This window comes from Achromobacter sp. GQ309, from assembly GCF_059759315.1.
The window spans coordinates 342326-433360 of record NZ_JCAXDP010000006.1 but is presented as its reverse complement, the minus strand read 5'-3'; the positions used below and the strand labels follow the sequence as shown (position 1 = coordinate 433360).

Genomic DNA, 91035 nt, shown 5'->3' with positions numbered 1-91035 from the left:
ACGGTACCAAGTCAGCAAGGCAAAAAAAATGAATAGAACCACGCCGCCCGATACAAAAACCAGGACAAATAGCTGCCTTTCCGATGAGTTTGTAGAGGACGATGGGATTTTGAAGTACATCCATATCAAAAACAGAGTTGCAAGTGTGTTAAAGGCCACATACAGCTTTCCCATGAAGACGGAATCAACCGCCCACGGATTGCGCAGCGAAAGGACCTCTGCATCCATGTTCGCCAGTTGGTCGTTGATCGCAGGACCTGATATTGATTTCTCGTGCTGTGAAAACAACCAAGTAATTGCCATAAATCATCTCATTAATTGAAAAGTTGTGGATGCGACGGCGCTATCATCAAATCCCTGATTGGGCTGGTACTCAATTGTTAATTCGACGCCGTACTGGTTCTTTGCTTTAGTCTTCAAGTTGATTACCAGACCGTCAGGTGTGAGATAAAAAGTGGTTGTGGCGGGATTGGCAGCGCTCTCATGGCCAGCGTCCGAAGCGCTCAGTTTGTACTTCCAGTCACTTTGTCCAGTGATATAGCCTCGAAGCAATACGGTGAACTCCGCAACGCTAGATTCTTTCGGCACGCTATCGGTTGTAATCTGCCCCCAGTTGGGTATCGACCACGCTGTGTTTTCGTGCCAGCGACTGTCTACGTCGGTGATTCCCAGCAATTTTGCTTGGTGTCCGTCAAGTAATACGGGCGCGAAATTGGCGGAGTACCAAGCCTTGACCTCTTCTCGTACATCGGAATAAGGCGGCAGTTGATCGTTTTGGTCTAGATTGATTCCCTTCCGTTTCTCCCCGTCGTTCTGCCTTGAACCGAACGTGCCTCGCGCGGCCCATAATTCAATAGGTCGATGGACGCGCTCCTTCGCGCGGGCATGCAGTTCAAGGCCTATCGCAAGGATGCCTGCGCCAAGTAGAGCGAATGCTGCGGCGGCCCAGCCGGCGAAGGGGATGACAGCTGTTGCCCCGGCGATAGCCAGGGTTCCTTCCAAGAGCGCGACTCCTCCGAGGGTTGCTGCTACCCCTCCTGCAAATGTGAGGCTGGCGGCTGCCATGTCCCCTTGTTGCGCTTGGCGGATGGCCTTCAGAACGTCGGACGAAAATCCGAGAAAGATGGCGGGATAACCCACCAGCCGAGTAAACAAATTGCTGCTGATAAACCGAATGTGGCCATTCCCAAACGCCATTCCCGGCGCAGTCGCACTGACTCGCAACATCATGACTTTGTGCGAAGCCCGCGCGCTGACCAGTACAGCCACTGCGGCGCCCGCCAACCCGAAAAGCGCGGACGCGAAGCCGGCCGCGTATTCGAAAGTCGGATCGCTCCGCATGTTGGCATAGGCGGTCCTAAGGCTCACGATGTTGAACCAGAGCATGCCTACATTCAACGCTCCTCCGCCCGTCGTGTTGACCAGCGATGCAACATTCGGCTTCACACGCCGTGTCAAAGTCTCCTCAATGGTCACCGTGCGGCTGCCGTGCACGCGAACCTTCTTTATCTCTTCGACCTTCGCCATGCCAGATTCGATGAGCTTGTCGACTTCTCCGCTGAAGGCATCCGCGCGTACCACCTCGTCGGTGATGCGGTAGCGAGCGCCAATCAAGCCCATGGCCTTGCTTGCATTCGCCTCCTCAGCGGCAGCAAATACTTGCTGCCGCAGGGTGCGGCTGGCATCCCAGCGGGTTTTTCCGCGCATGCGTTTGAGCACTACGGTAGTCACCGTTTGTGCTGTCAGGTCGGTGACGCCAGCCGTGGCGGGAAAGCGTCCCGCCAGATCCTCAATGAGGTAATCCGCGGCGCCCAGCAAGGACCCGACCGCATCGGCTTTTTCCTTGAAGGGGTTGAATGGCGCCAACGCGGTGTAGATCGGGCTGTCATCCTTGTCGATCCACGCATTCAACCGCATGAATCGAGGGCAGTGGTCCTCGGTGCCGGGCAATGATTGGCTCATGGGATGAATCAGCATGGACAGGGACACTTCCAGTCCTATCGCTGATATTCGGTTGTTGCGATCGTAAGCGGTCAGGGGAGCCGCAAGGCTGTTCGGATCGTTCTCATGCGCGGCTTCGGCAGTGGCAAGCCAATGATCGTGATCTTCGCTGGCCTTGGCCACGATGGCGTGGAGATGTCCCAGTCGGCGTTCCACCTCGTCGCGCTCGGCCAGGAACCGCTGGTACATGGCCTTGTCGAGACGCTTTCCTAAACGACCTCCTGCGGGTGAAACGTGCTCGTTCGTAAGCACCTCGAAGACCATCTCGGAAGGAGTGAGGCGCCGATGGTGGCCGACCTGCTTTTGCTGGTATTCATAGCGCGACTTGGCCAATTTCTCTGGCGCATGCTTGTCGCCCGGGTACATGGTGCGCAAGGTCTTTTCAAGTAGCAAAGCCGTCAGATTTCGGTGGTGGTAGCTCTGGCTCCTGGCGCTCAAGACCTCCACGTCCCGGCTAAACGCCTCTGGAAACCCCCTCGCGTCGTACTCCGCGTTGTCCGGGCTGGTGGCCGGATGGATATGTTCGGCGGGCATCAGGTCGCGTGTCTGATGCTGATACGCGGCGACGGACAGGCTGAGGTCCTGGCATAGCCCTTCTGCGTCATTGAGCACCACGACCGTGGGCACTCGCGGTTGCGTAAACGGATAGTGATGTCGTTGGGCCAGAAACGTGCCAATGGGCAGATCGTCCTTGCTGGCATGGCTGCTCCATTCGAGCGGCAAACGCACCTGGCGTGGTTTGAAGTCCTCGACCCATTGGGTCAACGCATCCACCGGCAGCACGTGGGGCTGGCCGGAAGGGGATTTTTCGCCCGAGGTCAGTTCGGCCATGTCCAGCGGACGCATATGAAGCCGCCGCACCGCGGGATCTGCGGAAATCCTGGCCGTCATGTCATTGGTCCAGAGGTGCGGGCTATAGCCTATCCACACCTCCGCGGCAGTCGTGGGGCAGGTGTCTGCCCACACCCATCCCATGCGCGCGCCCGCCTTGTACTTATCCTTCCTGCCGTAGTTCTCCAGTCCGGTGTAGGTCAGTTCCTGATAATGACCTTCACCGTCGTACTCGTGGATGACAAGATTTTCGCCCTCGGCCCCTTTCATGAAGACATAGACGTATCCCGGGCGAATGGCGCGCAAGGTATACGACGACAATTGCAGGCGCGGGAAGGCGGCTTCCAGCGTGAAGCCGGACGCGGCATACCGGTACGGGGAAGCGCCGTCCACGTTCGGGACAATCGCATATCGGACGGGAAGGATCGGAATGCGTGCGCTGCACGCCGGTGCTGAAATGGCGCCGCCGACAGTCGTCTTAGCCACTGGGGGCTCCCCGTGCGCGTACCAGCGATTCCAACTGACGCAGGCGCGCCTGAGGAGACTCAGTCAAGTCGTTGAGAATGCCGCGCGCCTCATCGCTCTGAAGCAGCCATGGATCATGGGCGAGCAAGCTGATGTATTGGGTCGCGACAGCTTCATCGTGAAAGTTCAGACGGTCGCCCAGTTGAAGCAGCTGCTCGACCCAGCGGCGAATCTCTTCGAGGCTGCGGCCGCTGTGATCGGGAATCGAATGCACTTCGTAGACGCGACTTTGCACGAAGTGTTCCCGGGTGTTGGCGTCAAAGCGGGCGAGCTCGTGAGGGCGCAGCGTCAGTGGCACCGTTTTGCCGCCAACATATCCAGAGGCGTCCCGGTCAAGGCGGCGCCAGTCGTAAGCGGGGCCCCAAGTGGCGCGCCAAAGCAAAGTGCTGATCGGTCCGAGCCACGCAGCGCGATGGTCATCGTCCAACGCTTCGAGCCAGGCGGCCAGGTGATGCGGTTGGACGTCGAGGGTGGCCTCGCCCTCACAGGACAGGTCTAGTTGCACCAACCCGCTAAGGTGTGCGGACATATCGCTGAGATCGGCTGCCGAACCGATGAACACCGCGCCGCCAGCGGGCGCCCAGTGCGTAAATGCATGTTGCATCAGCGAAGGTTGGTTCGTTGCGTCAACCAGCAGCGGGCCTCGGTCATATTGTTCATCCAGTGGCGTACCTTGCCAGACCCAGGCATGCCAGGGCAGGGGATCGAACTCCTTGACTAAGTCCAATACGCCCGGCGCATACGCAGGGCGATATTCGCCCTCCTGCCGGACAGGGCGGTAGGCCCAGTTTTGCAGTGGCACCGTCATCAGCAGCAGATAACGAAATGGCGCGCGAGGAAGCGTTTCCTCTGTGATGTCCTTGCCCAGTGACGTGATCCAGGACGGAGCTTTGGGAAGCGTCATCGCGCAAGCCCCCCCAGGCAGCGGCAGTCGGATAAGGGGCATGTACCGTCGGGGCGGCGGCCGCATAGGCGATCGATGGGCTTTCCCGCCACAGGCCTACCCTGGATCGAAAACGGGTTGCCACCGCCACCCCCCTTCTGGCTCATCGGCCCCTTGATCACGATGGCGATCCCGTCAAGCGTGATTCCCGATCCATCGATCCGTATCGTTCCCCCCGGCCCTTTCAACGTCAGGCTCTCCGCCGCCTGCACCTCGTAAGCCGTCGTGCGCTGCCGGATTGCCTGCCCGGCCTGCAGTTCCGAATGCCCTTCGACGGTGAGTTCCTGATGCCCGCCAATACTCACCCAATGATTCGCCGCGGTCTTGTCGCGGCGGTTATTGCCCACTTCCTCGGTACGGTCCTTGGTGGTGTAGATCGTGTGATTGCGTCCCACCGTCAAAAAATCATCCCGCCCGATGTCGTGCCGCCGGTCCTGGCCGATGTTGACCTGTTCATCGTTGCCCACCGTCTCCTTGCGGTCGTGTCCAATGGTGATGGTTTCATCGTTCTCGACCTGCTCGCTGCGGTCGTGCCCCACAAACGTCGACTCGTCGTTGTTGACGTGGATGTTCTGGTCTTTCTGCGCGTGGACGTAGATTTCTTCCTGGTCCTTCTCATCCTCAAAACGCAGTTCGTTGTATCCCTCGCCTTTGTGGGTCTTGCTCTTGATCGTCATCCTGGTCTTGTGGCGCGGCAGTTCGTAGGGCGGCAATTGCAGGCGGTTGTAGACGCGGCCGGTGATCACAGGCTGATCGGGGTCGCCGTCGAAGTAAGAGACGATGACTTCCTGACCGATGCGCGGAATGGCCATGTGGCCCCAGGTGGCGCCGGCGATGTTCTGCGAGACGCGAATCCAGCAGGAGCTGTACTCGTCCTCCTTACCGAGCCGGTCCCAGGGGAACTGGACCTTCACCCGGCCGTATTCGTCGGTATAGATCTCTTCATTGGGCGGGCCGACCACCACAGCGTTCTGCGGACCGTCGATGCGCGGCCTGGGTAGCGGTTCCGCGCGCCATTCGGCGTCGTCCGGGACCAGCTCCGCCTCGTAGCTGTAGTGCGTTCCCAGCTGGGCCTGTGCGCTTTCCTCGGCCTGACTTGTGTGCTGGATGCCACGGTGGACAATGCGCACCGGGCGCCAGCCGCGGTTCAGATCTTCGCGTGGATGACCGACGAGGGTGAATGAAATGCCCGGCTGGAGCCGCGGGTCATCGCCTTCAACAAAAGCGACGCGCGAATCGCGGCGATGGCCCCGCAGGCGGTTCTCGGCGAACGGTCTGCCGGCTTCGTCGAATTTGGCGCGGGCCGGGTAGTCATAGCGTTCGTAGCGGCGGCCCTGATGGTCCAGATCTCGGCCATCGCGGCTGTGCTGGTGGGTGTAGCGCGGATGGTGAAAGGTGTAGTCGCGCTGGGTCTGGCGCGCGGTGCGCACGTTCTCGGTGTAGGAGAATCGCTGCAGCGCTGGCTGCTGCTGGTCACCGCCGGGTGTGGGGTTGTACTGCACCGGCTCGTCGCCGACGCGGCCGTGTATGAAAAGCCGGTCGCTGTGGATAAGTTGATGGCCTTCGGCACTATGTCGGAAAGAATAGAAGAAGCCTTCCTCGCGCATGATGCGCTCGACAAAGTGATAGTCGGTATCGCCGGCCTGCACGCAGTATTCGCGCGCCTGATGTTCGGTGGTGCCGCGCAGCTCGTAATCCTGGGTAAGACCATGCGCCTTGAGCACCGCCTCGGTGATCTGCGGGACGCTAAGCGACTGGAAGATGCGCCAGTCGGAACTAAGCTTGAGGCGCGCCAGGCGCGGCTCGACGATGGCGGAATAGCGCGTGCGCCGAAAACCCGTGTCGCCCTGGACGAACGACGAGACCGCGCCGTGGACGTAACGAACGGGCGCGGCGCCGTGCCAGATCGTAAGCAACGCGGCGCGGTCCAGCACCACGCCAAAATCGATGGCGGGGTTGCCGCTGGCCAGGTCCACTTCCAGCAGGAAGGTCTCGGACAACCCCTCCTGCAGCGTGAATTCGACAACCTCAAAGGACTCGTCGCCGATGGCGAATGTAAAGCGCAGATCAGATTGCGTGGGCATGGTGTCTTTATCTCCTTCGGTGCGAGTCAGGTCACTGCTTGAGGATGCTCTCTAGCGAATCCAGCACCATCTGCGTGGCGGCGCCGAGTTTCAGGGAGAAGTACAGATAGGCGCCGGCGATAACGGCCGCCGCCACCGCCCAAGGCGTCCACAGCGGCCACTGGCGGTGAAGCTTGCGACGAAGCCTGGCGATGTTGGCGGGTGCGTCCACCAGCCGTTCGGGCGCGTCTCCTCGCAGTTGCCGAAGCTGCTCATGCAGCTTGGTGATGATGGCGTTGAGCGTGTCTTTGTTGTTGTGCTGCTGGCCATACTTGCCCTGGTAACCCAGGCACAGGCACAGATACTTGAACTCGAGCGCATCGCGGTATTTGGCCGCGTCCATCTGCATGCGCGCCAGCACTGTAAAGAACTTCTCGCCGCCCCAGGTTTCGTTGTGGTGGTAGCTGAGCAGTGACCGGCCCTTCCAGCGCGATCCCACCCCCCACGGCGTGGCCATCACCGCCTCGTCGATGAAGGCGCACAGGGCATAGCGGAATGACAGTTGCGTCGCCCCGTCGTAGCCAAGCTGCCGGACTTCTTCGGACAGCGCAGTGATATGGTCCCGCACGTTCTCATAGAGCCGGCTGACATCTTCCTGCGGCAGGTCCATCATGCGGCGTAGTCGAATCACCAGACCGAAGAGCGGCTGGGCGATGTCCACCAGCGGGTTGATGCTATGGCCGCGCAATTGAAACTGCAGGTCCTCGTCTGCATTGATGCGAAACACGCCGTCGTACAGGACACTCTCGGGGTCATGAACGATGGGATCACGCGGAGCGCGCATGAAGTCCTCGGGCACGTCGGGCAGGGAGGAACGATTGGAAGGCGTGTCGATACGGTCGTTGCCGACCACCACGGTTTGGCTCATCTCATTGACTCCGAATGGCCCAGAACTGCAACTCCAGCTCCGGGAAGTCGCCGGTGATGTGGAAGCCGAAGCCGGTTGATCCTTGTGGCATCAGGCGCTGCCAATGCGGATGCGACCGGTCGAGCTGGAAGTAGGTGAAGCCGGCATGGAAAGGCAGATGGCGCGGCGCGACGGGCAACGTCATCAACGGCACGCCGGGCAACTGCAGGCGGATCAACTCCTGCAGCAGTTGATGCGACGCCACCTTGGCCTGGCGCACGAACTGTTGCCGCATCTGTTCCAGGGGCATGCGCGCACGGACCGCCAGGATGAAGTCGGCGCTTTGCAGCAGGCTGGGGTCGTGGAGTTGCGCGGTGTAGACGCCGTGACCCTGCGTGTCCAGCGGGAGCGATACGGCGCGGGGCTGCAACACGGTGCTGAGCACGCGGCGCAGGGTCTCCTTCAGCATGCGGAACGACGTCTGCGGCGAGTCGTGCTGATACGCGGGGTAGTCCTGAGGCAGCCGGCCCTCGTCAGTGAAGGTGGTCAGTTCGCCGCACGCCTGACCGCACGCCAGATACGCATCGACCGGACGGACGTCCGCGTCGCGGGCCAGATGCCGGAACAGATGCTGCCAGCGGTTCAGCGACTGCAGCAGGTTGAAGTCGGTGATATCCGCGACCCCGGATTGGCCCGGAGACCCGATCCGGTGCGCGATGCTTTTCGCGCGCTCGTGCATCAGCGCGGCGATCTCTTCCATGAAATGCGCCAGCGGCCGGATGGCCTGCAGATACATGCCCGTGATGTGAAAGTCGCTGTCCAGCAGCAGGCTGCCATCGGGGCGGCGGTCCAGAATGCGGCTCAGCGCCAGGCCGGTGAAGGCGCTGCGGTCGTCTCGTTCCAGCGCCAGTTGCAGGTTGGGCACGGCCAGCGCGATGGGCGTGTGATTGCCCTGATGGCTATGGGAGTCGCTGATGTCTTCCGTGCGATGGATGTAGCGGGCGTTGCCCAGCGTATCGGGCCAGCGGACCTCGGATATGCCGTCCGAACGTAGCGGCAAGGTCAGGTAGACCGTCTGGTTGGCGGCCGTTGCGTCCAGAATCGACAGCGGTTCGGGCGGCGGCTGGTCGTGCGGGATGTTGAAGGCGGTGCCGTCGGGCATGATGCCGCGGGCCCGCACGATGGAGATCTTGCCGAACGACAGGAACTCCTGGTTCAACTCCAGCTCGGAAAAGCCATAGCAATATCGGCTTCCCATGCGCACGTTGATGTAGTGCTCAAGGTATCGGTCTGTCTGCTGGAAATGCTGGGGTTTGACGAATTGCCCTTCGCCCCAAACGACGGGATTGCGGCTGGTCATGGCTGTTTTCTCGCTTGATTGCGGGCGCGCGGGGAGGTCTTTTCGGGCCGGTGGTTTTCGTCGGTGATGGCGACGCGGGTGTCTTGCAGGGTGACCAGCAAGGCGTACTTGCGGCTGCGCGGTTCCACCCGGAAAACGTCGTACCAACGTTGCGCGTCGGGTGCGTTGAAGGCTGCGACAACGGCGACGTAATGGGTGTCTTCGTCCAGCTCGTGATAGTTGATGAACTTGAATTGACCGGGCGCGAGCATGTAGTCGTCGGCCGTGATGTACGTGCTTCCCAACGCCTTTTTCGGGGCGCTGCGGACCAGGTCGGGGTCGGCGTTCTCAAGCAGCGAATCGTCCTTGAGCTGGATCACGCGAAAGGCGATGGGCGTGGCGTTGACGTGATCCTGCGCCGCAAGCGCTGCGGCGGGCGCAAGGGGTACGCCATCGCGATATTGGCCCAACGCGACATCGAGATCAGCGCCAATGCCAATCCCGGCAGCCGAATCCTGCGCGTCTTCACTTTTGCGCAAGTGCCATTGCACAGGAAAGGGGGCCCGGCTCGTCGCCACGCTGTCTGCCCACAGGCGTTCAAGCGCGGTACTGACGGCGACGGAGCGCGGCTTGAATGTTCTGGTGAATCCGGACCTGACCAACGTACTTGGCCGGTCTTCAGATGCCGCTGCCGTCGAGGCGTCTTGATGCAAGTGATCTAGCAACGTCTGCAGACTGTGGACCAGGTCTTCGCGGGATTCGCCCTGCACATTGACCGAGAACGACCGTTCATCCGACATAGACGAAGCCGGATCGACGTCCGGCTCGGCCACGGGATTGGGATTTACGTCTTTGGCGGCGTACAGACTCAGCGCCACTTGCGTCGGCTGATCTTCGGGCGGGCCCACCTGAATGCTCGGATCCATCAGGACCTGACCTGTCTTGGTGAGCACGTTGCCGACCGTGGTGCAGCCGGACAGCAACGCCCCGATGCACAAGAGTCCAACTGCTGGCCTCATGGTTCTTCCTTGCGCAGCGCCTGGTCGTAGGCCTGGTCAAAAACTTCCCAGAACAGTTTGTCGAACCCCTGCTGCCGGCTGGATTTGAGCTCTTCGTAGTAATGCCGGTACATCTGCCACGCCCAATCGCCGGGCAATGCCTCGGGGTGCTGGCCGGACCGGTACCGGGCGAAGCGGCGTTCAAGCTGGTCGGGCGCGAATGCCTGCAGCAATGCGTTCAGGCCCGCAGCAACTGCCGTGAGCATCGCACGATGCTGTTCACCGATCTGCTCCAGCGATTCCTCGACGGCGGCGGTGGGCGACAGGTGAACCATGCTGCGGTCCCGGGAAAAGAGCGCGCGCACGGTCTCCGGGTAGGTCTGCGCGAGACGCAGCGGATTGTCTTCGATGGGCTGCAGGGTGCGTTTGGCCAGCGCCAGTCCCTGACCTTCCGGCGTGCGGTTCAGCGCGGCGAGTCCGCGGATGAGCGCGGCGAGGGTGGTGCCGGCCTCGAACAGCAAGGCATGCGCGGCGTGCGGGTCCAGCGCACCCACTGGCGCGCCCAGACCCTCGACCAGCGGTCCCACAAGGCCGGCCGCATCGCCAGTCTGATTGAACTGACTCTGGATCCATTGATCGGAAGCGCCAGGGGCTGCAGAAGAAGGGGGGTGTCCCGACATGGGGGGATCTCCGAAGGCATGCAAAGGGGAGCCGGATACGGCTTCGAATCGGGTGGTGGACAGGTCGGCCTGCGCGGCCAATTGGGTTTGCCCGTAGTGGCGGGAATCCAGCACAGCGGCGTCGCTGGCCAAGGCGGAATCCGAGCGAGCCGCCTCTTCAAGCGCCAGCAAGGGATCAAGGCGTCCCTGCGGCGGCGTCTCCGACAAGGCGTCGAATACCCGCCAGCCATGCTCGTGGGTCTGGTTTGGCGCAGGGACATCGTTGCGGTGTGGGGGCAGGGCGTCGATAGGTTCATTCGACGTCCCCAGCAGCTCGGTCACATCATGTTCAGCGAGGTGCCGGGCAGGGTCGGGCAGGTTGAAGGTCTCGTCATCCAGGTTGACCGTCAGGCGATAGGGGCCGACATGAAGGATGTCTCCCCCGCGCAGCCGGGCGCCGACGAGTGCGCCCAACGGGTCCATCTGATCGTTCACGCGCGTCTGGCCGCAGCGGTCGATGACGAAGTAACTGCCGTCTTCGTAGCGGACTTCGCAGTGGATGGACTGCACGCGGCCGGACCGGTCATGCAGGATCCAGTCCGCCCCGTGAGCGCCGATCGTGCCGCCGGCGGTGTCAAACATGCACCGGGGCTGGCTGCCCTTTTGCAGGGCTTGCGGATTGTCGACCACCAGGGCAAGGCGATGATTGGAGGGTGTGGGTTTCATGTGCGCAGGGTGACTCTGACGGGCGGCGGGAGGGTCGTGGCCGGCTGTTCAAGAAAGCTGGTCCACCCCAATTGGGTGCCGTCGGCGTGCCGAAGATTGAAGGGAGGAACTTCGTCCTGACGCAGGCCAAGTTCGAGGTCGCAGGGCACCGGGTCTCGCAGCAGGAACACGACAAGCTGGCGCAGGCGCTCGAAGTTTTCGCCTGCCGGCAGGAACTCACGGAAGCGGTCCTGGCTCAGGCCCGATATCACGATGACGAAGCTGCAGTGCCGGGTACGGACGCTGTCGCCGATCTGGAAGCTTTCGCTGAGCTGGCCGTTGCGCCGTCCGAGCCGGATGCGGTCGGAGTCGTCGATGAGCGTGTGGCGCAGTTCGAAATCGCGGATCTGCACGTCCTTCAGATCAAAGCAATGCGCGATCAGCCCGGCCAGCATGGTCGGCGAGCGGCTGCGCAGGACCACGGCGCCTGCAAAGCTCAGCAGCCGGCTCCAGGCGATTGGCGTGTCGCCGCGGGTCGCGTCATGCTTCAGGCCGATCAGCGCGAATATCCGCCGCGAGAACTGATCGTCCGCACCGCGCCGGAAGCGGATGTAGTACCGGTACTTGCGCCAGGCCTGGTGCAGCAGCGTCAGCAGACGATGGTTGAAGAAGTCCAGGAACGCCGGGCGGATGCCCACGCCTTGGCCGGCCTCGTAGGCCAGACGGTCCAGGTAATAGCTGGGCAGCGGGGAATCCGTGCCGTGCATGCCGAAGAACGTGGCCTGCACCCGGTACTGGTGCGGAACGTGATTCTCCAGCCGTTCGGCCAGGGCGACGTCGGAGGCCGGAAAGCCAAGCCCGGCGTGATTGCCGAGCAGGACGCGCTGGTGATCGGCATCGAAGCTGTCGGGCGATTCCAGATCGTCCTCGTGCAGCGCATGCAGGCGTTCCAGAAGGCAGAAGAAGTCATGCCTTTTGGCCTCGGCCAGCAATGCGTCGCTTAGATCAGGGGCTGCGTGCCGCTGCGCATGGGCCATGCGTAGTGCTCCTGATTGGTGGTGTTGATCGCTTCCAGCACGTGGAACGACGACAGGCTGGCGTACAGCGACAGGAAGTGGCTGAGCACCGTGCCGAACAGGTAGAGATCGCCCTCGCAGGAGAAGCCGTTCTGGTCCAGCTTCAAAAGGGTGCGGGTGCCCCGGATCGGCAGGCCCTTGTACATCCGGTCAATGGGCTCGCTGACCACTTCCTGCAGGCCGTCCAGGCGCTTTTGCGTGGTGCGGGCGCGCTGAATATCGTGGTGTGCCGAGAAGTCGTAGTTGCCGATGATCGCCTTCAGCGGTTCGGCCGACAGCAGCGACAGGTAAGTGGGCGAGAGGTTGGAGATCAGGCTCCAGTGCAGATCGCCATCCAGGACCGGACGGTACGGCGGCGTGGGCGTGGTCAGGTTTCTGAAGCGGACAAACGCCGGGGTGTCCCGCAACCCCTCGCGGATATCGCCCACGCCCAGCGCCAGCGGGTAATCGCGGTTGGTGCACGTCAGCGCGAGCGACACCGTCTCTTCCCGCCCGATGTAGTGGTGATCGTCTCCGCGCACGAAGGCGATGCGGTGCTCGACGCCGGAATCGACCAGGGATGACGACAGGCGCGTGCGGTAATACAGCGTGGTGCGGCCGCGTTCGTGTTCGATCTGATGGCGCAGCGATTCGAAGGGCTCGTAGGTGCGAAGCCATTCGCCGGGTTGCGCGCTGTCGCCGTTCTTCCATCCATCGACCTTGTCGATACTGAAGATTTCGTACGCATCGGCCCGCTGCCCGCCGGGCATGAGACGGTGCTCGGCAGCCTTGCCGGTCAGTCGGATGGGTTCGGCATCGTGTTCGAACAGGTTTACCGCGGGCGTGCAGTACAGCGCGATGTCGCCCTTGCGTACGCGCACGTCCGCCGGCATGGGCCGCGTGAAGTGGAACTCGATGCGCACGTTTGTCGTGGGCTGGTCCGGCCAGAATTCGAGCAGGTTCGTCAGGGAGAAAAAGTAGAAGCGCCTGGGAAAGAGGAAATATTCCTGGAGGATGCGGTAGCCATCCATGGCGTTCTTGGGGTACGGCAGCAATGCAGCGTCGGAATGGAATCCGGGAAAGCCGATCTGATTGACCGGTATTTGGCGCACCGTACCTGCGGACTCCATTCGGATCTCGCCCAGGTACTTCGCCAGCCACAGGTAGAGCGTTTGCGCGGTGTAATCGCTGCCGCTCAGATAAAAATCCAGTTTGTCGCAGCCAAAGGTGTTGGGCGGGTTCTGGCTCAGGGTGGCGAGGTCGACGCGGACAATCGACTTTTCAAGCGAATGGCCGTCATTGACGTCCGCGACGTCGAACGGGAATATCGACACGTCCTGGCAGGTGCGGAACCGGCACTGCACGCCGTCCACGGGCCGCGACTGAATGCCGGTGCCGCGCGGCACGGTCTGGCGGCCGGTGATGGAATGGTCGGTGGGTTCGAACTGCATGATGGTGGCGCTGGGCAGGGGCCGCAGATAGTTGGGCCATAGCATCTGCAGCATCGAATGCGTCAATTCAGGAAAATCGTCCTCGATCTTGAGGCGCAGCTTTGCGGTCAGGAAGGCAAAGCCTTCCATCAGGCGCTCGACGTCGGGGTCGGTCGCTTCCTCGCCAAGAAACGGCGCCAGCTGCGGGTTGTTGCGTGCGAAGACGCGCCGCAAGCGGCGCAGGTAATCCAGTTCCTCGCGGAATTTTCCCTTCAGTGGCATCCGGTCAGCCTCCCATGGCTACGTGCTAGGTCACCCTGACCTGTCGGCCTTGATGGTGAAAGAGCAGGCTGATTTCCACCTGCTCTTCCAGGTTGTTCACCGGCACCCGGCAGACCAGCCGAAAGCCGAGGTTCAGCGACGCGTCCGTCCCGGGAAGCGGCCTGACTTCGATAACGCGCGCGCGTGGCTCGTAGGCGGCCACCGCGGCGTGGATATCCAGACAGACCTGTTGGCGCAGGTCGACGGCGCCGATGGCCGCGTCGTTCAGATCGCGCAATCCCAAACCAGGGCTGCTCTGCGAGCTGCCCTGGCGGGAATTGAGGATCCATTCCAACTGGCGCTTGATGGCGCGGATACGCTCGGCCGCCATTTCCTGGCGGGTGCGGGTGCGCCGCGGCGGAAGGTCCGGATCGAGGCGTTCGAACAGGCTTCCGCGCCCTGGGGATCGGGGCATGGCTCAGCTCCCTGTCAGTCCTTATCCAGGCGGCCTACCAGCGACAGTTCGAAGCTGGCGCCCATGTACTTGAAGTGCGGGCGAACCGACAGCGCAACCTGATACCAGCCAGGATTGCCGGCCACGTCTTGCACGACGACCCGGGCGGCGCGCAGCGGACGGCGGCTTCGGACGTCGCTGGTGGGGCTTTCCTGGTCGGCGACATACTGGCGCAGCCAGTTGTTGAGTTCGCGCTCCAGGTCCTGACGTTCCTTCCAGCTGCCGATCTGCTCGCGCTGCAGCACTTTGATGTAGTGCGCCAGGCGATTGATGATGAACATGTAGGGCAGCTGCGTGCCCAGCATGTAGTTGGTCTGCGCGGCCAGGCCTTCGGGCGTCTTCTGGAACACCTTGGGCTTTTGCACCGAATTGGCCGAGAAGAACGCGGCGTTGTCGCTGTCCTTGCGCATAGTCAGCGGAATGAAGCCTTCGCTGGAAAGTTCGAATTCCTTGCGGTCGGAGACCAGGACTTCCGTGGGGATCTTGGCCTGCAGCTGTCCCAAGGATTCGTACAGGTGCATGGGCAGGTCTTCCACCGCGCCGCCGGACTGCGGGCCGATGATGTTCGGGCACCAGCGGAACTTGGCGAAGCTGTTAGTGACGCGGCTGCCCATCAGGAATGCCGTGTTGCCCCACAAGTAGTTGCGGTGATCGCCGTCGATGGCTTCTTCGTAGGCGAAGCTGCGCACGGGGTTTTCCAGCGGGTCGTACGGCTGGCGCAGCAGGTAGCGGGGCATGGTCAGGCCCAGGTAGCGCGAGTCTTCGGATTCACGCAGGCTGCGCCACTTGGCAAAGCGCGGGCCTTCGAAGATGTCTTTGACTTCCTTCAGGTTGGGCAGTTCTTCGAAGGATTCCAGGTTGAGCATTTCGGGCCCGGCCGCGCCAAGGAACGGTGCATGCGCCATGGCGCCGACGGAGGCCAGGTAGCCCAGCAGCTTGATGTCGGGCGCGGCGGGACCGAAGTTGTAGTTGCCGATCATGCAGCCGATCGGCTGGCCGCCGAACTGGCCGTAGCCCGCGGTGTACACATGCTTGTACAAGCCGCTGCGGGTGATGTCGGCAGCGCTTTCAAAGTCTTCCAGCAGTTCGTCCTTGGTGACCGGCACGAACACGACCTGGATGTTTTCGCGGAAGTCCGTGCGCTGCACGAAGTCGAACAAGGCGCGCCAGATGGATTCAAGCTGCTGGAATTCCGGCTGATGAAGAATGGCGTCCATCTGCTTGCTGAGCTTGCGGTCGATCGCGGCAAGCATCTGGTCCACCAGTTGCTTGTTGATCGGTTGCTCGCGGGAGTCAGACTTGAGCATCTCGGAAACGAATGCGGCGACACCGCGCTCGGCGACCGCATAGCCCTCCTGGCTGGGCTCGATGCGGGTCTGGGCCATGATTTGCGCCAGCAATCCCCCTGGGGGCTGGCTGGCGGCGTGTTCCTGGATCTCGGCGGTTTGGGCTTTGGTCATCGGTGCGTCCTTGAAAACCTGAAGAGTGCGGTTGAGACGGGCCCGGGCATCACGCCTGGGGCGCCGCCAGGAGTTGGTCGAGTTCCTGGGCCAGCTTGCCGCGTGCGCTGTCGTCACCCAGCAAGGTCTGGATCTGCTTGCGGAACGCCGGGATGTTGCCCATGGGGCCCTTCAGCGCTACGAGCGCTTCGCGCAGTTCCAGCAGGCTCTTCAGTTCGGGGACCTGGCGGGCAATCGCGTCAGGACCGAAATCCTTGATGTTCTTGAATTGGAGGTTGACGCTGAGCGTGTCGCTTTCGCTGCCTTCTTCGAGCGTGGCCGGGACGTCGACTTTGAGGCTGAGGCCGGCTTCGGCCATGACTTCGTTGAAGGTGTCCTTATTGATCTGGACAGCGGGGCGATCTTCCAGCGGCGTTTCGTCGGCATGCCCCTTGAAGTCTCCGAGCACCATCACTTTGAGCGGGAGTTCAATTTCCTCTTGCTCGTCGCCTGTGGCGGGGATATAGCGGATATTGATCCGTTCTTTTGGTGCAACTGAACCAACTTTCGATGCCATGGGTCACTCCTTTTAGATATTCAAACGACGCTAGCGCATGGAGATATGAAGCAAAAAAAAGCTGCCTATTCTGATCCGCGGGTTAAAGCTTCGAACATATGAAAAGTTCGAAAAGCTGTTGGGATTGTTCGGATTCATATGGGAAATATGCGCGGCAATAAGAAAAGAAAGTCGGCCGGCTGATATTCGAATTAGTCCGATTGATGCGCTCCTCTGGCTGTGGTTTCTTAATGCGCTCGGTTTCTGTAGCGCTTAAACCATAAATGGTGAGAAAACCCATGGCCACGAGGAATATCCGGCATGATTTCCGTTGATCTGTCTGCCTTGCTTGACCGATTGCACCCGGTGGCGCGACACGCGCTCGAGGAAGCCGGCAGTCTCTGCATCCGCCAGCACGGCGCAGAGGTCACGGTTGCCCACCTGCTCTATAAATTTCTGGAACAGCCAAAATGTGATGTGCGCTGCGTTCTGGCAAATACGGAATTTGATCTGGATGCGTTGCGCGAGGCATTAGCCAGCACGTTTCCGAAACTCGACGCAGGGCTGGGGCATGCATACCCCTCGTTTTCTCCCTTGCTGCTCGAACTGATGCAGGACGCCTGGCTATTAAGCTCGGTGGAATTGGAGCAAACCGAAATACGGACTGGCGCGCTGCTGCTGGCCGCGTTGCTGAATCCGGGGCGATACCTGCCGTTTCCCGCGATCCGGTTGTTCGAATCGATTAATCGCGAAACGCTGCGCAAACGTTTTCGCGAATTGCTGGCCGGTTCGTCGGAAGCGCCCGTCCTGGAAGATTCCTCGCCAGCGCAATCGGCAACGGCGGCGTCCGATAGCGCGCTCAACAAATACGGCCAAGATTTCACGGCCCAGGCGCGCGCGGGCAAAATCGATCCGGTTTTGTGCCGGGACGCCGAGATCGATCTGATGATCGACATTCTTTCGCGCCGCCGCAAAAACAATCCGATCGTGGTGGGTGAAGCTGGCGTCGGAAAAAGCGCCGTGGTCGAGGGCCTGGCACGGCGCATTGTCGAGCAGCGCGTTCCTGCGCCGCTGCGCGACGTGACGTTGTGGGGGCTGGATCTAGGCGCCCTCCAAGCCGGCGCCTCTGTCAAAGGCGAGTTCGAAAAGCGCCTGAAGGCGGTCATCGACGAGGTCAAGCATGCGTCCAAGCCCATCATCCTGTTCATCGACGAAGCGCACACGCTGATCGGGGCCGGTAACGCGGCAGGCGGCAGCGATGCGGCGAATCTCCTGAAGCCCGCTCTCGCGCGCGGAGAACTACGCACGATCGCCGCCACGACCTGGTCCGAATACAAAAAATACTTCGAAAAGGATCCCGCGCTCACGCGGCGGTTTCAACTGGTGAAACTGGACGCGCCCAGCGTGGAGCAGGCCGTGCATATCCTGCGCGGCCTGCGTGGCATTTATGAGGACGCGCATCAGGTCTATATCGCCGACGATGCGCTAAAGGCTGCTGCGGCGTTGTCGGCACGTTATCTCTCGGGCCGCCAGTTGCCGGACAAGGCGATCGACGTTCTGGACACCGCCTGCGCGCGCGTCGCGACGGCGTTAGCCGAGTCACCGCGACGCCTCGCTTCACTGGAAAACGAATTGCGGCAGGTGGATGCCGAGGCCGACCAGCTCTGGCGGGATGCCCGCGCGGGACGAAAGCCGGATACCGGCAGGCTGGCCGCGCTGGATGTCGCGCGGCAGCAGATTCAGGACTCCATCGAACAGTTGCAGGCCGCGTGGCAGCGGCAGAAGACGCTGATTGACGAGATCATTTCCCTGCGCGCGGGCGAGCTCCAGGAAGACACGTCACAGCGGCTGGAAGCGCTGGTCGCGCAATTGGCGGACCTTCAACGCAACGGCGCCTTGTTGCATGCAGACGTGGGCGCCGAGCAGATTGCTCAGGTGATTGCGGACTGGACCGGAATTCCCGCCGCCACAATCAACAGCGACCAGTTCCACCGCCTGGACAAGCTGCCCGAGACGCTACGTCAACGCGTCAAGGGGCAGAACGCCGCCATCGACACGGTGCACCGGCGCCTGTTGACCGCCATGGCCGATCTGCGGCGCCCCGGGACGCCAATGGGCGCCTTCCTGCTGGTGGGGCCGAGCGGGGTGGGGAAAACAGAAACTGGCTTGGCCGTCGCCGACGCGTTGTTTGGCGGCGAGCAGTTCCTGACCACCATCAACATGTCGGAGTATCAAGAGAAGCACACCGTGTCGCGCCTGTTGGGAGCCCCGCCGGGATACGTCGGTTTCGGCGAAGGCGGTGTACTGACCGAGGCCATCCGTAAGCGGCCCTATTCGGTGGTGCTGCTGGATGAAGTCGAGAAAGCGCACCCGGAGGTGCTCAACATCTTCTATCAGGCCTTCGACAAAGGCGAGCTTGCCGACGGCGAAGGCCGTCGCATCGACTGCCAGAACGTGCTGTTCTTCCTGACCTCGAACCTGGGCTTCGATCAGGACGGCGGCCCGCTTGCCGACCTCGACACCGAGGCGCTGCGCGAACACCTTGCAAGATTCTTCAAGCCGGCACTGTTGGCGCGCATGCAGGTCGTGCCGTTTTGCTATCTGGACGAGGCCACGCTTGCCGAGATCGTCGAAAGCCGCCTGCAACGCATCGAAAGACAGTTCAGCGACCGCTACAGCGCGCAATTGACGATCGAGACATCAGCACGGGATGAATTGCGCGCGCGTTGCCTGCGTCACCAGAATGGCGCACGGCTGCTGGATGCCAGCATCGACGGCGACATGCTGCCGCCGTTGTCGCTGGCCGTGCTGAAGTGCCTGGCCAGCGGGCAGCGCTTCCGCCGTTCCGCAATCAGCTGGAATGGTGCGGCCTTCGACGCCGTGGTGGAGTAAGCGCAATGTCCTTGAGTGCTCAAGGCGCCGCCGCGCTCGCCCGGACGCTGGTTCAGGCCAGCGGCATTGCGTCCCTGGCGGACCGATTCCTCAAAGCCGTTTGTTCGGCGCCGGGGATACGTTACGGGGTCTGCTACTGGCGCGAGGCGGCCGGCGACAGCATCCGGCCGATCGCCAGTCATGGCGTCGCGCTGGACCTGTTGCCGGCATACTCCTTGCTCGATCTCGACAACCCCATCACCCACTGCCTGACCACCGCTCAGGCGCGTCATGTCGCACGTCTGGACTGCATGTTCGGCGTCGCGGGCGGCTATGAGGAACTCCGCGAGCGGCTCGCTGCCGCAGAGGCATGGCTGGTGGTGCCGCTGCTGGATGCGCGTCAGAAGGCTGTGGCGGTGTTGTTCCTGGCGGGAACGGCGTCCGGGCTCAGGTCCTGGACGGCAGACCCCGCCTGGCAGGAGCTGTGCAGGTTGTATGACGCCGTCTTGAATGGTCTGCTCGATCGGCTAGGTTCGGTCGAGCTGACGCAGACGCGCCAGACCATGCACCACCAGCAGTCCGAGACGCGCGGACGCCGGCGTCTGCTGTCAACCGGCTTTGTCGGCGCCGGACAGATTGCGCGGCGGCTACGCGAAGACATGCTGCGTTTCGCCGACTCTTCCTTGTCGTTGCTGGTCACCGGAGAAACGGGCTCGGGCAAGGACCATGCCGCCTGGCTGATCCACCAGGCATCCGCGCGCAAGGGCAAGTTCGTGCCGGTGAACTGCGCGGCCATCCCGAAGGACCTGATTGAAGCGGAACTCTTCGGCGCAACCCGTGGCGCCTACACCGGGGCCACGCAGGCGCGGACGGGGCTGGTGGCGGAAGCCGATGGCGGCACACTGTTTCTGGACGAAATCGGGGATATGCCCCTGAGCCTGCAGGGCGCGCTGTTGCGCCTGCTCAACGAAAAGAAGTACCGGCCGGTGGGTGCAACGCGAGAGCTGCCGTCCAACTTTCGGTTGATCTGCGCCACCCATCGGCCTTTGCTTGAACTGGTGCGGGACGGGCGGTTCCGAGAGGACCTGTACTTCCGTGTCTGCCAACTGACGCTGCACATTGCGCCCCTGCGCGAGCGCCTTGAAGACGTTCCGGCGCTGGTCGCGCACATTCTGCTCGAGCACAACCGGGCATTCCCCGGCCGCGTCGCCGGCATTTCCGACAACGCGATTGCACAGCTCCAACGTCATCGGTTTCCCGGCAACGTCCGCGAGCTGCGCAGTCTTGTGCTTGCGGCCGCGGAGCGAACGCCGCCCGGCAAGCGCATCCAGACCAACCGGCTGGTCGAGCTGACAGATGGCGCGCACAAGCCCGTAATCGATGACTCCGGCGAAGCCCGCCTGCAGCGCCTGTGGCGTACCGAAAGTCTTCCCGACGCGTTAGCCGCGTTCGAGCGCTTGCTGCTGGAAGACCGCTTGCGTCAGGCCGCGGGCTCCCGTCGGGTAGCCGCGCAAAGCCTGGGGATTCCCAAACGCACCTTGGCGCGCAAGTGCCTTGATATGAATCTGACTGGAGAGGAAGCAATATGAAGCCATTTGGGGCGCTCCTGCTGGTTGCCGCCGTGCTCGTGGGCGGCGACGCGGCCACGGACGCGTTGGCGGCGGGCCGTAGTTGCAGGACCATCGTGTCGGCAATCGAACGGTTGGCCTGTTTTGACGCCGAAGCGGGTACGCCGCCTGTACCTGCTGCGGAAATGGCGACAACGTCCACCGTGGCGCCAACCGCCCAGGCACCGGCCGCCGCGGCATCGACCGCCGCGGCATCGACCGCCGCGGTATCGACCGCCGTGGTATCGACCGCCACGCCTCCCGCCAAGGTTCGGGTGCCGGACATCGTCGGGCTGGTGCAACGCAACGAATCCCGCCGCAAGGCAGATCACGCCGGCGTGCTGCTATTGCGCGTCGGCGATGCCATACCGGGCCAGGACAAGGTCGTCATCTCGGCGCCGGCTCTGACGGGAAGCGAGCCGCGGCCGCTGCTGGCAATCAGTTGCCTGCAGAACATTTCTCGCTTGCAGCTCATCACCGCCGAGCCGCTGGACGTCAGCCGCGTGAGCATCCGCGTGCTGTTGGACGGGCGGCCGATTTCCGACCGCCGGCCGTGGCAGGTCGTGGAAGACGGCACGGTGACGGATGCGGGTCGCGGCCTGGTCGCGATCGAACAGCTTCGTCATCTGACCCGCGCGTCCCAGCAGATGCAGCTTGAAAGCGACCATGCCGCGTTTCACGGGCTGTCGTTCGACACCGCGGCGCTTCACGAGCTGATGGCGCAACAACGCGAGGCTTGTCATTGGTGAGCACGTTTCCCACGCTGGACCTCGACGCCATCCTGTCACCCATCTCGCCGCATCAGCCGGCCGGCGAGTTCGACGAGGAAGACAACGCCTACCAGGGTGTCGAAAGCGAAATGATGAAGCTCGGCGGGCTGCAAGAGGCGACCATCGACTGGAGCTATGTGGATTCGGCATCGCGACAGTATCTGCAGTCGCAGTGCAAGCACCTGCGCATTGCCGCGCAATTGGCGACCGCTCGCATGCGTTCAGGCGGTTGGCGCGGCTGGGCCGAGGCGGCGGGCGTGTTGGCCGGCATGACCAGCCGGTACTGGAGCACCAGCCATCCGAAGCCGGGCGCGGCCGGGTTGACGGCCAAGCGGCGCCTGATGTCCCAGCAGCTGGAGCGCCTGGGAGAGGCGCTGGCCAAACTGGACGGCAAGGGATACGCCGACGAGTTCTACAAATCTGGCCAACGGGCCTTGGACACGCTGCAGGGCTGTGCAAGCGAATCCAAGCTGGACGTGCCGACGCTGACTCGCCTGGAGGCGCAGCTACGGCTGAAGGCGGAGGCGACACGCGCGCCGGAGCTGGCCGATGCGCACATGGAGCTGTCGGCGCAACCCACCGGGATCACAGAGGCCTTCTTCACGCCGATGGCCATGGCGCAGGGCAACGAACGTGAAGCGCGCCGATCGCTGTTGGCCGTGGCCGACCTCATCAACCAGCAAGACGCCTATGATCCGACCGGCTATCTGCTGCGCCGCTTCGCCTTGTGGGCGCACCTGAGCATTGCGCCATCGACTCGAAAGGACACGATGCGGACGGAGCTGATGGCCGTTCCCGCCGAAACCGCCGAGGCCTATTGGGACGCGCTGAAAGCGAATGCGGTCGATCCGGCGCTTCTGCAGCGCGTGGAAAAAAGTATCACTTCGTCGCCGTACTGGCTGCGCGGCAGCTTTCTGGCCGCCGGTATCGCCCGCCGCCTGGAAATGCAGAACGTCGCCGAGGCAATCCGCCAGTCCACCGAGCGCTTTGTGGCCAAGCTGCCCGCGTTGGTGAAGCTGCAATTTGCTGATGGCCGCGCTTTTGTCGATGGCGAAACGCAGTCGTGGATCAGCGGGGCGGATGCGGACACCGCGAAGCTGGGCGCCGGCCATGAGTACCCGGCGTTGCGCGAGGAGCTGCGCGAGGTGTTGGAAGCCAACGGGGTGGAGTCGATGCTCAAGCGGCTGGAAGCCATCCAGAAGACGTCAGCGGATCCGCGCCATGGTTGCCATGTCATCACGATCGCCGCCGAACTGCTCGGCGCGCGTGGTTTGGCGTGGCTGGCCGATGGCTTGTATGCCCGCGCCCATCAGATCATGCAAGACGCATCCGCGGCGCAATGGGAGCCCAGTCTGTTCGGCCTGCTGGGGCGCCACGTCAACGCCGCAATCGAATGCAAGAAACAGGAGCAACCCCATGTTTAAGATTTGGTCGAAAGTGAAGCGCTATGGCCAGCCCCTACTGAAATGGACAAAGCAGGGCATGCCAGTGGCGTTGCTGCTGATGCTGGCGCTTGCCTTGGCCGCCATCTGGTGGTTGGGGCCGATGTGGATCTGGGATGAATACCAACCGCTGGCAAGTCTGACCGCGCGCGTGCTGGCCACGCTCGTGCTGATTGCGCTGCCCTTGCTGGTCTGGGCCATCAGGCTGCGCAAACGGAATCTCACGCTGGAAGCCGAGCGGGCGCAGACACAGAAGCAGCAAGACGATCCCTGCTTGCGCTACGTGCAGGCGCAGGAGCGGGATCTGGACAAGAGCCTGAGCGTGCTGCAGGCAAACCTGAAGGGCCGCAACGCGCTTTATCAACTTCCATGGTACCTGGTGCTGGGACAGGAAAACGCGGGCAAAACCAGCTTCGTCAACCGGTCTAGCCAGACATTTTCGTTGACCGGTGAGGTCAAGGCGGGCAGTCAGCGCCTGCAGGACGACCCGGACCGGATCTATCGCATTGACTGGTGGATCGGCGATGACGCGGTGCTGATCGACCCGCCGGGCGAACTGATCAGCCAGCCGCGAGTGACGGCGGAAATTGAAGCGTCTGCGGCGTCCGGAAGTATTGAAGCGCCAAGGCCGGGAAACGCTGCGGGACCCGCGCTCCTGCCCGAGGCGCTTCATTCCCGTCTGTGGGATAGCTTTGTAAGTTGGCTGGCGCGCAATCGCAGCCGCCGTCCGCTCAATGGTGTGGTGCTGATGGTCAGCCTGGTCACGCTGCTGAATCAGCAACCCAGCGACCGCAAGGCGCTGGCCTCGTTGCTGCGCGCGCGGCTGGCCGAACTTAGCCGCCAGCTCGGCACGCGTCCGCCGCTGTATGTCGTGCTGAGCAAATTCGACTTGCTTGAAGGATTCGAGCCGCTGTTTGCGCGGCTGTCCAAGTCCGCTCGCGAGGACATCTTTGGGTTTACGTTCACGCTGGACTCGGTGCAGCGTTACGATGCGTGGCGGGATGAACTGGGTGCGCGGTACGACGAGTTCCTGACGCGCCTGAACGAGCAGGTGTTTGATGCGTTGGCCGACGTCCGCGAATTGCGTCAACGGGAAGCCCTGTATTCGCTGGTGCGGCAGCTGACCGGCATGCGACCGCTCTTGATGGAGTTCCTGACCGATGTGCTGGGCAGCGATCGTTACATCACACCGGCGCTGCCGCGTGGCGTCTTTCTGTCGTCGGTCTATCAGCAGGGCGTGCTGACCAACGCATTCGTGGCTTCTGCCTCGCAGAACTACGATATCCGCGAGCCCGTGCCGGCCACGCATCCCAGCGGCCGCGCGATGGTTTACTTCGCCCAGCAGCTTTTTCAGCGCGTCATCTATCCCGAATCCGGCCTGGCGGGCGACAACCCGCGTGTGCGTGCCGAGAAGCGGCGCGCGCTGGCCTTGCGCTTCGGAGTGGCGTCGCTGGGCAGCGCGGTGATCCTCGGCGGTTGGTATCACTACTACGCGGTGAACCGGGACAAGGCCATGAGCGTTCTGGAGCGCAGCCGCGCATACAGCGCCCACGCCATCGACGGCAAGCTGGACATGACAGGCCGCAATCTGCTTCAGCCGCTGGAACAGATCAGCAGCGCGGTGGCGGTGTATGGCGATTACCGGGAAGCGTGGCCGCTTGTGGCGGACATGGGTCTGTATCAGGGATGGCAGATTGGTCCGAAGGTCGATCAGGCCTATTTGACGCTGCTGTCCCAGCGATTCCTGCCTGCGCTGGCCAATGGGGTGATGGAGCACCTTGACGGCACGTCGATCGACAGCGATGCGCAGCTTGAGGCGTTGCGCGTGTACCGCATGATTGAGGATCGTCCCAACCGCCGGCCGCCGGTGGTTGAGCGTTGGATGGGGCGGCAGTGGGCACAGGCTTTCCCCGGCGAGGACAAGGTGCAGCGTGCGTTGATGCGGCATCTGGACTACGCGATGAAGTATGCCGACACGCTGCTGCCGCAGTTCCAGCAGCGCGTGTCCGTCGTGCAGCGCGACCTGCGGCAGATTCCGTTGCCGCAGCGCGTGTACATGACGATGCGCCGTCAGGCGGGCGAATTTCTCAGGGCGCCGCTGGATCTGCGCAATGAAATCGGCCCGGCCTTTGATGTGGTCTACCAGCCGGCGGCTGCGGCCAAGGCAGAAACGGGACAGCCCGCTTCCGATGGCCGTATCGACGCGCTGTTGACGGCCAAGGGATTTCACAATTACTTCGCGCCGCACAGCCAGGATCTGACCGAACTGGCGATGATCGATCAGTGGGCGTTGGGCGAGCGGCGCAATATCGATTATTCAGAGGCCGACAAGCGCGCATTGGCCGAGCGCATCCAGGCCATCTACGGCCGTGATTACATCGACACCTGGCAGCGCAACCTCAACCAGCTTGAGGTTCGGGATTTTCATGATCTTGCCGAGGCGGTCAATGTGCTGGGCACGGTGACGAGTCCTGCGGCGCCGTTGCGCCGGCTGGTGGAAACCGTGCGCGACAACAGTGAACTTGGCGCCAACACCCCTGCAGTCACGGGCGCGCTCGACGGGAAGGGCGCAGCGGTTGCGCAGGCTTCAGGCGTGGCGGAAAAGGTGGCAGCTGGCAAGGACGAAACCGGCGCGATATTCGGGATTGCGCGGGCGTTTGCGCCGATGAGCCAACTGTTGCAGGCCCAGGGCGATCGGGCGTCATACCTGGACGAAACTTTGGTGGCGATCGGTAGCGTGCAAGACAAGGTGCGCACGGTGCACGACAGCCCGGACCGCGGCAAGACGGCGCTAGACGTGGTGCTGGAGCGCTTCGGGCTGAAAGGGCCGGACCCGATCAGCAATCTGCAGCGTATTGCGGCGGGTCTGCCCGAACCGCTGAACCGTCAGGTGGGCAAGTTGGCCGACGAGTCGTCGCGGGTGATTCTGGTGGAGGCGTTGCGCGAGCTTGAGCGTCGTTGGGACATCGACGTGTATCGCTTTTATCGCGAGCGGTTGGCGAATCGTTATCCGTTCAATCCGGCGAGCCGAGAGGAAGTGGCGTTGGACGATTTCACGGCGTTTTTCGGCCCGCAGGGGCGTTTGCAGCAGTTCCGCGAGAAGTACCTGAATCTGTTCATCGAGGACAACCTTGAGGCGTTGTACTCGGAGCGGTTGGGCGGGTATCTGGTGCGCAATGACGTGCTGACGCAGCTTGAAGCGGCCGAGAAGATCCGGGACGCGTTCTTCAATAGCCGCGGCACGTTGGGCGTGCAGTTTCATGTGGAGCCGTTGGGAATGGCGCCGAGCAAGCGCAGCAGCTCGCTTAGCGTGGAAGGGCAGTTGGTGACTTACAACCACGGTCCGACGACCAGCACGGCGTTGATCTGGCCGAATACGCTGGCGTCCAGCAATGAAAGCCGGATGACGTTGGTGCATGCGGGGGGCAGCAGCAGCGGATTGGCATATCGCGGTCCGTGGTCGCTATACCGGCTGCTCAGTCAGGCCCGCCTGAACGGTGCGACGAGCTCGAGCGTTGATATCAGTTTTGCTGCGCCGGACGGCGGTATGCGCTATCGCATCAGTACGGAGAAGGCGAACAATCCGTTCACGCAGCCGTTGTTCAAGGGGTTTGCCTTGCCGAAGACGCTTCTAGAGGATGGCGTGCGCGGCAACGATGCAGGAGGGCAGAGTGCGGGGGGCAAGGCTGGCGGGAAGCAGGCTGCCTCGGCGGGTGGCGTGCCTGCGCGGGTGGCTCGGCAGGTGGGGGTGCCGGTAGGCGTGGTCCGCTGAGGGAGGCGTGGCAACGCGATCGCGCTGCCACGCCTGGATGGATCATTCGACCAGCCAGCCGGCCTCGCCCTCGATCAGCGTGCCGCCATGGCTGGTTTTGTCACCTTGGCGCGCAACGGGTTGTCCTTCGATGATGGTGCCGGGCGAGCCGGTCTGAATGATTGCGCCGCAACTGATGCGGTCGCCGATGCGGGCGACGGCCCGGCCGTTGACGATGGCTTCGCTTGCACCGGTGACGACGGTGCCGGTGCCGTGAGTGGGGCAGCTATGGCGATGACCTACAAGAACGATGGGTTTCATGATTGGCTTCCTGACGTTCGGGGCTGTTGATTAGCCCCGTGTCGATCAAGGTCGGATCAGAACGGACAAGGCCGGCGCGTGATGCGCCGGCCTTGTTGTTTAAGAAACCTGGGATCAGGCTTCTTGGGGCTTGCGCCAGTCGTCTGAGGCTTCGGTGCCGGCGATGGCGTGGGTCCAGGTGATCTTGCGGTAGGCCATGGCGACCTTGACGAGCTGGGTGTACTCGGCCTTGGTGGGATCCTGGGCGTGCGGGAGCACGGTGTTGATGTTGACGATGGTGGCGTCTTCGAGCTTGGTGGTGAAGAAGTGCTCTTGCTTGCCTTCGGTGGAGGTGCGGTACCACTTGACTTCGACTTCGGGCAGCATTTCGCCGGAGGCGAGGGCTTGGTACATGAGGGGGGTGGCCTTGTTGAGCGGCGCGGTGAAGACGAAGGGCTTGTGGACGCGCTGGCCGGAAGGCTGGCCGCTTTGCGGGTCGGTGGGGGTGGCGATCAGGTGTTCGATTTCCTGGACCAGGATCTGGTCTTCATGACCTTCCTGGTAGACGTTGCCGACGGAGTCGGCGGTGAAGGCGCCTTGCGTGATGTTGCCCTGGGTCTTGCCCTGGATGCTGATGTAGGCGGGAGTCGGCATTTGCTGTTTCCTGGGTTGGTTTCTTTTGCGTGATGGCCTTATTGGCCGGGGTGTCATCGGGGATGACATCCGATTAATTGCAAAGTCCGTGCCAGGGTTTGTTTGAATGCTGGTTTTCTCTTTTTTTTCAATAGCTTGTGGGGTGGCGTTTTTGATGTTGGCTGATTACGGATTGCTCGAAAAACGGGAAAGTGGTTTTTTCTGCGGGGATTCGGGTCAGTTGTGGCTCGGTGCTTTGGTAAGTCTTTAAAAACAAAGCGGAAAAATTCGGGTCGGGAATGGCTCGGGTGGGTCGGATTTGGCTCGGTCTGTTTTTTTGGCTGACTCTCAGAAGCTGGTCGATCCGGGGGGCTGGCGTTTGGGCGGAGTGGGTTCTTTTGACGCCCGGCGTGGCGGCGGCCTGGGTGCGCGGGGCTACGATTGCGGTCCGGAGCCTTCGCTCCGGACTGCCCCTGCCTCAACCTCGTCCGCCTTCGGCTCCCTTCGGTTTCCGTCGGGCGCATCTACACGCCCCGCGCACCCAGGCCGCCGCCACGCCGGGCTGCGGTGGCTTGCACTTGGTGGCCGCTGGGGCGGGTGGGGTTCTTTAGGTTCTTGCGGGCGCTCCGGGTGGGATGGAGCGGTTTGCGGGGCCCGCCCCACTGCGGCCGCGCGGGCGGCCTGGTGGGGCTTACGCGGTGTCTTGCGTCGGGGCGATGGCGCTGCGCGCTGGCGTGCGGGTGGTTTTTTTGCGGTGCCGTGTCGGTTGGCGACGGCTCGGTGATGGCTTGGTGATGGCTAGGTGTCTGACACCCATGGGGCTTAACCGTAACGAGTGCAAGCCGGTTTACGCGGGGTGTCTGACACCGTGTTAGAAACGCCTCGCGTGTCAGACACCAAACTGGTTTGCGTTACTTCGTCGCCACCTTTTCCGGCGGGACCGGATTATCCCAGCCGCCGCCGATGGCGCGAATCAATGCCACCGTCGACCGGGCCTGTTCGGCAGTCAGTTGCACCGACACGCGTTGCTGCAAGAGCACGCTGCGGTCGGCTTCAATCACGTCCAGATAGCTGATCGAGCCTTCACGGTACTGCGTGTGCGAGAGTTTCGCGGCGCGGGCAGCTGCTTCCACCGCCTCGTTCTGGGCCTTGGTCTGGTCCGCGAGGATGCGCAGGTTCGCGAGGTTGTCTTCTACTTCGCGGAACGCGTTCAGGACGGTCTGGCGGTAGACGGCGACGTCTTCTTCGTAGACGGCGCGGGCGCGGTCCAGGCCGGCTTGGCGGCGGCCGCCGTCGAAGATGGGCATGGACAGGGCGGCGCCGACGAGCGGGCCCAGCAGGAACGTGCGGCTGGACCACTGGAAGAGGTTGCCCAGTTCCGAGGACTCGTAGCCGAAGGCGCCGGTGATGTCCAGGCGGGGGAAGAACGCGGACTTGGCGGCGCCGACGCGGGCGTTGGCGGCGGCCATGGCGCGTTCGGCGGCGGCGATGTCGGGGCGGCGTTCGAGCAGCGTGGAGGGCAGGCCGGCGGGTATGGTCAGCGCGATCTTTTCGATGGGCTGGGGCGGCATGGTGAATTCGGACGGGGCGCGGCCCAGCAGGACGGCCAGCGCGTGTTCGGCGGTGGCGCGGCGGCGGTCGATGCCTAAGGCTTCGGATTGCGCGGAGGCGAGTTCGGCCTTGGCGCGCGCCAGGTCCAGTTCACTGATGTCGCCGGCGTCGTAGCGGCGCTGGATGAGTTGAAGGGTGTCGGTGCGCAGCTTGACGGTCTGATGGTAAATGCGCGATTCGGCGTCCTGTTCACGGACCAGGAAGTAGGTGGTGGCGACGTCGGCTTGCAGGGCGAGCAGGACGGAGCGGTAGAGCGCTTCGCTTTGCTGGGCGTCGGCGGTGGCGGCGTCAACTGTCGATGCGACGCGGCCGAAGAGGTCGGCCTCGTATGACACCGTGCCTTGCGCGCGCCAGGTGGTGACGGGCGAAGTCGACGTGCCGTCGGGCAGGCCTTGCGAGACGGCCGAGGGGCGTTGGCGGTTGGGGCCGAAGCCGGCGTCCAGGCTGGGGAAGAAGCCGGAGCGCGCTTCGCGTTGCAGGGCGCGGGCCTGGGTGAGGCGGGCGGCAGCGGCCTGCAGGTCCTGGTTGGCGCGCTGGGCTTCTTCTTCAAGCTGGTTCAGGCCTTCGTCGTTGAAGACCTTCCACCAGGCGCCGCGCAGAGCGTCCTCAGAAGGTTCGGCGGGCTTCCAGGTGCCGGCTTCGGACGCGGGCAGGGCGGCTTCCTTGAAGGCGGCGGGCGTGTCGGCCGTGGGGCGCTGGTAGGTGGGACCCACCGCGCAACCGGCCAGCACGAGCAGCATGGCGAGCAGGGCGGATCCTCGGGTCAGTCTTTTGATCATGATGACGTTTCTCTTTGGCGCGCGTCCCGTGCGAATTCGGACGGGACGCGCTGGCTTCTCTTTTTTCTGTCGGCTTACGCGTGGTGTTGCGGCGCGGGCGGCGCGTTGGGGTCGATGTGCGGCACGCAGACGGGCGCTTCGTGCGGCGCGGCGGAGTGCAGCTTCTTGCCGCCGAGCGAGCGGAGCAGGACGTAGAACACCGGCGTGAGGAACAGGCCGAACAGGGTCACGCCGAGCATGCCGAAGAAGACGGCGACACCCATGGCGTGGCGCATTTCGGAACCGGCGCCAGAGGACAGCACCAGCGGCACCACGCCCATGATGAACGCGATGGACGTCATCAGGATGGGACGCAGGCGCAGGCGGCTGGCTTCGATGGCGGCTTCGAGCGGCGTGCGGCCGTTCATTTCGAGCTCCCGGGCGAATTCGACGATCAGGATCGCGTTCTTCGCGGACAGCCCCACCAGCACCATCAGGCCGATCTGCGTGAAGATGTTGTTGTCGTTGCCGGTGAGGTAGACGCCGGTCAGCGCGGCCAGGATGCTCATCGGTACGATGAGGATCACGGCGAGCGGCAGGGTCAGGCTTTCGTACAGCGCGGCCAGCACCAGGAAGACGAGCAGGACGCTGATGGGGAACACCCACAGGCCGGCGTTGCCCGCGAGGATCTGCTGGTACGTGAGGTCGGTCCATTCGAACTTGACGCCACGCGGCAGGGTTTCGGCGGCGACGCGCTCGGCGGCGGCTTGCGCCTGGTCGGACGAGTAGCCGGGGGCGGGGCCGCCGTTGATGTCGGCGGCGGTGTAGCCGTTGTAGCGCACGACCATTTCGGGGCCGAAGGTCTGCTTGACGGTGACCAGCGAGGACAGCGGGACCATGTCGCCGGCGGCGTTGCGGGTCTTGAGCTGCAGGATGTCGTCGGCGTGGGCGCGGAAGGGCGCATCAGCCTGGGCGCGAACCTGGAAGACGCGGCCGAACCGGTTGAAGTCGTTGACGTACATGGAGCCCAGATAGATCTGCATGGTGTCGAAGACTTCGGTCACCGGCACGCCAAGCTGCTTGGCCTTGACGCGGTCCAGGTCGACGTCGAGCTGCGGGACGTTGATCTCGTAGCTGGAGAACGTGGGACCCAGTTCCGGCGTCTGGCGCGCCTTTTCCAGGAAGGCCTGCTTGGCCTTGTCCAGTTCGGCATAGCCGAGGGCCGCGCGGTCTTCGAGCTGGAGCTTGAAGCCGCCGAGCGTGCCCAGGCCCATGACGGGCGGGGGCGGGAACACGGCGATGAACGAGTCCTGGATGGCTGCGAACTTCTGGTTCAGGGATGCGGCGATGGCGTTGCCCGAGAGCTCGGCGTTGTTGCGTTCGCCGAAAGGCTTGAGCGTGACGAACACGATGCCGGCGCTGGAGCTGTTGGTGAAGCCGTTGATGGACAGGCCGGGGAAGGCGATGGCCGACTGCACGCCAGGTTCCTTCAGGGCGATGTCGCTCATGCGGCGGATCACGTCTTCGGTGCGGTCCAGCGAGGCGCCGTTGGGCAGCTGCGTGAAGCCGATCAGGTATTGCTTGTCCTGCGCGGGCACGAAACCGCCTGGCACCAGGTACGACACGCCGATGGTCGCGGCGACCAGCACGGCGTACACGCCCATCGCGCCGGCCTTGCGGCGGATGACGCTGGCCACGCCCGTGCCGTAGGACTCGGACGCGCGGCCGAACATGTTGTTGAACCAGTTGAAGAAGCGGCCGAAGACGCGGTTCATGCCGCGGGTCAGCCAGTCGGGCTTGTCGTGGTGGCTCTTGAGCAGCAGGGCCGACAGTGCGGGCGACAGGGTCAGCGAGTTGAAGGCCGAGATCACCGTCGAGATGGCGATGGTCATGGCGAACTGCTTGTAGAACTGGCCGGTCAGGCCCGTCATGAAGGCAAGCGGCACGAACACGGCGCACAGGGTCAGCGCGATGGCGATGATGGGGCCGCTGACTTCGCGCATGGCGCGATAGGTCGCATCGCGTGGACTCAAGCCGGCCGCGATGTTGCGCTCGACGTTTTCGACGACCACGATGGCGTCGTCCACCACGATCCCGATGGCCAGCACCATGCCGAACAGCGACAGCGCGTTGATGGAGTAGCCGAACATCAGCAGCAGCGCGAACGTGCCGACGATGGACACGGGCACCGCGAGCAGCGGGATGATGGACGCGCGCCAGGTCTGCAGGAACAGAATCACCACCAGCACGACCAGCGCGATGGCTTCGAGCAGGGTGTGCACGACGGCTTCGATACTGGAGCGCACGAATTGCGTGGGGTCGTATTCGATGCGGTATTCCACGCCCGGCGGGAAGTCCTGGGCCAGCTCGGCCATCGCGGCGCGCACCTGGCTGGACACGTCCAGCGCGTTGGCGCCCGGCGACTGCATGATGCCCATGCCGACCGCCTGCTTGTTGTTCAGGAGCGAACGCAAGCCGTATTCCTGCGCATCCAGTTCCACGCGGGCCACGTCGGACAGGTGCGTCACGGCGCCGTCCGGCGAGGTCTTCAGGATGATGTCGCGGAATTCTTCTTCGGTCTGCAGTCGGCCGCGCGCGTTCACGTTCAATTGCAGCGGCACGTCGCCCTGCGTGGGCGAGGCGCCGATCACGCCGGCGGCCACCTGCACGTTCTGTTCGCGGATCGCGTTGACGACTTCGGATGCGGTCATGCCGCGCTGCGCGACCTTTTGCGGATCGAGCCACACGCGCATGGAGTAGTTGCCCGACCCCCACACCGTCACTTCGCCCACGCCCGTGATGCGCGACAGGCGGTCCTTGACGTTCAGGATGGCGTAGTTGCGCAGGTAGGTGATGTCGTAGCGGTCATTGGGCGAGATCAGGTGCACGACCAGCGTCAGCGTGGGAGAGCTCTTGGCCGTGGTCACGCCCAGACGCTGCACATCCGGCGGCAGACGCGGCAGCGCCTGCGACACGCGGTTCTGCACCAGCTGCTGCGCCTTGTCCGGGTCCACGCCCAGCTTGAAGTTGACCGTCAGCGTCAGGTTGCCGTCGCTGTTGGCCTGCGACTGCATGTACAGCATGTCTTCGACGCCGTTGATGGATTCTTCCAGCGGCGAGGCGACGGTTTCGGCGATGACCTTGGGGTTGGCGCCCGGGTACTGCGCGCGCACCACGACGGACGGCGGCACGACTTCCGGGTATTCGGAGATTGGCAGCTGGAACATGGCCAGCAGGCCTGCCAGCAGCACCAGGATCGACAGCACGCCGGCGAAGATCGGCCGGTCGATGAAGAATTTCGAGATATTCATAAACGTTCTCGTTCGACGCGTCAGCTCAGTTCTGCGCCGAGGCGGTCTTGACCGGGTTGCGCTTGGCGGCAACCATGGGGACAACGGTCGGGGTCACGGCGTCGCCGGGGCGGATGCGCTGCAGGCCGTTGACGACGATGCGCTCGCCGGCAGCCAGGCCGGAATCGACCACGCGCAGGCCTTCCTGATTGGCGCCCAGCTTCACCTGGCGGTAGACGGCGTGGTTCTTGTCGTCCAGCACCAGCACGAAGCGCTTGTCCTGGTCGGTGCCGATGGCGCGTTCGTCGATCAGCACGGCCTCGCGGGGTTCGCTGCCGCCCAGGCGGATGCGGGCGTAGAGGCCCGGCAGCAGCGTGCCGTCGGCGTTGTCGAACTCGGCGCGCACGCGGATGGTGCCGGAGGTGGCGTCCAGGCGGTTGTCCACCGACTGCACGGCGCCGGTGCGCGAGTAGCCGTCTTCATTGGCCAGGCCCAGTTCGACCGGCACCGCGCCATTGCGGCCGTTGCGGGCGGGGTTCACGTAGCGCAGGAACGTTTGTTCGTCCACGTCGAACGATGCGTACATCTTGGACACCGACACCAGCGTGGTCAACGGCACCGATGCGGCGCCGGCGGCGACCACGTTGCCCACGGTGACCTCGGCGCGCGACACGCGGCCGTCCACGGGGGCCTCGATACGTGTGTAGCCCAGGTTGAGCTTGGCGAAGTCCAGCGCGGCCTGGGCGCCCTGCAGGTTGGCGGCGGCTTCGCGCGCGGCGTTCTGCTTTTCCTCGAAGTCGCGGCGGGCGATGGCGTTGTCGGTCAATAGGCGCTGGCCACGGGCCAGTTCCGAGGCCGTGTAGGCGGCGCGGGCCTTGGCGGCGGTCAGCGCCGCGGCGGCGCGGTCCACTTCGGCCGCATAAGGGCGCGGGTCGATGGTGAAGAGCACGTCGCCCTTCTTGACGATGCTGCCGTCCTTGAAATGGACGGCGGTCAGCGTGCCGGAGACCAGGGGGCGGATGTCCACGCGGTCGATGGCTTCCAGGCGGCCGGAATAGCGCTGCCAGTCGACGATCGTCTTGTTGAGGACTTCGGCCACCTCGACGGGCGGCGCGGCGGGGGCGCCCTGCGCCATCGCGACATTGCCGCCCGCGGGGCCGCGGGTGAGGGCGTATCCGCCGCCCGCCGCCAGCACGGCTGCAAATACGACGAGCACAGCAATACGTTTACGCGAAACCATGGTGTTTCCTTGAGTGGTCTTTTAGAGGCGGAAGCGCGCTTGTCCGGGATGCGGGGACGACGAGTCGGCGGGGCGGGGATGCCAGTCCTAAGAATCCGGCGCTATATGGATATGCTGCAGTGCAGCATCGACCGGGGTCGCTTATCCAGAGGCGGCGGGCGCCTGATCAGGGCGGGTCGCTGCGGGGGCGGAATCTGAGGATTGACATGCCCTTTTCTTGCGCCGGGCGGCAAGGGCACTTCAAGATGGTTTGCATTCTGAGTGTTTTGTCCGGGCGGATAAACCTGTCTATCCCGGCAACACTGTTCGTGGAGAATGACTAATCCAGGCCGAAATCGGGTTATGCTCCGTCCACCCCGACTTATTTGCCTAAGGACACCCTTGCCATGGACCGCTTTCAGGCTATGCAGGTGTTTGTGCGCGTCGTGGACGCCAATAGCTTCACCCGGGCGGCCGACAGCCTATCGCTTCCGCGCACCACCGTCACCACCATCATTCAGAATCTGGAACGCCTTCTAGGCGTTCGCCTGTTGAACCGCACCACGCGCCGCATCGGCCTGACGCCCGACGGCGCAGGCTATTACCAGCACTGCGTGCGCATCCTGGCCGACGTGGAAGAGACCGAGGCCTGCTTCCAGGAAGCGGCCCTGCGGCTCAAGGGCCGGCTGCGCATTGATGTGCCGACCTGCATCGGCCGGTTGATCCTGATTCCCTCATTGTGTGATTTCCACGACAAATACCCCGACGTCGAGCTGGTGCTGGGCCTGGGCGACCGTCCGGTCGACATGGTCCAGGAAGCCGTGGACTGCGTGATCCGCGCCGGCGATCTCGAAGATTCCAGCCTGGTCGCCCGCCGCATCGGCACGCTGCAGACCGTGACCTGCGCGTCGCCGACCTACGTGGCGCGCCACGGCATGCCGCAGACGATCGAATCGTTGCGCGACCACCACGCGGTGCATTATTTCTCCAGCCGCACCGGCCGCAACTGTGCCTGGGACTTCAAGGTGGACGGCAAGCACCAGGAAGTGGACATGAAGGGCACGGTGGCCGTGAACGAAGCGGGCGCCTACCTGGATTGCGGGCTGAAGGGCTTTGGGCTGATCCAGACCGCGCGCTACATGGCGCTGCCGTATCTGCAATCGGGTGAGCTGATCGAGATCTTGCCGCAGTGGAAGCCCAGCTCCACGGCAATCTCGGTGCTGTATCCGCAGAGCCGGCAGTTGTCGCCCAAGGTGCGGGCCTTTACCGACTGGGTGGCCGAACTGTTCGCCGGGTGTCCGCTGCTCAGCGGCCGGGACGAGACCGATCCGGCCGCCGCGTCCTGCGCGGTGTACCAGCGCAATCAGGGACAGACCACTCCGGCGCAACCGCCCGTGCCCGCTATCCCGGCGCTGGCCGACATGGCCCCGCGTCGCCGCACCGCCCGCGAGGAAGCTGCGGAATACGTGCTGTAAATCCGCGTAGGCTGAACGACGACATGGCGGACCTTCGGGTCCGCCATCTGCGTTAAGCACGGGAAACCCCGTAGTAAATACAGCCCTTACGTCCCTCGTATTGCATGAAACGTCTGTATAGTCCGACAGTCAAAGCCTACAACGCCCTTACAGTCGATCCGCTATGCAGCCTGTTCTACCCGCCTACCTGATCGCCCGTTGGCTGTTGCTGCTTGTGCTGTTGGCGGGGGTTTACTTTCTTAGCGGATTCCTGGTTCCGGCCCTGGCGGCGCTGATCATCGGCCTGGCCAGCTGGCCCTTGTACCAACGCCTCGTCGTCCGTTGCGGCGGCCGCACGGCGGTTGCCGCGTCGCTGGCGCTGCTGGTCGTCGTCGTGGTGCTGATCGTCCCGTTGTCGCTGGCCCTGTCCTATGCCATCAAGGAAGCCAGCGCGTTTGTCGCCTGGGCCATCGCGGCCAACCGCCACGGCGTGGACGTGCCTGCGTGGATTTCGTCCCTGCCGGTGGTGGGCGATCGCCTGGGACAGTACTGGCAATCCTATATCGGCCAGCCTCACGCGCTGGGCGCGCTGGTCGAAGCCGTCAGCGGCGAACACCTGGGCAACATCTACCGCATGGCGCTGGCCGCCACGGGCAACGTGTTCCAGTTGCTGCTGACCGTTCTCTTCATGCTGATTACGCTGTTCTTCGTCTACAAGGACGGCATCCGCATGGTCGCGCAGCTGGACGTGCTGGGCGAGCGCATTCTGCCCGCCCGCTGGCAGCGCTTTTCGCGCGTGGTCCCGGCCACCATCAATTCCACCGTCACCGGCATGGGCCTGATCGCGCTGGGCGAAGGCGTGGTGCTGGGCATCGCCTACTGGGTCGCGGGTGTGCCGTCGCCCGTGCTGCTGGGCGTGGTCACCGGGTTCATGGCGCTGATTCCCGGTGGCGCGCCGTTGTCGTTCACGCTGGTGTCTTTGTATCTGGTGGGCTCGGGCCATGTGGTCGCAGGCATTGCGCTGATGGTCTGGGGCAGCGTCGAACTCTTCATCGTCGACAAGACCCTGCGCCCGCGTCTGGTGGGCGGTCCCGTCAAGCTGCCGTTCCTGCCGACCTTCTTCGGCCTGGTGGGTGGCGTGAAGACCATGGGCATCGTGGGATTGTTCGTGGGTCCGGTGCTGATGGCGCTGCTGGTGGCCGTCTGGCGCGAATGGGTGCACCACGAGGTCCAGGAGCGCGACGCCGCCCGGCTGACGCCGCCGCCGGTCCGCCCCGAGAAGACGCCAGCGGGCTGAGGACGCGGGAGCCGCCCGGCGGCCTTGCCATTTGGTAATCTAGCCATCCCGCGTGACCGGCGCCTTGCCCGGTGCGCGCCTGCCCGCCCGCAGACGCGCCGCCTACGCCGCGGGCTGTGAGGATCAAGATGTCCGGGTTATTGCCTGATGATCAGATAGCCGTCCTGCGCGAGCAGGGCTTCGTGGTGGCGCGCCAGTTCGCCAACCCGGAGCAGGTTGCCGCGCTGCGTGCGCTGGCTGAACGCCATTTGCGCGATCACGTCGCTCCCATCGAATACGAAGCCGACCTGCGCTATCCCGGCGCGCCGCAATCGCGCAGCGCCGAGGGCGGCCTGACCGTGCGCCGCCTGCTCAACGCCTATGCGCGCGACCCCCTGTTTGCCCAATGGGCCACCGATCCGCGCATCGGCCAGTGGCTGAAGCGCTATTTCAACGAGACGCCGGTGCTGTCCACCGTGCACCACAACTGTGTGATGACCAAGCACCCGGCGTACGGCAGCCTGACGGGCTGGCATCAGGACATCCGCTATTGGTCGTTCTCGGATACGGATCTGGTGTCCTGTTGGCTGGCCCTGGGGCCGGAGACGCGCGCCAATGGCGGGCTGTCGTTCATTCCGGGCTCGCACGCGGCGGCATTTACGCCGGACCAGTTCGACGACAAGAAATTCTTCCGCGAAGACGTGCCGCAGAACGCCGACTGGATCGCGCGCGCCGTCTGTCCGGAACTGCAAGCGGGCGATGGGGTGTTCTTTCACTGCCGCACCTTGCACGCCGCGCAGGGCAACAGCAGCGACCGCGTGAAGTTGTCGGTGGTTCATACCTACCACCCCGAGTCCTGCCATCCGCTGCCGGGCACGCGGTCGTCATCGCAGGCGGGCGTGCCGCTGGCGGGGGCGTGACGCCCCGGAAAGCCCGTAGACTGTGGCATCAATGATCCGCGCGCCGGCAATGCACCCATGCCGGTCCGGTCCGCAATCCCTACTTCGGAACTGAAGCAACATGCGTGAAAAAATTGTCTTCATCGGCGGCGGCAATATGGCCTCCGCCATCATCGACGGACTGATCGGCCAAGGCCGGGCGTTGACCGATTTTCTGGTGATCGAACCCTACGCGCCGACGCGCGAGGCGCTGGTCGCACGCGGCCTGCCCTGCCAGGAAAGCGTCAGTGCCGACATCGGCGACGCCGCCCTGTGTGTGCTGGCCACCAAACCGCAAGTGCTGCGCGAAGCCTGCGGCCAGGTCCGGCAGCATCTGCCGGCCGAGGCCACCGTGGTCAGCATCGCGGCGGGCGTCGAACTGGCTGCGTTGTCGGAATGGCTGGGCGGGCACGCGCGCATCGTTCGCGCCATGCCCAACACGCCGGCCAAGGTGGGCCTGGGCATGACCGGCCTCTTCGCCACGCCGGCTTGCGAGCAGGCCCAGCGCGATCAGGTCGACGCGCTGTTCGCGGCGGTCGGCGAACGCATCTGGACCGAATCCGAAGCCATGATCGACGCCGTCACTGCGGTGACGGGCAGCGGCCCCGGTTACGTGTTCCATTTCATGGCGGCGCTGGAAAAGGGCGCCGTCGAATTGGGCTTTGCGCCCGCCGACGCGCGCCGGCTGGCTGTCGCCGCCTTCCGCGGCGCGGCGGAACTGGCCGCCAGCGAAGACGTGCCGTTGACCGAATTGCAGGAGCGCGTCACTTCCAAGGGCGGCACCACCTACGCCGCCCTGTCGCACATGCAGCAGGCGGGCGTGGCCCAGGCCATCACCGAGGCTGTGCACAAGGCGCAGCAGCGCGCCCGCGAGTTGTCCGCGGGATAAAGGCCCCGGCGCGGCAAAGGGCCGTCAGCGATGACGGCCCAGCCGCCACAGCAAGACGGCTGCAATCAAGATGGCCGCGACATTGAACTGCATGGCCGACGCGAACGCCTGCGCATGGCGCTCTGCTGCGCTGGCGTCCGCGTAAGCCTCCAGCGCACCGCCATACAGCATGCCCGCCGCCGACACGCCCAGCGCGGCGCCCACCTGCTGCAAGGTCGACACCACGCCCGCCGCCATGCCGGCCTGGCGGTCGTCGACCAGTCCCATCGCCAGGTTGACCAGCGGCGTGTTGACCGCGCCTTGCGCAGCGCCCAACCACACCAGCGCAGGCAGCAGCGTCCACGGCGACAGGCTGGCGCCGGCGATGCCGGTCTGCATCATCAGCGCCGCCGTCGCCCCGCCGTACAACAGCGCGGCCAGCGCGATCGCGTGCGTGCCGTACCGGGCGACCAGTCTTGGCGCGATCATCGATCCCGCCACGAATCCGACGCTGGCCGGCGCGAAGATCATGCCGGCCGTCAACGCATCCAGGCCAAAGCCCGTCTGCACCAGCAAGGCGTAGCAAAGAAACATGGCGCTGGCGGTGGAGAACACCAGCATCACGACGAGGCACCCCGCCGCAAAGCGTGGTTGCGCCAGCAAGTCCATGTCCACCAGCGGCACGCCGCCGCGCGCGGCGACCCGGCGCTGCAGCCGCACGAAGGCTGCCAGCGCAACCACCGATGCCCCGCCGCAGGCGAGCGTCCAGGCGGGCCATTGCTGGGCGGGGCCTTCGATCAACGCCAGCAGCAGCAACGCCAACCCCAGGCCCACGAGCGCGGCGCCGGGCCAGTCCATCGCCGCGCCCGAGGGCTCGGCGGATTCGGGGATGTGGCGGGCGAGCCAGCAGGCCAGCAGCCCCAGTGGCAGATTGATCAGAAAGATGGCACGCCACGCCAACCCGAACAGGTCCGCATGGACGATCCAACCGCCGAGCACCTGCCCGGCGATGGCGGCCAGGCCCAGCGTCATGCCCAGCAGCCCGAACGCCCGGCGCCGCGCATGCCCCTCGAAGCTGACGCGGATCAGCGCATACACCTGCGGAAACAGCAGGGCCGCGGCGGCGCCCTGCAGGATGCGCGCGGCGATCAGCGTGTCCGGCGTGGGCGCCAGGCCGCACAGCGCGGACGCCACCGCAAAGCCCGCCATGCCCAGCATGAACAGCCGGCGCCTGCCATGGCGGTCGCCCAACCGGCTGCCCGCGATCAGCAGCACGCCATACGCCAGTTCATAGGCGGCGATGATGAAGTTGATCTGCGCGAAGCTGGCCGACAGCGTGGCCTGAATGCTGGGGATGGCCACGTTCACGACGAACAGGTCGAAGATCGTGATGAAGCCGCCGGATAGCAGCACCGCGAGGCCGAGCTTGCCGAGTCGCGGCGAAGCGGGGTCGGCAGGGGCGGCCGACGGCGTGGCGGGAAGGGTAGTGGTCGACATGAAAGCGTCCAAAAAAGTCAGGATCGGCGCTATTCTGGGCGGACCTTTAGCCTTATACAATTTAGCTGTTTATGCTATTACTCAGTGCAACCCCGTCATGACCGAACGCGCCATTTCACGCCGTCTGGACCGCACCCGCGCCGACCTGTCCGAATTCCTGCGCCTGCGCCGGGAACGGCTCACTCCCGCTGACCTGGGGCTTCCGCCCGGCCGCCGCCGCCGCACGCCAGGGTTGCGCCGCGAGGAAGTGGCTGCGCTGGCCGGCGTCGGACTGGCCTGGTACACGTGGTTTGAACAGGGGCGCAACATCAGCGTGTCGGCCACCTTTCTCGAAAACCTGGCGCGCGTGCTGCGGCTGGACGACGCCGAGCGCCGCCACCTGTATCTGCTGGCGCACCAGCGCCCGCCGGCCGAGACCGGCCGCACGTGGTGCACCGTGCCCGCGCAGGTTCGCCGCTTGATGGATGACCTGCATGCGCGGCCCGCCTACATCCTGAACCTGCGTTGGGACGTCGTCGTGTGGAACGCCGCCGCGGACAAGGTGTTCAATTTTTCCGGGCAGGCGCCGGGCCGGCGCAACCTCCTCTGGATGCTGTTCGTGGCCCCCGCGATGCGTGAACGCTTTGTGGACTGGACGGCGCAAGCGCCCCGCATGCTGTCCTCGTTCCGGCGCGATTTCGCCAGCGCGACCGGCGTGTCCGATATCGCTGAACTGGTTGATGAATTGGAACGTGTGTCGCCCGAATTCCAGTCGTGGTGGCGCGAACACGACGTGCATGGCACGTGCATGGGACTGCGCACGCTGCATGTGGATGCGTTGGGCGATATCGCGTTCGAGCATGCCACCTTGAGTGTCGATGAAAGCCGGCACTTGCGATTGGTGGTCTATGCGCCCGCGCCGGATGAACCCCGTGCCGCAGACTTCGCGCGATGGGTCCAGGCGGGTCCAGCTGTGCCGCTAGCGCCCTCGGAGTAGGATTTTTCGGGGGCGCCAGCACAAAACATTGGCAGGGGATTTGACGCGACGGACAACGCGGGTATATCGTACGAGCTATCGTAAGACATATCGTAAGAGCTATCTATGCGCCAAACGGCTTTCCGCGAACACCCGCACCATGATCGTCCCCACCATGGCCACCACCACCCCAGTCACCGCCACCCGCGTCACGCCAGCGCAGGTGGCGACTGGTTTTCCGGTTCCCCCGACGGCCGCGGCGATGCGGACGGGTTCGGGGGCGACGGACGCGGCTTCACTCGCAGCCGCAAAGTATCCAGCGACGACCTGCAATTGATGCTGCTCGGACTGCTGGAACAGAACCCCAGCCACGGCTACGAACTCATCAAGGCATTGGGCGCGCTCAGCAACGGTTTCTATACGCCCAGCCCCGGCATGGTCTACCCCGCGCTGACGTATCTGGAAGAGCTGGGCTACGCCACCGTCGAGCAAGAGGGCGCCAAGAAGCGCTATCACCTGGCGGAACCGGGCAAGGCGCATCTGGACGCCAACCGCGACCGCCTGACGCTGATGTTCAACAAGCTCAAGCATGTCGCGCGCAAGATGGACTACATGCGCCAAGCCTGGAGCGGCCAGCCGCGTACCACCGGCCCGGAGGGCGAGGACGCCCGCACCGGCTGGCTGCCGGAGTTCGTGGAGGCGCGCCAGGCGCTCAAGCGCGCGCTTCTGGAGCGTACCGACGCCTCGCCTGCAGAACAACGACGCATCGCGGCCATCCTGGCGCGTGCGACCGACGAGATCACCGGCAAATCCGGCGCGTGATCCCGTCCCACCCTACTGGAGTTTCCATGACTCAAAGCGACCTGACCGTGGCGCGTGTGCGCCACACCCTCAAGATGCGCACGCTGACCGTGGCGCGCGTCGAACGCATTGCCGGCCTGCTGGCGCGCGTCACCTTCACCGGCGAAGACCTGCAGGATTTCGTGTCCGCTTCATTTGATGACCACGTGAAGATCTTCTTTCCCGCCGATCCCTCGCAGCCACCCGTGCTGCCCACGGCCGGGCCCGACGGCATCAAGTTTCCTGACGGCGTGGCGCGGCCCGCGGCGCGCGACTACACGCCGCGCCGCTTCGATACGGCGCGCCAGGAACTGGAAATCGAATTCGTGCTGCACGGCGATGGCCCTGCGTCGACATGGGCCGAACAAGCCGCGCCTGGCCAGCAACTGGGCATCGGCGGCCCGCGCGGTTCGTTCGTGGTGCCGACGGCGTTCGACTGGCATGTGCTGATCGGCGACGAGACCGCATTGCCCGCCATCGCACGGCGGCTGGAAGAACTGCCGGCCGCTGCGCAGGCGCTGGTGCTGATCGAAGTGCCGGGGGCGACCAACGAAATCCCGCTGCAAACGGCCGCGAAAGTATCGGTGCGCTGGCTGCATCGCAACGGAACGGCGCCCGGCTACAGCACGCTGCTGCTGGAAGCGGCGCGCGAACTGGCGCTGCCGCCAGGCGAGGGCTATGTGTGGGTGGCGGCGGAATCGGCCACGGCAAAAGCCGTGCGCGAAATCATGGTGGCGCAGCACGGCATCGACAAGAGCCGCATTCGCGCGGCCAGCTACTGGAAGCGCGGCGCGGTCGCCGTGCATGAATCGCACGACGATTGAGCGTCAGGACTTGCGGGCGGTCCGCGCCAGCGCCAGCAGATTCGCCGCCCGTCCACCCGCCGTGTCGCGCAAAGCCAACCCCAGCACCGCGCGCGGCCATTCCAGCGCGAACGGCCGATACACCACGCCATCCGGCCGCAGGTGACGCAGCGACGCCGGCACGATGGCCACGCCCATGCCCGCCGCCACCAGATTCACCGCCGACGACAACTGCGGCGCTTGTTGCCCGATGCGTGGACTCAGCCCGTGCTGCCGGCACGCCGCCATGATGTCCGCGCTGAGTCCATAGCCCGATTTGCGCGAATACAGAATGAAGGTCTCGTGCTGCAGGTCGGCGGGGGCGAGGCGCTTGCGGCGCGCCAGCGCATGACCCAGCGGCAGCGCCACCACCAGCGGCTCCTCTACCATCTGCGTGAACGCCAACCCGCCATCCAGCGCGAAAGGCGGACGCACGAACGCGGCGTCGATCGTACCGTCGCGCAACTGCGCCACCAGCGTTTCACTATCCCCCTGAGACAGCGTCATCTCGACCTCCGGATAGCGCTCGCGATATTGCCGGATCAGCTCGGTCACCACGCCATTGAAGGACGCTGATTCGGTAAACCCCAATGTCAGTTCACCGACCTCGCCGCGCGCCGCGCGCTGGGCCGTGCGCACTGCGGCGTCCGCGCGTTGCAGGATGTCCTGGGCGCACGCCAGGAATGCGCGTCCCGCGTCGTTCAGCGCCACGCCGCGGCCCATGCGGTCAAACAGCGGTGTGCCGACTTCCTGTTCAAGCTGGCGGATCTGCTGGCTGAGCGGCGGCTGCGCCATGTTCAGCAGTTCGGCCGCGCGCGTGAAATGCTGGGCTTCGGCAGTGACGACGAAATAGCGCAGATGGCGCAGTTCCATTTTGATATCCAAAAAGTACTGATGAACAATTTTCAATATATTGGACATTCTAATGGCGCGCGCCGATCATGCAGGCATCAGATCCCCGGAATGAAGGAACGCCCATCATGAATGCCAATCCATCCCCCGGCGCGCGACTGCGCCAACACCTTGCCGACAGCATCGTGGTGGCGCCCGGCGCATACGACGGCCTATCGGCCCGCCTGGTCGCCGCGGCCGGGTTTTCAGCGGTGTACGCCAGCGGCGGGGCCATTGCGCGCGCCGCCGGCTATCCGGACATCGGACTGCTCAGCTTTACCGAAGTCATGGACCGCGTGGAAAAGATCGTCGAGGCCAGCGGCCTGCCGGTGATCGCGGATGCGGACACCGGATTCGGCGGATCGGCCAATGTTGAGCGCACGGTGCGCACGATGGAACGCGCGGGCGTGGCGGCGTTCCATATCGAAGACCAGTCCTTTCCCAAGCGCTGCGGCCATCTGGACGACAAGAGCCTGGTGGACGCTGCCGAGATGGCCCGCAAGGTCCACATCGCGCGCCAGACGCTTGCCGACGCGGACACGCTGGTCATCGCGCGCACGGACGCCATTGCGGTCGAAGGCTTTGACGCCGCCATCGCGCGCGCCGAGCTGTACCTGAAGGCCGGCGCCGACATGATCTTTGTCGAGGCGCCCGAGACGCTGGCGCAGATCCGCGCCATTGCTGAGCGGTTGCCGGGCCTGAAACTCATCAACATGTTCTACGGCGGCAAGACGCCGCTGGTGCCGCTGCCGGATCTGGCCGCGATGGGCTATCGCCTGGCGATCATCCCGTCGGACCTGCAGCGCGCGGCGATCCACGCGATGCAGGCCACGCTCCAGGCCATCCGGCAGACGGGCGACAGCAGCGCGCTGGCGGATCGCCTGACCAGCTTCGCCGAGCGCGAAGAGATCGTGCAGACCCGCCGCTATCTGGCGCTGGACGCTCAGTAGGCGCGAGACGCCGCCGTGCGGTTGCAGCCGTGCGGCATGCGCAGCGGCCACAGCCGTTGGCCGGCCGCACCGTACAGCGTGCGGATGCCGCATTGCATCTTCACCTGCGCCAGCATCTGGCCGGCGGGGTCGATGATGCGCGAATCGTCTTCCGTGGACACCACCGCGCGTTGGCCCGTAAAGCCCGACAAGGCCCGGAACTCGGCTGGAATGGCGAACTGGCCCTGGCCGTTCACGTAGCCATAGCTGCGGTCTTCGCTGGCGGGCGCCAGGCCTTCGCGCATCGGACCCAGCGCGTCGAAAGCCGGTCCCGTCAGCGCACCCTTGGCATCCACCCAACGCGCCCCGCCGCCGGACAGCTGCGTCACGGCGCGTCCCTCCGAAAACGCGGACGCAAAGCCTTCGACCGTCACCCGGGTCTTGCCCGAAAGGTCGGTGTAGTCCGTCATGGTGCCGCGGTCCGCCGAGTAATGGCGGATCAGCAGGTCGGAACGCGACGGCCAGCTCCATTCGCCCTTGGGCAGGGTCGCGAGGATCTTGCCGCTGGCGTCCATCACGTGCGTGCCCGCCGCGTCCGCCGCCAGCGCGCGCGCCGGCGCGCCCTGGAACGCGGTGCCGATACGGGACGACGGCGCGATCTGCCAAGCGCCCTTGGCGTTCAGGTAACCCTGACGGTCGGCGCGGCGGATCTCCATCCAGTCACCCAGACGGACATAGTCGGCGTCCTTCATGTCCAGCGCATCCTCGCCGTCCGGCGAGATGATCCAGCGGCGCTCGCTATTGCCCGCGCTGACCGAGCCGTCTCCAAAATCACCCACCTGCAAGCCGCGCATGAATGCGGTCAGCGCCTTGCCCTTGGTGTTGAAGACCGCGGCGGGACGTTCGTATTCGTTCTCTTGCTTGCCCGGCTGCGTCACGCGCCACAGCGTGTCGTTCACGCGTTCCGCGCCTTGATGGCTGGCCGGCAGGATCCACCGCCCTTGCAGGTCGATGACGCCGACGCGCCCCGTGCCCAGCGAAGCGACGGCCTGGCCGTTCTGGAACTCGCCGATGCTGCGGAACGCCGGCGCGGCCAGCTCCTTGCCGGCGACGAAGTCGTACAGGCCCCACGGCGCGCCGTCGGCCGCCGTCTTCAAATAGCGCACCACGCCCGGGGCGACGACCTGCGTATCGAAGTTCTCGGGCAGTTCGAACGTCTTGCCGGCACGGTCGATCATGCGTACCACGCCGTCGCCATACACCTGCGCGTAGCCCTGGCGGAACATACCGATGTGCTGCTGCGCGGGCAGGTCCAGCGGCTTGCCGCGTGCATCCAGCAGCACCATGCCGTCGGCCGTCTCGGCTGCATAGCGCAACTGGTCCGCCGTGAGATCGGCGCCTTCGCCGGCGTCGTCCAGCGGCGTCACGGCGGTCCACGACGGATCGGTGACCGTGCTGCCGTCGGCCAGCAGCAGTCCCACCTGGACATCATCGCAGTGGCAGTGGCTTTGACCCAGCAGGCCCAGCGGCGCGCCAGGCACGCCGGCCGGCAGTGACTGAAGCTGCTGGTTCTGAAGCGCCTTCACTATCTCGGGCTTGAGGAGCGCCTTGCCGTTCTTGTCCAGCACGTTGAGCAGCGCGCCTTGCGCGTCGGACAGCCACAGATTGCCTTCGCGCGTTTCCATGCGACGGGCGTCTGCCAGCCACGCGGGCGCCGCGTCGCCGTGCACCCACGCGGCCGTAGGCGTCAGTACGCCCGCGGTGCGGCTGGCGCCGTCCACGAACAACACATAGCCTTCGCGTTCGTCGCCGGCCGACAGGCCCTTGCCCAGCGTCAGGGGCTGCGGGCGCCCCGGCACCAGCGCCACGAGGTTTTCTCCGGACGGGTACACGATGGTGTCGGCAAAGCGTTGGGATGCGTGGCCTTCCGCGTCCGTCAGCGTCGCAATCACCGCGCCGTCGCGGTCCAGCACCGCAAACCCCGCCCGGCGCGGCAGCGCTGCGCTGTAGAAAGCCTTGCCCACAGGGTTCATGCTTTCGTATTGCTGGTCCGCGCCGATCAGTTTGCCGTCCGCCGTCACCAGCACGGAACCATCCGGGCCATAGCCGGTGGCCAGGTTGCCGCTGTCCTGCGCGTAAATGTCGTCCAGCACCGGTTCCACGACCCAGTTCCAGTCCTTGTCCACCACGCCGTACTTGGACTCGCCATTGGTGGCGATGTACAGGCCCTTGTCGCCCAGCGGCCGCGTGATCACGACGCCGGTTCCGCCGTAGCGCCGCTCACCCTTGGCCGAGCGGTATTCCTCCTTGTACTGGACCGTGGCGCGCGCGGGCACGCCGTCGTACAGGCGCACCGCGCGCACCACGTCCTCGAACGGTTCGCCCGCAGGATTGCCCTGGCGATCGATCAGCAGCGGCTTGCCGTCCAGCGTCACAACTGCCAGTCCGATCTCGACAAAGTCCTGCACCGCGTCAAAGCGGGGCGGAACGGCCATGCGGCCATTGCGGTCGATGTATCCCCACTTGCCTTGCCAACGCACCGCAGCTAGCCCGTGGCGGAAGTCGCCAACCGCCTCGAAGATCGGCTCGATCGCGACGCGGCCGTTGTGGTCCAGAAAACCCCAGGCGTGGCGGCGCAGCGAGTTGTCGCGCGGTACGCGGTCGATGTTTTCGATGGCGGACGGCAGCAGCACCGCGGCGCGGCCGTCGTGCAGGTCCCGGATGCAGCCGTTGCCGAAGGGGTTGCGCGAGGAAATGTCGTCGGCTGCCGGATAGGCCTGGTACTCCGCATCGCTCATGCAATACAGGTGCATCGACGGTATATAGCCGTTCTGCGCCTGGGCGGACAGGGATACGCCCAGCGCGGCCAGGGCGCAGGCAAGGCGGGTGGTTCGTAGCACGCGTGACGTCATGATCATTCTGCGTTGGCGTTGGCGGTCTCGGCGACGGGCGGTTTGACGCCGGTGGCCTCGGGGCAGGTGAGCTTCTGGGGCGGCCAGCTCTGCTGGTCCTTCGCATCCACGATCACCATCGTGTCGCACAGCACGCCGAACAGCGCGGTCGTGTTGCCCTTGGTGTCGATGTACTCGATCAGCCGATTTCGGCGGACCAGCGCGCGGCCTTCGTGGAAGTTGTCGGCCCACGTGAACGCCGGCGCAATCGCATAGCGTCCGGTCAGGTCGACGTACCCGAACAGCTTGCCGGTGCGTTCCAGGCGGCGGGCCCGCGCCAAGCCGTCCTTCAAGGGGCCAAGCTGATTGAAGTGCGCGCCCACGACGCGCTTGCCGTTTGCGTCGATGAAGCCGTACTTGTTGTCGCCATCGCTGTAAGGCACGACGCCTTCGCTGGCTTTGTCATAGTCGACGGCGTGGCGGCCCGGCAGGCGCGCGATCTCGCGTCCTTGCAGGTCCACCAGGATGCTGGACGAGCCCTCGTCGTCGTTGAATACGACGCGCTGCATCGAGGCCAGGGGCATGCCATCGCCCCATTTTTCCAGCATCGTCTTGCCGGTCTGGTCTATCACGCGGTAGCCCGCGCCGCTGTTGGCGCGCGCCAGGCCTTCGGGCTGGGTGAAGAAAGGATTGAATTCTCCATAGCGCGCCGGCACCTTCATGTTGCCGCGCGCGTCGATGGCGCCTTCGCGCTCGTCGAACTTGATGTAAAGCCAGTCGCCGTACTGCTGCTTGTCTTCGGGACGACCGTCGGACACACGAATCGCGCCGCCTTGCGCGTCGAACAACACGGCGCTCGCGTCGGCCAGTTCGCCCAGAAAGCGACCATCCTTCAGCTTCTGCGGCTTGCCTACCACCGGCTCGCTTGCCTTGCCGGTGCGCAGGTTGATGACGCGATAGGCGCGTTCGGTGTAGCCGCCGCGCTTGCGCGTGTCTTCGGGCGCTTCGGCCAGCATCATGCCGTTGCCCAGGTATTCCAGGTCGTAGGCGCCGTTGTAGCGGGCAGGCACCACCCACTGACCCTCGCGGTTGACCACGCCCCAGCGATTCTTGTCCCGCACCTTGGCCCAGTCGTCCTCGAACTCCTGGACTTCATCGAAGGCGGGCTTGAGCACGGGCGCACCCTTGCGCACGTTCCACAGGCCCATGCGGCGCTGGCGGTTTTCGTTCACCGCGCGGTATTGCAGCAGTTCGCCGTCGAGACGCGATGCGTCTTCCAGCACGTTCGCGGGAACCGCCACCGTCTGGCCGCGGGTATCGATGAGCAGCGCATCGCCGCGCAGCATGTCCTTCGTGCGGGCCCAGGTGTAGGGGCCTTTGAAGGGGCGCATTTCGCTGTACTGGGGCTCGATGGCCCACGTGCCGTCCGCGCCGATCGCGCCGACTGCGCCGGCCCGATCGGCCTTTGAACGCGCCACGATCGGCAGCGTGACGTCGTAGGTGTCGATGTTTGCCCAGTCAGGGTTCGTGACGATATCGCCCGCCGCCGTCAGGATGCCGAGCGGCTGGTCATATTCGCTGGGTCGCAGGAGGGCCAGCGGCGCAGCGGCATCGGCGGCGGATTTGCGCGCATAGTGGAACTCGCTGATGTCGTAGCCGCGCAGCTTGGCGACGGTGGTTTCGTCAAGGATGCCCAGGCCGTCGGGGTTGTAGATTTGATGCAGCGTCTCGTCGTCCGCGACGGCGTTGACGCTGCTTTGCACGGCGTCGGCGGCTGCGGTGGCGGTGTCGCTGGCGGCGTCCATTGCCGCGTCCATGGCAGCGTCTGCGGTCGCTTCTGACGGCGTTGCGGGGGTTGGGGCTGCGTCCGCGTAGGTCGCCTCCTGCGCGGCGTCCGCGGCGTCAGCTGCGACCGGCGGATCCTGGATCGCGGCTGCGGTCTCCGCTTGCGACGCGGCCTGCACGGCTGCACCCACCGCAGCCGCCGCGGCCTCGTCTTCCGCGCTCATGTCGTCACGGGTGGCGTCCATGCCGGCGCCGGTAGCGCCTGCCGAAGAGACAAGCACGCCATACACCCACGCGCGTCCCTGATGAATCTTGACGTCGCCGTTGCGCAGGGCGAGCAGCTGCACGCTGCCTGCGGGATCGATCAGCAGCGTCATGCCGGGTTCGGCGGCAAAGCCCCAGCCGTCGCGGCGCTGCACGCCCAGATAGTCGCTCTTGAACGCGTGCAGGGTTTCAAGCTTGCTGTCCAACAGCACCGAACCGCCCTTGGCGTGCCGCGCCAGCCAGACGCCCGGCGCCAGCAATTCGACGCGTTCGTAGCGCTGTTCAGACAGCGGTTCGCCGCGTGCATCCACGAACTCCCAAGCGCGTTCGCGGTTCACAGCCAGCACGTCGCCATCGCGCAGCGGCGGGGCGAGCGAGCGCAGCACCTGCGGACTGATTGCCCATGCGCCGCTTTGGTCCAGCAATCCCCACCAGCCGCCGTAGCGCGAGTCGCGCGATTGCGCCGGCAGATAGTCGCCCGTCGGTTCGGCCAGCGCCATCACGCCGTCGGGCAGCGTGGCCGGTTTGCCGGTTGCGGTGTTGAAAAGGCGCGGCGGGGTAGGGACCTCCATCGCCGCGAGCTTTTGGCCGGGCTGGAACCCGCCAGTGCGCGTGCCCAGCGGAAAGGTCTTCACGACCTTGCCCTGGCGGTCGATCAGCACGTCCCGGCCGTCTTCCTCGGCCAGCGCCGTGCCTTCGGCATTGAAGCCGGTGGCTTCCGAAAAGCGCGGCTCGATGACCCAGCGTCCACGCTTGTCGATGTAACCCCAGCGTTCATCCTGACTGACGGCGGCCAGCCCATTCTGGAAGGATCGGGCGTCCGAATACGCAGGCGTAATCGACATCACGCCCTGCTTGTCGATGTAGCCCCACGCCGCCGATTCGCCATCGGCGGTGCCCACGAGCACCGCCGCCAGGCCTTCCTGGTAAGGCTGGTGGCACATGGTCCCCGCGCCTTCGCCATAGCTGCTGTAGGAGCACTGCTGCGTCCAGTCAGGCCGCGCCTGCGCGTCGCCAGGCGCCAGCAGCGTTATCCCGGCCAGCGCCACGACCAGCGCCAAGGGCTTGAAGAAGGGCGCCGCCGTCATGGCTTGCAGGCGCGGCGCAAGACCGCGGAAATGAAAGAGCCAGACCGGGCGTGCCACATGATTCGATGCCTGCCGAATGATTGGGAAGGCAGCACTGTAACCAGGGGTACCCGGGGACGGATCGGCAGATGTAACTATTGCGGACGAAGCGTTAACACCTCTGGCCCTTTGATCTGAAATGTGGCTAATTTCGGCTAATGGTTCGCAAGTCAGGCATATTTAGATGTCACTTGCTGTGAAGAGACATTTTCCCTCCGAGCGCCGTCGTTTCAGGTCCGGAGGGATTGACTCTCGCCAGCACACATTCCCCCCGCGCATGCAGCGGACAAAAATTAATCGGTTGAATCGCCCGCGCGCCAGTTCTGTAATACATCCACTGCCCGCCCGGACGGGGGCGACGTTCCCTGCGAGAGGTTCGCCATGTCCACCCCCCAAAAACCGTCATTGGACGCATCCCAGCTTTGGCTGCTGGTCCTCGCCGGCGGCGTCGTCATGGGCCTTGCCCTGGGCGTGCGCCATGTGCAGGGCCTGTTTCTCCTGCCCGTCACGATGGACCGGGGCTGGAGCCGCGAGACCTTCGCCATTGCCCTGGCCGTGCAGAACCTGACGTGGGGCATCGTGCAGCCCTTCACCGGCATGATTGCCGACCGCTATGGCTCGGCCAAGGTGATTGCCGGCGGGTTGGTGTTCTACGCGCTGGGCCTTGCCGGCATGGCGCATGCCACGACGCCCGCCGCCTTCATGTGGACGGCGGGCGTGTGCATCGGCATCGCGCTGTCCGGCACGGCATTCGCAGCCATCTACGGCGCGCTCAGCCGTCTGGTGCCGCCGGAACGCCGAAGCTGGGCGTTGGGCGTGGCGGGAGCGGTTGGCGGCCTGGGACAGTTCACGATGGTGCCGGCGGCGCAATGGCTGATCGGCGGCTGGGGCTGGGTCGCGGCGTTGCTGGTGTTCGCGATGGTGCTGATGATCTTGCTGCCGCTGGCGTTTCCGCTGCGCGAGCCCGCGAACCGCGTGCGCGATGCGGCCGCGCCCGACGCGAACCTGTCGCTGTCTGACGCCATCCGCGAGGCCTTCACGCGCCCCGGTTTCTGGCTGCTGAATCTGGGATTTCTGGCGTGCGGTTTCCAGCTGGCGTTCATCGGCACGCACCTGCCCGCCTACCTGATGGACAAGGGCCTGCGCGCGTCGGACGCGGTGGCGGCGCTGGCCATTATTGCGCTCACCAACGTCATGGGCACGTATGTCTGCGGCATCCTTGGCGCGCACCATCGGCGCAAGTATCTGCTCGCGGGCATCTACTTGGTGCGGACCGCGGCGATTGCACTCTTCGTGCTCGTGCCGCTATCCACGTGGTCGGTCTATGCGTTCGCGGCCGTGATGGGGTTTGTGTGGCTGGGCACGGTGCCGCTCACCAATGGGCTCATCTCGCAGGTGTTCGGCGTGCGCTACATCACGACGCTCTTTGGCTTCGTGTTCTTTGGCCATCAGGTCGGCTCGTTCCTTGGCGTGTGGCTGGGCGGCGTGGTGTTCGAGGCCACGCGTTCCTACGACCTGATCTGGCTGGGGGCGATGGCGCTGGGCGTGCTGTCGGCCGCCTTGCACTGGCCGATCGACGACCGCGAGATCCAGCGCGCACGGCCAGCGGGCGCGGCGGGATAATTAGCGGGGACGCGGCTACGCCAGCCGGTGCTGCGTGCCCGCGCCCATGGTGATGTGCAGCATGCGGCAAGGCTCCATGACCTTGACCGTATGCCATGCCCCTTTGGGGATGACGTAGCCGTCGCCGGCCAGCATCTTCACCACCTGAATGCCGGTGGGCCATTCCAGGTGCAGCTCGGCCGCGCCAGCCATCAGGCGCACGATCTCGTCGGCGCCGGGGTGCATCTCCCATTGCGGCCAGTCCGCGGTGAACTCGTATTCGGACACCAGCCAGCCGCGCCCGTATTGCTCGAGGTCTACCGGGGATTGGGACCAGAACTCGTCGCCGCCCGTTACGGTGGCGGCGGCGCCGGAGGCGTCCAGGTACACATAGTGCGACGTCAGGTCGATAGCCATGTTGCGGGTCCTCGGGTGTGGGGATCAGGGCAGTGTATGTCAGCGCGCATCCTGTCACATCGTTGCGTTTATCATGTCTGCCATCGGCAACAGGGAGAGCATGCGATGAGCAAGGGATTCGAAGGGGTGCGTCCCGCGTCCGAATCGTCCATCGAGATCGGGTTCTTCCACGACGGCCGGCATTGTGTCGAGCGTATCCGGGTCAAGCCCACCGCCGCCAACCTCAAGCGCGCTGCCGACCGGCGCGTTGCCGTCCTGGAGGCCATTGCGCGCGGGGACTTCGACTACGACGCCGAATTCCCCAAACGCGGCGCTAAGCCATCACAGGGTCCCGCATGACGAGCAACACGCAGCTTGAAATCCACGATCTGTCGCCTGATGCCTTCAACGCCTACGGGTGGATGCTGGGCAAGCCTATGCCGGACGGCAACGGCGTTCCGTTGTACACGCATCCGGCCACCGACTTCTGGCACGAACACCAGTTCAACACCGGCGCGGGCGGCGATGCCGAACTGCTGTGGGTCAATTACCGCAGCCAATCGCTTGAGGTCGCCAGCCTTGAAAAGCATCTGCTGACGCAACAGGCGATCGTTCCGCTGACCGGCAGCATCATCCAGATCGTGGCGCGCAGCGCCGCCGACGGCACGCCGGACCTGTCCACGCTGGCGGCCTTTCATGTGGCGCAGGGGCAGGGCGTGTGCATGCGGCCTGGCTGCTGGCACGCCACCCGTGTGGCGGGCGACGAGGTGACCTGCATGATGCTGACGCGGCGCTCCACGACGGTTGATCTGATCCAGCACCTGACCACGGACGCCAACGCCACCGAAAGCGCCATCACCGCCATTCCCGCGCGTCAGCTGGAAGTGCCTCAGGATCTGCTGCAAAGCGCCTGAGAAAGGGTCATTCCGCTTCGCTGCATTCGTAGCCCAGGCGCGCGAACAGGGGCCACTTGTTGCGGTAGCTGTCCGTCCAGCACATGCCGAAGAAGGCGGCAAACGGTGCATCGATCCGTTGCGCGGCTATCCGCGCTGCCGCGTCGGCATCCCGAGGGCAGAAGGGCTGGCCCGGCGTCGGGTACAGCGCGCCGTCCCAGACCGGCTGCTCGCAATGCTCGCAAAAGTTGGACCATTCGCCGGATCGGGCCGGGCTTTCGCGGTAGAACGGCGCAATCGTGCGCAGGGTCTGCGCCACCTCGGGGGCGAGCGCCCGGGTCGACGAGATCATCGCCGGGCCGGGCATCGCCTGCCATTGCGCCGGCCCGAACAGCCAGTCCCGAAACGCCTGCGGATCCAGGCCGGGGCTGTCGGCATCGTCTTCATCCAGCTCCAGTTCACCCTCGGTGCTTTCATGACCGGGCGGCACGGCCAGCGCCGCCACACGCGTCAGTTTGCTGCAGGCCGCGCAGGGGTGCTCGGCCTGCAGCACGAAGTACGACGACGCGCGAATGTTGAAAGCCTCTCCGTCCGGGCCGGTCATGCTGGGGTCTTGCGCTGCCATGCTGCTGTGTCTTTCCTGTTGCGTCGGCAAGGTGCGCCGATTCTTTGATATGCGGGGGAAATATGCCAGAATCCCCCGGAATTCGAGCCTGGCGCATTACACGCCGCCGTCACCGGGCGCCCGCGCCATCCCGTCATGCCGGAGCCCTGAATGCGCCACCGCCAGATTAGCACCGCATTTCGCCGCGCCACCTGCCGTCCGTTCATCGGTCTCGTTGCCGTCTTCGCATTGGCGGGCGCCATGGCCGGCTGCACCTTCAGGTCACCCGACGCCGCTTCCGGCTCGCAGTGGGTCGGCATCGAAGGCGTCTCCGCGCAACAGGCGCGCACCATCGCCCGCGAATCCTACCTGTACGGCGCGCCCATGGTCGCCAGTTATCAGGCCATGCATGCATACAGCATCGACAAGAACGGCGCGCAATACAAAGGGCCGCTGAACACCATCAACCCGATGGGCACAGCAGCCGCTGCGGCGGCCGGGCTGGATCCCGCCTATCTGTATTCGTACGCGGCCCTGGACTTGCGCGCCGAACCCGTCGTCGTCACCGTGCCTCGCGTGGAAAAGCAGCGCGACGCCTCGTTGCAGGTGATGGACCTGTATATGCACCACATCGGCGACCTGGGTTCGCGTGGCCTGGGCGGCGGCGTGTTCCTGGTGGCGGGTCCTTCCTGGAAGGGCAAGACCCCCGCGGGCATCACCAAGGTGATTCGCGCCGAGACGGAGCTTGCCACGCTGGTCGCCCGCACACAGCGCTTCAATCCCGCCGACCAGGACAACGCCAAGCGCGTCCAGTCTCGCTTCAAGGTCCAGCCCCTGTCGGCGTTCCGCAACCGTTCCGCGCCTGCGGCGCCCGCCAAGGTCGAATGGATGGCGCCCGTACCGCGCGCGCAGATGTATTCGTCGCTCGAGTTCTACGACGAGCTGGCCTTCCTGCTGCGGTTCGCGCCCGCGCACAAGACCGAGACGATGTTGCGCGAGCGTATGGCCAGCCTGGGGTTGCGGCCTGGCGATGCCTACGACACGGCGTCGTTGAACCCAGCCTTGCGGCGCGCGCTGCAAGAAGGCATGCACGACGGACAGAACGACATCGACAAGAACCGCGCGGCGCAGGGCGCCAACACCGATGCACTGTTCGGCGGCAGGGAGACACTCAAGAACAACTACCTGACGCGGGCGACGGGCGCGCAGATGGGGCTGTTTGCGTTTGGCGGCATGAGTGCGGCCAAAGCGCCACCCAAAGCGCCACCCAAAGTCCAGCCTTCAACGCGTTAGGCGCGCACCGCATGAAGCGCAACTTCAACATCCACGACCTGCGGATTTTCTATGCCGTGGTCATGACCGGCTCGACGCGGCAGGCGGCGTTGGCCATGCACCTGACGCAGCCGGCGATCAGCCACGCGATCTCGCGCCTGGAAAGCGCGACTGGCGTCCAGCTGTTCGACAGATCGCACAAGACCCTGCGTCCCACGGAGGCGGGGCAGTATCTCTACAGCGAGGCCAAGTTCGTGCTGGACGAACTGGTGCGTATCGACGAGGCCCTGCACAGCATCGAACAATTCGGCGGGCGCGGCTTGCGCATCGCTTCGTCGCCCGCGTTGGCGCTGGGTTACGCGCCCGACGCCGTGCGCCGCTATCTGGACATCAACGGTACGCGGCCGTTCTCCATCGACGTGGAATCGTCGATGCAGGTCATCAGTGCGGTGGAAACGATGCGCGCCGACTTCGGCCTTGGCGCCGTGGGCCGCGACAGCACGCGGCTGACCTTCACCCCGTTTCTGCGTGCGGACGTCATGGCCATCGCGCATCGGGAACACCCGCTGGCCGGACGCGAGACCATTTCGGTGCTGGATATTCCGCCGGACACCTACGTCAAGCCGTTGTGGTCCGACTACGTGGTGGCGCAGGGCGACATCGCCGACTCGCTGCTGCTGCGGTCCGGCATGCAGGCGCACATGTCGCTGCTGCCGGGCACGGTGCGCGCGGTCAAGGGCATCAGCCTGGTGAACGCGCTGTCCGCGTCCGATATCGTCGCGTCGTTTCCAGATCTGGTGGCGGTGCCGCTCGCCTCGCGCCAGTGGTTCGACTTCCTGCTCATCACGCGCGCCGAGTCGCGCAACAACGAGCTGACCGGGCGGCTGCTGGATGCGCTGAGGTCCACGGCGCAGGCGCGGCGGCAGGGCGTTTATGCGGAGACGATCGCGCTGCTGTAGCGGCGATCGCCACGCCGTCATTGCGCCGGCGGCTGCCACGGCAGCGATTGCAGGTCGCCGTCGATGCTGATTGCCTGGCCGCTGACCATGGCGCCGAACGGACTGGCCAGAAACAGCGCCATGTTGGCGATGTCCGCCGCGCGCACGAACTGCCGCAGGCTGACGCCCGACAGCTCCAGTCGGGTCTGTTCCTCCACCGACAAGCCCATGTTCTTCGCCCGGGCCGCAATCACGCGTTCGATGCGTGGTCCGGCGACCAGTCCCGGCAGCAGCGCATTGACGCGGATGTTCAGTGGACCCAGTTCCATCGCCAGCGAGCGGGTCAGCCCCACCACGCCCCATTTGGTGGCGGCATACGGCGTGCGCATGGGCAGGCCCATCCGGCCCGCCACCGAACTGATGTTGATGATGCTGCCACCGCCCGCCTCGCGCAGCGCCGGCAGCGCATGCCGCACCGTGTGGAATTGCGAGGCCAGATTGATGTCCAGCGTCGCGTCCAGCTCCGCTTCCGTGATGTCGGCGATGCCCGCCGTCGGCCCCGCGATGCCGGCGTTGTTCACGAGCAAGTCAAGCCCGCCCAGATGCGACAGCGCGGTCTGCATGTAGCGGTCGATCTCGTCTCGGCTGCCCACATCTGCGCGCGCCCAGGGATGGCGGCACGCGGCCAGGGCTTGTTCATCCACGTCGCACAGATGCACGCGCGCGCCGCGCTCCGCAAAGGCGTCGGCCAGCGCGGCGCCGATGCCGGACGCGCCGGCCGTGACGATGACGCGCTTTCCGGACAGGTCGACGGGCAGGGCGGTGATCGCGGCGGGAGTATGCATAGGGGTTTCCGGTCGATTCATGGTCAGGGCTTCATCAAGCGGCAGGTCGATTCCGCAGGCGACGTATACACCTGGTCGCCCGGCACCCGAGCCACCAGCTTGTAGTAATCCCACGGCGCCTTCGATTCCGCCGGCGTCTTCACCTGCATCAGGAACATGTCGTGCACCATCAGCCCGTCCGCGCGAATCTTGCCGTCCTTGACGAAGAAGTCGTTCACCGGATTGGCCTTCAGCCACTTCATGATGGTGTCGCCGTCGGTGCTCTTGGTGGCTTCCACCGCCTTCAGATAGGTCGTTGCCGCGGAATAGTCGCCGGCCTGCAGCATGGAAGGCTTTTTCTTCATCACGGACTCGAAACGCGACGCCCATTTACGCGATGCGTCGTCCTGATCCCAGTACCACGCCGTGGTCAGGTACATGTTCTGCGCTGCTTGCAGGCCCAGCGCATGCACGTCGGTGATCAGCACCAGCAGGCCGGCAATCTTCATCTTGGGCGTCAGGCCGAACTCGTTGGCCGCCTTGACCGCATTGCTGGTGTCGCTGGCGGAATTGGCCAGGCCCAGCACCTGCGCGCCCGAGGCCTGCGCCTGCAGAATGAACGACGAGAAATCGGCTGTGTTCAACGGGTGCCGCACCCGGCCCTTGGCGTTGCCGCCGTCGTCCTGCACCACCTTCGATGCGTCCCGCTCCAGCGCATGACCAAACGCGTGGTCCACCGTCAGGAAAAACCAGTCCTTGTTGCCTTCCTTCATCATCGCGCGCGCCGTGCCGCGCGCCAGCGACACCGTGTCGTACACGTAATGCACGGTATAGGGCGTGCACTGCGAATTTGTCAGCTCGGACGCGCCCGCGCTCACCACGAAGAACGGCGTTTTCTTTTCCTCGGCCACCTTCGCCATCGCCAGCGCCGCCGCAGAGTTTGCGCCGGCGATCAGCATGTTCACGCCGCGCTGATCCAGCCATTCCCGGGCGCGTGACGACGCGATATCCGCCCGGTTCTGATGGTCTGCGACCAGCACCTCCACCTTCTTGCCCGCCACGGTGCCGCCCAAGTCGGCGATCGCCATCTTGATCGCCTCGGCCCCGCCCGGTCCATCGGCGTCGGCTGACAGCCCCGACATATCGGTGATGAATCCGATCCGGATGACCCCGTCATCGGCCTGGGCCGCGCCCGCCATGCCCAACAGCGCGGCCAATGCCGTCGCACGCAACGTTTTCTTCATGTCTCGTCTCCCCACTGGGTGGATGTGTGTTTTCAGAACGCGACGTTGCCGCGTCCCTTCAGTTGCAGGGTCTCGCGTGCGTCGTCGGGTGTGGCGACCTGCAAGGACAGGTTTTCCAGAATCCGCCGGATGCGGCGTACCTGGTCCGCGTTGGACTGCGCCAATTCGCCGGGGCCGTCCCACAACGAATCTTCCAGGCCCACGCGGACGTTCCCGCCCATCGTGGCCGCCATCGTCGCCAGCGGCGTCTGCTTGCGCCCCGCGGCCAGCACCGACCAGATGTAGTCGTCGCCAAACAACCGGTCCGCCGTGCGCTTCATCATCATGACGTCTTCTGGGTGCGTGCCGATGCCGCCGCGGATGCCGAACACAGACTGGATCAGGAACGGCGGCTTGAGCAGCTTGCGGTCCACGAAATGCGCGGCCGTGTACAGGTGGCCGATGTCGTAGCACTCGATCTCGAAGCGCGTGCCGTTGTCACTGCAGGACGTGAGGATGTGCTCGATGTCCTTGAACGTGTTGCGGAAGATCAGGTCGTTGCTGCCCTCCAGATAGGGCCGTTCCCAGGCGTGTTTGAACTCCTTGAAGCGCTCCAGTAGTTCGTACATCCCGAAGTTCATCGACCCCATGTTCAGCGACGCGACTTCGGGCTTGAACTGCAGGGCCGGCGCCATGCGCTCGGCAATGGGCAACACTGGCGAGCCCCCCGTCGTGATGTTGACCACGACGTCCGACGCCTCCTTGATGCGCGGCAGAAACTGCGCATACAGCGCCGGATCCTGCGTAGGCTGGCCGGTGTCCGGCTGACGCGCGTGCAGATGCACGATGGCCGCGCCCGCCTCGGCGGCATCCAGCGCAGACTGCGCGATCTGATCGGGCGTGACGGGCAGATAGGGCGACATCGACGGCGTATGGACCGAACCGGTGATGGCGCAGGTGATGATGACCTTCCTGGACTTTTTCATGGGCCTCTGGCGCCGTGTGATTGCGCTGTGGATTCTTGTGGCCCCGGCTGTCTCCTCCGGGTGTAGGCCATTCTGTCGCAGGCCTTCGGGTCCTGTCACCTGAACAGAAATTATCAATTGATAGGGAATCCGGTGCTGCGGTGCAGCGTGGGGTGGCGCTTGCGCCAGGCGAAAAAAAACCGCCGCCAGGATTGCTCCTGGCGGCGGCTTTCTGAGCCAGTTGGCGGCGAGGACTTAGTCCTGGCGGCTGGTCACTTCAACCAGGTGGTAGCCGAACTGGGTCTTAACCGGGCCTTGCACTTCGCCGACCGGGGCGCTGAACACGACGGTGTCGAATTCCTTGACCATCTGGCCCGGGCCGAAGGTGCCCAGGTTGCCACCGTCGCGGCTCGACGGGCAGCTCGAGTTTTCCTTGGCGAGCTGGGCGAAGTCAGCGCCATTCTCGATGGCGGTCTTGAGTTCGTTGGCCTTCGCTTCGGTGGAAACGAGGATGTGACGGGCGGAGGCTTGTGCCATGTGGGAACTCCTTGCAGACTGATTTGGGGAGGGGAGAGTAACGCATTCGCGTGAACTCGCTACGTTGGCAATGATAAACGGGGATTGATCCGGCCCCGGATCAGGCTTGGTATGCGCATGTGACCAGCATCCGCACTTCCCCTAATACCTGCCCATATCCTTATACGATTATCGTATTTTCAACGCGCCCCTCCCGGGACGCGTCCACAGCCGAGGCAACGCGGGCTGGCAATGAGATGCACGTTTTCGGACGAGACTTCCTATGCCTGATTCAGCTTCCCGAGTACTGTTGAAAAGAGAGTCGGTCCCGCCGTTCTCGTCAGAGCCCAATCTGACGGACCGCGTCACCGAGATGCTGCTGGACGAGATTACCAGCGGCGATTACCAAGTCGGCGAGGTCCTGCCCCCAGAGCAGACCATCGCCACCCGGCTTGGCGTTTCGCGCACCGTGCTGCGCGAAGCGGTTTCCCGCCTGAAGGGCGACGGCATTGTGCAAAGCAAGCAGGGCCGCGGGCTGACCGTCATGCAGACGGCGCGGCCTTCGGTGCTGCGGATGCAGGCGGCGGACATTGGCGACGCGGATCAGGTGCTGCGCATCGTGGAATTGCGCCGGGGCTTCGAGATCGAAGCGGCGCCGCTGGCGGCGGCTCGGCGGGACGAGGACGATCTGGCCGCGATGCGGCTGGCGCTGCGCAAGATGGCCGATGCGATCGCGTCGGGCGACGTGGCGGTTGGCGTGGATGCAGACATGGAGTTCCACCGCTGCGTGGCGCGCGCCACGCGCAATGAACACTATCTGAATTTCTTCGATTTCCTGGCGGTCCTGCTCAAGAAGAACCTGCGCGTGTCGCGCTCGCGATCGGCCAAGATCGCGGGCCGCGGGGCGCAGGCGCAGAAGGAGCATGAAGCGCTGTTTGCCGCCATCGAGAAGGGCGACGTGGAGCTTGCGCGGCAGTACGCGCGCACGCACGTCGACAACACGGAAGCACGTCTGCGTACAGCGGCGACCACGGCTGAGAAGCCGTAGGCGCCCAATAAGGGCATCCTCCAAGGGGAAGTGGTGATGGGTCAGAAGACGATCGATGAGTTGGTGCGCGCCGAGGAAGGACTGGTCAGCCGGTCCATCTTCGTGGACGAGGAGATCTTTCAGCAGGAGCTGAAGCAGATCTTCTCGCGCGCGTGGCTGTTTGTGGGGCACGAAAGCCTGGTGCCCAAGCCGGACGATTACTTCGTCTCGCGCATGGGCACGGAGTCCGTGATCCTGACGCGCGACCGGCAGGGACAGATCCAGGTCATGCTCAATAGCTGTGCGCATCGCGGCATGAAGCTGTGCCGCTATGACCACGGCAACAACCGGACCTTCACCTGTCCGTACCATGGCTGGAGCTTTTCCACCGACGGCAAACTGGTGGAACGGCCCGGCGAGCTGGTCGGGGTGCCCGGCCACGCGACGCACTACAAGGGCGAGCTCGACAAGAAGCAGTGGGGCCTGAAGACGGTGGCGCAGGTGGTGAACTACAAGGGCGCCATCTGGGCAACGTGGGATCCGAACGCGCCGCCGTTCCTGGACTACATCGGCAACATGCGGCTGTACCTGAACGCGGCGCTGGACCATCGCAACGGTAGTCCTGGCGGCTCGGAGGTGATCGGCGGCGTGCAGAAGTGGCGCGTGAAATGCAATTGGAAGTTCGCGCCCGAGAACTTCATTGGCGATCTGTACCACGACATCAGCCACCGCTCGGTGGACATCGTGGGCATCGGGCCGGGCGGCGGAAAAGGGCGGCGCGATGCATCAGCCACGCGGTCGGCGATCTGTTTTCCGGAACTGGGCCACGGCCTGCTGGGCCGCTTGCCGTTCTACGAAGAAGGCCCCTACGCGCCGCAGTACGGCCGCTACCCGGAGGTGGAAGCCTACTACCGCGAAATCCATGAGCAGCGCGAACGCACGCTGGGTTCGGCGATGCGGGTGCAGACCAGCGTGGGCACCATCTTCCCGAATATGTCGTTCCACGGACGCCAGCCACGCACGCTGGCAGTGTTTCATCCGATCAGCTCGACCGAGATGGAAATGTGGCGCATGTACCTGGTGGACAAGGATGCGCCGGAGGCGGTCAAGGAGGCGGCTCGCCATTATTTCCTGCGCTATTCCGGACCGGGCGGCATGACGGAATCGGACGACATGGAGAACTGGACGGGCGCCACCGAGGCCAGCATGGGTGCGATGTCGCGCGAACTCTTCTTCAACTACCAGATGGGCGTGGGCCACCGGCAGGACGTGCCCGAGATTCCCGGCTGTGCGGTCAACGGCGAATACACCGAGGAAAACGCCCGGATCTACTACCGGCGCTGGGCGCAGTTCATGAACGGCCTTTCCTGGGACCAACTGATGGCGGGCGCGGTGCGCCTTGAGGAGGCGGCATGAACGCACCCATCGAGAGCGCGCCGACCGTGGCGCAGGACGACAGCGTGGACGACATGCTGCTTTGGTGGGAAGCGCACCGTTTCCTGCACTACGAGGCCGATCTGCTGGACCACCGCGAGTTCGACAAGTGGCTCACCCTCCTGGACGAGGCCATCACGTATCGCATGCCGCTCACGCGCAACGTTCGTCGCGACGCGATGGCGCAGGAATACTCCGGCAGGCAGGATGCCGCCTGGTTCGACGAAGGCATCGACACGCTGCGCCAGCGCGTGGCGCAGATCAAGACGGGCATTCACTGGGCTGAAGAACCGGCCTCGCGCGTGTCCCATCTGGTGACCAACATCCGCGTGCTCGACGTAACGCCAGACGACGACGGCGGCGATCTGGTGCGGGTGCGGTCGCGCTTCCTGATCTACCAGAACCGCCTGCAGTCCGAAGTGAATCTGTTCGTCGGCAAGCGCGAGGACGTGCTGCGCAGGCGCGATGGACGCTTCACGATTCTGTCGCGCGAGATCCATCTGGACCAGAACGTTCTCTTATCGAAGGCGCTGACCATCTTCTTCTAGCGCGCCATTGCCGGAGCCGGCCCGTCTGCCGGCATTCGATGGTTTTCCTTCCACTCGGGGCCTGACCGCCGACAGGACGCGCTCGCCCATACCTGGAGTTGCAGCATGCAAAGACGTACTGTACTGAAGGCCATTGCCGGCGCGGCCGCGATGACGGCGACGGGAATTTCGTGGGGCGCCGACGCGGCGTATCCCAGTAAGCCGATCCGCCTGATCGTGCCGTATCCGCCGGGCGGCGTCACGGATGTGGCGGGTCGCCTGGCCGGCGAGATCCTCACCCGCAAGTTCGGCCAGCCGGTGGTGGTGGAAAACCGGCCGGGCGCGAACGGCATGATCGGGAGCCAGCAGGTGGCTTCGGCGCCGGCGGACGGCTACACGCTGCTGCTCAACGGCCTGGGCGGCATGGTGCTGCCGATGGCCACGGTGACCGGACTGCCGCTGGACACGGCACGCGCCTTCACGCCGATTGCGCAGATGGCCGAATTCATCAACGTGCTGATCGTGCGGGCGGATTCGCCGATCCGCAGCGTCGACGACCTGATCGCCACGGCGCGCAAGCGCAGCAAGGACGGACTGAACTATGGGTCCAACGGGATCGGCTCGTCGGTGCATCTGACCACCGCGTTCTTCGCGCAGCACACGGGCACCAACCTGCTGCACGTGCCGTACAAGGGCAGCGGCGAGATGCTGGTGGATGTGGTGAACGGCAATCTGGACTTCAGCTTCAGCAACCTGCCGCCGGTGATGGGCCTGATCCGCAAGGGATCGATTCGCCCGATTGCGGTGACCAGCAGCTATCGCAGCAAGCAGTTGCCGGATGTGCCGACGATGGCCGAGCAGGGCGTGGCGGACTTCGACGTGACGAGCTGGCTGGGCGTGTACGGCCCCGCCGGCATGCCGCCTGACATCGTGCAGAAGCTCAGCGCGGCTTTGCAGGAAGGCATGGCGCAACCGCAGTCGGTGGAAACCTTGACCGCCGCGGGCTTTGAGCCCAAGCCGCGAGGGGCCGACGCCTTTGCGGAGCTGAACCGGGCTGAGCTGGCCCGCTGGAAGCAGGTGGCCACCAAAGCCAGCATTTCCCTGAAATTCGGAGCCTGAGCATGATGGAAACCTCATCAGCCCCGCAGCGCGTCCACACGGCCATCATCGGCGCGGGGCATGCGGGTGTCGAATGCGCGTGGGCCTTGCGCGCCGCGGGCGTTGAAGGCGATATCGCGCTGTTCGGCGCGGAAACGCATGCTCCCTATGAACGGCCGCCGTTGTCCAAGGCCCTGCTGACCGGCTCGACCAGCGCCGAGCGCATCGCGTTGCGCGCGGGCGCAGCCTACGAGAAGTCGCGTGTGATCGTGGTGGCGGGCGATCCGGTGGCCGCCATCGACACGGCGGCGCACACGTTGCGCACGGCGTCGGGTCACATAGTGGCCTATGAACACTGCGTGCTTGCCACCGGCGCCAGCGCGCGTGGCATTGCGGAGGTGGCGGGCGAACAGGTGTTTTCCGTGCGCGGCCTGGACGACGCGCACCGGCTGCGCGAGGCGCTGCGGCCGGGCATCCGGCTGCTCGTCGTGGGCGCGGGTTATCTGGGGCTGGAGGCGGCCTGCTCGGCGCGCAAGCTGGGCGCCGAGGTGCTGGTGTTGGAGCAAGGCGGCAACGTGATGGCGGGCAAGGTGTCCGAATCCACTGCCACGCGCATCGGCGACCTGCACCGCGAAGCCGGCATCGAGATCCGCCACGGCGCGGCGGTGCGGCGCTGGGAACGCACGGCGACGGGTTGGCGCGCCCATCTGGCCAGCGGAGAGCTCATCGACGCTGAACTTGTGCTGGTGTCCATCGGCGCGGTTGCCGAGACGGCGCTTGCCGAAGCCGCAGGCCTGATCTGCCTGGACGGCGTGGTCGTGGATGAATGTTGCCGGACCTCGGCGCCCGGCGTCTACGCCATTGGCGATTGCGCAAGCGCCTTTCGCGGAGAGCTGCAGCGTTATGCCCGCATCGAAAGCGTGCAGAACGCGCTGGCGCAGGCGCGCACGGCGGCGGCAACCATTGCCGGCAAGGCCCCGCCAGCGGCGCGTCCGCCCACCTTCTGGTCCGAACAGCAGGGCCGCCGTCTGCAGATGGCCGGCCTCGTCGACCCGGCGGCGCCTTGCCGTGACGTCCTGCTGCCCACCGCCAAGGGCTGGCTGGTCGAGCGATACCAGCACGGCCGACTGGCCGCGATCGAAGCGGTCGACAGCCCCGTGGAATTCATCAAGGGCGTGCCACGCATCGGCGCGCCCGAAGCGGTTGCGGCCGCTGTGTAAACGAACCCCTGGAGACAACATGCCCGTTGCGATATTTGAATTGCCCGATGGCGCCGAACAGGTGTTGGACGTGCCCGACGACTGGTCGCTGATGGAAGCCGCGCGGCGCGATGGCCTGGAAGGCATCGTCGCCGAATGCGGTGGCGGCGCCATCTGCGGCACCTGCCACGTGCAGGTGGACGCGGGTTGGCACGCGCGGCTGGAGCCGCCCGGCATGGCCGAGGAGGCGCTGCTGGAAGTCGTGCCCGAGCGCTGTCCCACCAGCCGCCTGTCCTGTCAGGTCATCATGACGCCCGAGCTGGACGGCATCCGCGTGCGCGTACCTTCGTCGCAGCTTGAACTGTAGCCGCGGCGCCTGACTCGCAAGACGCGAACCCAAGGAGCAACCGCATGGCCGACAACAAATCCATCAACCTCGTCGATCTGCAACCCGGCGTGCGCGTGCGCATGGCGGGTGGCGCGTTGGCCGAGATCGTCGAGAACCCGCAAGACGGCTTCTGGCTGATCGTCCGTTACCTGGACCATCCCGCCGAGCCCGCGCTGGTCGACGCCGGAGAGCAACAGGTGTTTGCCACCGACGTCGAAGCAATCGAACCCTGACCCCACTGGAGCCCCCAATGAATCAAAAGCCCAAAGTCATCGTCTCCGCACCCGTGCCGCCCGACCTGCGCGAGCGCCTCGCTGAGCGCTGCGACATCGTCGAAGTGCCCACCGGACAGAATCCGGCCGAGGTGCTGGGCGCGGACGAGCGTGCGCAGATCGAAGGCATGGTGTGCACCGTGCGCACCAAGGTCGATCAAGCGCTGCTGGATGCATTGCCCGCGCTGAAGGTCAGCTCGAACTTCGCAGTTGGGTTCGACAACGTCGACCTAGCGGCCGCCACGCGGCGCAAGGTGCTGATCTGCAATACGCCGGGCGTGCTGGATGGCGCGGTGGCTGATGTGACCATCGGCCTGATGCTGTGCCTGTCGCGCAACCTGGTGGCGGGCGATGCCTTCGTGCGCAGCGGCGCGTGGACCAAGGGCGCCTTTCCGCTGACGCGCGACATCCGTGGCAAGACGCTGGGCCTCTTGGGCATGGGCCGCATCGGCCGTGTCGTGGCGCGCGCGGCGCAGGCCTTCGATATGAAGGTGGTCTATCACAACCGCCGCGAGGACCCGCAGGCCGAAGGCCTGGCCACCTATGTGGACCGCGATGAACTTTTCAAGACGTCGGACGTGCTGAGCGTGCATATCCCGCTGTCGGCGGAAACGCGCCATTCCATCGGCAAGCGCGAATTGGAACTGATGAAACCCACGGCGTATCTGATCAACACCGCGCGTGGCCCCGTGATCGACGAGGCCGCGCTGATCGAAGCGCTGCGCGCCGGCACCATCGCGGGCGCGGGGCTGGACGTGATGGAGCAGGAACCGCTGCCGGCCGACAGCCCGCTGTGCGCCTTGCCGAACGTGGTGCTGCAGGCCCACGTAGGCAGCGCCACGCACGAAACGCGGCGCGCGATGATCGATCTGGCAGTGGCCAATCTGATGGATGCGCTGGGAGGCCAGAAGCCGCAGGCCATGGTCAATGCCGAGGTGTGGCAGGCGCGCGTCTGACGGCACTGCGCCGATAGACGCGGCCCCGCCAAGATGGGGCTGACGGGCGGGACCCGCGCATGCAGCCGGTCCCGCCTTTTCCTATTTCCCGCCGTAATCCACCACGATTCCCGCCTGCTGCGCGACCTCGCTCCAACGCTTGAACTCCGCCTTGGAGAACGCCTGGAACTGCGCGGCGTCGCGCAACTTGGGTTCAAACCCGGCGTTGATGATGCGGTTCTGGTATTCCGGCGCGGCCAGCCCGGTGACGATGGTGTTGGACAGCTGGGCGATGATCGCCGGGTCCACCTGCGCGGGCGCATACATGCCCAGCCAGCTCGTTACGTCGAAGTCCTTCATGCCCTGTTCCTGCATCGTCGGCACATTGGGCAACTGCCGCGCGCGGTAGGCGCTGGTCACCGCCAATGCCTTCAGGCGCTTGCCGTCCACCATCGGCAGCGTGGGCGGCAGGTTCATGAAACAGAGGTCCAGGTCGCCATTGGCCGTGCCCACCAGCGCCTCGCTGGCACCCTTGTACGGCACATGATCGAACTTCAGGCCCGTGCGCATGGCAAAGAGCTCGGCCGTCATCTGCGACGAGCTGCCGACGCCGTTGCTGCCGTACAGCGGTTTGCGCTTCGTGGCGCGCAGGTATTCGATCAGCTCCGGCACCGTATTGGCCGGATGGTCCACGCGCACGACGAGCGCGTTGACGAACTCGGCCACCTGGGCGATGGGAAGCAGTGCGGCGGGGATGTCGATGGGCAGCCCGCGCAGCGTGGCGGGGGGCAGCACGTTGTGGCCAAGACCCCCGGTGGTGAGGGTGTAGCCGTCAGGCTTGGAGGCGGCGGCGGCCTGCATGCCGATGACGCCACCGGCGCCGGCGCGGTTTTCGATGACCACGCTCTGGCCGTACTTGGCATAGAGCAGGTCGCCGACCAGCCGTCCCGCAAGATCGGTGGCGCTGCCTGGGGTGGATGAGACGATGATCTTGATGACGCGGGACGGATACGCCCCGTTCTGTGCCCAGCTTGCGCCGGTCAGGTGCAGGCCGGCGGCGGCCCCCATCAGCTTCAACGCACTGCGACGTTTCATGACGACTTCCCCTTGGGTTATAGACCTACTGCTTCACGTGCTGCTCCAAAAATGTGATCCGGACTTTGTACGATAAACATATTTCTCGTACGGTACGGGGCACACAAGCGCACGCAAATTGCGGCTAACCCTAGGGGAGTCGTTGCGGGCCTTGCGGCCCGCTTTTTAGCGCACCGGCCAGCCGTACATCAGGCCGCCGTTGCGGTACGAGGCGTTAAGCCCGCGTTCCAGTTTCAGCGGGCTGTTGGGGCCCAGGTTCTTCTCGAAGCTCTCGCCGTAATTGCCGACGGTCTTGATGATGTTGTAGGCCCACTTGTCGTCCACGCCCAAGTTCTTGCCCATGCCCGGCGTCACGCCCAGCAGGCGCTGGATGTTCGGGTTGGTGCTTTTCAGCATCTCGTCCACGTTCTTGGACGTGACGCCGTATTCCTCGGCTTCCAGCATGGCGTTCATGGTCCAGCGGACCAGGTTGAACCACTGCTCGTCGCCTTGGCGGACCATGGGGCCGAGCGGTTCCTTCGAAAAGTTCTCCGGCAGGATGTCGTACTTTTCCGGGTTCTCAAGGTTGCTGCGCGCGGCGGCAAGCTGCGACTTGTCGCCGGTGAACGCGTCGCAACGGCCCACGGCGAAGGCGCGGATGATCTCGTCCAGGCGCTCGACGACGACCGGCTTGAAGTTCACGTTCTGCGAACGGAACCAGTCGGCCAGGTTCAGTTCGGTGGTGGTGCCCGGCTGCACGCAGACGGTGGCGCCTTCCAGTTCCTTGGCGCTTTTCACGCCCAGGGACTTGTTCACCATGATGCCCTGGCTGTCGTAGTAGTTGACGCCCACGCCGATCAGGCCCAGCGTCGTGTCGCGGGTCAGCGTCAGGGTGGTGTTGCGGGTCAGCACGTCGACTTCGCCGGATTGCAGGGCAGTGAAGCGCTGCACGGCGCTGATCGCCTGGATCTTGGCCTTGGACGCGTCGCCGAACAGGGCGATGGCCAGCGCGCGGCACAGGTCCACGTCCAGGCCGATCCAGCCGCCCTTGCTGTCGTTCACGGAAAAGCCCGCGACGCCCGTGGATACGCCGCAGTGGACAAAGCCCTTGCTTTTGACCGCGTCGAAGGTCGCGCCGGCATGGGCGGTCCAGGACGAGATGAACAAGGCGGTTCCTGCCGCAGCCAGTTTGAGTGCTTTCATGGTGTCTCCGCGCAGCGTTGCGCATGTTTATCGCTCAGCCGAAGGCTGAAGTGCGGCGCATAGTACCAGTGGGTCCGGGAGGGAGAATCGGGGAATTCCCCTTAAATCCGCAAGACGGAATTTGATGAGGAATAGAATCGGGCATGCGCGGCTCGTCGCGCCGCGCTTGCCCGCGGCGCCCGGCGGGCCGAATACGCCAGATCGCACCACGCCTGCCTATGAAACGACACGACGATCCCGCAGGGCCGGACGACCGCCCGAGGCGCCCCTTCGCCTTCGTCAAGGACCAGTTGCACGGCACCTGGACCGAGCTGACCCGCGTCAACGCCAGCGACCGCCCGTGGGAAATGCCCCTGGCAGCCGCGCTGTCGTCGGGCCTGCCGCTGATGGTGGGCGCGTATTTCGGGCGCATGGACTACGGGCTGATGTCCAGCCTGGGCGGCATGGTCTTCCTGAGCCTGCCCAATGCCTCGCTGCAGATCCGCATGATGATGCTGCTGGCCGCGTCGTTCGGCATGGTGGCCTGCTATGCGCTGGGCGCGCTGACGCAGTTCTGGCCCACTGCCACGATCGCGGCTCTGACGCTGATCGCGATGGTGGTGAACATGGTGTGCCGTTGCTACCGCCTGGGACCGCCGGGCAGCCTGTTTTTCATCATGGCCACGGCGATTGCCGCCTACACGCCCGGCACCGTCCACGACGTGCCGCTGCGCGTGGGCATGGTGGCGCTGGGCTGCCTGGTTGCGTGCCTGGTGGCCTTTGCGTATTCGCTGCACATGACGCGTGTCGCGCCGCCGCCCGCGCCCATCGAGCTGCCCAAGCCGACCTTCGATTTCGTGGTCTACGACTCGGTGATCATCGGCCTTTTTGTCGGTATCTCTTTGCTCGCGGCCGAACTGCTGCAGCTTCAACGGCCCTATTGGGTGCCGGTGAGCTGCCTGGCGATCATTCAGGGCGCCAGCCTGCGCGCGGCATGGAGCCGGCAGATGCACCGCATCCTGGGCACGGCGGTCGGCCTGTGCGTGGCGTGGGCGCTGCTCAGCCTGCCGCTCAACGTCTGGACGCTGAGCCTGGTGATGATGGCGCTGTCCTTCGGCATCGAGACGCTGGTGGTGCGGCACTACGCCAGCGCGGTTGTGCTGATCACGCCCTTGACCATCTTCCTGGCCGAGGCGCCGCATCTGGGGCAGGGCTATCCCATCGACGTCATCGAGGCACGCTTTGTGGACACGGTGCTCGGCGCCTTCATCGGCGTGCTGGGCGCGGTGCTGCTGCACAACCAGCGCATCCGTCCCGTGCTGTCGCGATGGATGCGGGCGGTGCTGCCCCGCCGGGTGAATTGACGCCGCCGCGCCAACGCGGCAGCATGGGCTTTCCGAAACCCTGGAGGCACTTATGGATTGTTCTGTCGAAGGAAAGGTCGCGTTCGCCGACGGCCAGTCGTATCACTTCGCGACCGTGGACGCGGCGCTCGCATTCGCGGAGTGCGTCAAAAGCACCCAGAATCCGGCGCAGTGCGCCGCCACGCATGGCAGCACCAGTCAGGTCAAGCTTGAAGACGTGGCCGCGCAGGAAGACGCGGAGCGGCGCGAGCAGGATCCGGGGGCGGGTGTGTGAATCGCATGGCGCGGGGAATGACACCGCGCCATCGCTCAGGGATCAGTCCGCCGCCCCGTCAGCCCCTTCGCCCGCCAGATACGCCTGCACCAATGTGATGATCCGTTCCGCGGTAGGCGACAAGCTGCGGCGGGCGCGGTGGATGACGCTGTAGGTCAGCGGGCCTGACGCCGGATAGGGCAGGGGCAACGGCACGAGCGCCCCTTGCGCCAGCTCGGCGGCGATGGCCTCGCGCGTGCAGAACAGCACCACGTCGCTCCCCACGGCCACGTCGCGCAGCGCGCTGACGCTATCGCACTCGAAGGCAATCGGCAGTTCATCCACGCCGGCCACTTGATACAGCTTTGCCAGATACTCGCGCGCGCGTTGCGGCAGGTCGGTGGCAGCCAGCCGATATTGCGCCAACGCGGCACGTAACTTTGGCTTTCGGACCGATTGCAGCGGATGCCCGGCCCGCACGAAAAGGCCGCCGTGCTGCGGTGGCAACGCACGCACGATGAAGTCCGCCGGCGGCGGCAGGCTGTGCGTTACCGCCACGGCAAAGTCCAGCTTGTCCTGCAACAGCTTGTCCAACAGCCGCTGCCAGCTTTCGATTTCTACATGCACGCTCAGGCCCGGGTGATCGCGTGCCAGGCGGACCAGCAGCGGCGACAGAAACCCCGCCGCCGGAAACGCCCCGACCCCGAAGCTGACGCGTCCCGTGTCGTGGCCCCTCATCAATTCGGCCTCGCGCCGAAGGGCGAGAACATCGCCCAGGATGCGGCGCGAACGGTCGAGCACCATTTTTCCCGCCTGTGTCGGCGTCACGCCGATCGACGCGCGATCCACCAGCACCAGGCCCAGCGTCTCTTCAAGGGACTGGATGCTGCGCGTCAGCGCCGACTGCGTCAGATGCAGCCGCTGGGCCGCCCGAGAGAAGTGCCGCTCTTCGGCAAGGACGGAAAAGTGCTGGAGCGAACGTATCGTCAGGCCCATGTATTTTTCTCATCGGAATTGCGCCAAATATGCAATTGATTCGGGTCAGTTGCAAGACTAAAACAGCTTGACCACGGGCCGGCAGCAAATGTTGCCAGCACCCGGGAAAACACCATACAGAGCGATGCGCGGCCCCGCGACACGCCAACCTCGCAGGAGGAGACAACATGAACCGCAAGCCGATATTCCATCTGGCGGGCTGGAGCGCAGCCGCTGCGCTGAGCATGCTGGCCTGTACGGCGGCCGTCGCGGCGCCATCCCCGCAACCCGACGCCTGGCCTGCCTCGGGCAAGCCGATACGCATGGTCGTGCCGTTTCCGGCGGGGTCGGGCTCGGATTCGCTGGCGCGCATGCTGGCGGCCAAGGTGTCGCAGCAGACCGGCGCCTCCGTCATCATCGACAACAAGCCGGGCGCGGGCACGATGATCGGCGCGCAGGACGTGGCGCGCGCCAAGCCGGACGGCTATACGCTGCTGTACACCATCGTCGTCACGCACACGCAGAATCCGCATCTGTACAAAAGGCTGCCGTACGACCCGGTCAAGGACTTCACGCCGGTCCTGCAGGCGGTCAGGTCGGCCACCGTGCTGGTCGCCAACAACAACGCGCCGTTCTCCACAACCGCCGAGCTGATTGCCTACGCCAAGGCAAATCCCGGAAAGCTCAACTACGCCTCGTACAGCGCCGGGTCGACCTCGCACCTGAATGGCGAGATTCTCAAGATGAAAACGGGCACCGACATCGTCCACGTACCCTACAAGGGCACTGCCGACGCCAGCCGCGCGCTGCTGGCGGGCGATGTGCAGGTCTACTTCGACGGCACCGCCACGGCGGTCGAAAACGCCCGCGCCGGCAAGGTCAAGCTGCTGGGCCCGGCGACGGACCGGCGCCTGAGCGTGCTGCCTGAATTGCCGACGCTGGAGGAGCAGGGGATCGAGGGTCTGAACATCGTGGGCTGGCAAGGCATCTTCGGTCCGGGCGACATGCCGCCCGCACTGGCCGAACGCGTGGCCCAGGTGTTTCGGGCCGCGCTGGAAACCCCTGAAATCACCCAGACCATCCTGTCGCAAGGCAATGAGGTCAGCGGCGCCGGGCCGAAGGAATTCTCGGCCATCGTGCAGCGCGACAGCGCGCGGTGGGGCGACGTGATCCGCCGGATCGGGCTGGTATTGGAATAAGGCTGACGGGCCCGCGGGCCCCAGGAGACGACAATGCACGATGTAGTGATACGCGGCGGCACGCTGGTGGACGGTTCAGGCGCCAGCGCCCGGGTGGGCGACCTTGCCATCGACGGCGGCCGGATCGTACAGGCCGGCGGCAAGGCGGGCGCCGCGCGGCGAGAGATCGACGCGGCGGGCGCACTGGTGACGCCGGGCTGGGTCGACATCCACACCCATTACGACGGCCAGGCGACGTGGGACCCGTACCTCAGCCCGTCGACATGGCATGGCGTCACCACCGCCATCATGGGCAACTGCGGCGTGGGCTTTGCGCCGGTCAAGCCCGACCGTCGCGAATGGCTGATCAAGGTGATGGAGGGCGTCGAGGACATTCCGGGCTCGGTGCTGTCGGAAGGCATCGAATGGGACTGGGAAACCTTCCCCGAGTATCTGGATGCGCTGGATCGGCGGCCGAAGGCGCTGGACATCGGGGCGCAGATTCCGCACAGCGCGGTGCGCGCGTACGTGATGGGCGACCGCGCCATTCATCACGACGAGGCCTCGCCCGCCGACCTGCTGGCCATGCGCGAGGTCGTGCGCGCCGCCTTGCAGGCGGGGGCGGTAGGCTTTTCGACGTCGCGGACGTTCCTGCACAAGTACGACGAGCGCAAGTACCCGCCGGGCACGTTCGCCACCGGCGAAGAGATCAGCGCGCTGGGCTCCGTCATGGGCGAAGTCGGCCACGGCGTGTTCCAGATGACGGCCAACCATCCCGCGATGGAGGGCGAGATTCCCTGGCTGGAACAGCTTGCCCGCCACAATCGTCTGCCGGTGCTGTTCAACCTTCAGCAGACCGACGGCGCGCCTGACGTCTGGAAGCAGATCGTACGCACGCTGGACAAGGCGCGGGATGAAGGCGTGCCGCTCATGGCCGGCATCAGCGGCCGGCCGCTGGGCATCCTGTTCTCCTGGCAAAGCTCGTTGCATCCCTTCATTGCCCATCCGACCTATCAGGCGCTGCACGCGCTGCCGCTGCCGGAAAAGCTCGCGCAACTGCGCGATCCGCAGGTCCGCCAGAAAATCATGAGCGAGCAGCGCGGCCTGCTGGACCGCCGGGCCGAGACCTTGTTCAGCAGCTTTCACAAGATCTACCGGCTGGGCCAGGATCCCGACTACGAGCCGCTGCCCGAAGACAGCGTGGCGGCCATGGCGGCGCGCACCGGGCGCCCGCCGTTGGAACTGGTGTATGACCTGATGCTGGAGAACGAGGGCCGGGCGATTCTCTACTATCCGTCCTTCAACTACTCATACGAAAACCTCGATCACCTGCACCAGCTGATGCAGCACGCCAACACGGTGAACAGCCTGTCCGACGGCGGCGCGCATTGCGGCTACATCTGCGACGTCAGCATGCCGACCTTCATGCTCAGCCACTGGACGCGAGACCGCCGCCGAGGTCCGCTCTTGCCGCTTGAACACGTGGTGCGCCGGCAGACCCGCGATACCGCGCTGGTGTATGGCTTGCACGATCGCGGGCTATTGCAGCCGGGATACAAGGCCGACATCAACGTCGTCGACCCGGACGCGCTGAAAGTGCATTGCCCGGAAATGGTGTTCGACCTGCCGGGTGGCGGGCGCAGGCTGGTGCAGCGTGCCGATGGCTACGCGGCCACGTTGGTCAACGGCCTGCCGATCTTCGAGCGCGGCGAGGCAACGGGAGAGCTGCCGGGGAAGTTGTTGCGGGGTGCCGGACCGCAACCGGGATGAACATTGGGGCGTTCCTGTCAGACCCCGGAAGGCGGCGCCTTTTTGGTTCTTCTGCCCAGCACCTTCACCCCCGCTGGCACCGGCTTGTCGTGGATGACGTCCCGGATGTGCTGCAGGAACAGCTCGGAACTTGCCGACAGCGACCGCAAGCGTCGCGTGATCAGACAGACCTCGCGCGACAACCGGGGCGAACTCAGTTCCCGGAACACGAACGGCCCCGGCTCGCTCCCTAGCGTCTGCGGCGGCGCGATGGAGCTGGCCGCAAGCGCCGGCAGGATCGAATATCGCCCGCCGCCACGCAGCACGGCGTGCAGCGACGACGTGCGCGACACCTCATCGTGCTGCTGCTCGAAGAACCCCGGCTTGCCGGCGTGTGCGCGCAGGAACGCGCCGATGCCGGTGTCTTCGGTAAACCCCACGTATTGCGCCGGGTCCAGGTCGGCCCACTTCAAGGGCTTTACGCCTTGCGCGTACGGATACGACGCGGCGCAGATCACGCCGTAGCGGTCCTCGAACAGCGGCGTATAAACCAACTCTTCCAAACCATGATGCGAGGTCGAAATCGCAAAGTCGATGTCGCCGTTGGCGATCATTTTCTCGACGAGCTCCGAGCCGGCGTCGTGCAGTGAAAACGTGATCTTGGGATAGGCCTGGCGAAAGGCCGCGATGGCGTCGCCCAGAAAGTAGTTGGTGACCGATGCCACCACCGCGATCCGCACGTGTCCCTGGCGGCCCTGCGACAACGCCTCCAGGTCGCTCAGCGCGCCGTCGAACTGGCTGAGGATGCGCTCGGCCTCCGCCTTGAAGCGGGCGGCCTCCGGCGTCATCGCCACGCGGCGCGTACTGCGGTCGAACAGTTTGACGCCCACGGCGTCTTCAAACTGCTGGATGGTCGCGGTCAGCGAAGACTGCGTCAGAAAGAGCTGCGACGCCGCCACGGTGAACGAGCCGGTGTTGGCCACCGCCACGAAACTGCGGAAGTGCCGCAGGGTGATGCTGCGCTTGGTCGACATGCTTCGCCACCGCTCTATATATTGGCAAAAACGAATAATAAGTAAAAACCAACAATTTGTAGTTAAGAAAAGCGCGCTCTAGAATTTTCCTCGACTCGGCGTCCCGTGCCGCCGTCATCGCGTGCAAGAGGGAGCAATCCGAAATGAGCAGTGCAGATGTATCGCAGACCGCATCATGGTTTTCGCGCGTGGGCTGCCGCCCATGACCAGACCACAACAACCGCTGCGGATTCTCATGTCCGAACCGACGCTAAGCCGCATCGGCAGCGAGATCGCGCAGGCGTTGGATGGACGCGCGTTCGAACCCGTCATCGCGGCGCGGACGCAGGGCAACGCGCCCGCCGGTGTCGACGTCGCTTTCATCTCGCGCGATGTGACCGGCCTGTCGACCAAGCATCGCGTCCTGGAGCCGCTTGAAGCGTTCTACGTCTCGCTGCGTCAATCGCCGAAGCTGGGCTGGGTGCACGTGCACTCGGCGGGCACGGACCGGCCGATCTTTGGCGAACTGAAATCCCGCGGCGTGCGTGTCACCACCTCGTCCGGCGCCAACGCGCAGGTGGTGGCGCAGACCGCGCTGGCCGGGATTCTGGCGCTGGCGCGCGAGTTTCCGCGCCTGTTCGACGCCCAGCGTGCCCAAACCTGGACGCCGCTGATCGGTGACCGGATGCCGCGCGATCTGCCTGGGCAGACCGCCGTGATCGTGGGATGGGGCCCGATCGGCCGCGCGCTGGGCGGGTATCTGCGGATGCTGGGACTGAACGTCATCGCCGTGCGCAGCGCGGCCGCGCCGCCCGCGGACGGCGTGGAGACCTACGCCTTTGAAGACCTGCCGCACATTGCGGGCCGGGCCGACTGGCTGGTGTTGGCGTGCCCCTTGAGCGACCGCACGCGCGGTCTGGTGAACGCCCGCGTGCTGGCGGCCATGGCGCCGCACGCCCGGCTCATCAACGTCGCGCGGGGCGAAGTCGTTGCCGAAGCCGACCTGATCGAGGCACTGCGCGCCAACGCGCTGGCTGGCGCCTTTCTGGATGTCTTCGAACACGAGCCGCTGGACGCCGCGTCGCCGCTCTGGACGCTGCCAAACGTGATCGCCACGCCGCATTCGGCTGGGCACTCCGACGGCAACGAGGCGCGCGTGGACCGCATCTTTCTTGATTACCTGCGCGACTGGCGGCAATGATTCCGCCCGCGATGCCCGCGACCCTTTCAGGAACCTTCATGATCCAGACCGCCGCGCGCATCCAGCGCGGATTATCTACGCGGCCGCCACGCAATACGGGCAATCGGTCGCGCACGCTTGTCCGTTGGCCGGTTTGCCAAGATCCGGCTTTCCTGGCGCCTGCCCCGCAGGGTCCGTGCCGCCGCCATGAAAGCACTCATGCGCCAGCCACTGGCTCAGCCGCTCGTAGCTTTCCATGTTGCTGCGCCAGTTCGGCGCGCAAAGATAATAGCCAAGCGGGCTTTCAAAGGTGCGGTCGAATATGTCGACCAGCTGCCCCGTGGCCAATTCCTTTTCGATCAGGCAGTGCGGCATCAGCGCCACGCCAAAGCCGGACGACGCGGCCTGGATAATCATTGAAAACAGATTGAAGCCGGGGCCAAAACGGGCGCGGTCATAATCGCCCAGGTACGTCGAAAACCAGTATTCCCAGGACAGCGGAATTTCGATGTGCTGCAGCAGCGTGCACTGCTTGATGTCTTCCAGGCTGCTGATCGGATGCTGATCCAGGTATTCCCGCGAGCACACCAGGCGGGTTTCGCGGCCCGTCAGATACTTGGCGGCGCCGTCGTGCCAGTCGCCATAGCCGTACTGGATGGAGGCATCGAAATCCAGCTCGGTGCTTTTGTAATCCGCGACGCTGTAACGCACGAAATTGATGGAGATGTCCGGATTGACCTCGCGGAACGTCTTCAGACGCGGAAACAGCCATTGCGCCGCAAACGTGGGCGCGGCCGAGACATTCAGGGATTTGGCCGACTGCTGCGTCGCCATGACCTGCGACGTGGCGCTTTCCAGCGTATGCAACGCCGGCCGGATCAGGCTGAGGTAGGTGGCGCCCATGCGCGTGAGCTGCAACCCGTTCGTACCCCGAATGAACAGCGCGTGGCCAAGATAGCTTTCCAGCGTGGCGATATGCCGGCTGATGGCGCTTTGCGTGACGAACAGTTCCTTGCCCGCCTTCGAGAAAGACAGATGCCGTGCGGCCGCGGAAAACGCGTTCAATTCGGACAGGGTGGGGCAGCGGCGTCTCATAGGGGGGTATGAGTAAAGCTCATAAGGCTCTTCAAATTTGTGTCGAACGCATAGGGGGAGACCCGGTATCGGACCCCGGAATTGTACCGGTAGAGTTCGGCATGCCGCGATTTCCCGGCGTTTTGAACTGTTTACGTGGTTGATTTATGAATCCGGTTGTCATCAAGAATTGCAGGATCCTCAATACCCGAACCTTGGCCCTCGAAGCCGTTTCGACCGTGCTGGTCGAGGACGGGGTCATCACCCGCATCGCCGCCGACGCAACGGCGCCGGCGGATGCGCAGGTGGTGGACGCCAAGGGCATGACCTTGATGCCCGGCATGATCGACTGCCACGTGCACGTGGTGGCGTCGTCGTTCAACCTGGGCCGCGTCGCGGCCCTGCCCAACGCGCTGGCGCTGCTGCGCGCGCTGCCCATCATGCAGGGCATGCTTGACCGCGGCTTCACCTCGGTGCGTGACGCCGGCGGCGCAGACTGGGCGCTGGCGCAGGCCGTGCTGGACGGCACCATCGACGGCCCGCGTCTCTTCTGCTCGGGCAAGGCCCTGTCGCAGACCGGCGGCCACGGCGACTTCCGCCAGCGCAACGACGAACTGGATCCGTGCCCATGCTCGGTCAAGATCGGCAACATCGGCCGCGTGGTCGACGGCGTCGACAACTGCCGCCTGGCCGTGCGCGAGGAAATCCTCAAGGGCGCCACGCAGATCAAGGTCATGGCGTCCGGGGGCGTGGCATCGCCCAACGATCCCATCCAGAACCTGGGCTTCTCCGAAGCCGAGCTGATCGCCATTGTGGAAGAGGCCAGCAACGCCAACACCTACGTGATGGCCCACGCCTACACCCCGCGCGCCATCACGCGTGCCGTGCGCTGCGGCGTGCGTACCATCGAGCACGGCAACCTCGTCGACCGCGAGGCCGCCGAGGTCATGAAGGAACACGGCGCCTACATGGTGCCCACGCTGATCACCTACGAAGGTCTGGCCAACGACGGCGAGCGCTACGGCCTGCCGCTGGACTCGGTCAAGAAGATCGCCACCGTGCGCACGCAAGGCCTGACCGCGCTGGAGATCCTGGACGACGTCGGCGTGAAGATGGGCTACGGCAGCGACCTGCTGGGCGAAACCCACTACATGCAATCCGACGAACTGGTGCTGCGCAGCCGCGTGCTGGGCAACGCCAAGGTCATCCAGCAAGCCACGCTGATCGGCGCCGAGATCCTGAACCAGGAAGGCCTGCTGGGCGAAGTGTGCGAAGGCGCCTACGCCGACCTGCTGCTGATCGACGGCAATCCGCTGGACGACATCGAACTGCTGACCAAGCCGGATTCGATCAAGCTCATCATGAACCGCGGCCTGCTGCACAAGAACGCCTGCTGACGTTCGCCCGCTTCGTACCCCTCTTCTTTACTCCGGAATTTCCCCCATCATGTTTTCCGTATCCGACCGCCTGGAGCGGTTGCCCTTCAGCAGCTTTCATTTCCGGCTGCTGATGATCGGCGGCCTCGGCCTGGCCTTTGAAGCTTTGGACGCCGGCATCATCGCGTTCATCATTCCCTCGCTGCGCACGCAGTGGGGTCTGACCACCGGCCAGATCGGCTGGATCGCCAGCAGCACCTATGTCGGCTTCCTGGTCGGGGCGCTGTTCTCCGGCATCCTGGGCGACCGCTACGGCCGCAAGAAGATCATGATGTGGGCGCTGCTGCTGTTCTGCGTCGCCACGTTCTTCAACGCCTTTGCCCGCAACTATCACGAGTTCTACATCCTGCGCATGATTGCCGGCATCGGCATGGGCGCTGAAGGCGCCATCATCGCGCCGTACCTGGCCGAATTCGTCAGCAGCAAGTATCGCGGCCGCTTCACCGGCGCGCTGGCCGGCTTCTTCTCGTTCGGATTCGTGATGTCCGCGTTGCTCGGCTACTTCATCGTGCCGATGAGCGACGACGGCTGGCGCTGGATCATGATCATCGCTTCTGTTCCCGTCGTGTTCCTGTTGTGGTGGCGCAAGTCGCTGTTTGAATCGCCGCGCTGGCTTGAACACACCGGCCAGACCGCGGAAGCCAACCGCATCTGCGAGGCGATTGAAGCCGAAGTCCTGAAGAGCACCGGCCGCCCGCTGCCCACGCCCGTTGCCACGCGCAAGGCCACGGCCACCAGCGCGCCGCAGCAGACCGCGATGGCCAAGCTGGCGCAGCTGTTCTCGAAGGAGTACCTGGGCACGACCGTGCTGGTGTGGGTGTTCTGGATCACGGTGCTGTTCTGCTACTACGCCTTCCTGGTGTGGATCCCCAGCCTGCTGGTCGAGCGCGGCTTCACCATCACCAAGAGCTTCTCGTACACCATCCTGATCTACCTCTCGCAGATCCCCGGCTACTTCTCGGCCGCGTACTTCAACGACAAGATCGGCCGCAAGTACACCATCCTGGCCTATATGCTGCTGTCGTGCCTGTCCGCGCTGGGCCTGGCGCTGGCCAGCGGCGAGCAACAGATCATCATGCTGAGCATGCTGCTGTCCTTCGGCATGAACGGCGTGATCGCCGGCCAGTACACGTACACCGCCGAGATCTATCCCACGTCAATCCGTGCGACCGGCATGGGCGCGGCCTCGGCCTTTGCCCGCATCGGGTCCATCGCATCGCCGACCATCGTCGGCGTCGCGTACCCGGTCCTGGGCTTTGCCGGCGTGTTCGCCATGATGACCGCCATCCTGCTGGTCGGCGGCCTGGGCATCCTGTTCTACGGCAAGAACACGCGTGGCGTCGTGCTTGAGGAGATCAACGCATGACGAAGGCCTCCGCATTCCGGCCGCTGGCCGGGCACGCGCGCGATCTGGCGCTGGCGGCGGACCGGCAGGCGCAGTGGAGCGTGATCTCCAACCTGCTTCACGCCTGCTTTGGCCACAAGCTGTTCACTGCGTTGCTGTACCTGCAGGACCACCGGCTGATGAAGCGTCTGCATACGTCGGACGAATCGATCAGCCCGCTCGGTGGCTTCAAAGCCACCGGCAACGGTCCTTGGTCGCGGCTGGTGCTGGAAGAAGGGCGGCTGTATGTCGCCAGCAATGAAGACGATGTGCGCACCGTGTTCTCCGAGGCGCCGATGCTGATCGAACGCGGGCTGCAGTCGGCCTTCAACATTCCGGTGCGGCATGAGGGGCGTGTGATCGGCTCGCTGAACATGCTGGCCGGGCGCCATGCCTATGACGACATCGATCCGGACCTCGCGGCAGTTGTCGCCGGGCTGTGCGCGCCGGTCTTCATCGAAGAGATGAAGGACGCGGCGTCCGCGGCGGCGAGCGTGGACCGGTCTGCGCTGGATAGCGTGTGATGGTTTGAATTTGAGTATCCGTCCCGGTGCGGGACTGGGTTTGCGGGCTGCTTGCCGGAGCGGCCCGTTTTTTTTGGGATTGCCTCGCGTGGCAATCCCTTTTTTTGTGCATTGTTGCGGGTATTGGTCCGAATTGTTGCGTGGCACTGCATTTTTGCAAGGGGTGGAATCGGTTTTAGAAATCTTTCGATGTGCGGGGTTGCGCAGCGTCAAGAGAATGGTCGCTTTTTTTCGTGGCGGTTCGGCGTTGCTGCACTTGGCTGGCATCTGGCTTTTTGGCATCTCCGAGGCCGCGCACGGGTTACGGAGCTTGCGATGCATTTCCCCCTTTCCCCGGTTGTCGCGGCGATTCTCGCCGCCACGATCCCGGCCTTTCCCTTGATGGCGTTGGCGGGGCCGATGCCGCCGATTCTCATTGATGACCCGGAAGGCAACACGTCGATGGAGGTGTTCCCCGGAGCCAGCATCACCGTCAGCACCGGAGACGCAATCCGCGTCAACAACCAGGGCAACAGCGTCTTCGTAAACGGCATCACTGTCACCGCAGAGGCAGACGCCCGAGGTGCGCATGCCCAAGGCGGTGGCTCGATCACGATCACGGACAGTACGATCCAGACGCAGGCCGGGGCTGCATTGTCCGCGTCCCAGGAAAATAGTTTTGTCCACGCCGACATCTCCCTGCTCTCTTCAGAGGCAACGGCCGTGCTTGCGACCGATGGGGGCCGCATCAATCTGCTTGGCGGAACCGTCTCGGGATCGGGCGGTTTCCAGGGAACCGTCCGGGCTTCCGATGGGGGCGTCATCACGGCAAGCGACCTGGAGATCAAGAGCATTGATCGCAATGGCGTCAACAACTATGGCGTGCGCGTGCAGTTAGGCGGCCGCGTCGAACTGTCCAACGTCATTCTGTCCAGCGTGGATGACATCGGCGCGGCGACGGGGGCGGACCTTTCGGTGCAAGCAGGCACGCTCTTGCTGACCGACAGCCACGTCAAGGCAGGAGGCACAGAAAATGCCTCCGCGGCAACCATGCATATCTCGCAGAATGCCATCGTCACCGTTCAAGGAAGCACTATTGAAGGCCAGGTGTCCGTTATCGACGGTTCCAGCCTGACCATGACGGATACGGTCGTTGCCGGTCCGCATTCGGTGGACTTTGGCGTGCTCTTGTATAACGAGGCGACGCAAACCGGCGCGTCTTCGGCGTCTTTGACGAACGTGACAATCGGCAGCGAAGCCGTCGCGGTCAACGAGGGCGTCACGGTGATGAACAACCATGTGATGACGGGACAGAACCTGGACATCCGTGCGGACTTGTATGCGATCCGAAGCCGCAATGGGGCGGTCCAGATTGAAGGCGGTACCTTACGCGGAAGACGGGCCGGCCTGTATGCGCACTCCACCGATAACACGGCGACAACAACGATCGGCGCGGTGGGAACGCATATCCTGGCCGAAGCCACGAATGCGGTAGGCGTGAATGCCAACCATCGCGGCACGCAAGTAACCTTGGACGGCGTTTCCGTGGACGTATCCGGCAGCGGGGGAACTGCGCTTCGAGCAACCGACGAGGCACGTATCGACGCCGTCAATTCACAGTTGAACGGGCAATCCACAGGCTCGACCGGCGTGCATATGCTTGGAAACATCGGCGCCGGTGAAACGACGGTTTCGCTGAGCGACACGCAAGTCATCATGACGGGTCAGAACGCAAACGGCGTGCAAAGCGTGCGCTACGAGCCGCAGGGCGTCAATTCGCTCGTATTGTCGGACGGCAGCGACCTGCAAACCCACGACGGTGTGGGGTTTCTCGTCAGGGGCGGTGATCACGACATCACCGTTCAGAACGCCACCGTGGTGGCCCGAGCCGGTGGCGACGAAGCCAGCGGCATCCTGCTTAGAACGCAGGCGACGCCCAGCGCGGGGATCGTCCCGGGGCAAGCGTACCAGACGCAAGGCGTCACCCTGAACGCCACAGGCGCGCTCATGACGGGCGACGTGTTGACCGCCGACAGCGGCCGCGTCGACATCGGCCTGGCGAGCGGCAGTGAGTGGACCGGCGCGGTGCGCGCGGGGCAGGGTTCGGTGGACAGCGTCAAGTTAGACGCCAGCAGCGTCTGGAATGTGCGCGGCGATTCGGCCATCAAGACCCTGACCAATGCGGGTGTCGTGCGGTTTGTGTCTCCCGGAGCGCAATCTGGATTCAAGACGCTGACCGTCTCCGACTACATCGGCGGCGGCACCTTGGTCATGAATACCCACCTGGGCGACGATACGTCTCTGACCGACCGGCTCGTCGTGGACGGCGGCGCGGTCACGGGCACGACCGGGCTGCGAGTCTTGAACGCCGGCGGCGCAGGCGCGTTGACCACGCAAGGCATCCGGCTTGTGCAGGCCACCAACGGGGCCACGATTTCAGGCAATGCGTTTTATCTGGACGCGAATTCGACTGGCTATCGGCCCTCAACCATTAGCCTGGCGCTCAATGGCTACGATTATTTCCTGATTCAGGGCGGCACGGGCGGCGTGGCGTCCGATTGGTATCTGACGTCAACGACGCCGCCGGAAGAAGGCGGCGCCACGGACCCGGGCGGTCAGACGCCGCCCGGAAGTGGCGTTGAGACACCTCCTGGCAGCGGCATCGAAACGCCGCCTGGCAGCGGCATTGAAACTCCGCCGGGCAGTGGCGCCGAAACGCCTCCTGGCGGCGGCATTGAAACGCCTCCCGGCAGCGGCATTGAAACGCCGCCCGGCAGCGGCACTGAAACGCCGCCGGGCAGCGGCACTGAAACTCCTCCCGGCAGCGGCACCGAAACGCCGCCAGGCAGTGGCACCGAAACGCCGCCTGGCAGTGGGGGGACGACACCTCCCGGTAGTGGCGGTGGCGTCACCGGTCCTGCCCCGGGCACGCCGCAGAACGTCTCCCCGGAAAGCGGTGTGCACATCGGCAACCAGTTCGCAGCCACCCGCATGTTCGTACATCGCCTGGCGGATCGCAGCGTGGCGCAAACGTCGGCCGGCCAGTCTGCACCCGCCAGTGCGGCATCCCGGCAGTTGTGGGCACGTACCGAGGGCGCGCGCCATACCGGAATGGAACTTCAGCAAGGCCGGGTAAGCATCGATACCGACACCGCCATGCTGCAGATGGGCGCGGACCTGTTGAGCACGCGCCTGGGTCAGCAAGGCGTCCTTAAGGCAGGCGTCATGGCCGGCGCGGGCGATGCACGCACGAACGCCACTTCCCAGCTCATCCACCCCGGTACCGGCATGGCGATGCGCGTTGACGCCCGCGGCAAGGTAACCGGGTATTCGGTGGGCATCTATGCAACGGCATACGCCGACGATGCCACCCGCCTGGGCGCGTACGCCGACTCGTGGTTGCAGTTCGGCCGCTACTCCAACGAAATCAATAGCGAACTGGGCTCGGCCCGTTACCGTTCAAACACCTGGACCGCATCGGTGGAAACCGGCTACGCCTTCAAGCCCTTCGCTGCCGATTCGGCATTGGGTTCGATGGTGGTGGTGCCGCAGGCACAACTGGCCTATACGCGTTACAACGCCCAGGACGCCGTCCTGCCCAGCATGACGCTGAAAAACTCGCCCGCCAGTTCGGTCACTTCGCGCGTGGGTGTCCGGGCGTACCCGCTTGGCAACGACGCTGCCACGTCGCCGGTGCGGCCTTACGTCGAGGCCAATTGGCTGCATAACTCGGGCAGCGCGAAAGCCAACGTGGGCGCCTCGACGTTCCAGGCAACGCCGATGCGCGACGCGGCGGAACTGCGAATCGGCGTGGCAGGCAATGTCCGCGAGTCGTGGCAGGTTGGCGGCGAGCTGTTCGGCCAGGCTGGTAACGGCGGTCAGCGTGGCTACGGCGGCATGCTGAACGTCGGGTATCGCTGGTAACCCTGCACGCTGAAGGGCGGACTGCAATTCCGGCCATTGGTGGCCGCGGCGGTCCGTCCTTCATGGCGATGGGCGAGGCGATTCAAGCCACGCGCTTGTTGAGAATCACCAGCGACACGCCCGCCAGCACGAGCGCGGACGCGGACACCAGCAGAACCGTCAGCGGCTCATCGAGAAACAGTGTCCCGCCCAACGCCGCCAGCACCGGGACACTGAGCTGCACGGTGGCGGCGCGCGTCACGTTCAACTGTTTCAGCGCGGCGTACCAGAGGATATACCCCAGGCCCGACGTCACCGCGCCGGACGCCACGGCATAGGCGGCGCCTGCGGCGTCGAGCCGAACGTGCGACATGACGAACTGCGCAAGCAACAACGCCAGCGCAACCGGCGCGGCGCGGATGAAATTCCCCGCGGTTGCCGCCACCGGATTCCGTGCGCCCCGGCCCAGCAGCGAATAAATGCTCCACGCCACGCCGGACAGGATCATCAGGAATCCGTAGAACACGGGTGGCGCGTCCGTACCGGGCAGCATCAACGCGACAAGCCCGGCAATCGCAAACGCCATGCCAACGCATTGCAGCGGCGCCAATCGTTCGCCAATCGCCAGGCCGTACAGGATCATGCTGATCTGGATCGCCCCAAACAGCAGCAGGGCGCCCGTGCCGGCGGGAATATGCGTGTACGCAAAGGAGAACGCCAGTGCATACGCCAGCAGCGCCAACGCACCCGCCCAGGACCCTTCCAGACGTTCGGACTGCTGGCGCAGTGCCAGCACCAGCCATAGCATCAGCGCACCCGACACAACGCGGATGACGACGAAGGTGGTGGGATCGATCGCCGTCTGTTTGAGCGCGAGGCGGCAAAGCAGGGAATTGCCGGCAAAGGCCAGCATGGCGGAAAGGGTGAGCGCGAAGAGGCGGAGGGTCATGGCGGGGGCCTTTGAATCACCATTGCGATCCGCGGCCTCTGCCGTCTACTGCACGGCCGAAGCGGTCTCGCGGAACCGCTGCACCAGCGGAGAGCCGTCTTCCGAACGATACGCCAGCAGCACCTGGCTTTGGGCGTCTGGCGTATCCAGTTCGCGATAGGCCACGCCGGGAATGCCCGTTTTCATGTAGGTGTCGGGGAGGATGGAAATGCCCATCCCCGCCGCGACCAGACCGATGATGGTTGCACCTTCGCGCGCCTCCTGGCCGACTTGCGGGGCGAAGCCCGCCCGGTTGGCCAGCACGCTCACGTGGTCGAACAGGCCGCAGCCCAGGCCACGCGGGAACAGGATGAAGGATTCGTCCGCCAGGTCCGTCATTGACAGCGGCGTGTCACGGCGCGCCAGCGGATGCGATTGCGGCAGGGCGGCCATCAGCCGGTCGGTCCACAGCGGCAGCGTCGCGATGTTGGGCGGCGGCACGAACAGGATGGATGGCCGCAGAAATCCCACGTCGATGTCTTTGGAAGCCAGCGCCCGCAATTGCTGGCCCGTCGACTGATGGCTCAGGTCCACCCCCACGCCGGGAAAGTCCGTGCGAAAGGCATGCACGATGCGGGGAAAGGCGTCGAACATCGGCACCGACGCCGTGAATGCCACGCGGATCTCGCCGGTTTCTCCCAGCGCCGACTGCCGCACGACCTCGCCGGCGCGTTCCAGGTGGGACAGCGCGCGGCGCGCCTGTTCCAAGAACAGCGCGCCCGCCTGCGTCAGTTCCACGCTGCGGCTCGTGCGGGTCAGGAGCGGCGCCCCGAGTTCTTCTTCCAGCGCCTTGATCTGCAGGCTGAGGGGCGGCTGGCTGACGTGCAGCCGGCGCGCGGCCTGGCTGAAGCTCAGTTCCTCGGCGACGGCGACGAAGTAACGCAGTTGGCGGAAATCCATATTGATTTGGAAAGCAAATAGATGATCGTGAAAAACGGTATTGGACGGTATGAGTGTACGCCGCGCATCATTCGGCCATACCAACACGTATAACGACACAGGAGACAACCATGAAGGCTTTCCAGCCCTCCCGGTCCCGCCGCACGTTTGCCGCCGCCGCAGGCGTGGGCGCACTGATCGCCGCCATGCTGGCGCCGCTGCCGGCTGCCGCGCAGACCAATTTCCCCGACAAGCCGATCCGTATTGTGGTGCCGTACGCCGCTGGCGGCGGCGTGGACATCGTCACCCGCCTCGTCAGCCAGAAAATGGGTGATGCGCTGAAGCAGACGATCATCGTCGAAAACAAACCTGGCGCGGCCACCAATATCGGCATGGACACCGTGGCGCGCGCCCCGGCGGACGGCTATACGCTGCTGACCGCGTCGAATACGCTGGCCGCCAACGGTGCGCTGTTCTCCAAGCTGACCTTCGATCCCGCGCACGACTTCACCCCCGTGGGCGCCATCGGTTATGCGCCGCTGGCCGTGGTGGTGCCGGTCGAGTCGTCGTTCAAGACCTTGAAGGACCTGACGGACTATGGCCGCGCGCATCCCGACAAGCTGACCTACGCGTCGGCCGGCAACGGCAGCTCCGGCCATCTGGCCAGCGAACTGCTCAAGCGCGAGAGCGGCATGAAGGCGCTGCATGTGCCGTACAAGGGCGGTTCGCCCGCGGTCACCGACCTGTTGGGGCAGCGGATTTCCTTCATGTCCATCAATCCGCTGGAAGTCGTCTCGCACGTGAAGGCGGGCAAGCTGCGCGCATTGGCCGTGCTGGACGACGAGCCGGCAAGCATGCTGCCAGAGGTGCCCACGGTGGTGTCGCAAGGCCTGCCGGGCGCGATGGCCACGGTGTGGTGGGGCTTGATCGGCCCCAAGGATTTGCCGCCCGAGGTCACTGCAAAGTTGAATGCCGCGCTGCAATCCGCATTGAAGGACCCCGCCGTAAAGCAGCGCTTCGGCGAAATGGGCGCGGTCGTCACGCCCGGTACGGACAAGCAGTTCGGCCAATTCGTGGCAGCGGAAACCACCAAGTGGACCAAGGTCATCAAGGACGCGGGCATCAAGGCTGATTGACCGCGCTCGCGCTGGTACGGGTCCGCAGGGCGGGTCCGGCCGGCAACCATGCATAGAGGAACTGAAATGGAACGGCAAAAGAACGGGCTGGTGGTCAGCGCGCACTCCGCGGACTTCGTCTGGCGCGCGGGCGGCGCCATCGCCCTGTACGCCAAACGCGGCTGGAAAATGACCGTGGTCTGCCTGTCGTTCGGCGAACGCGGCGAATCCGCCAAGCTGTGGAAGCAGCCGGCCATGACGCTGGAACGCGTCAAGGCCGACCGCCGCGACGAGGCACGTCTGGCGGCCGACATCCTGGGCGCGGACATCCGGTTCATGGACTGCGGCGACTATCCGCTGCGCGTCTCGGACGAGTCGCTTTTTGAACTGGTGGATGTGTACCGCGAACTGCAGCCGGAATTCGTGCTGACGCATTCGCAGAAAGACCCCTACAACTTCGACCATCCGCTCGCCACGCACGTCGCCCAGGAAGCCCGCGTGATCGCGCAGGCGCACGGGCACCATCCCGAGCAGGCCGTGCTGGGCGCGCCGCCCGTATTTCTGTTCGAGCCGCACCAGCCCGAGCAGTGCGAGTGGAAGCCGGAAGTGCTGCTCGATATCTCCGAAGTCTGGGACCAGAAGCGCCGGGCCTTCGAGACCATGGCTGCGCAGGAACACCTGTGGGAGTACTACACCCGCGTCGCCTTGCAGCGCGGCGTGCAGGCATCGCGCAACTCGAACCTGAAGATCAAGTACGCGGAAGGCTACCAGCGCGTGTTCCCGCAAGTCACCGGGGAGCTGGCATGAGCATCGCCGTCAGGAACATCGACCGCGCCGACAGCAGGGTCATCGCACGCCTGGCGTCGGCAGGCGTGGCCACCGCACACGAGGCGCAGCATCGCACCGGCCTGCTGCAACCCTACCTGCGGCCCGTGTACGCAGGCGCATCCATCGCAGGCAGCGCCGTGACGGTGTTGGCGCAGCCGGGCGACAACTGGATGCTGCACGTTGCGATCGAACTCTGCCGGCCGGGCGATATCGTCGTCGTGGCCTGCGCGTCGTCGAGCGAGGACGGCATGTTCGGAGAACTGCTTGCCACCTCGATGCGCGCACGCGGCGTGCATGGGCTGGTCATCGACGCGGGCTGCCGTGATGTCGCGGCGCTGAAGGACATGCAGTTTCCCGTGTGGTCGAAGTGCATCTCTGCCAAGGGCACGGTCAAGGCGACACCCGGGTCGGTGAACGTGCCGGTCGTGTGCGCGGGAGCGCTCGTGCAGCCCGGCGATGTCGTCATCGCCGACGATGACGGCGTGTGCATCGTGCCGCGCGAGCGTGCGGCGCAGGTTGCTGACGCCTGCGATGCGCGGCTGATCAACGAGACGGCCAAACGCAAGCGGTTGGCCGCCGGGGAACTGGGGCTGGATATCTACGGCATGCGGGAAAAGCTGGCCGCGGCGGGGCTGGTGTACGTGGACCGCAATCCGGGGGCCTGAAACGCCGGCGCAGAAACTTGGGGCGACCGCCTCAAGCGATGGATGAGGCCATCTGGATGAGTTTTAGGGCCGCCGGCACAGATGCCACGATTGATGCGCCGATGCCACATCAAGATAACCCCCATAGCGATAACGAATAAGAATGCTTATCATGCGCGTTTTACATAAAAGAACGCATGGGGTGGGGCTGTGGGTAAAGCATCGAAAGGCCGTCAAGGCAGGCAGAAGGGCGTCGCCCTGGCAGTGAAGCAGGCATTGGCGGGCAGCGCCGCGCTCTATGCCGCGTCGGTTTCCGCGCAGACGCAGGCCCCGGCTCCCGCCGCGATCACCGTGTTGCCCGCCGTCACCGTGACCAGTGCCCCGATCGCCCTGGGCGAGGCGCCTGCGCCCATCGCTGGCGGCCTGATCGGCGGCGGCGCCCGCATGGGCATCCTGGGCAATACGTCCGTCATGGACACGCCCTTCAGCGTCACGAGCTATACCGCCCAGACCATCGAGAACGAGCAGGCGCGTTCCGTGGCCGACGTCGCCACCATGGACCCGTCCGTGCGCATGAGCAGCGCGCGGTCCAACATCAACGAAGACCTGACCATCCGCGGCTTCAATGTTCCGACCGCGGACTTCGCGTTCAACGGCATGTTCGGGCTGACGCCATATTGGCGCGCACCGGTCGAGACCCTGGAACGCGTGGAGATCATCAAGGGCCCTTCCGCGGCGCTATTCGGCATGACGCCGGGCGGCAGCGTGGGCGGCGTGGTCAACCTGGTGCCCAAGCGCGCGACCGATGAGCCCATCACCCGGCTCACGGGCTCAGTCATGTCCGACTCCGTCTTTGGCGTGCATGCCGACGTCGGCCGCCGCTTCGGCGAAGGCAACGCGTTCGGCATTCGTGTGAACGGGATGCTGCGCGACGGCGACACGCCCATCAAGGACCAATCCACGCGTGAAGCGCTGGGCTCGGTTGCGCTGGACTATCGCGGTGAAAGACTGCGGTCGTCCCTGGACCTGATCTGGCAGAAGGAACGCATCGACAACGTCGTGCGCCAGTTCCAGCTTGGCGACGACCTGACGTCGATTCCCGAGGCGCCCAGCAACAAGAATCCGTATCCCGGCCTGGGCTGGAGCGATGGCCGCAACACCGCTG

Annotated in this window: 74 protein-coding genes (1 of these 74 running past the window's edge); 39 read left to right on the top strand and 35 right to left on the bottom strand. The window is 64.9% G+C overall.

Annotation, left to right across the window (positions count from 1 at the left end):
• The 13 genes from AC6CIE_RS21130 to tssB form a co-directional block, all read right to left on the bottom strand.
• Positions 1-303, bottom strand: a 303-nt coding sequence (locus AC6CIE_RS21130; protein WP_498093800.1) for a hypothetical protein, incomplete at its 3' end; no start/stop codon positions are given.
• Between the two features lie 3 nt (positions 304-306).
• Complete coding sequence (locus AC6CIE_RS21125) at positions 307-3318, bottom strand: T6SS effector BTH_I2691 family protein (RefSeq protein WP_498093798.1); 3012 nt, start codon at positions 3316-3318, stop codon at positions 307-309.
• Positions 3311-4261 carry a DUF4123 domain-containing protein gene (locus AC6CIE_RS21120; RefSeq protein ID WP_498093796.1) on the bottom strand — a complete coding sequence of 317 codons (951 nt, stop codon included), beginning with the start codon at positions 4259-4261 and terminating at the stop codon, positions 3311-3313. Before AC6CIE_RS21120 ends, AC6CIE_RS21125 begins: the two co-directional genes overlap by 8 nt.
• Positions 4258-6384, bottom strand: coding sequence for a type VI secretion system Vgr family protein (locus AC6CIE_RS21115; RefSeq protein WP_498093794.1), 2127 nt, complete (start codon positions 6382-6384; stop codon positions 4258-4260). The genes AC6CIE_RS21120 and AC6CIE_RS21115 overlap by 4 nt, the downstream gene beginning before the upstream one ends.
• A 31-nt stretch (positions 6385-6415) precedes the next feature.
• Positions 6416-7291 (bottom strand): type IVB secretion system protein IcmH/DotU, encoded by an 876-nt coding sequence (icmH, locus tag AC6CIE_RS21110; protein ID WP_218342726.1) that lies wholly within the window; start codon positions 7289-7291, stop codon positions 6416-6418.
• 1 nt (position 7292) lies between these two features.
• Positions 7293-8630 carry a type VI secretion system baseplate subunit TssK gene (gene tssK / locus AC6CIE_RS21105; RefSeq protein ID WP_498093792.1) on the bottom strand — a complete coding sequence of 446 codons (1338 nt, stop codon included), beginning with the start codon at positions 8628-8630 and terminating at the stop codon, positions 7293-7295.
• Positions 8627-9607 (bottom strand): type VI secretion system lipoprotein TssJ, encoded by a 981-nt coding sequence (gene tssJ, locus AC6CIE_RS21100; RefSeq protein WP_498093790.1) that lies wholly within the window; start codon positions 9605-9607, stop codon positions 8627-8629. The genes tssK and tssJ overlap by 4 nt, the downstream gene beginning before the upstream one ends.
• 17 nt (positions 9608-9624) lie before the next feature.
• Entirely contained in the window at positions 9625-10992 is a 1368-nt protein-coding gene (tagH, locus tag AC6CIE_RS21095; RefSeq protein WP_498093788.1) for a type VI secretion system-associated FHA domain protein TagH, read from the bottom strand.
• Positions 10989-12008 carry a type VI secretion system baseplate subunit TssG gene (tssG, locus tag AC6CIE_RS21090; protein WP_175184829.1) on the bottom strand — a complete coding sequence of 340 codons (1020 nt, stop codon included), beginning with the start codon at positions 12006-12008 and terminating at the stop codon, positions 10989-10991. The genes tagH and tssG overlap by 4 nt, the downstream gene beginning before the upstream one ends.
• Entirely contained in the window at positions 11972-13738 is a 1767-nt protein-coding gene (gene tssF, locus AC6CIE_RS21085; RefSeq protein WP_498093786.1) for a type VI secretion system baseplate subunit TssF, read from the bottom strand. The genes tssG and tssF overlap by 37 nt, the downstream gene beginning before the upstream one ends.
• Before the next feature lie 25 nt (positions 13739-13763).
• Positions 13764-14192 carry a type VI secretion system baseplate subunit TssE gene (tssE, locus tag AC6CIE_RS21080; RefSeq protein ID WP_498093784.1) on the bottom strand — a complete coding sequence of 143 codons (429 nt, stop codon included), beginning with the start codon at positions 14190-14192 and terminating at the stop codon, positions 13764-13766.
• A 14-nt stretch (positions 14193-14206) separates the two neighbouring features.
• On the bottom strand, positions 14207-15691 hold the full coding sequence (gene tssC / locus AC6CIE_RS21075; protein WP_498093782.1) for a type VI secretion system contractile sheath large subunit: 1485 nt from the start codon (positions 15689-15691) through the stop codon (positions 14207-14209).
• A 49-nt stretch (positions 15692-15740) separates the two neighbouring features.
• Positions 15741-16247 carry a type VI secretion system contractile sheath small subunit gene (gene tssB / locus AC6CIE_RS21070; protein ID WP_105240884.1) on the bottom strand — a complete coding sequence of 169 codons (507 nt, stop codon included), beginning with the start codon at positions 16245-16247 and terminating at the stop codon, positions 15741-15743.
• A gap of 300 nt (positions 16248-16547) precedes the next feature.
• Here tssB and tssH point away from each other — a divergent pair, with 300 nt between their 5' ends.
• Genes tssH through tssM form a run of 5 tightly spaced genes read left to right on the top strand, consistent with a single transcriptional unit; the run spans position 16548 to position 26688 of the window.
• Positions 16548-19118 (top strand): type VI secretion system ATPase TssH, encoded by a 2571-nt coding sequence (gene tssH / locus AC6CIE_RS21065; protein WP_498093780.1) that lies wholly within the window; start codon positions 16548-16550, stop codon positions 19116-19118.
• A gap of 5 nt (positions 19119-19123) precedes the next feature.
• Positions 19124-20686, top strand: coding sequence for a sigma 54-interacting transcriptional regulator (locus AC6CIE_RS21060; protein ID WP_498093778.1), 1563 nt, complete (start codon positions 19124-19126; stop codon positions 20684-20686).
• On the top strand, positions 20683-21453 hold the full coding sequence (locus AC6CIE_RS21055; RefSeq protein WP_498093776.1) for a type VI secretion system-associated protein TagO: 771 nt from the start codon (positions 20683-20685) through the stop codon (positions 21451-21453). The genes AC6CIE_RS21060 and AC6CIE_RS21055 overlap by 4 nt, the downstream gene beginning before the upstream one ends.
• A complete protein-coding gene (gene tssA, locus AC6CIE_RS21050) occupies positions 21450-22898 on the top strand; it encodes a type VI secretion system protein TssA (protein WP_498093774.1) in 1449 nt (482 codons plus the stop codon). The genes AC6CIE_RS21055 and tssA overlap by 4 nt, the downstream gene beginning before the upstream one ends.
• Positions 22891-26688, top strand: a complete 3798-nt coding sequence (gene tssM, locus AC6CIE_RS21045) for a type VI secretion system membrane subunit TssM (RefSeq protein ID WP_498093772.1) — start codon at positions 22891-22893, stop codon at positions 26686-26688. The genes tssA and tssM overlap by 8 nt, the downstream gene beginning before the upstream one ends.
• Positions 26689-26730: 42 nt before the next feature.
• On the opposite strand, the gene AC6CIE_RS21040 is transcribed toward tssM, so the two are convergent.
• The 5 genes from AC6CIE_RS21040 to AC6CIE_RS21020 all read right to left on the bottom strand — a co-directional run bounded on the left by AC6CIE_RS21040 (position 26731) and on the right by AC6CIE_RS21020 (position 34499).
• Positions 26731-26988 (bottom strand): PAAR domain-containing protein, encoded by a 258-nt coding sequence (locus tag AC6CIE_RS21040; protein WP_175137975.1) that lies wholly within the window; start codon positions 26986-26988, stop codon positions 26731-26733.
• A 114-nt stretch (positions 26989-27102) separates the two neighbouring features.
• Positions 27103-27621, bottom strand: coding sequence for an Hcp family type VI secretion system effector (locus AC6CIE_RS21035; protein WP_175122245.1), 519 nt, complete (start codon positions 27619-27621; stop codon positions 27103-27105).
• Between the two features lie 890 nt (positions 27622-28511).
• Positions 28512-29990, bottom strand: coding sequence for an efflux transporter outer membrane subunit (locus AC6CIE_RS21030; RefSeq protein ID WP_498093770.1), 1479 nt, complete (start codon positions 29988-29990; stop codon positions 28512-28514).
• A gap of 74 nt (positions 29991-30064) precedes the next feature.
• Positions 30065-33280: an efflux RND transporter permease subunit gene (locus AC6CIE_RS21025; protein WP_175122247.1), complete on the bottom strand. Its 3216-nt coding sequence runs from the start codon at positions 33278-33280 to the stop codon at positions 30065-30067.
• 25 nt (positions 33281-33305) lie between these two features.
• Positions 33306-34499, bottom strand: coding sequence for an efflux RND transporter periplasmic adaptor subunit (locus AC6CIE_RS21020; protein ID WP_452002626.1), 1194 nt, complete (start codon positions 34497-34499; stop codon positions 33306-33308).
• Positions 34500-34885: 386 nt separating this feature from the next.
• Here AC6CIE_RS21020 and AC6CIE_RS21015 point away from each other — a divergent pair, with 386 nt between their 5' ends.
• From AC6CIE_RS21015 to proC, 4 genes are all read left to right on the top strand, one after another.
• Positions 34886-35953, top strand: coding sequence for a LysR family transcriptional regulator (locus AC6CIE_RS21015; protein ID WP_343738345.1), 1068 nt, complete (start codon positions 34886-34888; stop codon positions 35951-35953).
• 163 nt (positions 35954-36116) lie between these two features.
• A complete protein-coding gene (locus AC6CIE_RS21010) occupies positions 36117-37229 on the top strand; it encodes an AI-2E family transporter (RefSeq protein WP_056559631.1) in 1113 nt (370 codons plus the stop codon).
• A gap of 128 nt (positions 37230-37357) precedes the next feature.
• On the top strand, positions 37358-38128 hold the full coding sequence (locus AC6CIE_RS21005) for a phytanoyl-CoA dioxygenase family protein (RefSeq protein ID WP_498093768.1): 771 nt from the start codon (positions 37358-37360) through the stop codon (positions 38126-38128).
• 100 nt (positions 38129-38228) lie between these two features.
• Complete coding sequence (gene proC / locus AC6CIE_RS21000; protein ID WP_498093766.1) at positions 38229-39035, top strand: pyrroline-5-carboxylate reductase; 807 nt, start codon at positions 38229-38231, stop codon at positions 39033-39035.
• 24 nt (positions 39036-39059) lie between these two features.
• Here proC and AC6CIE_RS20995 read toward each other — a convergent pair whose 3' ends face one another.
• Positions 39060-40511: an MFS transporter gene (locus AC6CIE_RS20995; RefSeq protein WP_498093764.1), complete on the bottom strand. Its 1452-nt coding sequence runs from the start codon at positions 40509-40511 to the stop codon at positions 39060-39062.
• A 97-nt stretch (positions 40512-40608) separates the two neighbouring features.
• Here AC6CIE_RS20995 and AC6CIE_RS20990 point away from each other — a divergent pair, with 97 nt between their 5' ends.
• From AC6CIE_RS20990 to AC6CIE_RS20980, 3 genes are all read left to right on the top strand, one after another.
• Positions 40609-41487, top strand: a complete 879-nt coding sequence (locus AC6CIE_RS20990) for a helix-turn-helix transcriptional regulator (RefSeq protein WP_498093762.1) — start codon at positions 40609-40611, stop codon at positions 41485-41487.
• 105 nt (positions 41488-41592) lie between these two features.
• Positions 41593-42288 carry a PadR family transcriptional regulator gene (locus AC6CIE_RS20985; protein ID WP_481145828.1) on the top strand — a complete coding sequence of 232 codons (696 nt, stop codon included), beginning with the start codon at positions 41593-41595 and terminating at the stop codon, positions 42286-42288.
• A 26-nt stretch (positions 42289-42314) separates the two neighbouring features.
• On the top strand, positions 42315-43130 hold the full coding sequence (locus AC6CIE_RS20980) for a siderophore-interacting protein (RefSeq protein WP_498093760.1): 816 nt from the start codon (positions 42315-42317) through the stop codon (positions 43128-43130).
• 3 nt (positions 43131-43133) lie between these two features.
• Here AC6CIE_RS20980 and AC6CIE_RS20975 read toward each other — a convergent pair whose 3' ends face one another.
• The gene (locus AC6CIE_RS20975) at positions 43134-44021 is read right to left on the bottom strand and encodes a LysR family transcriptional regulator (RefSeq protein WP_498093758.1); all 888 of its coding nucleotides are present in this window, start codon (positions 44019-44021) and stop codon (positions 43134-43136) included.
• A gap of 107 nt (positions 44022-44128) precedes the next feature.
• Here AC6CIE_RS20975 and AC6CIE_RS20970 point away from each other — a divergent pair, with 107 nt between their 5' ends.
• Positions 44129-44989, top strand: coding sequence for an isocitrate lyase/PEP mutase family protein (locus AC6CIE_RS20970; RefSeq protein ID WP_498093756.1), 861 nt, complete (start codon positions 44129-44131; stop codon positions 44987-44989).
• On the opposite strand, the gene AC6CIE_RS20965 is transcribed toward AC6CIE_RS20970, so the two are convergent.
• On the bottom strand, positions 44983-47880 hold the full coding sequence (locus AC6CIE_RS20965) for a WG repeat-containing protein (protein WP_498093754.1): 2898 nt from the start codon (positions 47878-47880) through the stop codon (positions 44983-44985). The genes AC6CIE_RS20970 and AC6CIE_RS20965 overlap by 7 nt on opposite strands.
• Positions 47881-47882: 2 nt before the next feature.
• Entirely contained in the window at positions 47883-51053 is a 3171-nt protein-coding gene (locus AC6CIE_RS20960; protein ID WP_498093752.1) for a WG repeat-containing protein, read from the bottom strand.
• 363 nt (positions 51054-51416) lie between these two features.
• Here AC6CIE_RS20960 and AC6CIE_RS20955 point away from each other — a divergent pair, with 363 nt between their 5' ends.
• Complete coding sequence (locus AC6CIE_RS20955; RefSeq protein WP_175122258.1) at positions 51417-52658, top strand: MFS transporter; 1242 nt, start codon at positions 51417-51419, stop codon at positions 52656-52658.
• A 15-nt stretch (positions 52659-52673) separates the two neighbouring features.
• On the opposite strand, the gene AC6CIE_RS20950 is transcribed toward AC6CIE_RS20955, so the two are convergent.
• On the bottom strand, positions 52674-53054 hold the full coding sequence (locus AC6CIE_RS20950; protein WP_498093750.1) for a cupin domain-containing protein: 381 nt from the start codon (positions 53052-53054) through the stop codon (positions 52674-52676).
• Between the two features lie 105 nt (positions 53055-53159).
• On the opposite strand from AC6CIE_RS20950, the gene AC6CIE_RS20945 reads away from it, so the two are divergent.
• Together AC6CIE_RS20945 and AC6CIE_RS20940 are read left to right on the top strand one after the other, a co-directional pair.
• Positions 53160-53393, top strand: coding sequence for an Arm DNA-binding domain-containing protein (locus AC6CIE_RS20945; protein ID WP_498093748.1), 234 nt, complete (start codon positions 53160-53162; stop codon positions 53391-53393).
• Positions 53390-53947: an ureidoglycolate lyase gene (locus AC6CIE_RS20940; protein ID WP_175122261.1), complete on the top strand. Its 558-nt coding sequence runs from the start codon at positions 53390-53392 to the stop codon at positions 53945-53947. The genes AC6CIE_RS20945 and AC6CIE_RS20940 overlap by 4 nt, the downstream gene beginning before the upstream one ends.
• Before the next feature lie 7 nt (positions 53948-53954).
• Here the strand turns inward: AC6CIE_RS20940 and AC6CIE_RS20935 are convergent, their stop codons facing one another.
• Positions 53955-54551, bottom strand: a complete 597-nt coding sequence (locus AC6CIE_RS20935; protein WP_481145835.1) for a hypothetical protein — start codon at positions 54549-54551, stop codon at positions 53955-53957.
• A gap of 150 nt (positions 54552-54701) precedes the next feature.
• Here AC6CIE_RS20935 and AC6CIE_RS20930 point away from each other — a divergent pair, with 150 nt between their 5' ends.
• Both AC6CIE_RS20930 and AC6CIE_RS20925 read left to right on the top strand, forming a co-directional pair.
• Positions 54702-55823, top strand: a complete 1122-nt coding sequence (locus AC6CIE_RS20930; RefSeq protein ID WP_498093746.1) for a DUF1254 domain-containing protein — start codon at positions 54702-54704, stop codon at positions 55821-55823.
• Positions 55824-55834: 11 nt separating this feature from the next.
• Positions 55835-56761 carry a LysR family transcriptional regulator gene (locus tag AC6CIE_RS20925; RefSeq protein WP_175122264.1) on the top strand — a complete coding sequence of 309 codons (927 nt, stop codon included), beginning with the start codon at positions 55835-55837 and terminating at the stop codon, positions 56759-56761.
• Between the two features lie 17 nt (positions 56762-56778).
• Here the strand turns inward: AC6CIE_RS20925 and AC6CIE_RS20920 are convergent, their stop codons facing one another.
• From AC6CIE_RS20920 to AC6CIE_RS20905, 4 genes are all read right to left on the bottom strand, one after another.
• Entirely contained in the window at positions 56779-57585 is an 807-nt protein-coding gene (locus tag AC6CIE_RS20920; RefSeq protein WP_498093744.1) for an SDR family oxidoreductase, read from the bottom strand.
• Between the two features lie 23 nt (positions 57586-57608).
• Positions 57609-58808 (bottom strand): ABC transporter substrate-binding protein, encoded by a 1200-nt coding sequence (locus tag AC6CIE_RS20915; protein ID WP_343737281.1) that lies wholly within the window; start codon positions 58806-58808, stop codon positions 57609-57611.
• A gap of 32 nt (positions 58809-58840) precedes the next feature.
• Positions 58841-59773 (bottom strand): 3,5-dioxohexanoate:acetyl-CoA acetone transferase, encoded by a 933-nt coding sequence (kce, locus tag AC6CIE_RS20910; protein WP_498093742.1) that lies wholly within the window; start codon positions 59771-59773, stop codon positions 58841-58843.
• A 234-nt stretch (positions 59774-60007) separates the two neighbouring features.
• Positions 60008-60289, bottom strand: a complete 282-nt coding sequence (locus tag AC6CIE_RS20905) for a peptidylprolyl isomerase (protein ID WP_105240852.1) — start codon at positions 60287-60289, stop codon at positions 60008-60010.
• 289 nt (positions 60290-60578) lie between these two features.
• Between AC6CIE_RS20905 and AC6CIE_RS20900 the strand changes: the two genes are divergently transcribed.
• The 8 genes from AC6CIE_RS20900 (at position 60579) to AC6CIE_RS20865 (ending at position 67169) form a co-directional block, all read left to right on the top strand.
• Positions 60579-61316 (top strand): FadR/GntR family transcriptional regulator, encoded by a 738-nt coding sequence (locus AC6CIE_RS20900; protein ID WP_498093740.1) that lies wholly within the window; start codon positions 60579-60581, stop codon positions 61314-61316.
• Positions 61317-61352: 36 nt separating this feature from the next.
• On the top strand, positions 61353-62711 hold the full coding sequence (locus AC6CIE_RS20895) for an aromatic ring-hydroxylating oxygenase subunit alpha (RefSeq protein ID WP_498093738.1): 1359 nt from the start codon (positions 61353-61355) through the stop codon (positions 62709-62711).
• Positions 62708-63277 carry a 3-phenylpropionate/cinnamic acid dioxygenase subunit beta gene (locus AC6CIE_RS20890; RefSeq protein WP_498093736.1) on the top strand — a complete coding sequence of 190 codons (570 nt, stop codon included), beginning with the start codon at positions 62708-62710 and terminating at the stop codon, positions 63275-63277. The genes AC6CIE_RS20895 and AC6CIE_RS20890 overlap by 4 nt, the downstream gene beginning before the upstream one ends.
• A gap of 105 nt (positions 63278-63382) precedes the next feature.
• Positions 63383-64375 carry a Bug family tripartite tricarboxylate transporter substrate binding protein gene (locus AC6CIE_RS20885; RefSeq protein WP_254594208.1) on the top strand — a complete coding sequence of 331 codons (993 nt, stop codon included), beginning with the start codon at positions 63383-63385 and terminating at the stop codon, positions 64373-64375.
• 2 nt (positions 64376-64377) lie between these two features.
• Positions 64378-65574, top strand: a complete 1197-nt coding sequence (locus AC6CIE_RS20880) for an FAD-dependent oxidoreductase (protein ID WP_498093734.1) — start codon at positions 64378-64380, stop codon at positions 65572-65574.
• A gap of 19 nt (positions 65575-65593) precedes the next feature.
• Entirely contained in the window at positions 65594-65920 is a 327-nt protein-coding gene (locus tag AC6CIE_RS20875; protein ID WP_312431374.1) for a 2Fe-2S iron-sulfur cluster-binding protein, read from the top strand.
• Positions 65921-65964: 44 nt separating this feature from the next.
• Complete coding sequence (locus tag AC6CIE_RS20870; RefSeq protein ID WP_056324762.1) at positions 65965-66174, top strand: hypothetical protein; 210 nt, start codon at positions 65965-65967, stop codon at positions 66172-66174.
• A 17-nt stretch (positions 66175-66191) separates the two neighbouring features.
• Entirely contained in the window at positions 66192-67169 is a 978-nt protein-coding gene (locus tag AC6CIE_RS20865) for a 2-hydroxyacid dehydrogenase (RefSeq protein ID WP_498093732.1), read from the top strand.
• A gap of 81 nt (positions 67170-67250) precedes the next feature.
• Here AC6CIE_RS20865 and AC6CIE_RS20860 read toward each other — a convergent pair whose 3' ends face one another.
• Positions 67251-68243, bottom strand: coding sequence for a Bug family tripartite tricarboxylate transporter substrate binding protein (locus AC6CIE_RS20860; protein ID WP_498093730.1), 993 nt, complete (start codon positions 68241-68243; stop codon positions 67251-67253).
• 165 nt (positions 68244-68408) lie between these two features.
• Positions 68409-69425 (bottom strand): amino acid ABC transporter substrate-binding protein, encoded by a 1017-nt coding sequence (locus AC6CIE_RS20855; protein WP_191578642.1) that lies wholly within the window; start codon positions 69423-69425, stop codon positions 68409-68411.
• 218 nt (positions 69426-69643) lie between these two features.
• Between AC6CIE_RS20855 and AC6CIE_RS20850 the strand changes: the two genes are divergently transcribed.
• Positions 69644-70768 carry an FUSC family protein gene (locus AC6CIE_RS20850; RefSeq protein ID WP_218342757.1) on the top strand — a complete coding sequence of 375 codons (1125 nt, stop codon included), beginning with the start codon at positions 69644-69646 and terminating at the stop codon, positions 70766-70768.
• Positions 70769-70820: 52 nt separating this feature from the next.
• Complete coding sequence (locus tag AC6CIE_RS20845) at positions 70821-71042, top strand: hypothetical protein (protein WP_175137947.1); 222 nt, start codon at positions 70821-70823, stop codon at positions 71040-71042.
• A 42-nt stretch (positions 71043-71084) separates the two neighbouring features.
• On the opposite strand, the gene AC6CIE_RS20840 is transcribed toward AC6CIE_RS20845, so the two are convergent.
• A complete protein-coding gene (locus tag AC6CIE_RS20840; protein WP_498093728.1) occupies positions 71085-72017 on the bottom strand; it encodes a LysR family transcriptional regulator in 933 nt (310 codons plus the stop codon).
• Between the two features lie 167 nt (positions 72018-72184).
• On the opposite strand from AC6CIE_RS20840, the gene AC6CIE_RS20835 reads away from it, so the two are divergent.
• Together AC6CIE_RS20835 and AC6CIE_RS20830 are read left to right on the top strand one after the other, a co-directional pair.
• Positions 72185-73195: a Bug family tripartite tricarboxylate transporter substrate binding protein gene (locus tag AC6CIE_RS20835; RefSeq protein ID WP_498093726.1), complete on the top strand. Its 1011-nt coding sequence runs from the start codon at positions 72185-72187 to the stop codon at positions 73193-73195.
• A 33-nt stretch (positions 73196-73228) separates the two neighbouring features.
• Positions 73229-74944, top strand: a complete 1716-nt coding sequence (locus AC6CIE_RS20830) for an N-acyl-D-amino-acid deacylase family protein (protein ID WP_239216161.1) — start codon at positions 73229-73231, stop codon at positions 74942-74944.
• A 17-nt stretch (positions 74945-74961) separates the two neighbouring features.
• Here AC6CIE_RS20830 and AC6CIE_RS20825 read toward each other — a convergent pair whose 3' ends face one another.
• Complete coding sequence (locus tag AC6CIE_RS20825; protein ID WP_239216163.1) at positions 74962-75957, bottom strand: LysR family transcriptional regulator; 996 nt, start codon at positions 75955-75957, stop codon at positions 74962-74964.
• A gap of 235 nt (positions 75958-76192) precedes the next feature.
• On the opposite strand from AC6CIE_RS20825, the gene AC6CIE_RS20820 reads away from it, so the two are divergent.
• Positions 76193-77137 (top strand): D-2-hydroxyacid dehydrogenase, encoded by a 945-nt coding sequence (locus AC6CIE_RS20820; RefSeq protein WP_498093724.1) that lies wholly within the window; start codon positions 76193-76195, stop codon positions 77135-77137.
• A 75-nt stretch (positions 77138-77212) separates the two neighbouring features.
• On the opposite strand, the gene AC6CIE_RS20815 is transcribed toward AC6CIE_RS20820, so the two are convergent.
• Positions 77213-78181 carry a LysR substrate-binding domain-containing protein gene (locus AC6CIE_RS20815; protein WP_175122790.1) on the bottom strand — a complete coding sequence of 323 codons (969 nt, stop codon included), beginning with the start codon at positions 78179-78181 and terminating at the stop codon, positions 77213-77215.
• A gap of 176 nt (positions 78182-78357) precedes the next feature.
• On the opposite strand from AC6CIE_RS20815, the gene AC6CIE_RS20810 reads away from it, so the two are divergent.
• From AC6CIE_RS20810 to AC6CIE_RS20795, 4 genes are all read left to right on the top strand, one after another.
• Complete coding sequence (locus AC6CIE_RS20810; protein WP_498093722.1) at positions 78358-79587, top strand: metal-dependent hydrolase family protein; 1230 nt, start codon at positions 78358-78360, stop codon at positions 79585-79587.
• A 49-nt stretch (positions 79588-79636) separates the two neighbouring features.
• On the top strand, positions 79637-80992 hold the full coding sequence (locus AC6CIE_RS20805) for an MFS transporter (RefSeq protein WP_175137941.1): 1356 nt from the start codon (positions 79637-79639) through the stop codon (positions 80990-80992).
• Positions 80989-81534 carry a GAF domain-containing protein gene (locus AC6CIE_RS20800; RefSeq protein ID WP_239216170.1) on the top strand — a complete coding sequence of 182 codons (546 nt, stop codon included), beginning with the start codon at positions 80989-80991 and terminating at the stop codon, positions 81532-81534. The genes AC6CIE_RS20805 and AC6CIE_RS20800 overlap by 4 nt, the downstream gene beginning before the upstream one ends.
• Before the next feature lie 315 nt (positions 81535-81849).
• On the top strand, positions 81850-85437 hold the full coding sequence (locus AC6CIE_RS20795; RefSeq protein WP_498093720.1) for an autotransporter outer membrane beta-barrel domain-containing protein: 3588 nt from the start codon (positions 81850-81852) through the stop codon (positions 85435-85437).
• An 82-nt stretch (positions 85438-85519) separates the two neighbouring features.
• Here the strand turns inward: AC6CIE_RS20795 and AC6CIE_RS20790 are convergent, their stop codons facing one another.
• Both AC6CIE_RS20790 and AC6CIE_RS20785 read right to left on the bottom strand, forming a co-directional pair.
• Entirely contained in the window at positions 85520-86365 is an 846-nt protein-coding gene (locus AC6CIE_RS20790; RefSeq protein WP_498093718.1) for a DMT family transporter, read from the bottom strand.
• A gap of 45 nt (positions 86366-86410) precedes the next feature.
• Entirely contained in the window at positions 86411-87304 is an 894-nt protein-coding gene (locus AC6CIE_RS20785; protein WP_175137937.1) for a LysR family transcriptional regulator, read from the bottom strand.
• 110 nt (positions 87305-87414) lie between these two features.
• Here AC6CIE_RS20785 and AC6CIE_RS20780 point away from each other — a divergent pair, with 110 nt between their 5' ends.
• From AC6CIE_RS20780 to AC6CIE_RS20765, 4 genes are all read left to right on the top strand, one after another.
• The gene (locus tag AC6CIE_RS20780) at positions 87415-88419 is read left to right on the top strand and encodes a Bug family tripartite tricarboxylate transporter substrate binding protein (protein ID WP_498093716.1); all 1005 of its coding nucleotides are present in this window, start codon (positions 87415-87417) and stop codon (positions 88417-88419) included.
• A gap of 66 nt (positions 88420-88485) precedes the next feature.
• The gene (locus tag AC6CIE_RS20775) at positions 88486-89205 is read left to right on the top strand and encodes a PIG-L deacetylase family protein (protein WP_498093714.1); all 720 of its coding nucleotides are present in this window, start codon (positions 88486-88488) and stop codon (positions 89203-89205) included.
• Positions 89202-89891, top strand: coding sequence for a 4-carboxy-4-hydroxy-2-oxoadipate aldolase/oxaloacetate decarboxylase (locus AC6CIE_RS20770; RefSeq protein WP_498093712.1), 690 nt, complete (start codon positions 89202-89204; stop codon positions 89889-89891). The genes AC6CIE_RS20775 and AC6CIE_RS20770 overlap by 4 nt, the downstream gene beginning before the upstream one ends.
• A gap of 189 nt (positions 89892-90080) precedes the next feature.
• On the top strand, positions 90081-91035 hold the 5' end (the start) of the coding sequence (locus AC6CIE_RS20765; RefSeq protein WP_498093710.1) for a TonB-dependent receptor. 1241 nt of this gene lie beyond the right edge of the window; the window shows 955 of its 2196 coding nt (coding positions 1-955); the start codon lies at positions 90081-90083; its stop codon lies beyond the right edge, outside the window.

What these genes read in the sequence shown, in the direction of transcription:
- AC6CIE_RS21120 (WP_498093796.1), bottom strand. Translation starts at nt 4,261, where the DNA reads ATGACGCTTCCCAAAGCTCCGTCCTGGATCACGTCACTGGGCAAGGAC.
- AC6CIE_RS21115 (WP_498093794.1), bottom strand. Translation starts at nt 6,384, where the DNA reads ATGCCCACGCAATCTGATCTGCGCTTTACATTCGCCATCGGCGACGAG.
- icmH (WP_218342726.1), bottom strand. Translation starts at nt 7,291, where the DNA reads ATGAGCCAAACCGTGGTGGTCGGCAACGACCGTATCGACACGCCTTCC.
- tssK (WP_498093792.1), bottom strand. Translation starts at nt 8,630, where the DNA reads ATGACCAGCCGCAATCCCGTCGTTTGGGGCGAAGGGCAATTCGTCAAA.
- tagH (WP_498093788.1), bottom strand. Translation starts at nt 10,992, where the DNA reads ATGAAACCCACACCCTCCAATCATCGCCTTGCCCTGGTGGTCGACAAT.
- tssG (WP_175184829.1), bottom strand. Translation starts at nt 12,008, where the DNA reads ATGGCCCATGCGCAGCGGCACGCAGCCCCTGATCTAAGCGACGCATTG.
- tssF (WP_498093786.1), bottom strand. Translation starts at nt 13,738, where the DNA reads ATGCCACTGAAGGGAAAATTCCGCGAGGAACTGGATTACCTGCGCCGC.
- tssE (WP_498093784.1), bottom strand. Translation starts at nt 14,192, where the DNA reads ATGCCCCGATCCCCAGGGCGCGGAAGCCTGTTCGAACGCCTCGATCCG.
- tssC (WP_498093782.1), bottom strand. Translation starts at nt 15,691, where the DNA reads ATGACCAAAGCCCAAACCGCCGAGATCCAGGAACACGCCGCCAGCCAG.
- tssB (WP_105240884.1), bottom strand. Translation starts at nt 16,247, where the DNA reads ATGGCATCGAAAGTTGGTTCAGTTGCACCAAAAGAACGGATCAATATC.
- tssH (WP_498093780.1), top strand. Translation starts at nt 16,548, where the DNA reads ATGATTTCCGTTGATCTGTCTGCCTTGCTTGACCGATTGCACCCGGTG.
- AC6CIE_RS21060 (WP_498093778.1), top strand. Translation starts at nt 19,124, where the DNA reads ATGTCCTTGAGTGCTCAAGGCGCCGCCGCGCTCGCCCGGACGCTGGTT.
- AC6CIE_RS21055 (WP_498093776.1), top strand. Translation starts at nt 20,683, where the DNA reads ATGAAGCCATTTGGGGCGCTCCTGCTGGTTGCCGCCGTGCTCGTGGGC.
- tssM (WP_498093772.1), top strand. Translation starts at nt 22,891, where the DNA reads ATGTTTAAGATTTGGTCGAAAGTGAAGCGCTATGGCCAGCCCCTACTG.
- AC6CIE_RS21040 (WP_175137975.1), bottom strand. Translation starts at nt 26,988, where the DNA reads ATGAAACCCATCGTTCTTGTAGGTCATCGCCATAGCTGCCCCACTCAC.
- AC6CIE_RS21035 (WP_175122245.1), bottom strand. Translation starts at nt 27,621, where the DNA reads ATGCCGACTCCCGCCTACATCAGCATCCAGGGCAAGACCCAGGGCAAC.
- AC6CIE_RS21030 (WP_498093770.1), bottom strand. Translation starts at nt 29,990, where the DNA reads ATGATCAAAAGACTGACCCGAGGATCCGCCCTGCTCGCCATGCTGCTC.
- AC6CIE_RS21025 (WP_175122247.1), bottom strand. Translation starts at nt 33,280, where the DNA reads ATGAATATCTCGAAATTCTTCATCGACCGGCCGATCTTCGCCGGCGTG.
- AC6CIE_RS21020 (WP_452002626.1), bottom strand. Translation starts at nt 34,499, where the DNA reads ATGGTTTCGCGTAAACGTATTGCTGTGCTCGTCGTATTTGCAGCCGTG.
- AC6CIE_RS21015 (WP_343738345.1), top strand. Translation starts at nt 34,886, where the DNA reads ATGGACCGCTTTCAGGCTATGCAGGTGTTTGTGCGCGTCGTGGACGCC.
- AC6CIE_RS21010 (WP_056559631.1), top strand. Translation starts at nt 36,117, where the DNA reads ATGCAGCCTGTTCTACCCGCCTACCTGATCGCCCGTTGGCTGTTGCTG.
- AC6CIE_RS21005 (WP_498093768.1), top strand. Translation starts at nt 37,358, where the DNA reads ATGTCCGGGTTATTGCCTGATGATCAGATAGCCGTCCTGCGCGAGCAG.
- proC (WP_498093766.1), top strand. Translation starts at nt 38,229, where the DNA reads ATGCGTGAAAAAATTGTCTTCATCGGCGGCGGCAATATGGCCTCCGCC.
- AC6CIE_RS20995 (WP_498093764.1), bottom strand. Translation starts at nt 40,511, where the DNA reads ATGTCGACCACTACCCTTCCCGCCACGCCGTCGGCCGCCCCTGCCGAC.
- AC6CIE_RS20990 (WP_498093762.1), top strand. Translation starts at nt 40,609, where the DNA reads ATGACCGAACGCGCCATTTCACGCCGTCTGGACCGCACCCGCGCCGAC.
- AC6CIE_RS20985 (WP_481145828.1), top strand. Translation starts at nt 41,593, where the DNA reads ATGCGCCAAACGGCTTTCCGCGAACACCCGCACCATGATCGTCCCCAC.
- AC6CIE_RS20980 (WP_498093760.1), top strand. Translation starts at nt 42,315, where the DNA reads ATGACTCAAAGCGACCTGACCGTGGCGCGTGTGCGCCACACCCTCAAG.
- AC6CIE_RS20975 (WP_498093758.1), bottom strand. Translation starts at nt 44,021, where the DNA reads ATGGAACTGCGCCATCTGCGCTATTTCGTCGTCACTGCCGAAGCCCAG.
- AC6CIE_RS20970 (WP_498093756.1), top strand. Translation starts at nt 44,129, where the DNA reads ATGAATGCCAATCCATCCCCCGGCGCGCGACTGCGCCAACACCTTGCC.
- AC6CIE_RS20965 (WP_498093754.1), bottom strand. Translation starts at nt 47,880, where the DNA reads ATGACGTCACGCGTGCTACGAACCACCCGCCTTGCCTGCGCCCTGGCC.
- AC6CIE_RS20955 (WP_175122258.1), top strand. Translation starts at nt 51,417, where the DNA reads ATGTCCACCCCCCAAAAACCGTCATTGGACGCATCCCAGCTTTGGCTG.
- AC6CIE_RS20950 (WP_498093750.1), bottom strand. Translation starts at nt 53,054, where the DNA reads ATGGCTATCGACCTGACGTCGCACTATGTGTACCTGGACGCCTCCGGC.
- AC6CIE_RS20945 (WP_498093748.1), top strand. Translation starts at nt 53,160, where the DNA reads ATGAGCAAGGGATTCGAAGGGGTGCGTCCCGCGTCCGAATCGTCCATC.
- AC6CIE_RS20940 (WP_175122261.1), top strand. Translation starts at nt 53,390, where the DNA reads ATGACGAGCAACACGCAGCTTGAAATCCACGATCTGTCGCCTGATGCC.
- AC6CIE_RS20935 (WP_481145835.1), bottom strand. Translation starts at nt 54,551, where the DNA reads ATGGCAGCGCAAGACCCCAGCATGACCGGCCCGGACGGAGAGGCTTTC.
- AC6CIE_RS20930 (WP_498093746.1), top strand. Translation starts at nt 54,702, where the DNA reads ATGCGCCACCGCCAGATTAGCACCGCATTTCGCCGCGCCACCTGCCGT.
- AC6CIE_RS20925 (WP_175122264.1), top strand. Translation starts at nt 55,835, where the DNA reads ATGAAGCGCAACTTCAACATCCACGACCTGCGGATTTTCTATGCCGTG.
- AC6CIE_RS20920 (WP_498093744.1), bottom strand. Translation starts at nt 57,585, where the DNA reads ATGCATACTCCCGCCGCGATCACCGCCCTGCCCGTCGACCTGTCCGGA.
- AC6CIE_RS20915 (WP_343737281.1), bottom strand. Translation starts at nt 58,808, where the DNA reads ATGAAGAAAACGTTGCGTGCGACGGCATTGGCCGCGCTGTTGGGCATG.
- kce (WP_498093742.1), bottom strand. Translation starts at nt 59,773, where the DNA reads ATGAAAAAGTCCAGGAAGGTCATCATCACCTGCGCCATCACCGGTTCG.
- AC6CIE_RS20905 (WP_105240852.1), bottom strand. Translation starts at nt 60,289, where the DNA reads ATGGCACAAGCCTCCGCCCGTCACATCCTCGTTTCCACCGAAGCGAAG.
- AC6CIE_RS20895 (WP_498093738.1), top strand. Translation starts at nt 61,353, where the DNA reads ATGGGTCAGAAGACGATCGATGAGTTGGTGCGCGCCGAGGAAGGACTG.
- AC6CIE_RS20890 (WP_498093736.1), top strand. Translation starts at nt 62,708, where the DNA reads ATGAACGCACCCATCGAGAGCGCGCCGACCGTGGCGCAGGACGACAGC.
- AC6CIE_RS20885 (WP_254594208.1), top strand. Translation starts at nt 63,383, where the DNA reads ATGCAAAGACGTACTGTACTGAAGGCCATTGCCGGCGCGGCCGCGATG.
- AC6CIE_RS20880 (WP_498093734.1), top strand. Translation starts at nt 64,378, where the DNA reads ATGATGGAAACCTCATCAGCCCCGCAGCGCGTCCACACGGCCATCATC.
- AC6CIE_RS20875 (WP_312431374.1), top strand. Translation starts at nt 65,594, where the DNA reads ATGCCCGTTGCGATATTTGAATTGCCCGATGGCGCCGAACAGGTGTTG.
- AC6CIE_RS20870 (WP_056324762.1), top strand. Translation starts at nt 65,965, where the DNA reads ATGGCCGACAACAAATCCATCAACCTCGTCGATCTGCAACCCGGCGTG.
- AC6CIE_RS20865 (WP_498093732.1), top strand. Translation starts at nt 66,192, where the DNA reads ATGAATCAAAAGCCCAAAGTCATCGTCTCCGCACCCGTGCCGCCCGAC.
- AC6CIE_RS20860 (WP_498093730.1), bottom strand. Translation starts at nt 68,243, where the DNA reads ATGAAACGTCGCAGTGCGTTGAAGCTGATGGGGGCCGCCGCCGGCCTG.
- AC6CIE_RS20855 (WP_191578642.1), bottom strand. Translation starts at nt 69,425, where the DNA reads ATGAAAGCACTCAAACTGGCTGCGGCAGGAACCGCCTTGTTCATCTCG.
- AC6CIE_RS20850 (WP_218342757.1), top strand. Translation starts at nt 69,644, where the DNA reads ATGAAACGACACGACGATCCCGCAGGGCCGGACGACCGCCCGAGGCGC.
- AC6CIE_RS20845 (WP_175137947.1), top strand. Translation starts at nt 70,821, where the DNA reads ATGGATTGTTCTGTCGAAGGAAAGGTCGCGTTCGCCGACGGCCAGTCG.
- AC6CIE_RS20840 (WP_498093728.1), bottom strand. Translation starts at nt 72,017, where the DNA reads ATGGGCCTGACGATACGTTCGCTCCAGCACTTTTCCGTCCTTGCCGAA.
- AC6CIE_RS20835 (WP_498093726.1), top strand. Translation starts at nt 72,185, where the DNA reads ATGAACCGCAAGCCGATATTCCATCTGGCGGGCTGGAGCGCAGCCGCT.
- AC6CIE_RS20830 (WP_239216161.1), top strand. Translation starts at nt 73,229, where the DNA reads ATGCACGATGTAGTGATACGCGGCGGCACGCTGGTGGACGGTTCAGGC.
- AC6CIE_RS20825 (WP_239216163.1), bottom strand. Translation starts at nt 75,957, where the DNA reads ATGTCGACCAAGCGCAGCATCACCCTGCGGCACTTCCGCAGTTTCGTG.
- AC6CIE_RS20820 (WP_498093724.1), top strand. Translation starts at nt 76,193, where the DNA reads ATGTCCGAACCGACGCTAAGCCGCATCGGCAGCGAGATCGCGCAGGCG.
- AC6CIE_RS20810 (WP_498093722.1), top strand. Translation starts at nt 78,358, where the DNA reads ATGAATCCGGTTGTCATCAAGAATTGCAGGATCCTCAATACCCGAACC.
- AC6CIE_RS20805 (WP_175137941.1), top strand. Translation starts at nt 79,637, where the DNA reads ATGTTTTCCGTATCCGACCGCCTGGAGCGGTTGCCCTTCAGCAGCTTT.
- AC6CIE_RS20800 (WP_239216170.1), top strand. Translation starts at nt 80,989, where the DNA reads ATGACGAAGGCCTCCGCATTCCGGCCGCTGGCCGGGCACGCGCGCGAT.
- AC6CIE_RS20795 (WP_498093720.1), top strand. Translation starts at nt 81,850, where the DNA reads ATGCATTTCCCCCTTTCCCCGGTTGTCGCGGCGATTCTCGCCGCCACG.
- AC6CIE_RS20790 (WP_498093718.1), bottom strand. Translation starts at nt 86,365, where the DNA reads ATGACCCTCCGCCTCTTCGCGCTCACCCTTTCCGCCATGCTGGCCTTT.
- AC6CIE_RS20785 (WP_175137937.1), bottom strand. Translation starts at nt 87,304, where the DNA reads ATGGATTTCCGCCAACTGCGTTACTTCGTCGCCGTCGCCGAGGAACTG.
- AC6CIE_RS20780 (WP_498093716.1), top strand. Translation starts at nt 87,415, where the DNA reads ATGAAGGCTTTCCAGCCCTCCCGGTCCCGCCGCACGTTTGCCGCCGCC.
- AC6CIE_RS20775 (WP_498093714.1), top strand. Translation starts at nt 88,486, where the DNA reads ATGGAACGGCAAAAGAACGGGCTGGTGGTCAGCGCGCACTCCGCGGAC.
- AC6CIE_RS20770 (WP_498093712.1), top strand. Translation starts at nt 89,202, where the DNA reads ATGAGCATCGCCGTCAGGAACATCGACCGCGCCGACAGCAGGGTCATC.